Origin of the sequence: uncultured Cocleimonas sp. (assembly GCF_947495625.1) — a bacterium.
GTDB lineage: Bacteria > Pseudomonadota > Gammaproteobacteria > Thiotrichales > Thiotrichaceae > Cocleimonas.
The window spans coordinates 1-115343 of sequence record NZ_CANLZW010000002.1 but is presented as its reverse complement, the minus strand read 5'-3'; the positions used below and the strand labels follow the sequence as shown (position 1 = coordinate 115343).

The 115343-nt window shown below is 40.0% G+C and carries 111 protein-coding genes (1 of these 111 running past the window's edge); 68 read left to right on the top strand and 43 right to left on the bottom strand.

Annotated features, from left to right (window positions below; all coding sequences use genetic code 11):
* Together Q1A31_RS01695 and Q1A31_RS01690 are read left to right on the top strand one after the other, a co-directional pair.
* Nucleotides 1-673, top strand: partial view of an alpha/beta hydrolase gene (locus tag Q1A31_RS01695; protein ID WP_299871442.1) — the 3' portion only. Its footprint begins 137 nt before the window's first position; the window shows 673 of its 810 coding nt (coding positions 138-810); the start codon falls outside the window, past its left edge; it ends in the stop codon at nt 671-673.
* A 69-nt stretch (nt 674-742) separates the two neighbouring features.
* Entirely contained in the window at nt 743-1186 is a 444-nt protein-coding gene (locus tag Q1A31_RS01690) for an MgtC/SapB family protein (protein ID WP_299871440.1), read from the top strand.
* Between the two features lie 169 nt (nt 1187-1355).
* On the opposite strand, the gene Q1A31_RS01685 is transcribed toward Q1A31_RS01690, so the two are convergent.
* The 3 genes from Q1A31_RS01685 to Q1A31_RS01675 form a co-directional block, all read right to left on the bottom strand.
* Nucleotides 1356-1943: a cytochrome P460 family protein gene (locus tag Q1A31_RS01685; RefSeq protein WP_299871437.1), complete on the bottom strand. Its 588-nt coding sequence runs from the start codon at nt 1941-1943 to the stop codon at nt 1356-1358.
* Nucleotides 1944-2065: 122 nt separating this feature from the next.
* Complete coding sequence (locus Q1A31_RS01680) at nt 2066-2953, bottom strand: LysR family transcriptional regulator (RefSeq protein WP_299871434.1); 888 nt, start codon at nt 2951-2953, stop codon at nt 2066-2068.
* A 45-nt stretch (nt 2954-2998) separates the two neighbouring features.
* Nucleotides 2999-3304: a hypothetical protein gene (locus Q1A31_RS01675; RefSeq protein WP_299871432.1), complete on the bottom strand. Its 306-nt coding sequence runs from the start codon at nt 3302-3304 to the stop codon at nt 2999-3001.
* A gap of 158 nt (nt 3305-3462) precedes the next feature.
* Between Q1A31_RS01675 and Q1A31_RS01670 the strand changes: the two genes are divergently transcribed.
* Nucleotides 3463-3843 carry a TusE/DsrC/DsvC family sulfur relay protein gene (locus Q1A31_RS01670; protein ID WP_299871429.1) on the top strand — a complete coding sequence of 127 codons (381 nt, stop codon included), beginning with the start codon at nt 3463-3465 and terminating at the stop codon, nt 3841-3843.
* 91 nt (nt 3844-3934) lie between these two features.
* Here Q1A31_RS01670 and Q1A31_RS01665 read toward each other — a convergent pair whose 3' ends face one another.
* Complete coding sequence (locus tag Q1A31_RS01665) at nt 3935-4162, bottom strand: hypothetical protein (protein WP_299871425.1); 228 nt, start codon at nt 4160-4162, stop codon at nt 3935-3937.
* 478 nt (nt 4163-4640) lie between these two features.
* On the opposite strand from Q1A31_RS01665, the gene Q1A31_RS01660 reads away from it, so the two are divergent.
* The gene (locus Q1A31_RS01660; RefSeq protein WP_299871423.1) at nt 4641-5330 is read left to right on the top strand and encodes a hypothetical protein; all 690 of its coding nucleotides are present in this window, start codon (nt 4641-4643) and stop codon (nt 5328-5330) included.
* Nucleotides 5331-5485: 155 nt separating this feature from the next.
* On the opposite strand, the gene Q1A31_RS01655 is transcribed toward Q1A31_RS01660, so the two are convergent.
* Together Q1A31_RS01655 and Q1A31_RS01650 are read right to left on the bottom strand one after the other, a co-directional pair.
* Entirely contained in the window at nt 5486-6064 is a 579-nt protein-coding gene (locus tag Q1A31_RS01655) for a histidine phosphatase family protein (protein WP_299871420.1), read from the bottom strand.
* A 61-nt stretch (nt 6065-6125) separates the two neighbouring features.
* The gene (locus tag Q1A31_RS01650; protein ID WP_299871417.1) at nt 6126-7469 is read right to left on the bottom strand and encodes an FAD-binding oxidoreductase; all 1344 of its coding nucleotides are present in this window, start codon (nt 7467-7469) and stop codon (nt 6126-6128) included.
* 342 nt (nt 7470-7811) lie between these two features.
* Here Q1A31_RS01650 and Q1A31_RS01645 point away from each other — a divergent pair, with 342 nt between their 5' ends.
* A complete protein-coding gene (locus Q1A31_RS01645; RefSeq protein ID WP_299871414.1) occupies nt 7812-8807 on the top strand; it encodes a GlxA family transcriptional regulator in 996 nt (331 codons plus the stop codon).
* Nucleotides 8808-9849: 1042 nt separating this feature from the next.
* On the opposite strand, the gene Q1A31_RS01640 is transcribed toward Q1A31_RS01645, so the two are convergent.
* The gene (locus tag Q1A31_RS01640; protein WP_299871411.1) at nt 9850-10560 is read right to left on the bottom strand and encodes a cyclic nucleotide-binding domain-containing protein; all 711 of its coding nucleotides are present in this window, start codon (nt 10558-10560) and stop codon (nt 9850-9852) included.
* A 412-nt stretch (nt 10561-10972) separates the two neighbouring features.
* On the opposite strand from Q1A31_RS01640, the gene Q1A31_RS01635 reads away from it, so the two are divergent.
* Both Q1A31_RS01635 and Q1A31_RS01630 read left to right on the top strand, forming a co-directional pair.
* Nucleotides 10973-11569, top strand: a complete 597-nt coding sequence (locus tag Q1A31_RS01635; protein WP_299871408.1) for a DJ-1/PfpI family protein — start codon at nt 10973-10975, stop codon at nt 11567-11569.
* 150 nt (nt 11570-11719) lie between these two features.
* Nucleotides 11720-12469, top strand: a complete 750-nt coding sequence (locus tag Q1A31_RS01630; protein WP_299871405.1) for a hypothetical protein — start codon at nt 11720-11722, stop codon at nt 12467-12469.
* A 78-nt stretch (nt 12470-12547) separates the two neighbouring features.
* Here the strand turns inward: Q1A31_RS01630 and Q1A31_RS01625 are convergent, their stop codons facing one another.
* On the bottom strand, nt 12548-12943 hold the full coding sequence (locus Q1A31_RS01625; protein WP_299871402.1) for a hypothetical protein: 396 nt from the start codon (nt 12941-12943) through the stop codon (nt 12548-12550).
* Nucleotides 12944-13269: 326 nt separating this feature from the next.
* Here Q1A31_RS01625 and Q1A31_RS01620 point away from each other — a divergent pair, with 326 nt between their 5' ends.
* Complete coding sequence (locus Q1A31_RS01620) at nt 13270-13713, top strand: hypothetical protein (protein WP_299871399.1); 444 nt, start codon at nt 13270-13272, stop codon at nt 13711-13713.
* A gap of 120 nt (nt 13714-13833) precedes the next feature.
* On the top strand, nt 13834-14574 hold the full coding sequence (locus tag Q1A31_RS01615) for a DUF4124 domain-containing protein (RefSeq protein WP_299871396.1): 741 nt from the start codon (nt 13834-13836) through the stop codon (nt 14572-14574).
* Between the two features lie 32 nt (nt 14575-14606).
* On the opposite strand, the gene Q1A31_RS01610 is transcribed toward Q1A31_RS01615, so the two are convergent.
* Nucleotides 14607-15206, bottom strand: coding sequence for a hypothetical protein (locus Q1A31_RS01610; RefSeq protein ID WP_299871393.1), 600 nt, complete (start codon nt 15204-15206; stop codon nt 14607-14609).
* A 368-nt stretch (nt 15207-15574) separates the two neighbouring features.
* On the opposite strand from Q1A31_RS01610, the gene Q1A31_RS01605 reads away from it, so the two are divergent.
* Nucleotides 15575-16117: a hypothetical protein gene (locus Q1A31_RS01605; RefSeq protein WP_299871390.1), complete on the top strand. Its 543-nt coding sequence runs from the start codon at nt 15575-15577 to the stop codon at nt 16115-16117.
* Nucleotides 16118-16203: 86 nt separating this feature from the next.
* Here the strand turns inward: Q1A31_RS01605 and Q1A31_RS01600 are convergent, their stop codons facing one another.
* The 4 genes from Q1A31_RS01600 to Q1A31_RS01585 all read right to left on the bottom strand — a co-directional run bounded on the left by Q1A31_RS01600 (nt 16204) and on the right by Q1A31_RS01585 (nt 19960).
* Entirely contained in the window at nt 16204-16701 is a 498-nt protein-coding gene (locus tag Q1A31_RS01600; protein WP_299871388.1) for a YHS domain-containing (seleno)protein, read from the bottom strand.
* Between the two features lie 377 nt (nt 16702-17078).
* Entirely contained in the window at nt 17079-17666 is a 588-nt protein-coding gene (locus tag Q1A31_RS01595) for a hypothetical protein (protein WP_299871386.1), read from the bottom strand.
* 505 nt (nt 17667-18171) lie between these two features.
* The gene (locus Q1A31_RS01590; protein WP_299871384.1) at nt 18172-18855 is read right to left on the bottom strand and encodes a YceH family protein; all 684 of its coding nucleotides are present in this window, start codon (nt 18853-18855) and stop codon (nt 18172-18174) included.
* A gap of 76 nt (nt 18856-18931) precedes the next feature.
* A complete protein-coding gene (locus Q1A31_RS01585; protein ID WP_299871381.1) occupies nt 18932-19960 on the bottom strand; it encodes a sterol desaturase family protein in 1029 nt (342 codons plus the stop codon).
* 253 nt (nt 19961-20213) lie between these two features.
* Here Q1A31_RS01585 and Q1A31_RS01580 point away from each other — a divergent pair, with 253 nt between their 5' ends.
* The 12 genes from Q1A31_RS01580 to Q1A31_RS01525 all read left to right on the top strand — a co-directional run bounded on the left by Q1A31_RS01580 (nt 20214) and on the right by Q1A31_RS01525 (nt 32893).
* Entirely contained in the window at nt 20214-20879 is a 666-nt protein-coding gene (locus Q1A31_RS01580; RefSeq protein ID WP_299871379.1) for a TIGR04219 family outer membrane beta-barrel protein, read from the top strand.
* A gap of 196 nt (nt 20880-21075) precedes the next feature.
* The gene (locus Q1A31_RS01575; RefSeq protein WP_299871376.1) at nt 21076-22050 is read left to right on the top strand and encodes an AAA family ATPase; all 975 of its coding nucleotides are present in this window, start codon (nt 21076-21078) and stop codon (nt 22048-22050) included.
* Between the two features lie 50 nt (nt 22051-22100).
* Nucleotides 22101-23849: a hypothetical protein gene (locus Q1A31_RS01570; protein WP_299871373.1), complete on the top strand. Its 1749-nt coding sequence runs from the start codon at nt 22101-22103 to the stop codon at nt 23847-23849.
* Between the two features lie 169 nt (nt 23850-24018).
* Nucleotides 24019-25068 carry a hypothetical protein gene (locus tag Q1A31_RS01565; RefSeq protein WP_299871371.1) on the top strand — a complete coding sequence of 350 codons (1050 nt, stop codon included), beginning with the start codon at nt 24019-24021 and terminating at the stop codon, nt 25066-25068.
* Nucleotides 25069-25138: 70 nt separating this feature from the next.
* Entirely contained in the window at nt 25139-25672 is a 534-nt protein-coding gene (locus Q1A31_RS01560) for a hypothetical protein (protein ID WP_299871368.1), read from the top strand.
* A 228-nt stretch (nt 25673-25900) separates the two neighbouring features.
* Nucleotides 25901-26923: a hypothetical protein gene (locus Q1A31_RS01555; protein ID WP_299871365.1), complete on the top strand. Its 1023-nt coding sequence runs from the start codon at nt 25901-25903 to the stop codon at nt 26921-26923.
* 434 nt (nt 26924-27357) lie between these two features.
* On the top strand, nt 27358-28371 hold the full coding sequence (locus Q1A31_RS01550; protein WP_299871362.1) for a carboxypeptidase-like regulatory domain-containing protein: 1014 nt from the start codon (nt 27358-27360) through the stop codon (nt 28369-28371).
* Between the two features lie 113 nt (nt 28372-28484).
* Nucleotides 28485-29525 (top strand): PLP-dependent cysteine synthase family protein, encoded by a 1041-nt coding sequence (locus Q1A31_RS01545; RefSeq protein WP_299871359.1) that lies wholly within the window; start codon nt 28485-28487, stop codon nt 29523-29525.
* A 126-nt stretch (nt 29526-29651) separates the two neighbouring features.
* Nucleotides 29652-30440 carry an alpha/beta fold hydrolase gene (locus Q1A31_RS01540; RefSeq protein ID WP_299871356.1) on the top strand — a complete coding sequence of 263 codons (789 nt, stop codon included), beginning with the start codon at nt 29652-29654 and terminating at the stop codon, nt 30438-30440.
* An 83-nt stretch (nt 30441-30523) separates the two neighbouring features.
* The gene (locus tag Q1A31_RS01535) at nt 30524-31147 is read left to right on the top strand and encodes a class I SAM-dependent methyltransferase (protein WP_299871353.1); all 624 of its coding nucleotides are present in this window, start codon (nt 30524-30526) and stop codon (nt 31145-31147) included.
* A gap of 389 nt (nt 31148-31536) precedes the next feature.
* A complete protein-coding gene (gene trpS, locus Q1A31_RS01530; RefSeq protein WP_299871350.1) occupies nt 31537-32559 on the top strand; it encodes a tryptophan--tRNA ligase in 1023 nt (340 codons plus the stop codon).
* Nucleotides 32560-32677: 118 nt separating this feature from the next.
* Nucleotides 32678-32893 carry a DUF6434 domain-containing protein gene (locus Q1A31_RS01525; protein ID WP_299871347.1) on the top strand — a complete coding sequence of 72 codons (216 nt, stop codon included), beginning with the start codon at nt 32678-32680 and terminating at the stop codon, nt 32891-32893.
* A 98-nt stretch (nt 32894-32991) separates the two neighbouring features.
* On the opposite strand, the gene Q1A31_RS01520 is transcribed toward Q1A31_RS01525, so the two are convergent.
* The 3 genes from Q1A31_RS01520 to Q1A31_RS01510 form a co-directional block, all read right to left on the bottom strand.
* Complete coding sequence (locus Q1A31_RS01520) at nt 32992-33297, bottom strand: hypothetical protein (protein ID WP_299871344.1); 306 nt, start codon at nt 33295-33297, stop codon at nt 32992-32994.
* A gap of 14 nt (nt 33298-33311) precedes the next feature.
* Nucleotides 33312-34412, bottom strand: a complete 1101-nt coding sequence (locus Q1A31_RS01515; RefSeq protein ID WP_299871341.1) for a YHYH protein — start codon at nt 34410-34412, stop codon at nt 33312-33314.
* A gap of 196 nt (nt 34413-34608) precedes the next feature.
* Complete coding sequence (locus tag Q1A31_RS01510; RefSeq protein WP_299871338.1) at nt 34609-35505, bottom strand: LysR family transcriptional regulator; 897 nt, start codon at nt 35503-35505, stop codon at nt 34609-34611.
* A gap of 188 nt (nt 35506-35693) precedes the next feature.
* Between Q1A31_RS01510 and Q1A31_RS01505 the strand changes: the two genes are divergently transcribed.
* The 5 genes from Q1A31_RS01505 to Q1A31_RS01485 all read left to right on the top strand — a co-directional run bounded on the left by Q1A31_RS01505 (nt 35694) and on the right by Q1A31_RS01485 (nt 39545).
* Entirely contained in the window at nt 35694-36683 is a 990-nt protein-coding gene (locus Q1A31_RS01505; RefSeq protein WP_299871335.1) for a zinc-dependent alcohol dehydrogenase family protein, read from the top strand.
* Between the two features lie 72 nt (nt 36684-36755).
* Nucleotides 36756-37052 (top strand): DUF1330 domain-containing protein, encoded by a 297-nt coding sequence (locus Q1A31_RS01500; RefSeq protein WP_299871332.1) that lies wholly within the window; start codon nt 36756-36758, stop codon nt 37050-37052.
* A gap of 48 nt (nt 37053-37100) precedes the next feature.
* On the top strand, nt 37101-38081 hold the full coding sequence (locus Q1A31_RS01495) for an LLM class oxidoreductase (protein ID WP_299871329.1): 981 nt from the start codon (nt 37101-37103) through the stop codon (nt 38079-38081).
* Nucleotides 38082-38092: 11 nt separating this feature from the next.
* Nucleotides 38093-38896: an SDR family NAD(P)-dependent oxidoreductase gene (locus Q1A31_RS01490; protein WP_299871326.1), complete on the top strand. Its 804-nt coding sequence runs from the start codon at nt 38093-38095 to the stop codon at nt 38894-38896.
* Nucleotides 38897-39053: 157 nt separating this feature from the next.
* Nucleotides 39054-39545, top strand: coding sequence for a GNAT family N-acetyltransferase (locus Q1A31_RS01485; RefSeq protein ID WP_299871323.1), 492 nt, complete (start codon nt 39054-39056; stop codon nt 39543-39545).
* Nucleotides 39546-39594: 49 nt separating this feature from the next.
* On the opposite strand, the gene Q1A31_RS01480 is transcribed toward Q1A31_RS01485, so the two are convergent.
* Complete coding sequence (locus tag Q1A31_RS01480; protein ID WP_299871320.1) at nt 39595-40071, bottom strand: redoxin family protein; 477 nt, start codon at nt 40069-40071, stop codon at nt 39595-39597.
* Nucleotides 40072-40286: 215 nt separating this feature from the next.
* Between Q1A31_RS01480 and Q1A31_RS01475 the strand changes: the two genes are divergently transcribed.
* Both Q1A31_RS01475 and Q1A31_RS01470 read left to right on the top strand, forming a co-directional pair.
* Nucleotides 40287-41942: an AMP-binding protein gene (locus Q1A31_RS01475; protein WP_299871317.1), complete on the top strand. Its 1656-nt coding sequence runs from the start codon at nt 40287-40289 to the stop codon at nt 41940-41942.
* 81 nt (nt 41943-42023) lie between these two features.
* The gene (locus Q1A31_RS01470; protein ID WP_299871314.1) at nt 42024-42560 is read left to right on the top strand and encodes a hypothetical protein; all 537 of its coding nucleotides are present in this window, start codon (nt 42024-42026) and stop codon (nt 42558-42560) included.
* A 238-nt stretch (nt 42561-42798) separates the two neighbouring features.
* Here Q1A31_RS01470 and Q1A31_RS01465 read toward each other — a convergent pair whose 3' ends face one another.
* Nucleotides 42799-43521, bottom strand: coding sequence for an endonuclease/exonuclease/phosphatase family protein (locus Q1A31_RS01465; RefSeq protein WP_299871311.1), 723 nt, complete (start codon nt 43519-43521; stop codon nt 42799-42801).
* A gap of 188 nt (nt 43522-43709) precedes the next feature.
* Between Q1A31_RS01465 and Q1A31_RS01460 the strand changes: the two genes are divergently transcribed.
* Nucleotides 43710-44519 (top strand): DUF3050 domain-containing protein, encoded by an 810-nt coding sequence (locus Q1A31_RS01460; RefSeq protein ID WP_299871308.1) that lies wholly within the window; start codon nt 43710-43712, stop codon nt 44517-44519.
* A 36-nt stretch (nt 44520-44555) separates the two neighbouring features.
* Here the strand turns inward: Q1A31_RS01460 and Q1A31_RS01455 are convergent, their stop codons facing one another.
* The 10 genes from Q1A31_RS01455 to Q1A31_RS01410 all read right to left on the bottom strand — a co-directional run bounded on the left by Q1A31_RS01455 (nt 44556) and on the right by Q1A31_RS01410 (nt 55803).
* A complete protein-coding gene (locus Q1A31_RS01455) occupies nt 44556-45041 on the bottom strand; it encodes an asparaginase domain-containing protein (protein WP_299871305.1) in 486 nt (161 codons plus the stop codon).
* 30 nt (nt 45042-45071) lie between these two features.
* Nucleotides 45072-46772, bottom strand: coding sequence for an ABC transporter ATP-binding protein (locus Q1A31_RS01450; RefSeq protein ID WP_299871303.1), 1701 nt, complete (start codon nt 46770-46772; stop codon nt 45072-45074).
* The gene (locus Q1A31_RS01445; RefSeq protein ID WP_299871300.1) at nt 46769-47959 is read right to left on the bottom strand and encodes an ABC transporter permease; all 1191 of its coding nucleotides are present in this window, start codon (nt 47957-47959) and stop codon (nt 46769-46771) included. The genes Q1A31_RS01450 and Q1A31_RS01445 overlap by 4 nt, the downstream gene beginning before the upstream one ends.
* Nucleotides 47960-47967: 8 nt before the next feature.
* Nucleotides 47968-49347, bottom strand: coding sequence for an ABC transporter permease (locus tag Q1A31_RS01440; protein WP_299871297.1), 1380 nt, complete (start codon nt 49345-49347; stop codon nt 47968-47970).
* Between the two features lie 36 nt (nt 49348-49383).
* Nucleotides 49384-51285, bottom strand: coding sequence for a peptide-binding protein (locus Q1A31_RS01435; protein WP_299871295.1), 1902 nt, complete (start codon nt 51283-51285; stop codon nt 49384-49386).
* A gap of 171 nt (nt 51286-51456) precedes the next feature.
* Nucleotides 51457-52194, bottom strand: coding sequence for an SMC-Scp complex subunit ScpB (scpB, locus tag Q1A31_RS01430; RefSeq protein ID WP_299871293.1), 738 nt, complete (start codon nt 52192-52194; stop codon nt 51457-51459).
* Nucleotides 52195-52336: 142 nt separating this feature from the next.
* A complete protein-coding gene (locus tag Q1A31_RS01425; protein WP_299871291.1) occupies nt 52337-53167 on the bottom strand; it encodes a ScpA family protein in 831 nt (276 codons plus the stop codon).
* A 28-nt stretch (nt 53168-53195) separates the two neighbouring features.
* Nucleotides 53196-54413: a tryptophan--tRNA ligase gene (locus tag Q1A31_RS01420; RefSeq protein WP_299871289.1), complete on the bottom strand. Its 1218-nt coding sequence runs from the start codon at nt 54411-54413 to the stop codon at nt 53196-53198.
* A gap of 56 nt (nt 54414-54469) precedes the next feature.
* Nucleotides 54470-55120, bottom strand: coding sequence for a site-2 protease family protein (locus Q1A31_RS01415; protein WP_299871287.1), 651 nt, complete (start codon nt 55118-55120; stop codon nt 54470-54472).
* Between the two features lie 56 nt (nt 55121-55176).
* Nucleotides 55177-55803, bottom strand: coding sequence for an L-threonylcarbamoyladenylate synthase (locus tag Q1A31_RS01410; RefSeq protein ID WP_299871284.1), 627 nt, complete (start codon nt 55801-55803; stop codon nt 55177-55179).
* Between the two features lie 77 nt (nt 55804-55880).
* On the opposite strand from Q1A31_RS01410, the gene Q1A31_RS01405 reads away from it, so the two are divergent.
* From Q1A31_RS01405 to Q1A31_RS01365, 9 genes are all read left to right on the top strand, one after another.
* Nucleotides 55881-56594, top strand: coding sequence for a septation protein A (locus Q1A31_RS01405; RefSeq protein ID WP_299871282.1), 714 nt, complete (start codon nt 55881-55883; stop codon nt 56592-56594).
* A gap of 84 nt (nt 56595-56678) precedes the next feature.
* A complete protein-coding gene (locus tag Q1A31_RS01400; RefSeq protein ID WP_299871279.1) occupies nt 56679-56978 on the top strand; it encodes a YciI family protein in 300 nt (99 codons plus the stop codon).
* A gap of 66 nt (nt 56979-57044) precedes the next feature.
* Nucleotides 57045-57926: a peptidylprolyl isomerase gene (locus tag Q1A31_RS01395; protein ID WP_299871276.1), complete on the top strand. Its 882-nt coding sequence runs from the start codon at nt 57045-57047 to the stop codon at nt 57924-57926.
* Between the two features lie 108 nt (nt 57927-58034).
* The gene (locus Q1A31_RS01390; protein WP_299871273.1) at nt 58035-59045 is read left to right on the top strand and encodes a folate-binding protein YgfZ; all 1011 of its coding nucleotides are present in this window, start codon (nt 58035-58037) and stop codon (nt 59043-59045) included.
* Between the two features lie 92 nt (nt 59046-59137).
* A complete protein-coding gene (locus tag Q1A31_RS01385) occupies nt 59138-59761 on the top strand; it encodes a triacylglycerol lipase (RefSeq protein ID WP_299871270.1) in 624 nt (207 codons plus the stop codon).
* Nucleotides 59762-60118: 357 nt separating this feature from the next.
* Nucleotides 60119-61105 carry a TAXI family TRAP transporter solute-binding subunit gene (locus Q1A31_RS01380; RefSeq protein ID WP_299871267.1) on the top strand — a complete coding sequence of 329 codons (987 nt, stop codon included), beginning with the start codon at nt 60119-60121 and terminating at the stop codon, nt 61103-61105.
* Nucleotides 61106-61283: 178 nt separating this feature from the next.
* Nucleotides 61284-63890 carry a TRAP transporter permease gene (locus Q1A31_RS01375; protein WP_299871264.1) on the top strand — a complete coding sequence of 869 codons (2607 nt, stop codon included), beginning with the start codon at nt 61284-61286 and terminating at the stop codon, nt 63888-63890.
* 12 nt (nt 63891-63902) lie between these two features.
* Complete coding sequence (locus tag Q1A31_RS01370; protein ID WP_299871261.1) at nt 63903-64346, top strand: universal stress protein; 444 nt, start codon at nt 63903-63905, stop codon at nt 64344-64346.
* Nucleotides 64347-64433: 87 nt separating this feature from the next.
* Nucleotides 64434-65072 (top strand): LysE family translocator, encoded by a 639-nt coding sequence (locus Q1A31_RS01365; RefSeq protein WP_299871258.1) that lies wholly within the window; start codon nt 64434-64436, stop codon nt 65070-65072.
* A 279-nt stretch (nt 65073-65351) separates the two neighbouring features.
* Here Q1A31_RS01365 and Q1A31_RS01360 read toward each other — a convergent pair whose 3' ends face one another.
* The 3 genes from Q1A31_RS01360 to Q1A31_RS01350 are packed head-to-tail and all read right to left on the bottom strand — an operon-like array spanning nt 65352 to nt 66913.
* Entirely contained in the window at nt 65352-65855 is a 504-nt protein-coding gene (locus tag Q1A31_RS01360; protein ID WP_299871255.1) for a twin-arginine translocation signal domain-containing protein, read from the bottom strand.
* A gap of 39 nt (nt 65856-65894) precedes the next feature.
* Nucleotides 65895-66395 (bottom strand): twin-arginine translocation signal domain-containing protein, encoded by a 501-nt coding sequence (locus tag Q1A31_RS01355; RefSeq protein WP_299871252.1) that lies wholly within the window; start codon nt 66393-66395, stop codon nt 65895-65897.
* A 53-nt stretch (nt 66396-66448) separates the two neighbouring features.
* A complete protein-coding gene (locus tag Q1A31_RS01350) occupies nt 66449-66913 on the bottom strand; it encodes a hypothetical protein (RefSeq protein ID WP_299871249.1) in 465 nt (154 codons plus the stop codon).
* Nucleotides 66914-67070: 157 nt separating this feature from the next.
* Between Q1A31_RS01350 and Q1A31_RS01345 the strand changes: the two genes are divergently transcribed.
* A complete protein-coding gene (locus tag Q1A31_RS01345; protein WP_299871246.1) occupies nt 67071-67538 on the top strand; it encodes a MarR family winged helix-turn-helix transcriptional regulator in 468 nt (155 codons plus the stop codon).
* 95 nt (nt 67539-67633) lie between these two features.
* Here the strand turns inward: Q1A31_RS01345 and Q1A31_RS01340 are convergent, their stop codons facing one another.
* A complete protein-coding gene (locus Q1A31_RS01340; protein WP_299871243.1) occupies nt 67634-70717 on the bottom strand; it encodes an efflux RND transporter permease subunit in 3084 nt (1027 codons plus the stop codon).
* The gene (locus Q1A31_RS01335) at nt 70717-71898 is read right to left on the bottom strand and encodes an efflux RND transporter periplasmic adaptor subunit (protein WP_299871240.1); all 1182 of its coding nucleotides are present in this window, start codon (nt 71896-71898) and stop codon (nt 70717-70719) included. Before Q1A31_RS01335 ends, Q1A31_RS01340 begins: the two co-directional genes overlap by 1 nt.
* Nucleotides 71899-72150: 252 nt before the next feature.
* Here Q1A31_RS01335 and moaB point away from each other — a divergent pair, with 252 nt between their 5' ends.
* The 4 genes from moaB (at nt 72151) to Q1A31_RS01315 (ending at nt 75498) form a co-directional block, all read left to right on the top strand.
* The gene (gene moaB / locus Q1A31_RS01330; RefSeq protein WP_299871237.1) at nt 72151-72681 is read left to right on the top strand and encodes a molybdenum cofactor biosynthesis protein B; all 531 of its coding nucleotides are present in this window, start codon (nt 72151-72153) and stop codon (nt 72679-72681) included.
* Between the two features lies 1 nt (nt 72682).
* Entirely contained in the window at nt 72683-73990 is a 1308-nt protein-coding gene (glp, locus tag Q1A31_RS01325; protein ID WP_299871234.1) for a gephyrin-like molybdotransferase Glp, read from the top strand.
* 76 nt (nt 73991-74066) lie between these two features.
* Entirely contained in the window at nt 74067-74957 is an 891-nt protein-coding gene (locus Q1A31_RS01320) for a DMT family transporter (RefSeq protein WP_299871231.1), read from the top strand.
* A 160-nt stretch (nt 74958-75117) separates the two neighbouring features.
* Nucleotides 75118-75498: a response regulator transcription factor gene (locus tag Q1A31_RS01315; protein ID WP_299871228.1), complete on the top strand. Its 381-nt coding sequence runs from the start codon at nt 75118-75120 to the stop codon at nt 75496-75498.
* A gap of 71 nt (nt 75499-75569) precedes the next feature.
* On the opposite strand, the gene Q1A31_RS01310 is transcribed toward Q1A31_RS01315, so the two are convergent.
* Nucleotides 75570-77498: a PAS domain S-box protein gene (locus Q1A31_RS01310; RefSeq protein ID WP_299871225.1), complete on the bottom strand. Its 1929-nt coding sequence runs from the start codon at nt 77496-77498 to the stop codon at nt 75570-75572.
* 241 nt (nt 77499-77739) lie between these two features.
* Nucleotides 77740-78354 (bottom strand): response regulator transcription factor, encoded by a 615-nt coding sequence (locus Q1A31_RS01305; RefSeq protein WP_299871222.1) that lies wholly within the window; start codon nt 78352-78354, stop codon nt 77740-77742.
* Nucleotides 78355-78697: 343 nt separating this feature from the next.
* Between Q1A31_RS01305 and Q1A31_RS01300 the strand changes: the two genes are divergently transcribed.
* From Q1A31_RS01300 to Q1A31_RS01280, 5 genes are all read left to right on the top strand, one after another.
* On the top strand, nt 78698-79408 hold the full coding sequence (locus Q1A31_RS01300; RefSeq protein WP_299871219.1) for a Crp/Fnr family transcriptional regulator: 711 nt from the start codon (nt 78698-78700) through the stop codon (nt 79406-79408).
* Nucleotides 79409-80177: 769 nt separating this feature from the next.
* Nucleotides 80178-81086, top strand: coding sequence for an ABC transporter substrate-binding protein (locus Q1A31_RS01295; RefSeq protein WP_299871216.1), 909 nt, complete (start codon nt 80178-80180; stop codon nt 81084-81086).
* 8 nt (nt 81087-81094) lie between these two features.
* Nucleotides 81095-82297 (top strand): ABC transporter permease, encoded by a 1203-nt coding sequence (locus tag Q1A31_RS01290; RefSeq protein WP_299871213.1) that lies wholly within the window; start codon nt 81095-81097, stop codon nt 82295-82297.
* Nucleotides 82294-83226, top strand: coding sequence for an ABC transporter ATP-binding protein (locus tag Q1A31_RS01285; protein WP_299871210.1), 933 nt, complete (start codon nt 82294-82296; stop codon nt 83224-83226). Before Q1A31_RS01290 ends, Q1A31_RS01285 begins: the two co-directional genes overlap by 4 nt.
* Nucleotides 83226-83984 (top strand): ABC transporter permease, encoded by a 759-nt coding sequence (locus tag Q1A31_RS01280; RefSeq protein WP_299871206.1) that lies wholly within the window; start codon nt 83226-83228, stop codon nt 83982-83984. Before Q1A31_RS01285 ends, Q1A31_RS01280 begins: the two co-directional genes overlap by 1 nt.
* On the opposite strand, the gene Q1A31_RS01275 is transcribed toward Q1A31_RS01280, so the two are convergent.
* The gene (locus Q1A31_RS01275; RefSeq protein ID WP_299871203.1) at nt 83981-84757 is read right to left on the bottom strand and encodes a hypothetical protein; all 777 of its coding nucleotides are present in this window, start codon (nt 84755-84757) and stop codon (nt 83981-83983) included. The two genes, Q1A31_RS01280 and Q1A31_RS01275, sit on opposite strands and share 4 nt — an antisense overlap.
* Before the next feature lie 205 nt (nt 84758-84962).
* On the opposite strand from Q1A31_RS01275, the gene Q1A31_RS01270 reads away from it, so the two are divergent.
* Nucleotides 84963-85508: a cysteine hydrolase family protein gene (locus Q1A31_RS01270; protein WP_299871200.1), complete on the top strand. Its 546-nt coding sequence runs from the start codon at nt 84963-84965 to the stop codon at nt 85506-85508.
* Nucleotides 85509-85576: 68 nt separating this feature from the next.
* Here the strand turns inward: Q1A31_RS01270 and Q1A31_RS01265 are convergent, their stop codons facing one another.
* From Q1A31_RS01265 to Q1A31_RS01240, 6 genes are all read right to left on the bottom strand, one after another.
* The gene (locus tag Q1A31_RS01265) at nt 85577-86011 is read right to left on the bottom strand and encodes a PaaI family thioesterase (protein WP_299871197.1); all 435 of its coding nucleotides are present in this window, start codon (nt 86009-86011) and stop codon (nt 85577-85579) included.
* 124 nt (nt 86012-86135) lie between these two features.
* Complete coding sequence (locus Q1A31_RS01260; protein ID WP_299871194.1) at nt 86136-87338, bottom strand: dimethylsulfoniopropionate demethylase; 1203 nt, start codon at nt 87336-87338, stop codon at nt 86136-86138.
* Between the two features lie 37 nt (nt 87339-87375).
* On the bottom strand, nt 87376-89061 hold the full coding sequence (locus Q1A31_RS01255) for an AMP-binding protein (protein ID WP_299871192.1): 1686 nt from the start codon (nt 89059-89061) through the stop codon (nt 87376-87378).
* 64 nt (nt 89062-89125) lie between these two features.
* Nucleotides 89126-91480 (bottom strand): 3-hydroxyacyl-CoA dehydrogenase/enoyl-CoA hydratase family protein, encoded by a 2355-nt coding sequence (locus Q1A31_RS01250; RefSeq protein WP_299871189.1) that lies wholly within the window; start codon nt 91478-91480, stop codon nt 89126-89128.
* Between the two features lie 39 nt (nt 91481-91519).
* Complete coding sequence (locus Q1A31_RS01245; RefSeq protein ID WP_299871186.1) at nt 91520-92311, bottom strand: alpha/beta fold hydrolase; 792 nt, start codon at nt 92309-92311, stop codon at nt 91520-91522.
* Between the two features lie 3 nt (nt 92312-92314).
* Entirely contained in the window at nt 92315-93640 is a 1326-nt protein-coding gene (locus tag Q1A31_RS01240) for an O-acetylhomoserine aminocarboxypropyltransferase/cysteine synthase family protein (RefSeq protein ID WP_299871183.1), read from the bottom strand.
* A gap of 397 nt (nt 93641-94037) precedes the next feature.
* Here Q1A31_RS01240 and Q1A31_RS01235 point away from each other — a divergent pair, with 397 nt between their 5' ends.
* A complete protein-coding gene (locus tag Q1A31_RS01235) occupies nt 94038-94472 on the top strand; it encodes a PaaI family thioesterase (RefSeq protein ID WP_131905772.1) in 435 nt (144 codons plus the stop codon).
* 43 nt (nt 94473-94515) lie between these two features.
* A complete protein-coding gene (locus Q1A31_RS01230) occupies nt 94516-95292 on the top strand; it encodes an enoyl-CoA hydratase (protein WP_299871173.1) in 777 nt (258 codons plus the stop codon).
* Nucleotides 95293-95303: 11 nt separating this feature from the next.
* Here Q1A31_RS01230 and Q1A31_RS01225 read toward each other — a convergent pair whose 3' ends face one another.
* Nucleotides 95304-96047, bottom strand: a complete 744-nt coding sequence (locus tag Q1A31_RS01225) for a Crp/Fnr family transcriptional regulator (protein WP_299871170.1) — start codon at nt 96045-96047, stop codon at nt 95304-95306.
* A gap of 366 nt (nt 96048-96413) precedes the next feature.
* Between Q1A31_RS01225 and tssB the strand changes: the two genes are divergently transcribed.
* The 16 genes from tssB (at nt 96414) to Q1A31_RS01145 (ending at nt 115154) form a co-directional block, all read left to right on the top strand.
* Nucleotides 96414-96944 (top strand): type VI secretion system contractile sheath small subunit, encoded by a 531-nt coding sequence (tssB, locus tag Q1A31_RS01220; protein WP_299871167.1) that lies wholly within the window; start codon nt 96414-96416, stop codon nt 96942-96944.
* Between the two features lie 2 nt (nt 96945-96946).
* A complete protein-coding gene (gene tssC, locus Q1A31_RS01215) occupies nt 96947-98446 on the top strand; it encodes a type VI secretion system contractile sheath large subunit (RefSeq protein ID WP_299871164.1) in 1500 nt (499 codons plus the stop codon).
* Nucleotides 98447-98495: 49 nt separating this feature from the next.
* Complete coding sequence (locus Q1A31_RS01210; RefSeq protein ID WP_299871161.1) at nt 98496-98981, top strand: type VI secretion system tube protein Hcp; 486 nt, start codon at nt 98496-98498, stop codon at nt 98979-98981.
* A gap of 185 nt (nt 98982-99166) precedes the next feature.
* Nucleotides 99167-99967: a type VI secretion system accessory protein TagJ gene (locus Q1A31_RS01205; RefSeq protein WP_299871158.1), complete on the top strand. Its 801-nt coding sequence runs from the start codon at nt 99167-99169 to the stop codon at nt 99965-99967.
* Nucleotides 99968-99979: 12 nt separating this feature from the next.
* Nucleotides 99980-100612, top strand: coding sequence for a type VI secretion system baseplate subunit TssE (tssE, locus tag Q1A31_RS01200; RefSeq protein ID WP_299871155.1), 633 nt, complete (start codon nt 99980-99982; stop codon nt 100610-100612).
* 40 nt (nt 100613-100652) lie between these two features.
* The gene (gene tssF / locus Q1A31_RS01195) at nt 100653-102521 is read left to right on the top strand and encodes a type VI secretion system baseplate subunit TssF (protein WP_299871152.1); all 1869 of its coding nucleotides are present in this window, start codon (nt 100653-100655) and stop codon (nt 102519-102521) included.
* Nucleotides 102518-103507, top strand: a complete 990-nt coding sequence (gene tssG, locus Q1A31_RS01190) for a type VI secretion system baseplate subunit TssG (protein ID WP_299871150.1) — start codon at nt 102518-102520, stop codon at nt 103505-103507. Before tssF ends, tssG begins: the two co-directional genes overlap by 4 nt.
* 77 nt (nt 103508-103584) lie before the next feature.
* Nucleotides 103585-106383: a type VI secretion system ATPase TssH gene (gene tssH / locus Q1A31_RS01185; protein WP_299871147.1), complete on the top strand. Its 2799-nt coding sequence runs from the start codon at nt 103585-103587 to the stop codon at nt 106381-106383.
* Nucleotides 106384-106543: 160 nt separating this feature from the next.
* The gene (locus Q1A31_RS01180) at nt 106544-108748 is read left to right on the top strand and encodes a type VI secretion system Vgr family protein (protein ID WP_299871144.1); all 2205 of its coding nucleotides are present in this window, start codon (nt 106544-106546) and stop codon (nt 108746-108748) included.
* Between the two features lie 13 nt (nt 108749-108761).
* The gene (locus tag Q1A31_RS01175) at nt 108762-109217 is read left to right on the top strand and encodes a DUF6484 domain-containing protein (protein ID WP_299871142.1); all 456 of its coding nucleotides are present in this window, start codon (nt 108762-108764) and stop codon (nt 109215-109217) included.
* An 11-nt stretch (nt 109218-109228) separates the two neighbouring features.
* On the top strand, nt 109229-110350 hold the full coding sequence (locus Q1A31_RS01170; RefSeq protein ID WP_299871140.1) for a DUF2169 domain-containing protein: 1122 nt from the start codon (nt 109229-109231) through the stop codon (nt 110348-110350).
* Nucleotides 110331-111326, top strand: a complete 996-nt coding sequence (locus tag Q1A31_RS01165; RefSeq protein ID WP_299871137.1) for a hypothetical protein — start codon at nt 110331-110333, stop codon at nt 111324-111326. Before Q1A31_RS01170 ends, Q1A31_RS01165 begins: the two co-directional genes overlap by 20 nt.
* Nucleotides 111327-111328: 2 nt before the next feature.
* The gene (locus tag Q1A31_RS01160; RefSeq protein WP_299871134.1) at nt 111329-111817 is read left to right on the top strand and encodes a DUF4150 domain-containing protein; all 489 of its coding nucleotides are present in this window, start codon (nt 111329-111331) and stop codon (nt 111815-111817) included.
* Nucleotides 111818-111838: 21 nt separating this feature from the next.
* On the top strand, nt 111839-112780 hold the full coding sequence (locus tag Q1A31_RS01155; RefSeq protein ID WP_299871131.1) for an HNH/endonuclease VII fold toxin-2 domain-containing protein: 942 nt from the start codon (nt 111839-111841) through the stop codon (nt 112778-112780).
* A 53-nt stretch (nt 112781-112833) separates the two neighbouring features.
* Nucleotides 112834-113688 carry a hypothetical protein gene (locus tag Q1A31_RS01150; RefSeq protein WP_299871129.1) on the top strand — a complete coding sequence of 285 codons (855 nt, stop codon included), beginning with the start codon at nt 112834-112836 and terminating at the stop codon, nt 113686-113688.
* 218 nt (nt 113689-113906) lie between these two features.
* Nucleotides 113907-115154: a TIGR02270 family protein gene (locus tag Q1A31_RS01145; protein WP_299871126.1), complete on the top strand. Its 1248-nt coding sequence runs from the start codon at nt 113907-113909 to the stop codon at nt 115152-115154.
* Nucleotides 115155-115343 lie beyond the last annotated feature (189 nt).

Genomic DNA, 115343 nt, shown 5'->3' with positions numbered 1-115343 from the left:
AGCTAACAATAAAACCCCGATTGTCTTTGTTTACGGTGGTGCCTGGCGCAAAGGTAGCAAGGAAGATTATGAGTTTGTCGCACACGCTCTGGTCGGGCTTGGACATACGGTGATCGTTCCTGATTATCGGCTATACCCGGAAGCGGAATTTCCTGAATTTGTAAACGACGTGGCTGAGGCGATGAGTTTTGTTGAGCAGAATGCAACTTCTTTACTCGGAGAACCACTAAAGCAGGTGATTCTCATGGGGCACTCGTCAGGCGCTCACACTGCCGCATTACTCGCAACTGATCCTCAATATTTAAACAGCCGCAACGTTAAAACCGAGATAGCTGGTTTAATCGCAATCTCTGGTCCTTACGATTTACCGCTGGATGATCCGGAAGTGAAACCTGTTTTCAAAAACGTCAGTGAAAAAGAGGCTAATCCTGTGTTCAATATTCGTCCTGATATGCCACCTGTTTTATTGCTACATGGTGAAAAGGATGAGCGCGTTTTACCGTTTCACAGCAAACGCTTTGCAAAGGCGTTAACCACATCGGGCGCATCTGTAACGTTGAAGATATACCCCGGTGTGAACCATACGAGAATTATAGGTAGCCTCGCAGCGCCATTACGTTTTCTGAATGAAAGTTACAGCGATATTGATGCGTTTTTAACGCGTATCGATTGATTAACACGCCTCACGATTAAAATTAAGTGTATAAAAGCTTAAACCTAAACAAATCCACAAGAGAAATATATGTCTGATCTACAAGTGATGCTTCAGGAATTCTTTCAAATATCTAATATAAAAGAATTGTTATTCGCTTTTGTAATTGCGCTACCTATCGGCTGGAATCGCGAAAAAGAAAGTCGGAGCATGGGCTTACGTACCTTTCCGCTAGTTGCGGTAGCGTCTTGTGGCTATATGCTAATTGGTAGTTCAGTCGTTGATGGTGATCCTGATGCCTTGTCAAAATTGCTCTATGGATTGATGACAGGCATAGGTTTTATCGGTGGTGGAGCAATTCTAAAAGATGGTGCGAGTGTTCAGGGTACGGCGACAGCTGCGAGTATCTGGAATACGGGTGCGGTAGGTGCGGCAGTTGCATTTCATCGATATGAAATTGCAGTTGTACTGGCGGTTATTAGCTTTATGATTTTATCTTTGGCGAAACCTATTAAAAACACACTTTCGGATTAATAACATCCTCTGGAATAGTGAGATTTGATAGGTATTAGCTATAAATTTTCAATGCTGAATAGCATCTTAAAAAAGTGAACTTGCCACCCCATGAAATTATTCGGCAAGCCCATAAAATGTTAGAGGAGATAGCTCCCCTCTAATTATTCATTTACAGCAAAAAATTTCCTTAATGCATCGCTGTGTCAAAATGCTCATCGTAACGGAAGATATAATCCTTATCGGCTAATGGAGCATGGCAACTTCTGCATGAGGTAAAATCTTTGGTCGCGGGTGTTTTAGCATCAGCAAGGTAAGCACCATATAACCAGTCACCATTATTGATGGTTCCTTTAGCTTGTTTACTGCCCCAGCCAGCGCCTTTTTCCATCACAAACACTTTAGATAACTTACCTTTTATGAGTTTGCCTTTAGAGTCTTTCAGTAATTCACCTGTTGGAGATTTTTGCGCGTCATAGATTTCCATAATCGAGACGGTTCCAGCAGGAAAAGCATTTCCTTTTTTGGTTTTCATACCTGTTTTATTAATATAAATCTCACGTACCTGACCCGTTTTCATTTTATCCACTGTACCGACAAACTTCGGCCAGCTACGATAATTGGCGGGTACCATAATGTCGCCATCATTTTTGGCGGTCATTGTTTTGTTTTTATGCATTCCTGTACTACAACCTATCGTTATAGCGCTTAACGCTGTAATGGTGGTTATGACGAGTGCTTTTGTGATTGTTGTCTTTTTGGTATTGCTCAGTTTCATGTTTCATCTCCTTTTGTCAGCTTCAAATATCCGGCTGGATATGGAAAGGCTTACGCAGGTTGGATTAAAACTGGATTCATTTATTTTTGTTTTTTTCTATGCTTTTTAAAAATACTAACTGCTTATTGATTGATGAGCTGATGCAGGATTTGAATGGCCTGCTGATGTGCACTGTTTTCTTTACTGTTTTCTAAACTATTTCCTACCCCCTTTTCTACAGCAGTCATATTTTCAGGATAAACCGCATAAGCTGGCAGCTTGAACTCCAGACTATCAGGTATCAAAAACAGCTTTCCTGAAGCAATCAAAGGTTCTGCCATGCGCTTCGGTAAAAAACAGGAGCCGCCATTTTGAATAACCAGTTGAACTGCCAACCAACCGATATTGGCCAGTAATGCAGGTCGTTCTAATTGCGGAAAACTATTACTGTGTTCAGCATAAAAACCCGGTCCCCAATCGACGTAAACATAATTTTCATCGGGCCAGGGTTTGTCAGGTTCTGTGCCGACTAAGACGAGTGTTTCATCAAAAAGATGGTCTATCTTTAAGCCATGGCTATGTTGAGGGGTATACATCAGTGCAATATCCAGCGTACCTTCTGTCATCCTGCGCATTAGGTCTTCTTCGAAACCTATTTCGCTATTTATAGATACATCTGGCATCTGCTTGCGCATTTCGCCGACCCATTTAGGCAGTAATTCGGCATCCCACAAAGCAATACGTGAACCAATTATCAAGCTGGAACTGTAACGGCTCGGCAAACCCACATCGTGACGTGCTTGCTCCATGGTTAACATGAGTGATTTGGCGTGGCGTAAAAAGCGTTTGCCCGCCGATGTCAGAGTCGCTCCCGATCGGTTGCGGATGAATAATTTAGTCTGTAGATTGTTCTCCAGATTCTGGATACGCGCACTGACAGTCGACTGTGTGATATAGAGTCGTGAAGCGGCTTCGACAAAGCTGCCATTAGCGGTCACCGCGAGAAAAGTACGTATTTGCTCTATATCCATATTATTTCCAAACTATATCTTTTATATATATATAAATTACCCAAGTCAAAGGTTCGAGTCCTGTTGCTGTTTTCGGGTTTGATTAAATCCAGCCAAATAACTTAAGCCAGTCATACAGGGAGTTTCACAGGGTTTTGCAGCCAGTATTTTCGCAATGGATTGGGATGCAGGCGTAAAATAAACCATTACCTCACAATGTAATCGTGCTTCTGCCTCATGCCGATAAAACAGTGTCATATTTTTAGGACAATTCAACGTTTGAAAGTGATTATCAAAGTCATCTTTTAACTGGTAGAGCGCCTCTGTAGCCAACATGGCATCCCCCAGATTGATGTAGAACCATTGATTCATAATGTAGATTTCATCTGATGACTCGAGTCGATTAATAAAGTATATCATTTTTAATATCGGGTTTTTCGATACTAACTCCCTAAATAAATCGTTATACAGGGGTAATGAACTCCCGATAGACTGATTAGTAACAATAGAAACTAGCTGAGGAAAAAGTGATGTCGAATTTATCAATGCTGCAACAGACACGTCAATCTATGAAGCAATCACAAGCTTTATATAGTGTTGAACGGGATGTAGAAGGTTATTTGGTTCACCCGGAAGATTGGACACTTGAATTAGCTGCAGAGCTTGCCGCAGAGGAGGATATCGAACTCAACGATGACTATTGGCCTATTCTCAATTTTGTTCGGGATTATTGGAATGAGAATAAAATCACACCAGATATTCGTCATGTAGCAGATCATCTTGCGAAACTTTACAAGATTAATAAGAAAGCTGGGAAAAAACAAATTTTCGATTTGTTTCCTTATGGTTATGTGAAACAGGCTTGCAAGATAGCGGGTATGCAAAGACCACGTGCCTGGAGTACTGGTTAGATTTTTATCCTTTCTAAATAAAAAATGCCTACTTTCGTAGGCATTTTTTTTAGATCAGATTAATTGATCCGAATTAAAGTATTAAGCGATATTAGTCAGCTTGTGGCTTTTCTTCGTCTTCAGCTTTATCTTCGTCATCTTCACATACAGGAGTTGTCAAAGCTTCTCTTGCTTCTTCTGTCATTGCTTCTAATGCTTCTTCTGTTACACATTCCATATCTTCAGCTTTATTCTCATGCGATTCAGCATAACTAACTGAAGTAAAAGCCGAGCTCATAGCTAAAACAAGAGTGCTTACGAATAATGTAGTTTTGTTCATTTTTTTTTATCCTGAAAAAAGTTAATTGTTTAGTTGAACGAAGTAACCGAATCGGATTTGTTATTCAGTTTTCAATGTTACGAATATCAATACCAACTCATTTACTTATAACTTAGACACATCCATTTCTTCAAAAGTTACATTTTATTCATAAAATAAAGTCTAAAAATTCTGATTAAATTAATGAAAATATATTGTTAATGAATAATTGAAATCTATGCTAGCTGAACTCAACAGTATTAAGCGATGCTGGTTTAGATCATATTGAATACTCTTTTCATCAATAATTATTTTATATTTCAAGTGTGTACCTAACACACTCTCCCTCCAAAAAAGTGCCCAAAAGTAGGGGGGTGACATTTATCTTATTATGTGAAAACAAAGCATCATGTTGGCATACTACCGAATATCGTAATTATTTTTAAATAAACAGAAGTTTGCATACAATAGAAAAAAATAGATAACGATAAGAATTATTATGAAGACACCTAGAATTTCACATGTAATTGCAGATATATCATATAAAGATAGTCTGGATAGTTTGTATCAACTAAAAATATTTGTTGGAAAAGAGCACGAAGACAAAATAGCGAAACAACCCAAGATATTTAAAAATGCAGATCTGTCTGAGATTGAAGATGATTTTTACGTAACAAGCATTGATGAAGTAAGAGCATTAATGAGAGTAACTCCTGAGTACAATTTTGTGATCAGGTCTTATATCGTTTATTCCTATTATAAAAAATCCTCTGATGAAGTGTATATCAGTTCATTTGGTGGCAATAAAATCAATACAAGCAACGTAAAAAATTACTTGGTACATAGTATTTTAAGCAGTAAAGATAGTGGTTTACTGTCTCATCTTATTGAGATGATTTCAGGTTATCAGAATAATTATGATGTTCAGGCTAATGCATTCATGCTTTCTGATTTTGTGCATACCTATTGTCGAAAGCAACGAATTGACGATGATGTGATTATCGATTCTGTTTTCGTAAGCAATGAAAATATAGATTTATCTAATAAAGAAATAATTGCTTTAATGAGAGATCACAACAGAATTCCTGATGGAATGATTGTAAGAGATGAGTTTTGTGCCTTAGAGCCCTCTCAAATTATTACACTTGCTTGTTTGTTAATAGATAATCAAGAGGCTGTAGCCGCATAGCAGTAAATCCGTTTTATCTTAGTAAAATATGATAAAAAACGGCTAAAAGTAGGGGGGTGACTTCAGTAACTTTCCCATAGGATTTGTTTAAGGTATGGGGATAATTTGCTTATTTGGCTCTCACATATCTTATTCAGGATTCTTATTCAGGATTCTTATTCAGGACTGAAAATCCCAACAAATTCAAAAGGTGCTGAAGCATTCAACTTCAGTAACACCCCATCGCCAGACGCAACGTTCTGACCCGAAATAGCAGCAATCGTGACGTGATGGGTGACCATAATAATCAATTTTTGATTGGTTGACTGATCGGAAATAAATTGTTTCAACGTGCGTAAACTGGGCTCGCGGTTTTCAGGCATTTGAAAGAAAGAGTTCAATGCAGGTAATTCCTTTACCACACCCATATTAAGTAATCGCGCGGTATCCAGACATCGGCACCACTGACTTGAGTAAATTTCTGCTACCTCAATATTATTGCTACGCAACCATTCTCCAATTTTTTCAGACTGTTGTCGTCCCTGTTGATCTAAATTGCGTTGAGTCGAGCAATCATCAATTTTAATATTCGCTGGGTCTCCAAAGCCTGGTGCTTTTGCATGACGAATCATCAAGATATGACCGCCACCTTGCATCGCTTTTATCAGCGCACCATCTTTATTTTCTGCATGCGCAGTAAAACCAAAAGTAAAAAATATTAGTAGATTGAGAAAACTGAACTTTATATAACTCATTTCTTCCTCTTTTTATGACTAACAGATTAATTGTTTTGAGTAGCTCGATTAAATTAGCCGTTTAAATATTAGGTCCGATATCTAACTTGCTTCCATCAGAAAAACGCGAGAACCGGAAACGTTTCAAATCGTGCTGGCTACTCTCTTTATTCGCTATTTGCGCGATTATCTTACCAAAAGCGGGACCGATACCAAAACCATGGCCACTCATGCCCGTTGCAACGATCAGCCCCTCCACATCTGGCACTCTATCAACAATCGGAACAATGTCTGGCATTGCGTCAATCATACCACCCCAGGCATCAAGAATCTTAGGCTCACCGATTTGAGGGAACCGAGCCGCAAAGCGCTGTTGCATGACTTTTACTTTTCCCTTGGCAGGGCTTGGATTTAGCACACGCGTTATTTCAAATGGGCTTATCTCGTCCTCTTTCCAGTGACGTGGTGTTTTCCAGGCATCCGGCGAGGTACTGACTTCATTAATCCAGGGGCGGATTTCGTGAATGTTTTGTAAACCTGTTTTTATCCACTTGGTCATTAAACGAAAAGAGTCCGGACCAATAAAATGATCATGAGAATCAGTCAGTGCAATCGAGTAACCCCCGTCATCACGTCGGCGAATCGCTAATTCTGGATCTGCAAAATTCGTCGATGACACACTTTGTACCGGAGCTGTTCTTGCAACGGATGCACGCACTGATAACTGTGGAATATTGATGCCATGACGACGTAAAAACAACGACGACCATGCGCCACCAGCAACGATTACCTGAGAGGCTTTTACGCGACCCGATTCAGTAACCACACCTGTGATTTGCCCCGCTTGAATATCCAACGCGCGTACCGCACAGTTTTCTTTTATCAAAACCCCTTCACTATGTGCCAACTCTGCGACAGCTGGAATGGCTTGCCATGGTTCAGCGCGTGCGTCGCTGGCGGTATACGTGCCTCCGATCCATTTGTTGTCTGAAGGCGTTTTGAAATCGATGTACTTTTCTAATTGTGACGCTGACAAAGCCACGGTATCTAAACCATGCTCTTTTGCGGTACTCAGCCATTGTTCGCGTTTCGCTTGATCTTTTTCGGTTTTCGAAAGATACATTACACCACTTTGTTTAAACCCTGTCCGGCCTTTTACTTCTTTATCAATATCTTCCCACAAGCGCAAAGCTTCCATCATTATCGGCAATTCAGCGGGGTCACGGCCGTGCTGACGAATCCAGCCCCAATTTCGTGAAGATTGCTCTCCGGCGATACGGCCTTTTTCCAGAATCATAACCTTGAGTCCTTTACGAGCCATATTGAGTGCCGAGAACACACCAATAATACCGCCGCCTATAATAATGGCATCGACTTCGTCAGGAAGGCTGTCGTTGAATGTGATGGGGGTATCGATAGTAATCATAGTTATTGTGCTTTTGGTGGTATAAGTTGTGCCGTTATTATTCTCTGGTTTATAAAAATAATTTTACAATTGACCTGTAAAAAAGTGCCCTAAAGTAGGGGGGTGACTATTATCTTTGTGTTCTTTGTCTCTTATTACTAAAGCTATTTATACAGCGCTTTTTCTCGTAAGGCTTTTAATTGTTTCACTTATTCAATTCAATCTCATATTAAAATCAGTCAAAGAATATATTAAGAAAGAGATAATAATACAGAGTCATGTATTAAAATATACAATAATTAGTTACTTCATCATAAACTTACACTAAGCTAGTTATTTTTTCATTTTGATCATGAGAAACTATTGAATAATCAACCGACACATCAAGCTCAAGAAAGCAACAGCCCCAGACATTTTGGCTTCTTGATGATGCCTAATTTTTCGTTGATTGCATTTGCCTCTGCGATAGAAACGTTGCGTTTGGCGAACAATATCAAGGGAAGTGAAATCTACACCTGGGAGACAATCACCCCAAATGATGATGTCGTGAAGGCGAGTAATGGCCTGGAATTTAAACCAGATAAAAGCCTGCAAGATGTCGATATCTACGAGACATTGTTTGTCTGTGGTGGGCACAATATTCAACTGTATTGGACCGATTCAATCGGCAAGTGGTTGCGTCAGCAGGATGCGAAAGGTGTGATGCTCGGTTCTTTGTGTACTGGCGCTTATGTGTTGGGCAGGGCAGGGTTACTGGATGATTACCGTTGCACCATGCATTGGGATCATATTGCCGCGATGCGTGAAAAGTATCCGCACCTGAATTTAACCGATGATATATACGAAATCGATCGTAACCGTTTTACCTGTGCAGGTGGTACCGCTTCGATTGATATGATGCATCACCTGGTATCTTTACAACACGGACGTCGTTTGGCATCTGCAGTGAGTGAAAAGCTGTTGGTTGATCATGTAAGAGGCATGGGCGATCCGCAACGGATTCCATTGCGCCAACAGATTGGAACAGGCCAGCCGAAACTAACAGAAGCCGTTCGTTTGATGGAATCCAATCTTGAAGAGTGTTTGTCATCAAAAGAACTGGCCGACTATGTTGAACTGTCTAGACGTCAATTAGAGCGTTCTTTTCGTGTCTATTTAGATTGCACACCGATGCAGTATTACCTGCGATTACGTCTGCGTAATGCGAGACGCTTATTGCTGCAAACAGATAATCCAGTGACTGATATTGCCATTTCTTGTGGGTTTAAATCTTCACCGCATTTTAGTAAGTCTTATAAGGATATGTTTAATATGTCTCCGCGAGATGAGCGCCGGATGATTCTTAACAATAGTCTTTGATCTTTATCGAAGTCATCAGCTGCCATACTGTTAACTACTATGCGTTTAAATGTTTTGTCATTAACAAACAACTGACAATGGCCGAATATGTGTCACATACCTTACAAAAGTGTCAATAAGTGACTGCTAATACAGTTGTAATATAAACGCCTTTTTTAATTTATTATTTATATATATCAGGTGGTTAGCGTGTTTTAGGGGTAAGTGGCATTGTCATTGCATTAGCAACGACTATAAAAACAAAGAATTTATAAAATTCTGAAACAAACCCAAACCGAGAGGCGTTAACGAGTTAATACATCAAGGATAGATTAACTTAGCCTCACCAGTGCCCTGTCGTTGCCCAACGTCGGGGCACACTTATTTCTACCTTATGCGTTTTCTTCGCTATCTTTCGTTATATATTATTAATTCGTAAACCACATGACGGATAAATGATTAAGTAACAGCATATTTAAAAAATACGCCTCAAAGTAGGGGGGTGACTTGTCGTTGATCTTTCGCAATACCCCCTGATGCTTCTTATTGCATAGAATTGTTACTTAGTTTTTCTCGCTAGCTGATCATTTTGAATACGCTGAATTTGCTCTACCACTATTAATGAGTCAATCATGATCGAATAAATAACCAAATCAATGACACAAGACTGACAAAATGTGGATGTATGACACAAACATAGAGAAATTGTCAGCTAGTGACGATGAAGATAATGATGTAAAAATACTAACAAAATTAATAAACTCATTTAAAACAATAAGATAGCGTTATTTAAGAAAAGTTGGCATCGTCATTGCATTATAGTTAAGTATAAAAACAATGAATTTTTAGCAAGCCCCTGAGGCGAAGAGTAGTTTAGTAAATATAAAAATAAAATAACTACCAGTCTCCCAAGTGCCCTTTCACTTACCCCGGTGAAGGGGCACATTATTTTTGGGAAAAGTGTTTTTCAGATAGCCTTTAGCTGGCAGAAATAAGCATCGAATTTTTAATTCATTTTCTGACTCAATTGAAAACTTTCAACCCAAATTATCGTAACCTTCAGCTAGTTGAGTCCTACACTATTATCAATTTTGATGGAATTTGCCGAGGCGAGTTTGCTGGCCATATCACGAGCGATTCTTGCTTCGAATGCGCGTTGTAAGTTGGGATGTTTCTCCAGAAGTTTATTGAGTACAGTTTTCTCCCACGACAGAAAGGTACTGCCTTTTGCAAGGTTCACTGTGGCTGTCGCATTTCCTCCTAGAATAAAACTAATTTCTCCGACAAAACGTCCCTTTGGAATGGTAAAGGTGCTTCCTTTCTTTTCAGCTTCTCCCGTGCCTTTTTCTAAATAATACAAATGGCTTGGCGCTTCGTTTTCATGGGTTAAGGTAAACTTCCCTTCGGTGGTTTGATACTCTGCTACTTTGATTAATCGTCTAAATTCACCGGGTCGTATTCCTTGAAGACTATGGTAAATGGGCAAATGCTTAGGATCAATTTTAATCGGTAGCCGATCATAGATGATGGAAAGGGTGCCGATGATATTGGCGATGATTAGTAGCACACTCCCCATAATAGCTGCCCATAAGGGTTGAGCAGGGTAGATGTAGTAATAAACGATATACAGAACCGTCGATCCTAAAACCAGAAAGCGCAAAAGCAGTTGATTTTTTAGAAGAAAACCAAGCACATAACCTAAGGTTGCAATATGAACCAGCAATCCGGCATCAAGCGAGAAACTTGCCTTTATTGCTTCTATCGCACCTTCCATTGTGCCTCCATTTGTCGTTAATTAAGTCTTTATTAGTTCTCTGAGATTTATTCGATAAAAGCTAAATTAATCATCAGTTTAGATGATTGTAGTGGATTTTATAAATTCTATATTGATATTTTTTGCGTAGGTCTTTTTACCTTAGAATGCGTCTATCAATATTCACACGAAAACAGGCTGAAAGTAGGGGGGTGCATTTATCGTTTACAGACGGTTGTCATCGGTTCTTAGCTATTATCATTACCCAGCCTGCAGACTCATACCTGACACAATCAGGCGGACAATCAGAAATAAGGTCAAAGAATACTCGGTCAATGAATAATCAGAGATTGGTTCTAAAGCCTTAGTTGTATTTACTGTATGCTATTAATTAGTCAACACACTCATCAATGAAACAGCAGGTATAGCAGCCATGAAAATAGCCATTCTCACTTTCGAAGGGTTTAATGAACTTGACTCATTTATTGCTTTGGGGATTTTGAACCGGATGAAAGGAGAAGGTTGGGAAGTACAAATTACTAGCCCTACAGACTCTGTTACTTCAATGAATGGTGTGACTATTCAGGCACAACAACCGCTAGAATATTGTGATGTTTCTGATGTGGTACTTTTTGGCAGCGGTATCTATACGCGCGAAGTAGCGAAAGATAAGGCAATCTTAGAGCGCATCAATCTTAATACCGAGAAACAATTAGTAGGATCGCAATGTTCAGGTGCCTTACTTATGGCAAAACTGAAACTACTGAACAATTTGCCAGCCTGTACTGATCTAACCACAAAACCCTGGGTAATCGAAGCGGGCGTTGAGGTATTAAACCAATCATTCGTTGCTAAAAATAATATTGCTACAGCAGGTGGGTGTATGTCATCCCAATATTTAGCGACCTGGGTTATCGCAAAACTAGCAGGGATAGATGCAGCAGAAAACGCATTATCCTATGTATCCCCCGTTGGTGAACAACAACAGTTTGTCGAAAAGAGTCTCTCGGTTATTCAACCTTATTTGTAACAAACAAAGCTATATTTACATCAAATTAGCATACGTTTAGGTGTATTTAAGTATTCAATAGATTTGTTTGCAAATCATTCTATATTTACGTAAGTGTCTGATGTTATTATCACCTTATCTTATTAATAACATCACTTTGGTATATAACTTATGATTGAAATTAAGCATTTTTCTTTGGTTTTATTCTCGACATTCTTTTTAGCGGCATGTGGTGGAGGCTCAAGTAGCTCAGGTGATTCAGTCGATGTTGGTGATATTAATATCGATATACCTACAGATCCTGAAACAGGCGAATTAAGGCCTAAGATTTACACGTATGAGACGGGTAAAATTATTTATGATGTACAGATAGAATCTACGCTTGGTGATTTTATCACGGTAACCGAAGAAGGGACTAAGCGCTTTGTGTTTAAGGATTGGGGAAATCTCAGAATTGAAGAGTATGAGGGAGAAAGAACTTCAGTTATCACTGACTTGATGACAGGTGCGGTAACAACCGAAGTAGAAACCATTCACGAATTAAGAAAATGGGATACACCAAAAAGTTATGATGTAAATTTTGACCATGAAACCATTACTATGTTGGATTTTAGTCCAGTTTTAACAGGATTAACAAATGATGAATTGGTTGATGCTATTGCCCCTGATGAGGTAGAACCATTAACTGCAGATGGCGTAAAAATCATCGCATTAACATCTTGTACCAATTATGTGATTAATGAGTTTTTCACACAATGTATAAATGAAGGCGCTATTGGTAGGAGTGGCATAGAATTAGAATCAATTTTTTCCACAGATTCAGGTTCTTCGACAGAAACAGCAACCAGCGTACATTTTGATGTATTCGTCGATGATTCTGAGTTTGATATACCTAACTACACAATCCTGACAGGGAACTAATACAGAAAAAAATCCAAAAACCCCTCTAAAGTAGGGGGGTGACTTTATTTGATGGGAAACATCTCGCTTTATGGCGTATTAATCGCCGTAAAGCTTTTCATCTGGACTGGGGAAGGTGGTTTCTTCTACGGCAACGTCATTGACTGCCGTTAACTCTTCATTTTCAGCGGTCATCGTTTGGCTTTCATTAGTTTCAGTCTGAGGTGTTGAATCATCATTTTCAATCGCAGATTCACCTTCATCGCACACCGGTAACTCCAGTTTTTCTACATTATCATCTGACATAGCATCTATTTGAGCTTGTGGTACACACTCAGCCTCAGACAAATCCTCATCACTCATCGGCTGTGTTTCTGCCTCTGTCGCAGCAGATAGTGAAACAGTGTCTTCATTATTTTGCGCTAACGCGACCACCGATAATGATGCACTAAGAAAAAATACCAACGATTGTGTGATAACTGATTTTTTGATCATTTTTTTAATCCTGAGAAAATTGGGTAATCTTCATTAAAGACTAACTGTCTCTAGACTTTGGATAACCCATCTCAGTAAAGTATATAAAGTTAAAGAATGTACGAGGAATGAAAAATGAGAAAAGTTAATGATATTTTATGATCAACTTGATCAAAAATAATTGTTAAGAATGTCTTTAGCTTTCTTTAATGACGAAACAGTAAATCTATTTGTCATTTATTCAACCAGAGGAGACATATATCAACGATATCAGAACGATAGTTAAGCATTATAGGTAGGGATTAGCATAGAATAATATCCTGACCTTAGAAAAATACGAGTTATTTATGATCGAATATGGTTCACACATTCCTTATCTATTAACCAACGCTCTGGCATTAGTTCTGGTTTTTTTAGCGTTTAAAAAACACCGAATGACTCGATTTATTTTCATTCTTATTTTTTTATTAGCAGGCTTATTCAACCTCTATACCATTTTAGTGAACCCTGAATTTTTTAATTATTATGCCGATAAGGCATTTTTGAATATTTATAGAACCTTCATCAGTGGCTACTTTAGTCATCATATTCAGTTGGTTGTAGGCTTGATTAGCTTAGGTCAAATAATAGTCGCTATCTTGCTCAGTGCCGGTGGTCGCTTTGTGTATCTCGGAGTAGCGGGTGGCATAGTGTTCTTCATTGCATTGATACCTTTAGGGATTAGTGCGGCATTTCCTGCCATGCTGTTATTTTTTCTTGCTTTGGTTCTTATGCAATATCGATTCGAATAAAACCTGCTTAAGGGACCGCTGATTTTGAATCTATTTACGCATTAGTTTCATATTGAGTTTGAATAGTTTATTCTAATGAGATAATAAGCATAATAGATTTTTTATAGACAAGAGTCCCCAATGCGTTTTTCGACGAGCTTAGTTACGGCATTTATTAGTGTCTGTTTCACAGTATTGAGCATCAATGCTGATGCAGATGTTTTAAAGTGGGTAGATGAAAACGGCAAGACGCACTATTCCAATAAAGAAAAAAAGTCATCGAGAAACAAAGCTAAAGTTATCAAATTTGTTGAATACGAAACCTCAGATGATGTGAAACCAGACCAGACAAACGCTAGAACAGAATCAGGATTAGACGATAACCCGTTTAACGAAGTATCAAACGCTACAAGCTCAACTCATTCAAATAGTAAATTATCCAGCGACGTTGCTTCTTATAAGAACAGGGAGTCGATTGATTCTTTATCCAATGAAGATTCAGATGTGCATCGCATCATGTTGGACCAAATAAATAAATCTAAGTCCTATATACAACGAAAATCCAGAAACACCCGTCGCAATACGAAAGCCAAACCCGAATACACCATAGCGGAATATAATCAGCGCTGTGAAGATGCAAGAGAAGAGCTGATTGCTCCTCTAAGACAGGAGGCAGTAGCTTCATGCATGAAAATGAAACACAGCATGAGTTTGAGAACTCGCGATTATTGTGAAGAAATTAATGAGAATTTTGGTGATGGTGGAATGAACTCGCGCGGTTATTATATTCAGCGCATGTTCCACAATATTTCAGAATGTCAGGATGCCTATGAGGCGTGGGATAGAAGAAGTCGTAAAATGAGAGGTTATTCAGAGGAATAACCTCTCATGATGATGAGTTTTTTATAACTAATTTAGATATTTTCGACCAGCTTCTGATCAATTTCCTGGGGGATACGATGTAACGGAATATCGTGCCCTAATGATTTTTGATGTTTGTAGATAACAATAAATTGTTCTACAGGTGGTTTGCGTTCTAGAAGATGAGTGTAATTTGCAATGCCTTTTTTCTCTGCGTAAAACATTACCGACTTTAGCCACGCCATGTCAAAACCATGTTTACTGATATTGATATTCTTATCAAAACGCACACCGTCGGTTGAGCCAGAAATAATAAATAACGGCGAATAGTAATATTTAGTCACACCTGCACGTACTTTCTTGCCGCGAGCAAATTTCATTTTAATGCCAGAAACTCCCGTTGTATAGGCAGACGAGATGCGTCGATGCTCTTTACATTCAAGGTCTTTCTTTGATTGAATAAGTTGCCGTTCCATATTCCATTCGGAATTTAGCGATTCAGCTTCTTTTTTTATTTTATTTAATTCTTTTTTATTTGTAATACCGCGAAAAGCAAAATATTTTTGACGATAATCATCGCCTACTTTTACTACGACACGAAGCCCTTTAAAACCTGCCTTATGTTCACCAGGTTTATATTCTCTAATCGTCAATGTAGTTGTCTCTTATTTTTAGGTGCGCCTAGTCTATCTCTTATTAATTGTTATGTAATACAGTATATTCGATGCACTATATAAACTCAGTTAGTAGTGTTGTGTGTCAGTATTTTTTGCAATAGTAATCTATGTAAAACAGATACTTAAGTCTTGGGGATGGTAAGTAATCTACCCATAAATGTTATGTTTTGGTATAAAGCATGCACTAATTTTACCCACATTTTTTGTAAAGAAATAGTAATGGTTCTTTACACTTTCTTACTCTCCCAACACCCACATTTACATTGGATACCTGCACAATTTCACCATCAGTTAAACAATGACTGTGAACTTAAAAACTTAATTGAAATTACAGGAAAAACATTATGAAAATCAAATCAGTATTAATAGCATCAACAATCGCTACCGCGGTAAGTTTAGCTTCTCTTTCTGCTTTTGCAGACGGTGATAAGGAAATTAACACCAATTATGGGGACAACAAAAGTGAGTCTCATAAAAAAGGTGGTCACCATAAACATCACAGAGGCTTTAAGAAAGTGTTTGCACAGCTTAATTTAACAGATGCTCAAAAAACACAGCTTAAAGAGTTACGTAATCAAAAGCGTGATGGAAATCTTACTCGTGAAAGCTTTAAAAGCGAAATGGCAGGGATTTTAACTGCCGAGCAAAACGCGAAACTTGAGCAAATCAAAGCACAACGTGGCGAGCGTAAGCAAGGCCGTAAAATGAAACGTGAGCAAATGAAGAGCTTAAATTTAACCGCAGAGCAAAAGACTCAAATGAAAGATGCACGAAAAGAGCTTAGAGAAGAATTACGTTCACAACGTAAAGAAGCGATGACGGCAAAAATGAAAACGATTCTTACTGCAGAGCAATTTGCTAAATTTGAAACGTTTAAAAAGCAATAAGACTTTGATGTAACAGAAAAGTCTTAAAACTAAAAAGGGCGACTTAGGTCGCCCTTTTTTATGTCCAGGTTTTATCTAATGTTTATTTATGGAACTTGTTTCATTAATGTTGGCCAATAACCATCGGCTGCGACAATATTGGGAGCTTTATTTTTCAGCCATAGTTCTCGTGTGCCAATACTGTAATTTAAAAACAGTTTTTTGTTGTGAATAGACCAGGCAAACGGGTCGGTATTGGCGATTGCATTTTTACTCACTGCATAAGCGCAATAACCACCGAACTGCGGGATATACGCTACTGGATTTGTGAGAAACGCTTGTTTGTTTTTCTCACTGGAAAAAGCCCATTTATTTCCTTCAAAGTCGATAGTGAAATTTTGTTTGCCTTCGACTGCCTTATTCTCAGTGAAATAAGCAACCGGATCAAAACCGTGAATTGCCAGTCCATTACTAGAATTGATGTTAATGCCATTGTTGGCAAATAAGGGAGTACTCACCATCCACATTAAAATCAGAAAAATGAAGCAATTCAATAAAAGAGTAGGGTGGTTTAAGTTTTTTGATACGGCAATCGGTTTAGCCATATAGGTACTCCTATAACTTGGTATGAAAGCCCTGATTGTATGACTGTATGGATTAACAGAGCTTACTCATTGTTGGTTTGATGATGCTGTAAAGAACGATGTTATAAACATTGCTCCTATCTTTGGTTTTGTTATTAGTTATTTTCTTAGCTATAACCTTAACTGATAGATAAGAAACGGTTGTAAATATGAATTAAAACTAGCTTAGAAGCATGTTGAAAATAGCTTAAAACGAAAGTAACAAAACAACAGAAACACAGTTTTATTAGTTGTTTTGTTACTTACAAAGTTTTATTTGTCGTCCACTTCTTTGGTGCTTTAATAAAGTTTATAAAGTACGCAATTGCAAAAGGTTTAAGTCAAATGGTATCAAACAATTAAGCTAAGGCTTTATTTAACTCGGCAAAGCTATTGGCTTGAATACTAGGAGTGATCAGAATATCAAGTTGCTTAGCCACTTGTGAAACTGAGAATATGCCCCGAATGAATTTACCTTCTTGATTACTCTCCAAAACCAGCATGTGATTTCTACGGCAATGCTCAAGTGCATAGACGATATCCGACACGTGTGATCTCAATACTTCTTTGATTGGGATTGCTTCAAGGCGACTAATAGGAGTCATCAGGTCTGATGCGGTAATGTCATCCCTGCTACAACCATTTTGATTAACATAAAGTAGTGGTTTTTTGCCGTTAATATCGGTTGTTGTGACTAAACCCGCTAGGTCTCCCATTGGATCGTTAACAAATAACAATCGGACTCCACAGGCGATCATTTTGTTATTGATTGCTTCAATAGATGCACTGGATTCAATTGAGTAAGGTTTGACGACTTTCAAGTCAGTCATGACTTTTATAGCGGGATCTTTTTCAGAAACTAACTTTTTGCCATCAGAATCTGGCGAAATTAAACTCACTACATTTGGTAGCTGTTTTGGGTGAATACCTTTTTCTGCTTGTATCATTATTGCTTCCTCTCGTTGAGTGGTTCTTAATAATGTTCGGTAAAACCATATATTAATAATGAATATACGTAATTTAAATGTACTCCTCTTATTTTATTGCATACCCAAAAATAACTTATGAGTGTTAAAGTATTTTTAATGATAAGTGCTTAACTTACTGAAATATAAGAATAAAGATAAGAGTTAAATTAATGGAATTATTTTTGAATATTGAAATTACATAGTCTGTTAGTTATTTAATACTGCTAGTTATTATTTTTGAAATCAAATAAGCGTTGCAGGTTAGTGCTTAAGCAGAGTTTGGGGAGGCGACGTAAAACGAGGTAAGACACTATAAGGAAATAATAAGTAATTAAAAAACCTCATAAAAGTAGGGGGGTGACCTAATTAGTTAAAACTCCTAACTTAGTTTAATCCACGCATTTTTAGCAACACATATAGACGTTTGCTAGTGGGTTTTAAATGAGCTTAGTAAAGCTCATTTATTCTTTGACTAATTCCATATTTAGCTAATCCCCAGCTTTGCTTCAATAGCAGCGATACGTGCTTCGAGGGCATCTAGTCGGTCATTATCTACAGGGGTGCTAGTTACCATTACTGGATCTTTTTCAATCTCTTCGACTGAAACTTCTCCGCATAATGTATGGGCGAAACGGTCTTCGCGTCGTCCTGCTCCTTTTGGTATTAATGTCACCAAAGGCATTTCACGTTCGATCATATCGGTAATCGTATCGTGGATTTCTTCATTTGATTCGAAGTCGACCATGCGCGCAGTGCGTGTTTTGATGTCATTGAGCGTTTGCGGTTTGCGTAGCAGTAATACCGTAAGAATCGCTTGTTGTTTTCGATCTATGGCTAGCTCGTTGCATACGCGATGTGAAATTTTATTCGAACGATCTCCGTAATCAATGCCTGCGAGTTTACGTTCTACAAGAATATTTATGGTGTGACCGACCTGACCTTCAGTGAGCTTCATCACTGGCTCGCGATTGCTTTTCTGGTTACAGGCATTACACAATGAATTGAGAGTGAGAGGGTAGTTATTTGGCGTTGTTAAATGCTTTTCCATCAAAGCTCCAATTACGCGGGCTTCCATTGCGGTGAAATAAGCTGGCTCTTTTGCTTGTTGTTCTTGTTCGTTATCAACGATATCGTTTTCGATATCAGTAGTTACGATAGTCTCATCCATGAAAGTATCTCCTTTTTGTTAGTAATTATTATAAGAACGTTGAAATCAGTCTAGAACAAAACGCCTTTATCCAGACTTAACGGGGTTTATGGGCAGCGCGAACCTGCTCCCTGCGTCTTTGCATAAACGCTTGATGTGATGGTTCAGTACCATCATGAAATGAGCCAAACCATTTATCCCAAGCTATCTCCAGTGCGCCGAAGTTGCACTCAAAATAACGATGGTGCGGCTGATGATGAAATGTCCCCAGGTTTATCCATTTTTTATCACCCGCTAATAAGCCAGCAAACCCCGTATGAGTGGTTGCTGCAGACAACGCATAAAATTGCAGATGGAAAATAATTAATAAAGGGTGCGAAGGAATAACGAAATGAATCAACACCGAAGCCAGATAGATTAAATGCTCAATCGGATGCATCGAAAACCCAGACCAAGGTCCAACATTAGTGTTTCTATGATGTAAGGAATGCGCGAATTTATACAGTACCGGAACATGCAAAAACCGATGAATCAGGTAAAAGTAAAAAGTCTCCCAAATCGGAATAAAGAAGATAATACCGATCAACCAAAGTGTAGAAAATGGCCCTGTTACTTGAGGCGAATAACCATTCGAAAAACTCCAAAGCATTAGGGCTTCATACGCTGTCCAAATCGTGACGCCACTGACGCAGCTCCAGAAAATATTATCCCAAACCTGATTATTAAAGGTGAATGAGGATTTGTTTTGAGCAAAGGGCTTGGTGTCGTATTGCAGTTCGTCTCCTTGTTTTCTGAAAACGTAAAGATAGCAATGAAGGCCACCTGCAACCATGATCATTAAAAGCAAATTTCTAAGATAAATATGGACTACCCAACCCCATTCAAAAGTCTGGGTTTGTTCAACAGAAGGACTGAAGAATAACCAGCACAAAACCGAAATACAAAGAATAATCAGGCGTTCTGAAATAGGGAACCAGGATAAGAAGAACCATTTAATAACAGCCTCTATCTTTACCGGCTTTGTGAACAGTGGAGATACAGTAACAGGGAGTTTTGGGGGAAAATTCCAGGTTTTTGGTTTGGCTTTTCCGTGATTTTTTTCTTGATCATTTCCAGTGTTTTGCATGTTTAAAACCGAGGATGTTTGAAAATCAATATTAGTACAAAAATGCCCTATAAGTGTGGGGGTGTCCTCTTATTAAGCAGCTAGTTAGCTATGCAATCAGACTTTGAATCGTTAACGCTTATAAAACACCAGTGATATAAATAGTTAAAAGCTGATATTCTATGTGGCGAATTCTAATAGTTACTTTTACGTTTAAACTATCAGATAATTAATCTTCTAAATAATAAAACATATCTCACTACGGGCTGGAAAAATGATAAAAACACAAACAACCAAGGCGCTTAGTGGTGCCATTTTTGCTTCGCTTGTTATAGGCAATTTAATACTAAGCACTGCACAAGCAGATACCCTTTTAGGAGCAGATTTAGAAGTAGGTGTTTGGTCACCAAGTTATGATGCAGGCAGCGTCGTAGGAAGTGTTTCTGGTGATGATACGTCAATTTTTGCAAGTGCAACCATCGAACATCCGGTGCCATTAATTCCTAACTTTAAGCTTTCATTATCAGAAGTGAATAGTGACGCTTATGAATACACTAAAATTGATTACACCGCGTATTATGAAATTCTGGACAATGATGCGATTTCGATAGATGTTGGTTTGGGCATCTCTCAATTTGAAGGCGGAAAATATCTGTCACAATCATTCTCTGGTGCTGCGCCACATGCTTATTTTGATGCTGAAGTTGCATTGCCGTTTTTGAACACCACGCTTTATACCGATGTTCATTACATGAATTATGATGGCAATCAGATTACCGATGCGATGGCAGGCTTGCGTTACGAGTTCAATTTAGTCGCGGTAGATTTGGGTTTAAAAGCAGGTTATCGAGTACAAAGCTTCGATGCTAAAGACTTCGATGATGTCTCGTTTGATGTATCAACCGATGGTTATTTCGTTGGATTGCACGCAGATTTTTAATCTGATTTAATCATTTGCATTATATGTAGCAGATTAATAAACATTTCAAACAAGACAAACAAACGCTTAAAAAAAGGCCCCAAAGTAGGGGGGTGACTACAAGTTGTGCCAGCCTTTGTTAAAACTACTGAGAATAACTGACAAGCTCTAAAAATAAGCTATAGTAGTGCTTCAATTTATTTTTTGAGTTAGTTTTATGAGTGATATTCTAGATTTAGAACCGAGTCTTTCTGTATCGGTTCGTGACACTTTCAATATCGATAGCCATTTGAAAGTCCCTGCGTTTAGCGAACCTTGTGAGTTCGTTCCTGCTGTTGACGAAGCTTATCAGTTCAATGCTGATGTGACTTTGGCAATTATCGCGGGTTTTGCTTTTAATCGTCGCGTGATGATTCAGGGTTTGCACGGCACGGGTAAATCGACGCATATCGAACAAGTCGCAGCACGCCTCAACTGGCCTTGCGTGCGCTTAAATCTGGATGGGCAAATCAGTCGTTTGGATTTAGTGGGTAAAGACGCCATCGTGATTCGCGATAACCAGCAGGTTACCGAATTTCAGGAAGGGATAATTCCCTGGTCATTACGTCGTCCGGTTGCATTGATTTTTGATGAATACGATGCGGGTCGACCAGACATAATGTTTGTTATCCAGCGTATTCTTGAGCGTGATGGTAAATTTACATTGCTAGACCAGAATCAGGTCATTAGCCCTAATCCAAATTTCCGTATGTTTGCGACATCCAACACCATAGGCCAAGGCAACTTAAACGGTCTTTATCACGGTGCGCAAATGCTCAACCACGCACAGCTTGACCGTTGGGATATTGTTACCTCGTTAAACTATTTACCGCATGATGATGAAGTGAATATCATCAAAGCGCGTGTGCCTGAATTTACTGATGAAAAGCTTTTGAATGCGATGGTTAGCATGGCGCAACTTACGCGTAATGGTTTTGCAGTGGGTGACCTATCAACATTGATGTCACCAAGAACGGTAATCTCCTGGGCTGAAAACTTCCAGATATTCAAAGATATTCAAACGGCTTTTCGTTTTGCATTCTTGAATAAATGCAGTGACGATGAAAAGCCATTAGTGGCTGAATATTTCCAACGTTGTTTTGATGAAGAGCTGGAAGAATCGTATGTGCATCTTTCGCCTACCAGTAAATAACAAGTAGATTAAATCGGACTAAAATCAGAACACAATCAGAAAAGAACCAGATGAAATACCTTTCAGATCATGATGAAACAACTGCTCAAACCAAGAGCCAGCAACAGCAAAAAGCCATAGAACTTTGCGGTGGTGTGGTGCGTGGTTATACCAAAGACGCGAGCTTGTATTTCCGTGGTCCATTTCTCTACCACAATCAACAACGCGTGCCTTTGTATGCATGTCATATTCAGTCTGATCTTGTGCAAGACAGCTTTGTCGCTTTGCGAGGTGTAGCCGATAGTATTAATTTACGCTATCAATTCACAGACGAAGCACTGCATCATTCATTGTTACCAGATGAGAGACTCGAACGTTTTATGTTCGAATTACTCGAACAGCTACGCGTCGAATCCTTAGTGCCAGAAACCTACAAAGGCATGCGCAGCAATATGCTGCATCGTTTCGAAGAATGGTCACTGCGTTATCATCATTCTGGTTTAACCGAGAGCAGTATCGGTTTACTTATTTACGTGCTGGCTCAGGTTTGCTGGTCGCGCTTTAATAATGTGTCGGTCACCGAAGAAACCGAAGACCTATTAGAAGCGACGCGCGCAGGCATCTCGCCCATGATTGGTAAGCAGCTCTACGGCATGAAGCAAAACCTCACCGATCAGGAGAAATTTGCCGAATACGCCTTGCAACTAGCGAAGCAATTTAACAGCATGGTGCGTGATGAGAATCAGGACGAAGACGAAGAAGAAAAAGACGTCGATACGATTCTGGAAGAAATCGAAGCACCAGAATTCAAGCTACTGATTAACTTTGACGAAAACGATGAACATGTATTCATGATCAGTAGTGGTGAGAGTAAATCGTGGCTGGAAAATGATGCGGTTTACTCAATATTCACTACCGAATACGACAAGATTTCACAGGCAGATAAACTGGTTAGGCCAATGCAGTTAAAAGCCTTGCGCAGTCATCTGGATGACAGCATTAGCAAACAAGGCATCAATATGCCAAGGCTGGCGCGTCAGCTTAAATTCCTGTTTGCAACACCCGAATATGATGACTGGAATTATGCCCAAGAACAAGGCTATATCGATGGTCGTCGCTTGTCGCAGTTAATCGCGTCACCTACGGAAAAACGCATCTTCAAAGATCGACGCGAACGTCCACAATCCGATTGTGTGTTGAGTTTTCTGGTTGATTGTTCAGGCTCGATGAAACAGCACGCGGCAAATGTCGCGATTATGCTCGACGTGTTTGCACGTGCGGCTGATCTCTCAGGTATTAAAACCGAAATCCTTGGCTTCACCACGGGCAACTGGAGTGGTGGCAAACCGATGAAAGAATGGATCAAACAAGGCAAACCAAAAAATCCTGGTCGTCTCAATGAAACCAATCACATCATCTACAAAGACGCAGAACAAACCTGGAAACAGGCGCGTAATTCTATATCAGGACTGATGAAAGTAGACTTATTCCGCGAAGGTGTGGATGGCGAAGCAATCACATGGGCGGCTCAGAGACTATTGAAACGTCCCGAACAAAAGAAAATTCTAACCGTGATTTCAGATGGAAGCCCGATGGATTCTGCCACCAATATCGCCAATGATCCTTACTATCTGGATAACCATTTAAAAGATGTTATCAGTAATTATGAACAACAGCCTGATCTGGAAATTTTTGGATTAGGAGTTGAATTAGACCTGAGTGTTTACTATCGTAATTACACCATTTTACACTTGGACGATAACCTGAATAACGCTACCTTCAATGATATTTTGAAAATGTGGCAATCACGGATGAAATAGAAAAAGTGCCCAAAAGTAGGGGGGTGACCTTTAAAAAATCTGTATTCTTTAACTTATATGCTTAGTTACGGATACAGTCTCATTTTTCAACTAATAACAATTATTCAGTCAATATAAAGGCTTTCGGTATTATTATTAGCCTTTATTAATTTCATCTATAAAAATAATTGTGACTGAACTTAAATATACAAAAGAACAAATAAATAATTATGACTTTTTCCAGGCTTGGAAAGTTGACGATAAAGAATGGGTAAAAGCACGAAGAAAACAGTGGCTTGAGATTAAAAACTCACTAGATCAAATCGCCGCATTTGATGGCATATTGAAAAAAGATTATAAAGCATTAAAGCAGTATTTTCTTACAGGTTATTCTGAACCTATCACACAGGATGAAATGGCTGAATGGGAATATAATATGCAACCATGCTGTTTGGAACAATCGCATAATCGTAATATATGGGGTGAAGGTCTTTATACCTTCTGGCTATCCCCAGACCACAGCCCCGAAAACTGGGAGCGGATTAAATGCGCTAAAATATATAAATTTAGACATAATTCTGCCAAAAACCACCCCGAAAGTAATGAGTCAGATTGGTTTGAACGTTCCTGTGTTTTTCTTAGAAATACTACTAAATATTATCCTAAGAAAGAAGCATATCAAACTAAAGGTAGCGCTACATTCAAGTTTCGTTTTTCCCCTTATAATAATTGCGAAGCCCTATTTGGTGATGAATTACAGGAATTCTTAGCTAATGTTCTTAAGGTAGAAGAAACTGATGAGTGCTTGCCTATATACCTTAGACCACATGAAAGATTTTTCTATGCGGATTTTGAGTCGATACTAATTTATTATCTTCGCGGTGATGAATTTAATCCCTCTAACCCTATTCGTTATTTCGTAGACGAATATATTAAATGGGGTTTTGATAAAACAACAGAAGAGTTTATGACTCCAGAGGCCAATTTAGTGGCTTTAGCATGGCATGTGGTTGATACACCAGAGGGTAGGCACCCCGTTCAATTGCAAGTAGCAAATGAGTTAAAACAAGGGATTCTTGATGGGCAAGATCGATGGTCTTCTTTCACTAAAAAGTCTATTGAAGAAGGCATCGCTATGTTTGAGTCAGGAATTGCGGAAGCGTTTCATAAAAAAGATCCTGATCTCATAAAATCTAATAATTTTAAGTTTAGACAGAAGCACTTCGGACATACTTTTTAGGATACAAAAATTAATCTTTAAAGTAATTTAAAAATATAAAAATAATATCAGTCTAATATAAGGATAAAAAATGGGGACACCTGTAGGCGGTACGCTATTAATTCATTCAGATAATCAAGCATTGATTAAACGCTTACCGCATTACTTTGACAGTAAAACACGTCCAGATTTTGCTGAAGATGTTCCTGAAAATGAAGCTCAATGGATCGATGTTTTTGAAGTTATTGAAGACCCAGATCGTATTAAGCCAATAGATGATTATCATTTAGCAGTGAGTTTTAATCCTGATGAATCAGACTACAGTAACGAAATGCAGGATTTATGTGAAGCATTGGTAGAGACTGTTGGCGTAAAACAAGTCATTTACTATCAGTACAGTGACTATGGCGCTGAAATGTATCGACTAAATTTTGATGGAATTGTAGGCTTCGCATGGGACGATGAAGGGGAATGGAATATTAAAGCTGTGAGTGATAAGACAGCTGAACTCATCGAAGAAAACGCATACGCTGAAGGTGATGAGCTTTTTGATTTACTTCTTATGATATCAAAAGAATTAGTCGGTGTAGTTATCCCAAGCTATAGAGATGAAGATGATGAGTAGAAAGCGTAATTTGTAGTGGAGTTGAAAAATTGGTTGTTCGAAGTATAGAATTTTCTTGTAATTTATACTCTGCCAAAAAGCTATGACATCATCGACTTTAAATTTTATATGTCATAAGCTAAAAACAGGCTAAAAGTAGGGGGGTGTCTAAAATTAAAGCGAGCTATCCCAAACTGTGGCATTGAAGTGCTTGAATCAACACATTAATAAAAAATTCAACTAAATTTTATGTTTAGAGCAAAATCAAAAATATTTTCATCACTAGATGAATTGAAAACATATTTAACCATTATTGAAACGAGTAAATACCTTTCTTCCATCTATAGAGATGAATTCATAATAGAGGAATTAAATTACAAGAAAAATCCTCCACACTTAAATGCAGTGAGTGGCATAGAAATCCAATACCTGGATATAACTGGAGAATTAAATCCTATCGATTGGGATTCGATAACACAGGTTTTATCAACACTTGAAAACAATATTGGAATGACTGGAAGAGTAAAGGTTGCTATTCGATATGATGAGCCTGATCATGAGTTATCTAATGATGCTTATGAATGCGTTTCAATTATTAATGAAAATGGTAAATATTTTTTCAGTTATTCATTCAACGCAACAAGAGCAGCGCTTGATCGTGAAGTTGGCATCAAACAGATTGAGAATATTGTTCAGGTCATGCAGTTACCTATATCCCTAATACGAGAAGATAATAATAACTTTATTTTAGAGCATTCAAATGGCTTAACACTTGAAATACATGATTCTCATCTATTTAATAAAAACCCAACTTCATTTACGTGTGAAATAGATCTTGCCAATATTGGGGAATTGATAGGAAAATTAAAACTTTTTGTCGATAATTTTATATGGAACACGATCACCGATGTTGATTGGCATGCTGGTTATAGCGTGAGAAGTGATAATTCATCAGACTCATTACAAGAGGCAAATGAAAAAAAAGTCGAAATATACAATACAGCAATTGATCATAATCTTCCGGCACAAAGTTTTTATATGTGTCCAAGTTTTAAACTAATAACCCTAGATGATATTCAGACCCTTCGCACTTTTTGTGCAGAAAATCATGTGTTTACTGTACGAATTGGAGTAATGGTTTTCACGGATTTAAGAGTATTAGTTAGTATAGGTGTTAGTTCAGATGGCTACCGTATTCAAGCAGGGACAGCAGATAAAGAAGCGATAGATAAACTTTCATCCGTTCTTAATATTGAATTTGAAGACAATTAGAAGTTAATCTGTATGTATGGGTAATAAAAAATAAAACTATTATAAATCAAGCCTACCATGGGTGATTAGATCAGGGAAAAGTGCCGCGCAAAGTATAAATTCTATTTACGTTTTTAAACGACAAAACCGAAGGAAAGGCGTAGCCGTATAAATATCATTCCGCAAAGCATAAGTTCTATTTACATTTTTAAACTAAAAAAATGTAAATAGAACGTGACCATTAAACATTCTAGATTCTTTGTTTATTATGGTTAGTTACGTATACAGTCTCATTGTTTATCTAATAAAAAATATTCAGTCTATAGGTGGATGTCTGAATTTTTAATTTATAAGGTAGATTTGAACGATAAATTTCTTAAAAAAGGATGGTCAATAGAAAGAGATGAATGATTTCACAGTAACTTTTCAGATATGGTAGAAAGGGGTAACTTAAAATGATAAATAAAATAGCCTCGACAATTATCTTACTTATGTTATCGACAACAATAGTTTGCTCACTACCAACAGCAAAAATTACTATCAGGGTAATTGATGAGTCAGGTGAAGTTGTTGAGAATGCGAAAGTAGGTGCTGCTATTGAAAAGCCTAAGAAAAAAGGTATTGGATCAGATTCTAAGAATGTCAGAGGATTGACTGATAAAAATGGTATGTACACCGTTAGTGGATCTTCAGAACCACATATTGGTTTTAGCGTAACAAAAGATGGTTACTATAAAAGTATAGGTCGCTTTAAAGAATTTACAGGTGTCACAGGTTTTTATGGATTAAGAAAATGGAAACCTTGGAATCCTACAATCGATGTTGTTCTTAAAAAGATTATTAATCCAATTCCTCTGTTCGTGGCAGAGAACATAGGTAAAGGCATAACCTATGATCCACCTGCTATTCTACCCGAAGAAGGTAGAGATTTTGGGTATGACTTAATTGCTAACGATTGGGTTGTACCCTACGGGCAAGGCTTACACAGTGATTTTATATTTAAAATCATTGTTGACCGATATGTTGATGCAAGTGACTATGATTCTACGATGTTTCTAAATTTTACTAGCCCTGACGATGGTATTCAGCCCTTTTATCAGCATAAAATACGGGGTAGTAAATTACGTTCTTCTCATAACGCGCCGAAAGATAAGTATGAGAACGTTTTAAAAATAAGATACCTTGCAGAGAAAAATAAGATAAAAAACCTTCCAATTAAAGATAACCAAAATTATTACTTTAGAGTAAGAACCAAACGTGATGATAAAGGAAATATTGTGGAAGCACTTTATGGAAAAATATACGGTAATATAGAATTTTTAATGCCAAGAAATGAAGACAAAGGAGAAATTTACTTTTCTTATTATCTAAATCCAAATAATAACGATACTAATATTGAGTTTTCTCCAGAAAAAAATCTATTTCCAAAACCTAAGCGACTTCGTGGGAAATACAGTTTTAAACCATAAATAAATTTTTAATAATCAAAGCTTAAAAAAAAAGTGCCTCGCAAAGCATAAATTCTATTTACGTTTTTAAACGACAAAAACGTAATATCATTCAAAAGTAGGGGGGTGTCAATATGAGTACATGGACCACAGAAGCGATTAATAAAATAACTGCAGACTATAATCGCTCGGCAGATACACACCTGATTAAACTTGAGCTGCCTAAATTACTGGGCATAAATATCTATCTTAAAGATGAAAGCACTCACCCGACGGGAAGTTTAAAGCATCGATTAGCACGTTCTCTGTTTTTATATGCCTTATGCAATGGCAAGATCAATCAAGGTACTTCGGTGATTGAAGCATCTTCTGGCAGTACTGCAGTTTCAGAAGCTTATTTTGCGCGAATGATTGGCGTTCCCTTTATCGCGGTAATGCCGGATAACACTGCGCATAGTAAAATTGAGCTTATCGAACTCTATGGTGGGCGTTGTCATTTTGTTGATTGTCCGACGAAAATTACCAGCGAAGCGATGCATCTGGCGGAATCTTTGAATGGTCATTTTATGGATCAATTCACCTACGCCGAACGCGCGACTGATTGGCGTGGTAGTAATAATATCGCCGAAAGTATTTACGAACAGATGCAAGACGAGCCTCATCCGGTACCGCATAGCATCGTTATGAGTGCAGGCACGGGCGGCACCTCTGCTACCTTAGGTCGATACATTCGCTTTAAAGGTTACGATACCCAATTGCTGGTGGTTGACCCTGAAAACTCCGTGTTCTACGACTGTTTTATGCAAAAGGACCGAACACTTGCATCTAAGATAGGAAGCCGTATCGAAGGCATTGGCCGTCCGCAAGTAGAAGCTTCTTTCCAACCCGATATCATCGATGAAATGATGCAAGTGCCTGATGCCGCTAGTGTCGCCACCATCTTTTGGCTAGAGAAAATAATCGGTCGTAAAGCAGGAGCATCGACAGGTACAAATCTCTGGGGTGTCCTTGAAGTGGCGAAACGGATGATGGCAAATCAGCAAACAGGTTCAATCGTGACCTTAATGTGCGATAGTGGTCATCGTTATATGGATACTTATTACAACGACGATTGGGTGAGTGAACATCTTGAAGATTTAACACCGTATCAGAAACAACTGGAAGCATTTATTTAAAATAAAACCGCCTTAAAGTAGGGGGGTGACTTTTGTATACGGACCTAATTAATAGCTGTCTACTAATTGGTTAGCTAGTAAATAGTTTTATAAAAAGTGCTTAGTTAATAGCTACGTAGAATAAGTATGAACAATACAAAAACTCAAGAATATGAAATTGAAGTTGCTGGCGGGCATATCTATGCAAAAAAATGGATATCAGAAACCACTACAACAGAATCACCCCTAATTTTACTTCATGATTCTTTGGGTAGTGTCGATTTATGGAAAGACTTTCCATTAGTGCTGGCGGAAAAACTCTCTCGACCTGTTGTGGCTTATGATCGTTTAGGTTTCGGCAAATCAAGCTCGCGCGATACATTACCTTCATGTGATTTTATAGAAGAGGAAGCGATCGAATATTTTCCTGCTTTAAAAGAAACACTATCCTTAAATAGCTATGCACTATTTGGTCATAGCGTGGGTGGTGGCATGGTGATTAATATTGCAGCTCGTGATATTGATTGCGAGGCAGTAGTGACGATGTCTGCGCAAGCTTTCGTCGAAGAGTTAACGATTAAGGGGATAGAGGAGGCAAAACAATTTTTTGCACAACCAGGTCAGCTAGAACGGTTACAGAAATGGCATGGCGATAAAGCAAAATGGGTGTTAGATGCATGGACTGAAGTCTGGTTATCAAAAGCATTTGCAAACTGGAGTCTTCAGTCGTGTATAGGAAATGTCAGTTGTCCCGTTCTGGCAATCCATGGTGAAAATGACGAATACGGTTCTCTAGCGTTTCCTGAATTTATCTCAGAAAATACTAGCGGACAGTCAGATATGCTTGTTCTTAAAGACTGTGGCCACACGCCTCATAAAGAAAAGCCAGAAGAAGTCTTCAAGGCGGTAAAGCAGTTTTTAGATAAAGTGATATAAATAAATTGCCTTTAGGGGCTTATAATTCCTCGTATAAAATCAAAAATTCTATATACCGTGAACTCAAATGAAGGTTTCAAGCGATGTCATTTTTAACTGCATTTTTTTATGATAAATGTATGAAAGCTACAGAAGATGCCTGTTTGATTGAGTGGCGAAGAGGTCTTTTAAAAAATGTTGAAGGCAAGGTTTTAGAGATTGGAGCGGGAACTGGTGCGAGTTTAGAGCTGTATCCTGATTCATCAAAATTGCAATTATCATTGTCTGAGCCGGATAAAAATATGAGGGTTCAACTTGAAGAGAAAATTCGATCTAAAAACTTAACGCAGATTTCAGTTTTGTCTTGTTCAAGTGAAAAAATTGACAGTGATGACGAAACTTTCGATTTCGTATTTGCTTCTCTTGTGTGTTGTACAGTCAATGATGTTGAAGCGTCACTCAAAGAAATCAAACGTGTTTTAAAACCCAATGGTAGTTTTATTTTCCTCGAACATGTGGCTTCAGAATGTGGCAGTGATCGCAGAAAATGGCAAAATCGGTTAAATCCATTTTGGCGTAAACTGGCGGGGAATTGTCATTTAAATCGTGAAACTGAAAGCTATATTGAAGATGCTGGATTTACATTCCATGAGATTAAACATGAAAGTATGCGAACAGCTATGGCGCTTGTAAGACCAACAATTCGTGGCATAGCGAAAAAGAGTTAATATGTGATCATATTGAACGGGTCACAAAGAACTGGTCAAAACGAACTCATTAATATCGCCAAAGATCTAGGCACTAAAAAGTTACAAGAATAAAAAACTGCCCAGCTCTGCATAAGTTCCTTTGGTCATTTCAAACAACGAAATGAAAAGTCACTTAAAGTAGGGGGGTGTGTTTATTAATTGTCCTAGTACTGTTGAACCACTTTCAGTGAAGTGGTAACTTGCGCTCCATGCAAGCTAATCTCACTTTTCATCTCATTCCAATTTTCTGGTGGCGTTCTATCTCCTAGAGCGGTGCTGAATCACATGTGTTCAAAGCCGTCGGATGACAGCTTATGAATTTCGTAATTTTTGTCTCCGTCAGTAGAATTTAGCAGGAGTTTTAAATTATGAATAATCAATTAGATCCAAACAAAAAAGAAAAAGTATTAACCGGCGATAGAGCAACGGGACAGTTGCATCTTGGGCATTATGTCGGTTCACTTCAGCAAAGAATCTCGTTGCAGGATCAATACGAGCAAACCATCCTGGTTGCCGACTTACAAGGTTTGACCGATAACGGTCATAACCCACAAAAGGTTTCTTCTAATATTTTAAATGTGGTGGCAGATTATTTAGCTGTCGGGATTGACCCAAGTAAAACAACAATTTGTTTGCAGTCGGCGATTCCAGCGTTATCTGAACTCACCATGTATTATTCTAATCTGGTATCCGTGGCGAGATTGCAGCGAAATCCAACGGTTAAAAACGAGATAGCGGGTAAATCTTTTGGGGCTTCTATTCCCACAGGTTTCTTAACTTATCCGATTAGTCAGGCTGCAGACATTACCGCCTTTAAAGCTACTTTAGTGCCTGTTGGAGATGATCAGTTGCCGATGATCGAACAGACCAATGAAATCGTCAGAAAACTAAACAACGTAGCTGGGGAAGAGATTCTGGTTGAGTGTCGGCCTCTGCTAAGTAAAGTGACACGTTTGCCTAGTATGGACGGTAAAGCGAAGATGTCTAAATCGATGGGTAACTGTATTTATCTGGGTTCTAGCGAAAAAGAAATTTCCAAAGCCGTAAAGTCGATGTATACCGATCCGAATCACCTAAAAATAGAAGATCCCGGCCAAATCGAAGGCAATGTCGTGTTTACCTATTTAGATGCTTTACACCCAGATGTCGCCTATGTTGCAGACTTAAAGGCGCAATATCAGGCAGGTGGTCTTGGTGATGGAACTACCAAAAAGATTCTGGAAGAATGCCTGCAGGAGACTTTAAAGCCGATCAGAGAAGCCAGAGAAGGTTTTATTTCAGATAAAGCGCAACTGATTGAAATACTAAAAGCGGGTAGTGAGAAGTCGCGAGAAGAATCGAATCAGGTATTGAACGATGTGAAGCGAGCGTTTGGTTTGGATTTGTTTTAATCCATCTAAGCTATGTAAAAAAACGCCTCAGCTCTGCATAAATTCCATTTACGTTTTTAAACAAAAAAAGTCATTTAAAGTAGGGGGGTGACTAATTAACGATAAGGAGAAATGCCGTATGGATAATTTTGATTGGCATAGTGATCAAATAACAACGGACACTCCGGTTACTGATAGCTACCGTAATACACAAAACGTCAGGCGTTTTTTAACAGAAGTTTGTGGCCTCGGTTTCAAATTTAATCGGTCATTTATGGCTTGGATAAAAAACGGGGAACCCAAAACAATGGGTGATGTTGCCGCAGAATGGTTAAGGCGTGAACAGGATAAATAAAAATAGGTAAATCGCTGGATAAATAGTGGCGCAACTTTAACAAATGCGCCACGTTTGCATGATCGGAGCTAAAAGATTACAGAAACTACTTATCTGCGCTAATGCTTATGCTCATTGTTGGAATCTGTGTTTGCAGACTCGATTTTCTGGATAGGTTTGTTTCTAACGCATATCAAATCTGTTTCTGACATCAGCTGACAGGTGCCAATGTACAAGTCGCTATGACCACCTTGGTACTGACAGGCTTGCGACTTTTGTTTCTGTTTGCATACTTCCACTGCAACCTTGTTGAGTGAACCAGAGTGCGCATAAACCATGCTGTTTGTGAGTAATAATGCCGATACCGATAAAAAACCAAGTACTGCTTTCTTGATCGATTTTCTTGATGCTATTGTTTGAGTCATTGTTTGAACTCCGATCACGATTTTGTCGGCGGGTTATTAGCAGGAGGAGGTCCGTCAGGTCTGCCAGCACCACCAGGTCGACCGCCAGGAGGAGGTCCATCATGTCCGCCTGTTGCACGAACGGTTTCTCCGTGAAGACAGCCAATAAACATATTCTCGCTCGGGCTTGCTGCACGGTAGTGATAGCCTCGAATGTCATCGCTTGTGCCACGACATTCATCAAGTGACTCTGCTTCCTTGCCTTGTGCATCTTTCATCGCATAAATGCCATAGCCATCTGCGGCATAACCAATCAGTGGTGCATAGCCATCATCGGTTTTTACTGGGGCGTCTGTACATCCGGTTGAAGAATGATAGTGATATCCCTGATGAACATTAATGTGTCCACCACAATCATCAAAAGCAGCAATGGTATACGCACCTAAAATTGCATCAACAGGTGCTGGTCCAGAGAGCTCTGATCCATCTAGGGCAATACCTGTTGTTCTAGCTCGGCTAGTTTTTGCCGCTGGGATAGGAGTCGTTGGTATCAAGAAAGTTCGTGAGAAATCTGCGTCTAAATACGACAACTCACATTCTATACAGTTTTGCTTGTACTGTTCCTCAACATCAGGTTTTGCCGCACCTAGGCAAGCTTCTTTAGTCGCTGTGTAATGGACTTTGTTGGTTGCTGGGTCGTAAAGCTTCCAGTTTGTATCATCGTAATAACTGGCTAGATTTACTATGAAATTTCCGGTGATATCGACTAAGTCTCCTGCGCCATCTCTGCTAAACCATGCGCCGCCAGTATCAGCTCCGTCGGAGGTTGTTCTTGGGCAGAAAGGACCTGGCTCACGTCCTGCAGGTGCACCAGCTGTTACCATTTGATAACACGTGGTTTTCGTGCCTTCTGCGGTTTCGCAATCAACGATTTTAGGCTCTTCAGTAAAAGACCCCTTTGCAAACATAGAAATATCTATTCCCTTTGCAGGATTAATCATCACTTTTTGCTTGGTATCATTGTTAGTGGTAGCTGCCTGTTTACTCGTATCAACAGAAGAACTGTTACACCCCGCTAACACGAGTGCACTAAAAGCAATACTGCTAATGAATAGACGATAGCTTGTTAAGCCCATGATATTTATCCTGTTTCCTTAATAGAATGAGGTAACTGTAACACAGTTAATCGGGGTACTTTACGCAACAAAAGTGTAAGAAATATGAAAGTTTTGAATCTAGTAAAATAGAAGTTGTATCTTAGAATAATAAAAAAGTGCCCCAAAGTAGGGGGGTGACTTTGTGTTATATAAATAAGCCTTTTCCCTTAATAGACTAGGCTTTATCCCAATAAACCGGGCTCGAATATAGCTCTGAAAAGTAGTCAATAAACACTCTGACCTTGGGTGCGAGTAATTGTGAGCTTGGGTATACCGCCCAGATAGCGGTATCCGAGACCAATGGAAAGTCTTTTAAAATTTCTACCAGCTCGCCGCTTTCGAGATGTTTATAAGCAATCCATTGTGAGTTGATGGTGATGCCTAAGCCATCGACGCAGGCATCTCTAACTGCTTCGCCATTATCCGATCGGAAACGGCCTTTGGTTTTTATGGTGACTTGTCCTTTGGGTGTTTCAAATACCCAGTTCTCAAGCCCCATTAGGTTTATGCAGTTGTGATTTTCTAATTCTTCTGGTGTCTTTGGTTCGCCAAATTTTTCCAGATATTCAGGAGAGGCGCAGATGATTCGATTATCAGGTGCTAATTTGCGTGCGATTAAGGTGGAGTCTTTGAGATCTGAATTACGAATGGCAATATCAAATCCACCTTCTACCAGATCTACAATCGCATCTGAAAAACGAAAGTCGATAGTGAGGTCAGGGTAGCGCGTTAAGAAGTCTTTTACTGCGGGCATCATGTGCATGCCGCCAAATGAAGCGGGTGCGGTTACTCTTAAAACCCCTCTGGGGAATACTTCGCCTGCACCGACGGATGCTCGTGCTGCTTCGACACTGGATAATACTTCTACCGCGTGTGGCAGAAACGCTTCGCCTTCTTCTGTGAGCGATACTTTTCGGGTGGTGCGATGCAGTAATCGAACGCCTAATCTTTCTTCCAGCTTATTAATGTGGGAACTGGAAACCGCAGGGGATAGTCCTAGCTCTTGACCGGCAGAGCTAATGTTATTGGTTGCGGCAAGTCGCACGAATAGCTTGAGATGTTCTATGTTCATGTTTTGACTATTACCCTGCTCAATTTTATTGTTTCATCAATATCAATATCAATATCAATATCAATATCAATATCAGGTTTTCTATTATCAATAAAATCAGAAAACTGATTTTATATATTAGTCTATTATCATTTTATATTAAATAATTATACTAGTCTCACAATCAATCAAATAGAGATAGTAAAAAAATGAAAGCAATGATTATTAATGATTTTGGTGGACCAGAAGTATTTGAGTCTGCCGAAGTAGCAAAACCAGAAATTAAAGCAGGTCACGTATTGGTAAACATTGCGGCGACTAGCGTTAACACTGTCGATACAATGATTCGTCAAATGGGTAAAGAATTACCTTTATCTCCTGACGCTCCTGCGATTTTAGGTATGGATTTCGCAGGTACGATCGAAGAAGTCGGTGAAGGAGTGACTGATTTTGCAGTGGGTGATGAAGTTTATGGTTGTGCTGGCGGTTTAGCGGATCTTCCGGGTACATTGGCAGAATATATCGTGGCTGATGCTAAGTTAATTGCGCGTAAAGCTAAAAATTTATCGATGCATGAAGCAGCTGCAATCCCGTTAGTGGGAATTACCGCTTTTGAAGGTTTGAAACGTGCTGGAATTTCTGCAGGACAGCAAGTACTCGTTCATGGTGGTGCAGGTGGTGTGGGGCATTTGGCTTTACAGTTAGCGCGTCATTTTGGCGCAGATGTTTACGCCACCGGTGGTACTGATAAGCAATTGGGAATCATCGAAAAACTAGGCGCTACAGCGATTAATTATCAAACAGATAGCGTAGCTGATTATGTCGCGAAGCATACTGATGGTGCTGGTTTTGATGTTATCTTTGATACGGTAGGCGGTGAGAATATGACGAACTCATTTGAAGCGGCTGCTCTGAATGGTCAAATCGCATCAACCGTTTCATTACTGGAAATAGATTTATCTCCTGCACATTTCAAAGGCTTGTCTTTGCACGTGGTATTCATGCTGATTCCAATGCTATATAACCATAAACGTGAAGTGCATGGTCAAATTCTTAGTGAGATCACTAACATTGTAGAAGCAGGGAATTTAAAGCCGATTCTCGATGATAATGCATTTTCTTTAGCTGAGGTGGGCGCAGCTCATGCCCGATTAGCTAGTGGTGAAGCAACGGGTAAAGTTGTTGTCGATATCAACTAAGTATTTATTTAGAACCAACCTGGTATTTGTGAAGTAACACCAGGTTGGTTATCCACATTTAAGGAAAACTATATGTCTTATTATTCAGTATTAGAAGTAACGCCAACCAATGAAGATTGGATCGCGGATTATGTCGCCTCTGCGAATCGTTTAGTGACAGCACATGGTGGCAAATATTTAGCGAATACCCCAGTGCACGAACGTTTAGAAGGTAAGGGCGATGATGTTGCTATACGCGTTATAATTCAGTGGCCTTCAAAAGAAGCGGCAATCGCATTTATGAATGATCCGGAATATGCACCTCTTCTAAAAGGACGCACTGAAGGTTCTATTAGTAATCATGTTCTTATTGAAGGTAAGGAAGATTAAACTTAAACCCATTTAATTTTAATCCAGAACCTAGACAGAAGAATCATTATGAGCAGTACTGACCAAACAGCATTTCCAGAAATAAACCGTGGCTACAATAACGTATTCCGTCCTAATAAATTGAGTGTAGGCCTGGTTGTAGCGATAGAGAACTATAACAATAGCCCAGTGCCTAGCATGGAAAACCATATCGAACGTGTTCAACTGGCTGAAGCGCTCGGGTTTGCTTCTATCTGGTTGAGGGATGTACCGTTTAATGTGCCATCGTTTGGTGATGCAGGACAAACTTACGACCCTTTTGTTTATCTGGGTTTTTTGGCGGCACACACTACAAGAATCTCACTCGCAACGGGCAGTATCGTCCTACCTTTGCGTCATCCTGCACATGTTGCCAAAGCAGCGGCGACTGCGGATGTGCTATCAGGTGGGCGTTTAATTTTGGGAATAGCTTCAGGCGATAGACCCGAAGAATACCCTGCGCTGAATATGTCATTTGATGATCGGGGGAAACGTTTTCGAGACAGCTTTGAATACATCAAACGCATGTGGGAAACCGCGCCTGCGTTCGAAAATGACTATGGCACGCCATACGGTGGTATGGATATGTTGCCAAAACCAACCTCGGGTAGATTACCGTTGATGATAACGGGTGGCAGTCAGCAATCACCGGATTGGCTCGCGAGTAATGGTGATGGATGGGTAACTTATCCGCGTAATGTGCAAGCTCAACAGCGTTTAATCTCAAGTTGGCGTTCACGTGCCAAAGAGTTAGATGCGCCATTCAAGCCGGTATCCCAATCACTATACATCGACTTGGTTGAAGATGATGATGCAACTCCGCAGCCGATACATCTGGGATTCCGCTCAGGGGTTAATTACCTTCGAGATTATTTATCGTCACTCGAAGAGATTGGTGTAAACCATGTGGCGATTAATCTACGTTTTAACCAAGCGAATATTGAGACGACGCTAGAACGATTATCTGACAAAATTTTACCTGACTTTCCGAGTTCAGGCTTTCAATCATAAGAGATTAGAAAATGAAAAAGACAATTCTACTTACAGGTGCCACAGACGGCATTGGCTTAGCAACGGCAAAAATGTTGTTAGAGCAAGGCAATCATTTATTGCTACATGGACGCAATCCTCAAAAACTGGAAGACGTGGTTAACACCTTGTCGTCTCAGGTAGAGGGCGCGAACATCGAAAGCTATGTGGCGGATTTATCGAATTTGTCTGAGGTAAAGAAATTTGCAGATGCTGTGGCTGAGAAACACGATAGTCTTGATGTACTTATCAATAATGCCGGTGTTTTCAAAATCAATGATCCGATGACGCAAGATGGTCTTGATGTACGTTTTGTAGTGAATACATTGGCACCTTATTTGTTAACGAAACAACTGCTACCACTACTAGGTAACAATGGACGAGTTGTTAATTTATCGTCTGCCGCACAAGCGCCTGTCAGTATCAATGCGCTCTATGGTAAAGCCAGACTCGATGATATGGGTGCCTACGCACAGAGTAAATTGGCTATCACCATGTGGTCGAGTGTTCTCGCAGAAAAACTAAAAGATGGTCCCATGATCGTTGCCGTAAACCCGGGATCATTACTCGCCAGTAAAATGGTCAAAGAAGGTTTTGGTGTTGAAGGGAGTGATATAAATATCGGTGCAGATATTCTGACACGTGCAGCATTATCGGATGAGTTTGCAAATGCTTCGGGTAAATACTTCGATAATGATTCGAAGCAATTTTCACCACCGCATCAAGATGCATTGAATCAGCAAAAATCAGAAGCAGTTGTAGCTGCTATTGAGAGTATTTTAGAAGATATTTCTTAATTTAAAAAAGTGCTCAGCCGGAGCGTAGCGGAGACAACGTTGGAACGCAGTGACGACGACCCGAAGGGTGAGGTTTTCATGTAATTAGAATGAAAAAACCTCATAAAGTAGGGGGGTGACCTATAATTCACCCTCCAATTAAGAGTATTACTAAATCATGTCAGATTTAACTATTCGATCAGCCACAAAACTCGATCTAGATAGATGCTACGAAATAGAGACAGTGTCTTACGCAGGTGATGAGGCGGCGACTAAAGAAAAAATTCTAAAACGAATAGAAACTTATCCTGAAGGCTTTATTGTTTTAGAAAATAGTGAAGAGATTATTGGGTTTATAAATTCAGGGGCAACGCATAAAGTTGAGCTGTCTGATGAGGAATTCAAAGAGCTCATTGGTCATGATCCAAGCGGTAAACATATCGTAATAATGTCTGTTGTCGTACATCCCAAGTATCAGGGTAAAGGCATGGCAAGTAAGCTCATGGATAACTTTATTGTATCAATGAAAGCATTGGGTAAAACTGAAATGTACTTAATTTGCCAGACTGAATTGATTGATATGTACGCTAAGCATGGCTTTGTTCACCTTGGTGAATCAGATTCTGACCATGGTGGTCTGAGTTGGCATGAGATGTCCTTGTCTTTGTAGAATAGAGTCTTAATAAATTAGAGCTCGTATAGATTAGAATCTTTATAGATTAAATTTTTAGCATATCCCGCATAGCAACAACATCAGTAGTTCCACCTGCCATATTATTGACTACTTTTCCTTCACGATCACTCACCATAAAGAAAGGCACACCACGTTGCTGAGCCTTTTCAAAGAATTCCCCTGATGGATCAAGCAATACGGGGAAAGGATAGCTTGCGGCATATTTTTCCGTAGCTTGCTGGGTATCTTTACCGATGATGACTTTTACATCGACACCTTCGTCTTTAAGTGTTTTCGCCATATCGATAATTGTTGGACGCAGACTTTTACAGGCTGGACACCAAGGTGCGACATAAACGGTTAAGCATTTTTCACCCATACAACGTCCACCTACCGAACCATCCACTTCATTAAAAGGGTTTTCGTTATGCACTTGCAGAATGGCTGTTGGCATTGTGCTGGATTGGCCGAAAAATAAGAAGCCAACAAGTCCGATTATTCCCAGTAAATACAGCTTATTCATTTTTCTACCCTTATGTTTATTTTGCTAATTTATTTTTATGACAGCGAGTATATCTTATTCATGTTTTTTGCGTGAGGGATGCTGATCAGCTGTTTATTAGCCGTCTTAAGTCTTCTGAAAATATCACTCGTGTTTTGGTCTAAACTCAAATGTACTTAATAAAAAATCTAGTTAGTAAATAATAAAAACTGTAAAAGTAAAATGGGAGAGCTTCAGTGTTAGAAAAAAAAGATACTTATGAAGAAACTTGCGCCGCATTAAAATGGGATATTCCAGAGTATTTCAATATTGGTGCAGATATCTGCGATCGTTGGGCAGACGCTGATCCAGATCGTATTGCATTGATAGATGTTGAAGAAAACGGTGACTTTGAAGAATATAGCTACGCTGATTTAAAAGCGATGTCTAATCAGTTGGCTAATGCGCTAGCAAATTTAGGTGTTGAGCGTAAAGACAATGAGATTGGCGACAGGGTTGGGGTATTATTGCCGCAATGTGTTGAGACTGCGGTTGCACATATTGCCGTGACTAAAATGGCTTGTGTGTCGATTCCATTATTTACACTTTTTGGTCAAGAGGCTTTGCTGCATAGATTGCGCGACTCGAGTGCCAAAGTGGTGATAACTAATGCAGAAGGTGCGGCAAAAATTGCCAGTATCAGGGATGAGCTACCAGAGCTTAAACATGTTTTTTCAGTTAATGGCGCAGATGTAAACGCTGAAAACTTCCACGATTTTTATCAAGGAGAAAGTACAGAGTTTACTCCGGTAAAAACGCATTCTGAAGACGCTGCATTACTGATTTATACCTCTGGAACTACAGGAAATCCTAAAGGTGCACTGCAAGCGCATCGTACTTTATTGGGACATCTCCCCGGTGTAGAAATGAGTCACAATTTCCTACCTTATGAAGGTGATAAATTCTGGACTCCGGCAGACTGGGCGTGGATTGGCGGGTTACTAGATGTGTTAATGCCGGCGTTACATCATGGCATTCCTACGGTGGCATATCGCTTTTCTAAATTTAATAATGTCGCCGCATTAGAACTGATTAAAAAGCACAATATCCGCAATGCATTCTTGCCACCAACCGCTTTAAAAATGATGCGACTAGTGCCTGATGCTGAGAAGTTTGGAATCAAAATGCGCTCAGTCGCCAGTGGCGGTGAAACCTTAGGCACAGAACTCATCGAGTGGGGTGAAAAAGCACTAGGCACAACGATTAATGAATTTTACGGTCAAACTGAATGCAATATGATCGTATCTGCTTGCTCTGCTCAGGAATATCCCGCCCCTGGTGTAATGGGGCGTGCGGCACCTGGATTTGTGGTTGATGTTATTGATGCAGAAACGGGAGAGATCAAAGAGGCTGGAGTTGAAGGCGCGATTGCGGTGCAAGTTCCAAACCCCGTAATGTATATCCAATACTGGAATAAGCCCGAAGCAACTGCTGAGAAAACCAAGAAGTTTGGTGATGTAGAGTGGCTGTTTCTAGGCGATCGAGGGATTCGTGAAGAAGATGGCCGATTGAGATTTGTGGGGCGTGATGACGATGTCATCTGTTCTGGTGGTTACCGCATAGGACCGGCAGAAATTGAATATTGCTTGATTTCTCATCCGGCAGTTCAATTAGCGGGAGCAGTGGGTAAGCCCGATGAGTTAAGAGGTGAACTGGTCACTGCTTATGTGACACTTACTGAAGGTTATAAGGAATCTCCTGAGCTTGCAGATGAGATTGCCCAATACGTAAAATCGCGTCTAGCTGCGCATGAATATCCACGAGAAGTACGCTTTATCGACGCAATGCCAATGACCACCACAGGTAAAATTATTCGTGGTGATTTACGTAAAATGGCGATATCAGAAACTTAACTGATACCTTAAGGGTCAGAGCTAGTTAGTATATTTCTTATATTTAGTTAACAAATTATAAAAATTAGAACAGGAGTTGTTATGTCACTTGAAAACCGTTTTACCCATGATGAAATATTTCTACTTTCAACCACACCTACTCAGATAGGAACTGTTATGGCCTTTTCCGAAGGAAGTGGTTTAGGAACAATCAAAGAGATGTTCGCCAGTTCGAAAGGCTTTATCAATGGACTCAAAGAATATCCTGACAATGAGATTATTACGGGTGTATTACCAAATGTAACTGACTTGAAAGAGTCGATGAGTAAAGCCAAGGAAATGCGTCAAGAAGCAATGGCAAGGCTAAAAGAGAAGGGTATTAAGTCGAGCGAAGGTTTACGCGCGCAACTACTCGAAGATAGCCGTGCAGTTTCTAAAATACTTGAAGAAAAAGCCTCTGAAGATGAAGCAAAAGAATACAAAGAATGGGCGATGGGTATCGCCGAGAATGTAGCGAAAGCAGCAAAAGAAGGCGGCTTCTTAGGTATCGGCGGAACGCGTGTTAGTGATGGGGAAATAGAAGCTTTTGCTGAAATTGCGAATGCACTGGGTACTTCGACTCGATTAACGAATATCTAAAAAGTTCTTTTTGCATGTTAATTCTTGGTTTTAATAGAGGTTGCGGTGAGGATTGCGTCGAAGACTTTGAGTATTTAATGGCATTAACAGGGTGGAGTCAAACCACCCTGATGGTGGTTTTTTTCTCGGCTATATTTCTGCTGTTGATTGCACTTGTTTTACTGATTCATAAACTGAAATAAAACGCAGATATTCTAAAAGAAACGAATCTTAAAAGCTTGATTTTAAAGTGCGTGTTTTAAAGATCTAATTCAACGCGTAATCCATAATGATCAGAGGGTCTTACATCCAAAGTCGGCACCTTCTCTTTACCAAAAGTCTCAAAGCTTTTTACCCCCACTTGATGTGCCCATACTCTATCAAATCGACTGCTACGTTGCTCTTCTTGCCAGGTGATTTTATGGCGTTTCGGTTTACCCGCGTTACTCCAGGCATCAATGATATTGCCGTGATTTAAAGCTTCCCATTCCTCTTTACGTAGATTGGTATCACCCGCGAATACACAGGGTCCAAGATTGGACATTTGATCAATCACGAATTGCGCCTGATCGATGCGCTCATGTTTGCCCGGCTTCATGCTTTCTAAGTGGGAAGTCATCACTGTTAAACCATCGAGTTTTAGTGTGGTTAACTCACGGCCTTGCTGGGTATAGGAGAAGGGTTCTTGATTATAATCCAGTACTTTCTGTCTGACTGCAACGACTTCAAAATAAGAGCGTATACCGGGTTCGTTTGGAAATAGCGTAAACCCAGCTGCTTGAAAATGTGGTTTGAGGTGCGCGAAATAGGTTCTTTCTACGACTTCCTGCAACAGCACAATGTCTGGCGTATTGGGTGTAAAATCAGGAGCGATTGCCGCTTCGATCGGTGCGCCGAGTAGAATTTGAAACATCGCAGCTTCGGTTCGCATATCAATGTGTTCGTCTTCGAGACCGTTAAGATTCCAGCTAACTAATTTCAATTGCGTTCCTGTTATTTCATGTTTATGGAAAAAGGGCTCTAAAGATGGGGGGTGACATTTTCCACTACCTACTATTTGCAGTAACCTTAAACTCTATAGAGATATTTCCTATATAATTTATTGCTAATATAATGGTTTAGACAATCTAAACCAACCCGCATCAGATTTACTCAAGGAAGAGAGATATTATGCCTAAAACAATTAACAGTGACATCATTTCTTCGATTAAACAAAAGCTTGAAGATCATCCAATTTATGAAGCGGTCGAATCTATAGAGGATTTGCAATGTTTTATGCAACATCATGTCTACTCTGTTTGGGATTTCATGTCTCTGGTTAAATATGTGCAAGCTACTGTAGCTCCAGCTAAAGCGCCCTGGTTGCCGGGTGGTGATTCTAATGTGCAGCGTTTTATCAATGAGTTAGTGTTAGAAGAAGAAACGGATGAGGGAATCAATGGCGAAGGTTACTCCAGTCATTTCGAATTATATCAACAGGCGATGCTGGAAATTGGCGCTGATATTTCGATGAGCAACGCATTCCTTGATAATGTTCGTCAGCAAGGCCTAAAGCAGGCTTTATACATGGGGAATATCCCAAACTTATGTCGTGACTTTACTGAAGTAACGTTTAGCTGTATTGCTGCTGATAAAGCCCATGAAGTTGCAGCATCACTGGCTTTGGGTCGTGAGCATATTATCCCTACTATGTTCCGCGCGATTCTCAATCGCACCGGCGTTAGCGAATCACAAGCGCCAACCTTTCATTACTATTTAAACCGTCATGTGCATATGGACGAAGAAGTCCATGGCCCATTATCATTACGTTTGCTCAACGGATTATGTGATGGTGATACTGTCAAAATAGACGAGGCCATAATCGCAGCTCAAACAGCGGTTGAAGCGCGAGTAAAGTTATGGGATGACTTGCTGCTTGTGATTAATCATCAAAAGCAGCAGAAAACCGCACTTTCAGATCTGCATTTAAAGATAGCTTAAAAAAATGCCCAGAAGTAGGGGGGTGTCTTTTTATATTTATAAAGCCTGAAAAACACCTAATTCGCGGTTTTTAATCACATCATCGTAGTTAAATATCATGCCATTCATGGCGACGAAGACTCCATGTTTAGAGGCTTGAACTGCGCCAAGGGCAAATCCAAAATTGAATACGGCATCGGTATCTTTGAAGACATAGGGAATCATGGCGCCGATTAAAACAATGGTTTTATTCAGTTGCTCTTTACCAAGCATATTGGCAGTTTCAACCATGGTGTCAGTACCATGCGTAATCAGGATTTTATCTTGTGTTGCATTATGACAGGCTTTTAAGATCGAGCGTCTATCTGCATCTGTCATGTCCAGACTGTCTTTGAGCATCAGTTGCTCAATATCAATGGATGCACTGTTACGCCCAAGGTGCAGTATTTCCTTGAGATGGGTTTCGGTAAAGTGCAGTTCGCCATTGGACTGGTTGTAGGTTTTATCAATGGTGCCGCCGGTAAGGAGTAGTTTGATGCTCATGTTGTGATTTTTCCGTTCCAGTTTAATGGTTTATAGTTTTAAGCGTGGCACCGCTTCGATTAATTCCTTGGTATAAGAATTTTGCGGATTACCACATACATCATCAGTATAGCCTTGTTCTACAACTTTGCCGGATTTCATCACGATGGTTTCATCACTAAGGTATTCGACCACCGCTATATTATGGGTGATGAATAATAAGGTCAGATCTCGCTGTGCTTTGATTTCTTGCAACAACTGCAAGACTTCTGCTTGCACTGATACATCCAATGCACTGGTAATTTCATCACACACAATAAACTCAGGGTTTAAGGCGAGGGCACGCGCAAGACCAATGCGTTGTCGCTGGCCGCCAGAAAATTCATGCGGGTAGCGCCATAAGAAATCTCGTTCTAGTTGTACCGCTTCCATAACCTCGGCAGCTAGTTCTAGGCGTTCTTCATCGCTATTACCAATATTGTGTACTTTCATTGGCTCGGTAATAGTTTTGGCGATTAATAAACGCGGATTCAGAGAAGATTGCGGATCTTGAAAAGATATTTGCATCTTCTTGCGCCACGGTTTCAGTTCATCTGCTGATAAACCGACTAATTCGTGACCATCTATTTTGACACTGCCTGCGGTAGGTTTTTGCAGTTGTAAAATGGCTCTGCCCAAGGTGGTTTTACCCGAACCTGATTCGCCTACCAAAGCGATAATTTTGCCTTTATTGATATCCACAGTTACGCCATCGACTGCACGTACGTGATCAACTACTCGTTGAAAAATGCCTTTACGAATAGGAAAGAAAACATCGAGGTCTTTGACACTTACTAACGGTTTCTCTGAACTAGGGTCTTTGATCTTTTCGCGTTTTGGTAGATTTTCCGGAACAGCGGCCAGTAATTTTTTACTGTAAGGATGCTGTGGGTTTTTGAGTATTTCTTTGGTTTCGCCAAATTCAATCAACTTACCCTGTTTCATTACACCTACGCGATGCGCAATCTGTGACACCACACCAAAGTCATGGGTGATAAATAAGATGCTCATGCCTTTGCGTTCCTGTAACTCTCTCATGAGTTTTAGAACTTCGGCCTGTACGGTAACGTCGAGCGCAGTAGTTGGCTCATCCGCAATTAATAGATCAGGTTCGCAAGCCAGCGCCATCGCAATCATTATGCGTTGTCGTTGTCCGCCTGAAAGCTCGTGCGGGTAATTATCAAAGCGTGTTTCTGCATCTTTGATTTGTACTTCCTGCATTGCAATTAAGGCACGATCTCTGGCTGATTCGTCAGACATTTCAGGATGATGCAATAATAGCGCTTCCATGATTTGCTCACCCACGCTATCGACAGGGTTTAGCGATGTCATCGGCTCTTGAAAAATCATTGCGATGCGTGAACCACGAATGTCGCAAAGCTGGTTTTCTTTAAGGTCCAGCATGTTTACTTTTTCATACGTGGTTTTTTGTTGGGAGTTTATTCCTAAACCTAGACCACTTTGTTTGCGCCAATCAAAAAGAATACTGCCACTGGGATGGTGACTGATTTTTGCAGGTAATAACTGGATGATAGAAAGTGCCAGTATCGACTTGCCACTGCCGGATTCGCCAACTAAACAGAAGGTTTCACCTTTTTCGATATTGAAAGTGACATCATCGACCGCTTTAACGGTTTCATTGGCGCTTTGCAAATAGGTTTTTAATTGCTTAATCTCGACTAAGTGGTCACTCGATGCCTTTTTCTCTGTCATCCAACCACTCCAGCTTTCTTCGCTAATTGAGGATCGATAGCATCACGTAACGCTTCACCCATCAGGTTATAAGCAAAGACGGTAAGGAAAATAGCGCCACCCGGATAAACCGCCATCCACCAGTTAAAGGTAGATGATTGAACTGCCTGATTTAGCATTTGCCCCCACGACGGAGCACCAACAAGGCCAAGTCCCAGGAAGCTTAACATTGCTTCGGCAAGAATGGCTGAGGCAACACCAAAGCTGAGACCCACTAATAATGGTGCTATTCCATTGGGTAACATGTGTCGAAACAGAATTGATCTGAGAGGTAAACCACTGGCGATGGTGGCTTGGACAAAATCCATTTTGCGTAATCGCAGGAATTCAGCACGAATATAGCGGGCGTAACCAGACCAGCTGGTGAGGCCGATTATCACCATCATGATGTAAATACTTCGTCCAAAAAATGCCACAAACGTAAGGAGTAAAAATAGCGTCGGAATCGATTCAAAAATCTCTACCAAACGCATTCCCAGCATATCTACAATACCTGAGAAGTATCCCATCAATCCGCCAAGAATCACGCCAATGACCATCGCGATACCCGTTGCAATGAAGCCAATGCCCAAAGCAATCCTTGAAGCGTGAATCATGCGGCTAAGTACATCTCCGCCGTTTTCCTCAGTGCCCATCCAGTGCGTATATTCGCTGTTCTCCAGAGGTGCTTCTAATGGTGTTGCCTGTGAATCACGTAAATAGTCTTCTGGCGCATAGGGAATAGGGGGCATGACTACCCAGTCGTAGTTAGTGGCTTTTATGTCTTCACGAAAATCAGAATAAACAACATTTTGTTGTACGGTGACAAACTGTTTACTGACTATCGTAGAGCCCACGATAATGATCAGGAAAAATAGTAGGAGGCTTTTAATCGAATTTCTAAGCGGGCTTAGAAATAGCAGAATAAGCACAAAGAATGCAATTAAAACAACGATGTCTTCAACACTTAAGTAGCGAAAAACAGGGGCTGATATTTCGCCGTTTAAGCTAACTAATAAAGGCATACTGTTGGCAAGAAAGGGTGCGAACACGGCGGCAATAACCAATATGCCAACCCACATTAAACCTATTTTTGCTCCCCAGCCAGAAAAGGTGTGCTTTAAAACACGGCGCAAAAATCCGGATGATCTATGTTTTACATTATCCATATATGCTCCTATTCATAGGAAACCCGTGGGTCTACAATTGTATAAAGGAAGTCTGCCAGCAGGTTACCAACCAAGGTCAATAGACCGCTGATTAAAGTAATCGAGAGAATCAATTCTCTATCTCTGCCTTTAACCGCTTCAAGTGCTAGCTTACCCATACCTTCGATACTGAAAATAGTCTCTACGATGATTGATCCTGCAATCAAGCCTGGCAAAATGCCTGCTGTGGCAGTAATCAAAGGCATCAAGCTATTTCGAAATACATGTTTCCACAGTACATCGTTTTCACTCACTCCTTTGGCGCGAGCGGTGCGTGCGTAATCTGCCTGCAGGTTTTCTAGAATAGACGTTCGGGTTAGCTTGGTTAGGAACGCAAAGCTACCATAGGAAAGCGTAATAATAGGCAAAATAAGATGCCAGATTCTATCAAACAGGAAGCCTCTTACGATATCTTCAGCAATGAAATTGAAGCCAATGGTAAGGCCAAAACCAGCACCCAGAATACCCAGTATGCCGACTCTAAACGCAGGTGACTCAATCCAGCCCAGCAAGGCTATGGTGATTGCCCCAAGTATTGGTAGTGAGATTTGATGCAATAGCAAATCTTCAGGGTGTGCAGCTGACATCCACCAGCCAGCAGCAACCCCTAAGATTGCTCCAATAACAATACGTGTTTGTTTGTGATGCCATAGGGCTAAACTGACCATTGCAGCAGCACCTATTGTCATCCCGAGAAATAGTTTAAAGACCGATATCAGTGATAAGCCCGTGGGTAAAAACGTCATGTCCAAGGCTTCTCGTTCACTTAAGCCTGCGGTGGGAAACCACTGCCAGTGCTGCACATTAGCGAAGAAGCCGATTAACAAAACACCGGTGAGCATTGACGGAATCGACCACAAGGCCAATAACGACACACTGGAAGCTACATCAAACCGGCCACCGCGATCGGTGGCTGCTTTCACCCCTATGACTATTGCTATGATATAAATGAGCGGAATCGTGATGAGGTTCAGTAATAAGGTTATTGGCAGTCGTTCTTTGATTAACTCTGATACATCACGCCCATAGTTGAAGCTTTGTCCTAGATCTGATCCCTTGGTAAATGAAAACTTATCAAAGTTATTATCGTCATCCAGCGTAAATCCGATCGGCGAGATATTATTCAACCAGCGCAAGTATTGAATCGGGGCAGGGTCGTCCAGGCCATAGCGTTTGTTGTAGTAATCTTCCAGTGCTTTACGTTCTGCGGGTTTCATATCGAGCCCGCCAGTCAAAGACTGTGCGCTAATGCCGCCTGGTGAAGATGCCATAATGGAAAACACCACGATGGTAATCCCTAACAAGGTAGGAATCATCAAAAGCAGGCGACGTATTATATAAGCTAACATGTATTTATATTCAGTTTTATTCGATTATGAGTGAGCTTACTGTGTGTACTTTTGCATGTTTTTAGGCACATATACTTCCAGAGGTAATCGACTTTTGTTCAGGCCTAGCTTGGTTAGCTTTAAATTACTGATGCGTTTATCAACAAACGCCAGTGTCTTCCTGCGGAATAAAAACGAGTAGGGCTGGTCTTCATACATCACCGCTTCGGCTTTTTGCCAGATTGGCATGCGCTTATCAGAATCTACGGTTTTACGTGCTTCATCGATTAACTTATCCAATTCAGGGTTTTTGTAATTGATAAAGTTATCGCCGTTAGTTTTTGCCTGTGAGCCATGGAACATCTGGAAGATGTCTGTTTCTAAACCGCTGGTCCAACCCAGAGTGATGGCTTCAAAGTCTTTCTTATCTAAAAGTTCTATCATTACCGGCCATTCTTGAGGGCTAGGAATCAATTTCACGCCAGCTTTAGCATAGAGATCTTTTAACAACAAAATCATGCGTTGAGTATCTTCATTACCCTGGAAATAGGTGAGTTCAAATTCAAATGGCTTGCCCTCAGCATTTTCCAATACACCGTTATTATCTCTGTCTTCGAACCCCGCTTCTTTGAGTAATGCTTTACCCTTTTCGATATTGTATTCACGTGGTTTAAGGCTTGGATCATGCTGTTTAGAACGAGGACTGAAAGGGCTAATTGCCGTTTCTGCATAACCTAAAAATATATCCTTATTAACCCGGTCGCGATCTATCAGATACGTCATTGCCTGACGAATGCGCTTATCCGCGAATAATGTGGGATCACCTTTTCTTTCTTGATTCCAACCAATATATGAATAGCCAACAACTGGAGGCATGTATTCAAATTGCTGGCTCTTAGACATTATTTGTTTGTCTTTTTTGAGTTTTTCGTATTCTATCGGTCTTGCGCCATAAGCATCAATATCGCCATTACGATAGGTGGTTAAACGCGCGCTGGCATTTTGAATAACACGCCAAAGAATTTTGTCATAAGACGGTTGAACATCACCCCAGTAACGAGTATTTCGAACAAGCTCAACATTTCCATTTTCTGGCGTCCATGATTTCGGATCGGCCAGTTGATAAGGACCTGAACCCATCAGGAATCCTTTTGACTCATTGAACACTTCAGGTGTTTCCAGATATTCTTTGTAAAAATGCTCTGGCATGATCTCCAAACCGCCAGCAAGGCTGAATGCTTCGAAGTAAGGTTCTTTAAAAGTGAACGTTACTTTATATGGTCCATCTGCGGTAACCGTTTTAATCTTTTCTAGATATGCGCGGTGACGCGGTGCCTGAATTTTTTCATTCATAATGAAATCAAAGCTGAACACAACATCAGAACTATCTAGTTGCTCACCATCCGAAAAATACACATCATTTCTAAGATTGAAGGTGATAATTAGTCCATCTTCACTAATCGTCCAGTCTTTTGCGATTAGTCCTGTCCATTCTAAAGTGTCAGGGTCGCGAGTTATCAGACCCTCAAGCACATATCCTTGAATTTCACTGGCAGTCGCATCGGATGAAACCAATGGAGAAATAGTCTTGATTCCACCTGTTAACGCACTAACGCTCCAGTCTCCCTGTGCATAATCAGCCAGTTCTGTCGCAGCTTTTGCACGTTTAAAGGCTAATGACACCCCCCCACTTTTAGGCGTTTTTTCAGAATTACTATTAGCAGTTGCAACAGATGTATTCAGTGATTGTACTTTTAAAGACTCTAACTTCTTCTCCATGGCATTTATGGAGCCACGTAGATTACTTACATCGCGCGATTGTTCAGAGAGTGAACGTTCCATCGCAGTTAGCTTTGTCCATTCGCGATCGCGTTGGTACATGGCCAAAATAATGAGAATGATGATTAAAGTGAGAAAGCTGAACAATACAATATCTTTAGTTTTTGATGTTTTTTTCATATTTTTTATAAGTTTCTAAAGTGGATGTCTAAAGTGGCTATGTTTGTTTATAAGAGCATGATCAATATTGTATGATTATTAATCATTTACATGTTCTAAATCTTTAATTATTTATTAATTTTTCGTAATCTATAAGTGTTTTTTGTTCGCTAATTTATTGACTAGTAGCAGCTATGTATCGTTTGATTCTTGATCTGCTTCGCTTTTAATTTTTGCATTCAGGCTGTCTATACTGCTCTCATTAATTTCGATTTCGTCAATATCAAAGATATCCATCGGTTTATCTTCAATATGTTCGTCTTCATCTTCTTCCCTTTCCTGTTCTTCAGCAGCTTCCGTCAAATTTTGCAAAGGTCCCAGATCAAGTTCAGGGTAAAGTTTATCGATATCCTGAATTTCGCTCAAGCTCGGCATTTCATCCAGAGACTTAAGATTAAAGTAATCAAGGAATTGACGAGTTGTACCGAGCAGGGCAGGTCGACCAGGTACTTCTTTATGCCCAACGACTCTGATCCAGTCTCTTTCCTGAAGTGTTTTGATAATATTCGAACTAACAGCAACGCCGCGAATGTCCTCAATTTCTGCACGAGTTATCGGTTGGCGATAAACAATCAATGCAAGAGTTTCTAATAATGCTCTGGAATATCTTGCGGGTTTTTCATCCCAATGTTGCGTAACCCATTGTTTATATTCTGACTTTGTTTGAAAGCGAAAGCCGCTCGCTGTTTCTATTAATTCGAACCCGCGTGCTTCAAAGGTTTCCTGAATTAACGCTAAAGCTTGCTTTACATCATTTCGATTCACCAGGTCTTCTGTCTGGAAAAAACCTAAAAGTTTATCGATGCTTAGTGGTTTTTCAGCACTAATCAGTAGTGCCTCCAGAATATTTTGTAGTTTTTCTATTTGCATGTCTAATTCGTTATGTTTCTTGTTTAATAGAAGAGTTAAAAGACACCCCCCTACTTTGAATGACATTATGTTTTTGTTGTTTAAAAACGTAAATGGAATTTATGCAGAGCTCAAGCAGTTTTTTCTGAATGCTATTTATCATCTATATAATTTCTTCTGTACTGGAAACAGGTTTTAAATAGATGGGGGCAAACGCCTCGGCTTGCACCATATCGATGACTTTGAGTTTAAGTAATTCAAGCACCGCCATCAAGGTGACAACAACACCCAGACGTCCTTCTTTAAATGTGAATAAGCTTTGGAACTCGATAAAATTATCAGCATCCAGCCTAGACAGGACGTGTGTCATGCGTTCACGTATTGATATTTCTTCGCGCTCGATTTCATGGTGCTTTTGCATATCGACGTGCTTAAGTATGTTTTGAAAGGCTAACAGGATCTCACGTAAGTCTACTTCCGGTTCTGGTTTTTCCTGGTTATCAAGAATGACTTCTACAGAAGTTGGGAAGTTTTCACGTCCCGTGCGTGGTAATTCATCTATGTCTGATGCTGCCTGTTTAAAGCGTTCGTATTCTTGAAGTCGTTTAACCAGCTCGGCGCGCGGGTCTTCTTCATCTTCCACTTCTTCATGGCGCGGTAACAACATTCGAGATTTGATTTCTGCCAGCATCGCTGCCATCACTAAATACTCAGCCGCCAAATCGAGATTGATATTGCGCATCATCTCGACATAATCCATGTACTGGGAGGTAATTTCAGCAATCGGGATATCCAGAATATCCAGATTTTGGCGACGGATTAAATACAGCAATAAATCCAGTGGCCCTTCAAAGGTTTCAAGAAAAACCTCAAGGGCATCAGGCGGAATATACAGATCTTCAGGCGGCGCAGAAACCGCTTCACCTTGAACAATGGCAAATGGTAGCTCGCCTTGTTTGGGTATGTGGTGCTTTGTGTCTGTATCGTTGGTCATTGATTCTCGTAAGAAAGGTTTGTATTAACTATTGATTTGAAAATCGCATCGCTTCAACCACATCGGTCAACGTTTCGCGTGCGACATCACGCGCCGCCTCGCTGCCTTCGCTAATAATAGCTCTCACTGCTGTACGATCATTCTCAAACATTTGAGCTCTTTCACGAATCGGTTGCATCTCCTCTTGTACGGCTTCGATCAATGGCTTTTTGCAGTCTAAACAACCAAATGATGCGTTACGGCACCCTTCGTTCACCCATTGAAGTCGTGAATCATCCGAATAGACTTTGTGTAGTTCAAAGACTGGGCACTTTTCAGGGTTTCCTGGGTCGGTTAAACGGGCGCGTGCAGGATCAGTTGGCATCTTACGAATTTTCTCGTCGAGTACATCGGGGTCTTCACGTAAGCCGATAGTATTGCCGTATGATTTAGACATTTTCTGACCATCTAAGCCGGGCATGCGAGAGGCTTTAGTTAATTTTGCTTCTGGCTCAGGTAGGATGATTTTTCCCATGCCTTCCAGATAGCCAAATAAACGTTCTTTGTCGCCGACAGATATATTCTGTTGTGCTTCTAAAAGTGCCTGACCAATATCCAAAGCTTCGAGGTCACCCTGTTCCTGATAACGCTTGCGTAGATCACGGTAAAGTTTTGAATTCTTTTTGCCAATTTTATGAATGGCGGCTTCTGCTTTTTCTTCAAAATCTGGCTCACGACCATAGATATGATTAAAACGTCTAGCCACTTCACGAGTGAGTTCGATATGAGCTACCTGATCTTCACCCACTGGAACCATATCTGCTTTATAAAGCAAAATATCTGCAGACTGGAGTAGGGGATAACCAAGGAATCCATAGGTTGCTAAATCTTTCTCACGTAATTTCTCTTGTTGATCTTTATAAGTAGGCACACGCTCTAACCAGCTTAATGGTGTAATCATTGAGAGCAGTAGGTGTAACTCTGCATGCTCAGGAACTTCAGATTGTAAGAAGATGGTTGCAGAGCTTGGGCTAATTCCCGCTGCTAACCAATCAATCACCATATCTTCCACATGTTGTGGTGTGCCACTTGGATCATCGTAGTGTGTGGTTAGCGCGTGCCAATCAGCTACGAAGAAGAAGCATTCGTAGTTTAATTGCATTTCAACCCAGTTTTTTAAAACGCCGTGATAATGACCTAGGTGAAGTTTGCCAGTGGGACGCATGCCAGATACGACACGTTGATTTTGTGGAATTTGTGTATTCATAAATTAAAACGGTTTTACTTATATTTGTTACAAAAAGTGAGCAATGATTTTTTTCTTTAAAAGAAAAGCGAACCAATGGTTTTTAAAAAGAAATCCAGTACGGGAGAAATGATGGCATTTAGTACACCAAAATAAAGCAGCCCGATCACGATAAATAAACCATAAGGTTCTATTTTATCCATCATAGCAGAAACAGAAGGAGGGACGATGGCCGATAGAACTTTACTTCCATCTAAGGGCGGAATTGGGAGTAAGTTAAAAACAAATAAAATCAGGTTAATCATAATGCCAGCTTGTCCCATCGCCATAATGCCTTTAGCTATGTTGGGGTCGGTGATGACAGATGAACCTAGTTTGAAAACAAATACCCAGAAGACAGCCATGATTAAATTAGAGATTGGGCCTGCAGCAGCAACAATCGCCATATCTTTTCTGGGGGAGTTTAAGTTTCTCATATTAACCGGCACTGGCTTGGCCCAGCCGAATACAAAACCGGTTTGCAGTAATACCATCGCTAATGGCACAACCACTGTGCCGATGGGATCAATGTGTTTAAAGGGATTTAGCGTTAAACGACCCAGCATCTTAGCTGTTTGATCGCCTAGTTTGCTTGCCACCCAGCCGTGTGCAACTTCGTGAATGGTTATGGCAAATAATACCGGTAAAGACCAAACGGCAATATTGTAGATAATGTTATCTATATTCATTTATTTATATTTCTATGTTTTTTTATGTATTATTTTTTAGGCGAAATGTTTTGCGATTAGTGTTGTTGAAGCCAGTCAGCACTGCCTAATCCATGACGTAATATCTCAGGCTTATCATTGATAAGACTAACCACGGTAGTTGCCTCGTGTCCGCTATAACCACCATCGACAATTAAATCCACAACGCTTTCTAGTTTTAATCTGATCTGGAACGGGTCTGTTAAAGGGAATTCATCATGTGGCAGGCATAGTGTACTTGACATGATTGGCTGATCTAACTCTTCAAGCAATGCAGAGCAAACAGCGTTATCAGGTACACGTATTCCAATTGTTTTACGTTTAGGGTTTAGCAAACGTTTTGGTACTTCACGCGTTGCCGGCAAAATAAACGTATAAGGCCCCGGAGTCAGTGATTTCATTAATCGATAGTTCAAATTATCAACAACCGCATATTGTGAGATTTCAGATAAGTCTCTACAAACCAAGGTAAAATCGTGGCTTTTGTCCAGCTGTCGAATCATACGGATTCGATCCATCGCTTTTTTATCGCCCAAGTGGCAACCGATTGCATAACTCGAATCGGTTGGATAAATAATCACACCGCCTTTTTTGATAATATCTACTGACTGTTTGATTAAACGGCTTTGTGGATTATCTGGATGTATTTCGAAATATTGACTCATATAACTTCTAAGCAAACCGCTAACAGGTTAAAATGCGCTATTCTACATCAGTAGTAGCCTTTGGATACATAATAACAATGAAGTTTTTGATCGATTTTTTTCCAGTAGTTTTGTTTTTTATTGGATATAAATTTTTTGGTGATTTACCACCACAATGGATTGAAATGGCTAACCAACTTCCTTTTGTCTCAATTAGTCCTGATGAACCTAAAGATGCGATTTATTTTGCGACAGTGTTAATTATTCTTTCGACTATTGTCCAAAATATTGTTCACAGACTAGTATTCAAAAAATTAGAGAAAATGCATTTGATTTCATTAGCTATTTTGATCGCTTTTGGAACCTTGACTCTGGCATTTAAGGACCCATTGTTTATAAAATGGAAAGTGAGTATTTTCAACTGGGTGTTTGCTTTAGTCATAATTGGAAGTCAATTTGTTGGCAGTAAGTCATTAATTGAACGGATGATGGCGCAAGCGATCGATGTTCCGAAACTAATATGGAAACGAGTCAACTTGAGTTGGGGGGTGTTCTTCGCTTTGGTGGGCTTTGTTAATATCTATGTGGCTTACAATTATAGTGAAGACACATGGGTTGATTTCAAAATGTTTGGCGTTTTGGGTATGACGTTTGTATTTATGATTGCTCAAGGTGTTTATTTGGCTAAACATGCCACGCCCGATGATGTCCCCAATGATGATACCAAGGAAGAAGCCATAGAAGATGATGCTCAAGCAAATGATGCTCTAGCAAATGATGTTTTGTCAGATAAAATACAAAAAACCGACTAAGGTATTATCGAATCCATAAATAACAAAAATCATTACCAATAATTAATTAAATAGTAATGCAAATTAAATGAAGGAGAGAGGCAGATGTTATATGCTGTAATTTCGGAAGATGTAGAAAATAGCTTGGAAAAGCGTTTATCAGTTAGAGCTGAGCATATTGCTCGTTTAAATGCTTTAAAAGATGAAGGTAAATTGGTTTTAGCAGGGCCGCACCCTGCGATAGATAGTGATGATCCCGGAACTAATGGTTTCACTGGGAGTCTCATTGTTGCAGAATTCGACTCATTAGAATTAGCTCAAGCGTGGGCTGATGCAGATCCATATATTGGGGCTGGGGTTTATCAAAAAGTTACGGTGAAGCCTTTTAAGAAGGTCTTACCATAGAACGACCTGGATACTGGGCAAATTAAATAAATTAGAATAATTTTACAGAAAGGAAAAATACATAAAATGTACACTTTGAAAAAATCTTTATTAGCAACATCAATCCTTGGACTCTCTATCTCAATGGTAGGTATGTTTTCTCTGCAGGCTGAAGAAAAAGCAGAAACTAAACCAGAAGCTGATGTTGTAATTGCAACAGTAAATGGCGATAAAATCATGAAGAGCACACTTGATGGTTATATGGCTATTCTAAAGAAATCTGGTAAAGGTGACCAAGACGCAGCCGTTAATGATTTAGTCGCTACAGAGATCGCGCTTCAAGAAGCTAAGAAAACAGACATCCTAGAGCGTCCTGAGACTAAGAAAGCGATTAGTGATTACACTCGCAACATCTTGTTAAAGACCTGGACTAAAGAAAAAGTAGATTCTTTTGACATCAAAGACGATGCAATCAAAGCAGCATACGATGAGCGTGTCACTAAATTAGCAAGTAAAGAATTCAATGCGCGTCATATTCTGGTTAAAACTGAAGATGAAGCAAAAGCTGTTATTAAAGAAGTGGCTGATGGTGCTGACTTTGCCAAAGTAGCTAAAGAAAAATCTACAGGTCCTTCAGGATCAAACGGTGGTTCTTTAGGTTGGTTTAAGGCACAGACAATGGTTCCTGCTTTTGCTAATGCAGTAAAAGCAATGTCGAAAGGCGATGTATCAAAAGAGCCAGTTAAAACTCAGTTCGGATATCATGTTATTAAACTTGAAGACAGTCGTGATGCAAAGCTACCAACGCTAGAGTCATTAAAACCTCAGCTAACACGTGTTATTTCACAACAGAAAATGTTGGCATTTATGGAAGACTTGAAAAAAGGTGCTGATATAAAGCTAACACTTCCTGAAGAAAAGAAAGCAGAAGCAAAGACAGAAGAAAAAGCGGAAGAGAAAAAAGACTAAATTCTGGTCTTTTTAATACTGATGCAACAACTAAAGCCCAGAGTGTGATTTTTCAAACTCTGGGCTTTTTATTTTACATTCACGATACAAATATAGGTTTTTCTAGATATGAACCCAAATTGGAAAATATTTTTAACTGAGCAGGATGCCTTATCACCTGCTAGTGCTAACTCGAGTTATTCTTCTGATACCAAAGTTTTAGCTGATCTTTCAGAAAGAGGTCTACTAGAAGTTACAGGTGAGGATGCTGAATCTTTTCTGCAGAACCAGTTAACCAATGATATTCGTAATGTGAATGATACGACTCACCAAGAAAGTGCCTGGTGTTCGCCTAAAGGCCGCATTATTGCTAATTTCCGTGTGTTCAAGCGAGGGGATAGTTTCCTATTGGATTTATCTGCTGATCTGGTTGAGCATGTAACAAAAAAATTACGTATGTATGTGATGATGTCAAAAGTGACTATTGACGATGTTTCAGATTCTTTAGTGCATTTCAGTTATTCAGGTCAGGGCGCTGATGCAGAGTTAAATGAAATTTTAGATAATGTTCCAAAAGCATCTACTGAAGCAGTTCAGTCTGGTTCTTTAAGTGTCTTGTCAATCGCTGGCTCTAATCCTCGTTTCGATATATTCGGAGAAGTTGACGATTGTAAAAGTCTTTGGCAAAAACTCAGTGGCGATGCTGTGATTGCAACGAGCTCACATTGGGATTATCTCAATATTCAAGCGGGCATCCCGATGATTTCAACGGAGAGCAGCGAAGCCTGGATTCCTCAAATGGTTAATTACATCCATATTGGTGGAGTAGATTTTAAGAAAGGTTGTTACCCGGGTCAGGAAGTGGTTGCCCGTTTGAACTATCTAGGAAAAACCAAGCGTCGCATGTTTCATATCGAAGCCGAAGTGTCTTCAGCATTAGAAGTAGGTTCTCCTATTAAAAGTGAAAATGACACAGAAGCAGGTAAAGTATTGTCATCAGTAGTAAATCCTGAAGGCAAGGCAGAAGCGTTAGTTATTCTGAAAATCGCTGAAACAACCAAGCCATTAACAGTTTCTGTTGATAATCAAGAAGCTACAGTACATTTTCTAGATCTTCCTTACGAAGTGGAAGACGAATAAATCATTATTAAATTATTATTAAAGTGTTTGAGTAATATCTATCGTATTGCTAAAAATACTTAATCAACGACTCAAGGCGCTAAAGGGTTAAATTGAAACCAAACGTTCTCCTCATTCATGGCATCTTGATGAATCCTCTGGAGATGCGTTATCTGGGTACTCAGCTTGAGAAGCATGGTTTTAATGTTCACTATGTTTATTACCAATCTGTGCTTAAAACACCTCAGCAGAATGCCAAAGTCATCCATGACAAAATTAAGAAGATGAATCTGCCTGATCTACATTTGGTAGGTCATAGTTTGGGTGGCGTTGTACTGATGCATCTATTTGATCAAACCGATGATTTGCCAGAAGGCAAAGTCGTTATGCTAGGTTCCCCTGTAAATGGCAGCTGGGTTGCGCAAAAAGTGCAGGATTGGCCTGTTATTTCACCTTTATTGGCGAAGAGTATGCCGAGTGCATTATCAGGTGTTGATGTGCCTGAATGGAATACCGACAGAGATTGGGGAATGATCGCAGGTACCAAAAATCAGGGTTTAGGGTTTTTGACTGGAGGTTTGCCAGGGGAGAGTGATGGCACCGTTCTTGTGGAAGAAACTCATCATCCAAAACAGAAAGCTCATATACTGGTGGATAAATCTCATACGGCACTTTTATTTTCTAAAGAAGTGGCTGAGCTCACTAGTCACTTTTTAAAGCACGCTGATTTTAAGTAATTATTTTCGTCATTTGTAAAGCTGGTTTATTCAAGCCAGTATATCATTCGTTTAACTACGTCATTCAAATCTCCCGTATATCTCTTTTAAAATACAAAAAAGTGCTTAAAAGTAGGGGGGTGTATCAATTATTTTGTTAGATGCTAAATATCTATTTATCAAAGAGAAATTGATTTCAGCACTAATTTTTGAGTGTTTCTTCAGCTAATTTCAAATTATTACTATTTAACCTTGCAGAAATGAGATTGTTCTTCTATAAATGGTAAAGGAATGAAAATCACAATTTACTGACCTAGCTTGGTTTTTTAAAACTAAGCTATTTATAATATTTTTAATACACTTGGAGAATCCATCATTATGAGAAAAAAATTAACTATCGCTCTTGCCACAGCAGGTTTATTACTTGGAACAACTTTATCATCGTCAACTATGGCTGCAACTCCTGAGACACAGTTTGTATCCATCGGTACAGGTGGTGTTACAGGTGTTTACTACCCAACAGGTGGCGCAATTTGTCGGTTGGTTAATAAAAATCGTAAGAAGACAGGTATTCGTTGTTCGGTTGAGTCAACGGGTGGTTCTGTATTTAATATCAATGCTATCCGTGAGGGTGAGTTAGAGATGGGTGTTGCTCAGTCTGACTGGCAGTATCATGCATATAACGGCACGTCTAAGTTTAAAGATGTAGGCCCATTCAAAAAATTACGAGCAGTTTTCTCAGTTCATGCAGAGCCAGGCACTTTGATTGTAAGAGCTGATTCTGGGATCAAAAACTTCTCTGATCTTAAAGGCAAGCGCGTTAATGTAGGTGAGCCTGGTTCAGGTACTGTAGCTACATACAGCGTTCTAGAAGAAGCTTTCGGCATGAAGCGCAGCGATCTTAAATTAGCTTCTGAACTTAAATCATCAGAAGCACCTGCAGCGTTATGTGATAACAAGATTGATGCTTTCTTCATCTTAGTTGGTCATCCAGCAGGAATGGTAAAAGAAGCAACTTCGACATGTGAAGTTAAAATTGCAGATATTCATGGTCCAGCTGCTGATAAATTAATTAAAGATAATTCATTCTATCGTTATGCTTCAATACCAGCGGGTATGTATACAAGTAACCCTGAAGCTGTAAAAACTATGGGTGTTGGTGCAACTTTCGTTAGTTCTAGCGATGTACCAGAGTCTGTTATATACGAAGTTGTTAAAGCAGTGTTTGAAAACTTCGATGATTTCAAGAAGCTTCATCCTGCATTTAAAAACCTAAAGAAAACTGAGATGGTTTCAGCTTCACTTTCAGCGCCATTACATGATGGAGCTATGAAGTACTATAAAGAAGCAGGTTTGATTAAATAATTTGTTTCGATTAAAAAAAGCGAGGTTTTTACCTCGCTTTTTTTATATCTGTTAAATGTCATTTAGCTTTTCTTCTTATTTTCTCTTTTTATCAATATCGAATAATTATAATAATTGTATAAAATGAGAGAAAATAATAAGAAAAAACTGGAAATAAAATTAATAAGGAAATGTATTTATGGCTGATACAAAGGTCGATGAGTTTGAGATAGACGAAGCAAAATTAGAAGCAATGATTGCCGAAACCGATACGGGAGCAAGAAATCCTGAAGGTGTTGTCGGCAAATTCATGTTCTGGACTGCTTTTGCTTGGGCTATTTTTCAATTATGGATAGCTTCACCTTTTCCCTATATGTTTCCGGATATTATTCCCGTACTGAACAATACAGGAACGCGTAGTATCCATTTAGCTTTCGCCATATTCCTGGGTTTTCTTGCTTATCCCGCCCTTAAATCCTCACCACGTGATCGTATTCCCATACAAGACTGGATAATGGCAATTGTGGGAATTATCGTTATTTTATATTTATGGGTATATCAGCGCGAACTTGCTGATCGTCCAGGTTTGCCAACTACTACCGATATTATCGTTTCGGCTATTGGTATCGTATTGGTTCTAGAGGGCGCTCGTCGTGCCTTAGGTCCACCGTTGATGATCATTGCGATGATATTCCTCGCTTATATCTTCTTTGGTCATTTGGCGCCTGATGTTATTTCATGGAAAGGTGCATCATTAAGCCGTGCCATGAGTCATTTATGGTTGACCCAGGAAGGTGTATTTGGTGTTGCTTTAGGTGTATCGACGGGCATGATCTTCTTGTTCGTTTTATTTGGTTCTCTGCTAGAAAAAGCGGGTGCAGGTAATTACTTTATCTGGGTTGCTTTTAGTTTATTGGGCCGCTTTAAAGGTGGTCCGGGTATAGCCGCAGTTGTTTCTTCAGCGCTAACGGGTTTGATATCAGGTTCTTCAATATCCAATGTGGTTACCACAGGTACATTTACCATCCCATTAATGAAACGTGTGGGTTTTTCAGCAGAAAAAGCCGGCGCGGTTGAAGTCGCCTCATCAACGAATGGTCAGTTAACACCACCAGTGATGGGAGCTGCCGCTTTCTTAATGATCGAGTATGTAGGCATTTCCTATTTAGAAGTCGTAAAACACGCGATTTTACCTGCATTGATTTCATACATAGCCTTGGTTTACATCGTTTATCTGGAATCTTGTAAAGCTGGTTTAGAGGGAATGAAAGCCCGTCGCGCATTTAATCTACTAAGAGCATTAATGACCTTCGGTACAGTGGTCGTTTCTATGTTAATCCTATCAATGGCGATGCATTTTGGTTTTGGTTGGTTAAAAGGAGTAGCAGGCGATGCAACACCTTGGATAGCAGCAGTCATATTTGTTGTCACGTATTTATTTTTGTTAAAGGTTGCCGTCAAATACCCGGATTTAGGTCGTAGTGATGAACTCACTGAGTTACCAGAAGTAGGGCCTGTGGTTAAATCTGGATTATATTTTCTATTGCCAGTACTAGTTTTAATTTGGTTCTTGATGGTAGAAAGACTATCTCCAGCACTGTCTGCTTTCTGGGCAACCGTGGCGATGGTGTTTGTATTGTTGACCCACAAATTTATTAAAGGTGTGATGCGTGGTGAAAACGCAGCAGGGAAATACTTGCACGAAGGTTGGGATGACTTTAAACAAGGCATGGTAGCTGGATCACGTAATATGATTGGTATTGGTATTGCGACAGCTGCAGCAGGTTTGATTATCGGTGCGGTGACACTAACAGGTGTAGGTTTGAAACTTGCCGAAGTGGTTGAGTTTATTTCTGGTGGAAATTTGATGATGATGCTAATACTCACGGCAGGTATTAGTTTGTTATTAGGCATGGGCTTACCAACAACAGCAAACTACATTGTCGTTTCCACCTTGATGGCTCCTGTTATTGTAACCTTAGGCGCTCAGTCAGGTTTGATAGTGCCATTGATTGCGGTACATTTATTCGTCTTCTATTTTGGAATTCTGGCGGATGATACCCCGCCGGTGGGGCTGGCGGCTTATGCCGCCGCCGCCATTTCCGGAGCAGATCCTATCAAAACGGGTATTCAAGGGTTTCTGTATGATATTCGTACAGGCATATTGCCTTTCATGTTCATCTTTAATACCGAAATACTACTAATTGGTATTCGTGGTCCCGTGCACTTGATACTGGTGATTGCATCCACGACGGTGGCGATGCTGTTATTTGCAGCTGCAACGCAAGGTTGGTTCTTAACTAAAAATAAAATATGGGAAACGTTACTTTTGTTACTCACAACCTTTATTTTATTCAGACCAGGATACTTTATGGATATGATCTCGCCAGAACTGGAAACAATGGAAGCAAGTAAGATTTATCAAGTAGTTGAAGCCTTGCCAGAAAATGCTCAAATAAGAGTACAAGTAAAAGGTGAAACCTTAGAAGGTAAAGCGATTGATAAGGTTGTAATGTTGCCGGTAGGTGCACCAGGAAAAGGTATTGATCGTCTTAAAGATGGTTCGGGCCTTGAGCTAAAAGAAGAGGACGGCAAATTGATTGTCGATAATCTGACATTTGGTGGTGCGGCTGAAAAACAGAAAATAGATTTTGATTGGGAAATCGCTAGCGTTCAGGTGAAAAACAAAACAAGACCAGCTAAGCAGTGGTTTTATCTATTAGGTATTGTTTTACTGGCTTTGGTTTGGTTTTCACAAAAAGCACGTATTCGTAAGTATGGCCCATTAGTAATTAAACAAACATAAAAGAGATTAACCATGATCAGTAAGATTTTAATACCTATTGATATTGCAACACCTTTGACTACTCAGGCTTTATTAGAAACAGCCAATGAAATGGCTTTGAAATTTGATGCAAAGGTACGATTGGTTGCGGTGATTCCAGATTATGGAACGCCTTTGGTAGCCAGCTTTTTTCCTGAACATGCACAGGATAAGATCAAAGAAGAAACCAGAAAAAAAGTCATTGAATTGGCAGGGCAGTATATTCACAAAGATGTGAAAGTATCTGTGATCAAAGGAACAAAACGGGTTAATGCTATTTTAAAAGTAATCGAAGAAACCTCTCCAGACCTAGTCATGCTAGGATGTCGTCGAAAAATTTCTCGAGACGAACAAAGACTTTTAGGTTCGACAACCATGGCTGTTACTGACAGAGCTGACTGTTCTGTTATGGTCGTTAGAAGAGAAGCTTCAGACTAGCGTATTGTTTCATATTCAATTTACAAATCATTAACTATAATAAAGCCTCGAATACACCTGCTACAGCAAGGTACCGAGGCTTTTTTTATGGGAATTTCAAGTTGGTTATTATTTATTGCCGTTGCTATAGCGGCAGTGGCTAGTCCTGGCCCAGCGATTTTATTAGCGATTTCAAATAGCATTCGCTTTGGTTTATCTAAAGTTTTGTTGTCTTCTCTTGGCAATATCAGTGGTTTGTTTTTATTGTCTCTGGCTGCGATATTTGGTTTGGGCGCTATCATAAAAACATCAACAACTTTGTTTTTGATCGTTAAGGTAATTGGTGCTGGGTATTTAATCTATTTGGGCGTCAAGCAATGGCGAACCAAGTCTAATTTCTTTGATGAAGCAACACTGCAATCGAGCTTTGAAAAGAGAAAGTCCGCTAAGCGTCATTACTTGGAAGGCTTTTTTATCGCGATGACCAATCCCAAAGCAATTCTGTTTTTTACCGCGCTATTTCCTCAATTTTTGAATACTCAGGAATCTCTGTCGATTCAGTTTTTTATAATGACCTTAACCCTAATGGCAATGTCATTTATCGCATTGATGACCTATGGCTTGCTTGCGTCCAAAGCGAAGCGCTGGTTTGCTGAAGGTGAAAGAACGAAATGGTTTAATCGAGTCTTAGGGAGTGTATTTATCAGTATTGGGATAGGTGTGCTGCAATTAAAAATAGAACGTTAAGATAAAAAAACGCCCTAAAGTAGGGGGGTGACTTTATTTTATTATTTGGCAATCAATTTCTTATTTCATAGATGGTTACGTCGTTAATTCATTGAAATATTTCGACATTCAACGTTAAAACGTGAAAGGTTCGGTTAAAAGAAAGTAAAATCAGATTTAGTTTTAGGCAATAAAAAAAGCCCGCAAGGCGGGCTAATACACTTCAGCGTGTAGCATTATTTATTGTTGTTATTGGATTATCTCTTTTTACCTTTGCAAATCTTTTAAACGCGTTACAGATTAAGCTGGTTGTGAATCAAATACAGTCACAGGAATAACACCACTGAAGTCTAGATGGTTACTACTCACTTTCAGCTGTCCGGCTAAAACATTTGGAATCGATAAAGAGCTGTTTTGTGCTGTATTGCCATAGTTATCACTACTAATAGCAGCGACCACAAATTCCATTGATTCCCCGGGAGCGAGCGTTACGCTACTTTGATCAGCATGTTTACCGAGCTTATTGACTTTTATCGCTAAAAATTTATTCACATTATCCAGATTATGATGCGTGATATTTTCGATCGTCACAGGCTTATCTGTGTGATTGAATAAACTGAGCTTTTCAGTACCGATGTGTTGTGTCGGTAGAAGGTGAATATCACATGAGGGCAGTGCAGCACCCGTAGTTGAAGCTTTGGTGCTTGATTTAGCTGCCATGGCGACACTTGATAAGCCGCCAATTGAAAGTGCAGAACCGCAAGCAAGCCCTTTTAAGAATGTACGCCTTGTTGTATTAGACATGTTAAATACCTCATTTTTACTTATTAGCTGAGTGGTTGTTTAAGCCATTTGAACAGGTACAACTCTGTTAAAGATAGAGTGTTCACTGCTAATGTTTACATGATTTTGATCAGTATGAGATGACTGAAGAGCACCTGCATAGCTATTGTTAAAATCTAATGATTTGATATCAAACGAAATGCGTTCGCTCGGTGAAACTGCAATCATTCCATTAAATGCTTCCGACTCAATCTGATTGACTCTAACGATAAGCGAACCATTATATTGCTCTAAAGAAACTGGCTTTAACGCATCTAGCATAACGATTTTATCACTTTGATTGATTAGGGTTACGGTTTCACCCGTCAGTGTTTTTTGTTGCATGATGCTGATACTGGAATTTACTAAATCAGCAGATGTTTTAGCGCCGAGGGCTTGTTCTGATGCCGTTGCTTTGGCAGCAAAAGCCAAACCAGATAATCCGCCAAGTGATAGAGCAGAAGTGCACGCGGCACCTTTTAAGAAATTGCGACGCGATTTGGTGAACGTTTTGTTAGTCATGATGGATTCCTCTTGTGACTGTAATGCAAAGTTAAAGCGTTTGCAGGATTGAATTAAGCGACTGCCACATCAACGGATGAAATAGGTACGACATTATTTAAAGCAGTAAACTCACTGGTGATCACAATGTAATTACCCGTGGTATCTAATAATGGACCTAGAACCGAATCGACAGAAAAGCCTTGGCGTTGGCCAGGAGCAAGACTAATAGATGGTAGGTTGCTATCTATTTGCTTATTGATTTTTACCACAGCCCATCCATTCAGTAGTTCTAAACTCACTGGGTTCTCTGCATCGAGTTGGACTGTTTCGCCACTTTGGTTGAATAGAATAACGGTTTCTTTATTTTCACTTTTAGATGTGGCTGTTGCGTCATCAGCTAATGATTTTGCCTCAGTCGATAGTGATGACTTCGCTGCCATAGCGACGCCGGATAGGCTACCTACTGATAAAGCCGAAGTGTAGGCTGCACTCTTTAAAAAGTTACGACGTGATTGAGTAAAAGTTTTATCAGACATTTTGTCTCCTGTTTGTTTCCTGCTTGTTCAAATTCGATACGATCTATATTTATAAGTAAGAGGCATACCGAAAAATTTATAATGTTGTTAAAACTATTGTGAAACCGTAAAACTAGTTATAATTAGACGTTTAAACAACAGTTGTTATAACAAGTATATGTCAAAAAATCATAATCGTAAAGCCGATATAGCAAAGCCGCACTTAGAGGAAGAGATTTTCATGTCTGCGATAGCGTTAGGAGACCGGGCATTAGCTGAGTCAAATAAACTACTTTCTATCTGGGGAATGACAGCACTGCAATACAATGCACTGAAGGTTTTGTATGTAGAAGACAGTAAAGGCGAAGGTTTGCCGAGTATGGAAATTGGTCAGCGTTTATATACCAGAGTCCCTGATGTAACTCGCCTTTTAGAGCGTATGGTCGACAAAGGCTGGGTAACACGCGAACGTGATTTAGTGAATAAACGAGTGGTTAGATCTAAGTTAACTGATATTGGTATACAGCTAGTGGAATCTGCTTATCTTCCACTAAGAGAATCTGATTCAAAACAATTAGAGCAACTGACAGATGAAGAAAAAACCGAACTTGCTCGTTTATTAAATAAAGCAAAAACATCTGGATAGAATTAGGACTCATTTAAAAAAGTGCCTGAAAGTAGGGGGGTGACTGATTATTTAATTAGACGTTAATGATTAAAGATTAACAAAAATCAGCTTTATTAACCCCTGTATATAATCTTATAAATTGCAGGTACGAAAAACAACGTAACAAATACAGAAAAGCTTAAGCCGGCAACTATACTAATTGCCAAAGGTTGTAACATTTCAGAACCTTTACCTAAAGCCATAGCTAACGGAATCATACCGACGACTGTAGTGAGTGTAGTCATCAAAATGGGACGCAAACGTACTTTTGCGGCTTCGATAATGGCTTCAATAAGAGAGCTAGCGTGTTCTTTTTTAAGCTCAATAGTTTCCACCAAAACAATCGTATTATTCACCACTATACCCGCCAGCATAATCGTACCGAGCCAGACAGGCATGGATAAAGGAATCCCCGTAACGATCAATCCTAAAGCAACTCCGATAATAGCAAACGGCACGCTTAACATAATAATGATGGGATCTCGTAAAGATTCGTAATGCACTGCCATAACCACAAATACCAGAAACATTGCGAGGCCTAATAAAATTTGCGATGTTTTCTGATTCTCTTTAATCGCCTCAAGTTCTCCGGCTTCATAGTAAGAATACCCGGCGGGGAATTCGATGTTCTCTAGTGATTTTTGTATATTGGCATAAGCCTCTTCCAGTGTCAGATCACCCGTTAGACTTGCAGTAATTTCAATTACGCGTTGTTGTCGATCGCGCATAATACTTGTTGGCGTTTTTTCCCATTCGAGATTCGCTACTTCAGAAATTCGAACGGGTTGACGCGGATCAGTATTGGTAAACAGAATGATTTCACCCAAGTCATCAGGATTGCGTAGCTGGCTTCTATCGAGCCTGAGAACCACATCAATGCTCTTATCATTCTGGATAAAGTCTGTGATGGTTCGTCCACCGACGGCAAAGCGAATCACATTACCTATCTCTTCGGTTGATAGCCCAAGTTGCGCTGCGCGTTCACGATCTACCTTAATCGTTAATTCCTGATCACTTCCTTCACTCGAATGTTGAACATTGCGGATACCGTTAGTACCGTTTAATGACTCAACGGTTTTATCTGCTAGTGATTCTAAAACAAGTAAATTAGGACCTTTTATTCGCAAATTTAGATCATCCTCACCTTGAGATACACGAATTCCGCGGATTCCCTGATTACGAATTCTGACTTTGACGCCTGCTAACTCTTCTTTAGCGATTATTGCATTGGCAAGTTTTATCCATTGGTCAACCTCAATGGCATCATCTTTTTTATCTAATAAGACTTTAATGTCTGCGCGATTACTTCTTTCATACGTTGAACGGCCGAATACACCCCCACCGACTAGGGTGAACAGCGAATCAACATCGGGTAACTCGGTTATAAGTGTTTCAATTTTTTTGGTTAAGATATCCATCTCATCAAGAGATATACCAGGGTCAGCGGTTAAACGAATGGAAACCTCACCGTTCTCCATTTTCGGTAAAAACTCAAACTTACTGTCTTGAAAAACAGGAATACTAAAAACAAGACCCGCTATAAAAACTGCAATAATCAGTACTGGAATTTTCAGAAGATATTTCAAAAACCAGCCATAGATCTTTTGTAACACGCCAATAGCAGCGTCGAACATTCTTCTTAAAATACCTTCTTTGGATTTGGCGGGAACTCTGGCAGCCAGAGCTGGAACCAATGTAATAGCGACCAATAAGGACGCAACAATTGCCGATGAGATGGTAAATATCAGTTCACGGAATAATAAGCCTATCAAGCCGCCGATAAACAAAAAGGGCAGTACCGCAGCAAGATTGGTTGTTGTGGAGGCGATGATGGCACTATTCACTTCTGAAGAGGCAATAACGGCTTGATCGAGGCTATCTTCGTTTTCTTTCTGGTGACGGTAAATATTTTCCAGCATGACGATGGTGTTATCGACCAGCATACCAATACCTAATGCCAAGCCTCCCAATGTCATTATATTGAGAGTCAATCCGCCCATCGACATGAAAATCATCGTGACTAAAACCGCGATAGGAATGGCACTACCAATGATCAAGGTGCGACGAATATTACCCAGAAAAATATACACCACCAACATGGCCAAGATTGCCCCCATAAGAGCAGAAGTAGAGGCATTCTTTAGTGATTGGCGAATGTATTGGGCCTGATCGTCAACTCTCTTAATCGTTATGTCTTCAGGTATTTGACCCTGAGCGGCTAATTTTTCTAATTCATTAGCTACCCCGTCATAAACACTAACCGTATTTGCCTGTGGTTGTTTTTGTAATGAAACCTTTAAGCCGGGTTCTCCATTCAGGCGAATACGAACCTTCTCATCAGCCATATCATCTTGTACAAAGGCGACGTCTTTAATGCGTAAAATATTATCGGCAGAATCGGAACTTACGGGTAATGGAAGGTTTTCAATCTCATTGACAGAATTAAATCGCGAAGCGGTACGTCCGCTGATTTCACCGCTCTCTGAATAAAAACGTCCTGCGGGTGTATCTTGATTGTTTTCCTGAATGACCTCTGAAATGTCAGTGATATCCAGTTTATAAGCCGCCAGTTTATTAGAGTCTGTAACCACCTGAATTTCACGCTGTCTGCCTCCACCCACTTCAATTGATGCTACACCGGGTAAATTTAAAAGCCATTTTGATAGCGTGTAATTGCCCCAGTCATCAAGCTCTACCGAGGTTCGAGTGGGTGAACTTAAAACGTATTCAGCAATAGGTCGCTGAGAAGGATCGCGCTTATAAATAACAGGTGGATCAATAGAATCGGGTAAAAAGCGTTTTGCTCGATCTAGTCGAGTACTTGCGTCGCGCAGCGCAACATCGATATCGGTACCATAAGCAAATGATAGATCGACTGCCGAACGACCTTCTTGAGTAGTGGATATGATGGAAATCGCATTTTCGGTAATCGCCAATTGTTCTTCTAACTGGCGCGTGATTTCATCTTCCATAATGGTGGCAGGAACACCAGGATCGATAATACGCGTGCGTACTTCAGGATAGATAATCTCAGGGAGCAAGTCGATATTGAGTTTGCTGAGTGAAAAAAGCCCAAGGATGATGATAGTCAGCATCAACATAATGACGCCAATAGGGTGAAAAATTGCCCAACCAGCTATGCCCGCGGAGTGTTTCATCAGTTAATTATGCCTTTAACTTTTTCCCAGGTTTTACTTATTGTGTTGCTGAAAGAGTTACTAGTAGTGGGTTTTTCTTCCTTTGTTTCTTGTTTCGGTTTTGGCAGTAATACAGCGTCTTCATTTATCTGAGTAGAATCTTTCTCTCCTGCTATTTTCACAGCTTTACCGTTTTGCAGTCCAAGAAAGCCACGTGTGATCACTTGGTCATCGGCGTTGATGCCGCTGGTAATTTCAACTTTTCCAGAAATATAGGCAGAGCTGAGTACTGATTGGCGATGTGCTTTGCCATCTTCTTTTAATAAGAAGACATATTCTCCTTCTCCGTCTCGCTTTAGCGCGGCAAGCGGAATCAAAATTCTATTTTTACCCGCACTTTTGATCTCTGCCAAAACTGACTGACCCGAGTATAGATTTTGCGGATTTTTATTGAAGGTTATTTCTACTGTCGCTTGTCGAGTACTAGGATGAAGTTTTGGATAAATGCGTGAAATTTTTCCCAGATATTTCTCCCCGGATGAAGGGATGATAATGGTCGCAGGTTCGTTCATTTTTAAACTGGGTAACGCGGTTTCACTAATCTGCACTTTAGCAACCAGAGAGTTATTATTGCTGAGTGTTAATAAGTGTTGCTGTGCTGATACCGCATCGCCTTCGTTGGCGAATCGTTCGGTGATTATTCCCGAAAATGGAGCGACAATTTTGAAATAACTTAAGCGAATATCGAATATATTCTTTTCTGCATTATAAATAGCGAGTTGGGTATTCGCCTGATCCAGCTCTCCCGAACTTAGTGCCTGTTTTTTTACCAGTACTTGAATCCGGTTTCGGTCTGTTTTTGCCTGAGCAATTTGAGCCAGTAATCTGTTTTTTTCAGCACGTAGTAGGCGGTCATCCAAATGTACCAACGTCTGGTTTTTTTTAACTAAATCACCTTCTTTAAACGGAAAAGAATCAATGCGTCCTTTTTCCTGATTATAGATATTGACCACTTCATTATAATAGAGCGAGCCATACCAGTTATTAGATGTATTAGATTCTGTCGCTTCAGCTTTAACAACCTCTACCAAATGTATGCTTTTCTTGTTTTTTTCAGCTGCAGAAACCGTCGCAACGCTATTCGCTGCAATTGCCGTAGTGACTATGCCGATTAAAAATAGTAGTGATATCCGCTTGTGCATTTGATGCAACATCCTGAGGTAGACTAAGGTTCCCTTAATGTTAACACTGTGTATTATCTTCGACATATAATTATGTAATTACTATTACGAACGATCAAAAACAGGCTATAAGTAGGGGGGTGTCTTTTTATAAATAAAGATATACTCAGAAACTCATTAAATTGATCTTCTATCTTTATCTATTAATAATATGATTATAGATTTTTAGAGATTTTTTTCTCAAACTTTACACAACATTACAAATATCAAATTATGGCTAAAATTAATCCAGACGTAGATTTCATTCCCCTCAATATCGCCGTAATGGTGGTGTCAGATTCTCGTGTTGAAAGTGATGATAAATCGGGAAAAATCCTTGAAAAATTACTGACAGATGATGGGCATAATCTGGCAGAAAAAAAGATTGTTATAGATGATATCTACGAAATCAGAGCGGCGGTGTCTAACTGGATTGCTGATCCTGATGTGCATGCAGTAATCACCACGGGTGGCACAGGCTTAACGGGCAGGGATGTAACTCCTGAAGCAATGAAGGTGTTGTACGATAAAGAAATCGAAGGCTTTGGTGAAGTGTTTCGTATGATCTCATATGACCTGATTAAAACCTCTACAATACAATCACGAGCGATAGCAGGACTTGCTAACGGAACAGTGCTTTTCACGCTTCCAGGATCACCGGGTGCTTGTAAAGATGGCTGGCAAGAAATCATTAAACATCAATTAGATGTGCGTGTAATGCCATGTAACTTAGTACAAATGATGCCAAGGTTTAAAGAAAAGTAATATGTCAGACTCACATAAAAATGATGCAGAGTTAATAGCGAATAATCAAGCTGATTCTTGTGATCAGCAACAAACATTACTGCCTATCGATGATGTTTTAAAAATACTACAAGACAAAGCGATTGCGGTTAAGAGAGTTGAAACAGTTTCTATTCTTCATGCGCGTAGCCGAATTCTCGCTGAAGATTTAACCTCGTCTATTAATGTGCCACCGGCTGATAATAGTGCGATGGATGGTTATGTGTTTAATGCAGCAGATGTCTCTAAATCCTCAACTAACTCATCATCAAGTTTAGAAGTAACTCAGCGAATCTGTGCAGGTGATGCGGGACAAACTCTGCAAATAGCTACGGTAGCCAGAATTTTTACCGGAGCACCCATCCCAGAAGGCGCGGATACTGTCGTTATGCAGGAGAATTGTGAACGACAGGGTGATAAAGTCGTGATCCATTCAATCCCGCAAGCAGGCTCGAATGTTCGCAAAGCAGGCGAGGATATCAAGCAAGGGGATGTGATTCTAAAAGCAGGGCACAAACTGCGTGCACAGGATTTAGGCTTAGCCGCCTCTGTAGGGATATCTGAGCTAACGGTTAAAAGACGCTTAAAAGTTGCGATATTTTTTACCGGTGATGAACTGCGTGAACCGGGTCAAACATTAGGTCTAGGGCAAATTTATAACTCTAATCGGTTTACCCTAAATGGTTTATTAGAAAGCCTTAATTGTGAAGTGATCGATTTAGGTATTATCCAGGATAGCTTGGCTGCGACTAAACAGGCATTGATTGAAGCATCAGAAAAAGCTGACCTCGTGATGACTAGCGGTGGAGTATCTGTTGGTGAAGAAGATCATATACGTAAAGCACTGGAATCTAATGGAGAACTTGGCTTATGGCGAGTCAATGTAAAGCCAGGTAAACCTTTTGTTTTTGGTGAAATTTACAATAAGTCAGGGAACACGCCATTTATTGGTTTACCCGGGAATCCGGTTTCTGTATTCGCCACATTCTGTATATTTGCCCGTCCCTATATCATTAAAAAACAGGGTTCGAATGAAAAGCCGCCAAAAAGTTTTATGGTAGAAAGTGGTTTTGAGATCACTAAAAAAGAAACACGAAATGAATATATGCGTGCGCGGCTTGATTATGATGATTCGGGCAAAGCTCTTGTCACGCTATATTCAAATCAAGGTTCAGGGGTTTTGACTTCGGCAAGCTGGGGTAATGGTTTTGCTTTTGTTCCGGCTCAAACCTTAGTCAACAAAGGTGATTTGATTAAATTCATACCTTTTAGTGAATTCTCTATTGGCTAAGTATTTACCCAAATGCAGTAACTATTGAGTGGCTTTTTTCTGCATCTGAATGCATATAACTGAATCTATATAAATAATGAATAACAATAAACTAGCTGTCGTCTATGCCTTACTAGCAGTGGGAATGTGGTCTACAGTCGCAACCGCGTTCAAGCTCGGCTTGCAACAGATGACACTACTACAATTGCTAATGGGAGCCAGCTTTTTTTCCTGGTTAACACTAGGCAGTTTTTTGACTTTTAAAGGTCAGCTGAAATCAGCCATCGAAACGATTCCTAAAAACGTTAAAGCCATATTGGTATTAGCGCTGTTAAACCCTGTTTTATATTATTTAATATTATTTAAAGCGTATGATTTATTGCCTGCACAGGTCGCGCAATCACTCAATTATACCTGGGCCATAACACTCACTATTTTATCAGTGCCATTATTGGGGCATAAGCTTAATAAAAGAGACGTCATCGCTATAGTACTTGGCTATAGTGGTGTGGTGTTTATCTCGATTAGCGGTAAAAGCATCTCAGGCGAATTAAGTTACCTTGGTGTGTTTCTCGCTTTATTTAGTACCATAATTTGGGCAGGATACTGGTTGTTAAATGCCAGAGACAAAAGACCCCCCGTAGTTAAGTTGTTTCAAAGCTTTACCTTCGCAGTGCCCATATTAATCATCATCACCCTGGTTGTAGAAGGGTTGCCGCAAACGGTTAATTTAAAACAATTTTTCAGTGTGCTTTATATTGGTCTATTTGAAATGGGCTTAGCGTTTATGTGCTGGCAAATGGCATTACACTTAACCGATAAAGTAAGTAGGATTAGTACGCTTATTTTCCTTTCACCCTTTGTTAGTCTGTTTATAATAAATCAGGTATTGGGTGAGCCTTTACAATGGATGACTTTTTTTGGTTTGGGTTTGATTATCATTGGGATTTTAGTGCAACAATCTAAGAGTGGCTCAAGCAAGGATTAATCGACAGTAGCTAAAAAAGCCCTCAAAAGTAGGGGGGTGACCTATTAAATAATTACTTATTCAATATTTACAACGCATTCAATGATTTATTGATGTCAATCAAGTGGGACTTTTTAAGAGCTTCTATAATTCACTCAGTAATGTCGACGAGATATTTAGAATGCCCGAAACAAAGTTACAACCCACCATTGCTATCGTAGATGACGATGAATCAATTTTAGACTCCCTAAAAATGGTGCTAGAAGATCAGGAATGGAATGCGCAAACGTATATAAGTGGGGAATCTTTTCTCGCTGATTTTGAACAGCATGTGCCAGACTGCATTATCCTGGATTCTCACTTTCCTGGTAAGAATGGTGCGGATGTAGTGAGATTTATTAAAACTATAAATAAATCAATACCTATTATTGTATTAACTGCTTATCCCAAAAGTCAGGAAACCAATGAAATTATGGAATTGGGTGCAACTGAAGTTCTAGCTAAACCCATTAAGGCTGAAGTACTTATCGATCATGTACAACGTATATTCCCATCCACCTAAACTCTAAGATCTAAGTTTTTATCATATTTAATTTTATTAAAAAATAGCCCAGTTCAGGGCATTTTTTTTCATTAAGTTTTGATAGATTCAATCAGTGACAGCAGTTGGCTGATGTTTATTGGCTTATGTAATACTGAACAATTAGACAAGTTCGCATCATTGATTTTCTCCGCAGATGTATCACCAGTCATAATTACCACGGGTAAATGTTCATTGTATTTAGCACGAATTTCTGTAATTAATTCGACACCATTCATATCCGGCATACGATAATCCGAGACCAAAAAGTCTGGCTTAATGCCGTCTGCAATTTTGGCTAAAGCCTCAGGTCCGTTATTTGCGGTGATGACCTTTACATCAAAGGCGGTCAATAATTCCATCATCGCATCAACAATAGCAGGGTCATCATCCACGATAAGAATCGTCGGTTCTTTCTCTTTAGAGGAACTGAAGTGGATAGTTTCCTTTTTATTATCAATCACTTCTTTCGAGTCACTTAAAGGAATATCAACACTAAATGTAGAGCCAAACCCAACTACAGATCTAGCCCCGATAGGTAGTTCCAGTAAACGTGCAATATGTTTAACAATAGAAAGACCCAGACCTAAACCTTTACTTCGATTTCGCACGGCATTATCAAGCTGCACAAATTCATCAAATATTCTTTCTAGTGCTTCATCGGGTATACCTACGCCTGTATCTTTGACAGAAATACGAATAACACCATCGGCTAGAGCACCACTCACCGTAATTTTACCTGCTTCGGTATAACGAATGGCATTGGTAATAAAGTTTTCGATAATTCGCTGTAACAGCACAGGATCAGTGTGAATAATACAATCCTGTCCTTCACACAAAAATAGTAAACCTTTTTCTTCGGCAAGCGGGGCATTGTCCGCAATTAACTTATTAAGGATTTCAGATAATTTAACGTCACGTTTATCTGCTGTGACAGAACCGGATTCAAGGGTAGAAATATCCAGTAAAGCATCTAGCAATTCTCCCATGGTATCGAGAGACAGATTCATTTTCTCACTCAGCTGAATCGCTTTAGGCTGATCTAGTTTACTGCTAAGCGCAGAAAGATAAAGCCTTAAGGCTTGTAAGGGTTGCCTAAGATCATGGCTGGCTGCCGCTAGAAAACGTGTTTTAGCAGCGGTTGCATTTTCTGCCACCTGTTTCGCTAGTTGTAGTTCATGTTCGGATGCTTTTCTTTCTGAGATATCGCGTATTGCTGCTGCAACCAGCGTACCTTCTACAGTCTCTATCGGGCTAAGGCTGATCTCAATAGGAATTTCTTTGCCATCCTTCGTCATCGCAGATAAATCCAAACCTATTCCCATACCGCGAGTTTTAGGATCATCAGAGAAGTTCTTACGGTGATTGGCATGATTGTCTCGGTAGCGGCTTGGCACTAACATATCCACATTCATGTTTTTCATTTCATCTTGGGAATATCCCAGAAGTTTCACCATCTGTTTATTCGCGACCTGAATTTTACCAGAGTCGTCCACAACGACAGTGGCATCCGGAGCTGAGTCCAGAAAGGCATTAGCCCTAATAAGATCGACATTATTTTGTGTTTGTTCAGTGATATCCAGAATGATAGCGACATAGACCGACCTATCTTCAAATTGCATCTTCTGTAAATGCACCTCTACCAGATACTTACTTCCGTCTTTACGCTGGTGGATGGTATTAAACTGAATTTTTTGTTCTCTTCCTGAAGTTAAGGGTTCTAATACCTTCATGAAACTATCGTAATCGTGCTCAGGCTTAATATCTATCGGCGTCATTTGCAGCAGCTCATCAGAGCTATAACCAAGATTGTTACGAGCACCTCGATTAATCTGGATAAAGCCCAAGTCACTGGCATCAAAAATAAAAATTTCATTCAGGGAGTCTTCTAAAACCGTACTTAAATCGAAGACACGGTCTTCTGTATATGACTCGTTAGTAGTTGGGTTTAAAAGGGGGGGATCTTGAGGATTATTTGACATATAGTCTCGTTAATAATGAATGAGTATCAGGGATGTAGACCACTGTCTGATGGTACTTATTTAAATATTGATTTAAGTATAGACAAAAAAAGGGACAAAAAAAGGGACAAATAGAATGTGTTTTTATACCAGATAAAACAAAGCGTAAAGCTAGATACAGAAGCTTAAAAACTACAGAGTGTAAATGCGTTTATATTTATAAAGTAAAGTAATGCTCAAGAGAGTGCTGTTGACGAAAGTACTACTGAGAAGAGTTCGCTAACAGCAAAACTTTAATTAGAGCCGCAGTGGATTTCACATTCATCTTTTCTAATAATTTAGCGCGATGATTTTCCACAGTTCGCTGGCTAATGCCCATCATCGAAGCAATCACTTTATTGGGGTGACCTTCAGAGACCAATTCTAGCGCCTCTTTTTCACGAGCCGTTAGAGAATTTAGGTTATCCAGCACCAATTTTTTCTCAATATTTTTATCGTAAGATTGTTTCGCGTATTCCATAGTCGTATGGATACAATCCAATAATTCCTGATCACGAAACGGTTTTTGAATAAATTCTATGGCGCCATGCTTAATCGCTTCTATTGCCATAGGCACGTCAGCATGACCCGTAATGAAAATGATGGGTAGGGTAGAACCTATTTCTTGAAGGTTTTTTTGTAGCTCTAATCCGCTCATTCCAGGCATTCTGATATCAAGCACCAAACAACCTGCCATTGCTTGATTATGTTCTGCTAAAAAGGCATCAGCAGATTCGTAGCCAACCGCTTTAATGCATACAGAATCCAGAAGTTCTACTAAAGAATCTCTTACTGCAAAGTCATCATCGACAATATGTACAAGGAATTCTGTAGTCATTTTTTGCCTGTGATTAAAAGTATACGCAAGTTGTAGATCTCTCTTACTGTCTTTATATAGTGAAAAATATAAGAATTAAAATTTTAAAGCATTCTATCGTAGCTAACTAATAAAATCGAAAGCTTAGTAAAGAGTAAGGCTATATTTTGAAAATGATAAATATAAAAATTAATAATGATTTTTTAAAATAATCGTAACTTTTTAATATTTATAAATTTATAAATATCAGATAGATAGAATAATTTATAGGTATAAATACTCATAGCTCGTTCAGAATCTACGGATACCCCTTGCAGAGTGGATTAGATACATTGTATCCACACATCGGAAGGAGAGGAATAAAATGAGTCATCTACACAGCAATACGCAAATAAATAACATCAACAATATGGGTATTAAAGATTCAAATGCATTTGTCATAAGAGAACATCAATTTCTCTTCAAAATGGGCGATCAGCTCGAAGGCATCTACAGAGTTAACTCAGGTTCTGTGAAAATCTTCAAAACATCAGAATCAGGAAATGACCAGATCATACGTTTTTGTATGCCAGGTGACCTCATTGGTTTAGATGGTTTAGCAGATGGATTTAGCCGATCTACCGTTGTCACACTAGAAACCTCTAATCTCACACTGATTCCTTTTAAATCTATTTTAAATCAAGATCAAAGCAGAGATAAAAACTTTGATTACCCGAACTTCATACATCAGCTAGGTGTTAACTTTAATCATGATATCGAATATTCAATGATGCTATCTCAATGTGCCGATCGCAGACTCGCATGGTTTTTAATCAACTACTCAGATGGCCTAAAAAAGCGCGGACAAAGAGCAAACGAATTCACAGTACCGATGAAGCGCACAGACATCGCTTTATACCTAGGTATGGCAGTTGAAACCCTAAGCCGCGAATTAGCCACTTTCTGCAAACGCGGACTGTTGAAAAAGTACCTACGCAATATCGAATTGCTCGATATCGAAGAGATTAGAAATATAGCGAATGGCAATGAGCCGCAACAACAGCAAGAACAAAAGCAGCAAGATATAGCCGCATAAAAATTTAGTACAGTTTCTCTCACAAAAGGCCCGAACAAAGATAACGTTGTTATTGATGTTCGGGCCTTTTTTGTGCCGAAATTATGCGTGAACTCTGTTTATAATATTTCTTGAGATTAAAGGTGATTTAAAATACACCCCCCTACTTATGGGCAGTTTTTTAAAAACAGGCTATAGGTATTGGGATACGGATGTATATGTGCTTTGGAGTTCTTTAAAAGCGTTTGCCGATGGGGTCAATATTGAGATTCGTTTGGGTTCTCAATTCACTACGAGAAAACTCTATCATGATTATTTTAGGTTGAATTTAGGATGAGGGCTTTCCGAGATGCATGATTCAAAACGAACCATAGAGCAAGCCTTGCTCGAGTTATCGGCTGGGGTACATAAGGCACTGGGCAAAAGTAAAACATCCTAAAAATAAAAGCAGGTAAGCCGTCGCTATAACCACACAAATCCTAACTATTCTCTAGCTGTTTGAAGACACTTTCATTGAAAGGATTAGCTGACGCTTTGCTTGTCCTGATCTGTATGTCTGTTGCGTTAGATTGCTGTAAACATAGATAATTTTTGGAAGTAAGTAAGTTTTTTTTTGGATAATGAAAGCGTGAATTTGGCTACTTTGGTGATCACTGTTATTATGTTGTATGCTGTATATGTGCATCTACATCCTAATGTTCAGGCGGAGATTTCTCTCTAGTAAAAAGGCATTAACTATCGGATCACGTGCTCCACTTTTAACTTAATTTTATTCAGAGAGTACCTTAACATGAACATCAAATTTGCTTTTTTTGCAGCCAGTATAAGTCTTGCTTTTACCAGTGTTGCACAAGCTGACATCGTTGTCTCATCTAAAATCGATACAGAAGGTGGTTTACTTGGCAATGTTATTGCATTGGCTTTAGAAGATGCAGGTTTACCCGTTGAGCGTCGATTACAACTCGGCGGAACACAAGTCGTGCGCGAAGCGTTGCTTGCTGATCAAATTGATATTTACCCTGAATACACGGGTAATGCTGCATACTTTTTCAATGAGGCCGATAGCCCAGTCTGGAAAGATGCAAAGGCGGCTTATGCACGTGCCGCTGAATTAGATGCGGAGAAAAACAAACTGACCTGGTTACAATCTGCACCTGCTAATAACACCTGGGCGATTGCCGTAACAGCAGCAGTGGCTGAAAAAAACAAGTTAAGCACGATGTCTGAATTTGGTGCATGGGTAGCAGGCGGTGGCGATGTAAAGCTGGCAGCATCAACGGAGTTTGTTTCATCTCCCGCGGTATTACCTGCAATGCAGGAAGCCTATAAATTTAAAATGACTCCTGATCAAACCGTGGTGCTTTCAGGTGGTGACACAGCTGCGACGATTCAAGCAGCGGCGCGTGGTACTTCAGGCGTAAATGCGGCGATGGCTTATGGTACTGATGGTGGTGTAGGTGCTGCCGGCTTAGTAGTGATGAGTGATGATAAAGGTGTTCAGCCAGTCTACGAACCTTCTCCTGTGGTTCGTGATGCGGTGTTAAAAAAGTACCCATCAATTGCGACCGTGCTTAACCCAATCTTCGCAGAACTCACGATGACAACGTTGCAAAAATTGAACGGTCGCATTCAAGTAGGTGGCGAACCTGCGGAAGCCGTGGCACGTGAATACCTGACTAAAACAGGTGTACTAGACTAATCTCAGCTGTGATTCCAGCGCGAGCAGGAACGTTTGGTCTCTCTGCACCAGGCGTATTGCTCGCTTTATTCGGCTTTGCTTCACTGCTAGCGCCATTTATGACGCTAGCCGCCAATCGTATTGTTGAAGGCAAGGGGTTAACTGCATGGCAGTTGGCAGGGCCGGAAGTCATTTATCCCGGATTGTTATCAATCATTATTGGTTTAATTCTCGGCCTGTTCTCATCATGGCCTCGCGTGCGTTTAGCGGGTGCAGTGCTTGGATTAGCGGGGCTGTTCTGGTTACTTTCTCAAAGTGCGCCGCAATTACTGCAAGGTGCGGGAGAATACGCCCGAGTCTCTCCCGGTTTAGGTTTTTGGTGTCTACTCGCGGTTTTAATTCTGTTAATGGCTGATGCTTTAACTCAGCTTTCTCCCCGACCTATGACGCGTTTAGGGCTGTTACTCACCATAGTCACTGTACTATTCATATTGTTGGGTTCTGGCGCATTGTCTGACTTATCGATAATGAAAGAATATGCCAGTCGACAGGGCGCTTTTTACAATGCAGCGCTGCGGCACCTTGGCCTTGCCTTTGGCTCATTAGCGGCGGCTACGGTCATAGGTATTCCGCTCGGGATACTGTGTTACCACCATGCAGGTTTACGTCGAATTGCACTTCCGATTCTGAGCTTTCTGCAAACCATTCCATCATTGGCGATGTTCGGTATTATGATTCCTTTGCTAGGCTGGATTGCAAGTACAGTTCCAGCCGCAAAAGCGATAGGTATTGCCGGAGTAGGTTTTGCACCTGCTTTTTTAGCCTTATTGCTGTATTCACTGTTACCCGTTGTCGCGAATATGGTTAGCGGATTACAAAGTGCGCCTGAATCCGTTCGTGATGCAGCCAGAGGAATGGGGATGACGCTAATGCAACGCTTGTTTCGTGTTGAGTTACCCCTTGGATTGCCCGTTATTCTCGCAGGTCTTCGAATTGCCTTGGTACAAAATATTGGTTTGGCTGTTATCGCTGGATTAATTGGCGGCGGTGGTTTTGGCACATTTGTTTTTCAGGGGCTCAATCAAACGGCGACTGATTTGATACTGTTAGGTGCATTACCCACCGTGGCATTGGCACTGACCGCCGCTATCGTTATGGATGTGTTGGTCGAAGTGACTCAACCCTCACAATCTGCACAACACACACAAGGGATGCCAAGGAAACCCTCATGATCGAGATAGACAAGATTAGCAAACTCTATGATGGCGTGGCTGCTGTAGATGAAGTATCTATGACAGTCGATACCGCAACGATTACGGTAATCGTGGGTACTTCGGGTTCTGGTAAAACAACATTGCTGCGCATGATCAATCGACTGGTTGAACCAACTTCGGGTGAGGTAAGGATTAACGGTAAATCGACCCATTCAGTTTCTAAAACAGATTTACGACGACGCATTGGCTACGCCATTCAAGGTCATGGCTTATTTCCGCATTACACGGTTGCACGCAATATCGCGATAGTCCCCACACTGTTAGGTTGGTCATCAGAAAAAATCGATGATCGTGTAGATGAGCTATTGAGTTTGTTTGCACTAGAGCCGGACCAGTATCGCGATCGTTTTCCTGCCGAATTATCGGGTGGACAATTGCAACGAGTGGGAGTGGCAAGGGCACTGGCTTCACGACCAGATTTATTATTGATGGACGAACCCTTCGGTGCACTTGATCCGATTATTCGTGCCCAAGCACAAATAGATCTGCGCCGTATTCAGCAAACGCTAGGCTCTACCATTATGTTGGTGACGCATGATATGGAAGAGGCGATGCAACTCGGTGATCGGGTAGCGGTGATGGATCAAGGACGTCTGGTGCAATACGGTACACCTGCAGAAATTATCCAGAACCCTGCCACAGAATTTGTGGCAAACATGGTGGGTGGCGTGGATCGGTCGTTACGACTTTTATCCCTGTTTCCTGTTTCAGAGTTTGTTGAAGATGGTTCAGCAGAAGGTGAATCCGTCGAAGCAAACACAAGTCTGAGAGATGCGCTTTCAATCTGTCTATGGACAGGTCGGGATGCATTGCCAGTGGTACAAGACGGCTCATTACTGGGTCGAGTAACATTGGATGCAATTCGTAAACGCGCTGCAATTTCTTGATGAAAAAAAACGCAATAAAGTGGTCGACGATAGTACGCGTATTACTTGTCGTCTTGTTAATAAGCTTAGTCGTAATGCCAACGTGGTTTAGCTGGGCGTTTCAGCCTTTTGCGCCAGAGAAAGGCCCCATCATTTATGAGAGAGCCTCACTGTTATCGCTATCCTTAAGTCATCTAGGGCTTGTTGCCTTGGCTTCTATTGTAGCAACGCTGGTGGCCGTATCATTAGCCATTCTTGTGACACGACCATTGGGTACTGCTTTTTTGCCCTTGTCACGAACCATTACCAATATGGGGCAAACATTTCCACCTGTTGCCGTATTGGCATTAGCGGTGCCAGCTTTGGGGTTTGGTACTGGGCCAACGCTGGTTGCACTTTTTCTGTATGGGTTATTGCCGATTTTTGAAAATGCAATTACAGGGTTTTCAACCTTGCCACCCGCCACCATGGAGGCCGCGCGAGGGCTAGGTTTGAGTCGCTGGCAAAGATTGATTCGCGTTGAAATCCCACTGGCCTTACCTGTCATACTTACCGGGGTTAGATTATCCGTAGTCATCGCTTTAGGTACTGCTACCATCGGTTCGACCGTTGCCGCAAAAACCTTAGGTGAAGTTATTATTGCGGGTTTACTGACGAACAATACGGCTTATGTTTTGCAAGGTGGTTTAATCGTTGGCTTGTTTGCGGTTTTAATTTACGACGCTTTAGTGCAACTCGAAGGGTTACTCCTTGCCAGGTATTCAATATCAAATGACTAAGTTTTTGATGATTTCTCGATAAAACGCAGCTGATATTCACCAAGCCCTTCGTAAGTGACTGTTGTGGGTGCATCGAATTCGACTTCGACAATCCCGCAAAATGAACCGGTGATAATGGCTTCACCAGCGTGGAAATCAACACCACGACGCGTCATGTAATTAATCAGCCAATAGACTGGACTATGCGCCGCAGCATTTGGGTGAACACCCGCAAAGGTTTGTGCTTTATTTTCCTGTGTTACGGTAATGTCGATTTTGGCCGTATTGAAGGCTTTTTCTCGTTCTATTTCTGGGCCAATGAACAGTCCTTGGTTGACTAAGCCATCCGCGAGTTTCTCGTAGAATTCTATGCCACTATCATCCGCAAAACGATCCTGCATTAATTCTAATGCCATGTGACATGAGCCAATTGCTTCGTTAATTTGATCTTCACTGTAACCATCTGCATTGGCTGGTAAATCTTTGCCAAGTACAAATGTGATTTCCGGTTCGATACGTACAACGCCATTATCTTTTAATAAGCTGCAAGTATCTCCGCGCTGTATGGTTTCTGAAAATATAGGTGCAACCACAAACTCATCATCAGAAAGCGGTAATAAACACTTCCAGCCACCGACCTTGTCGCTGTGTTGTTCCATCATGGAAGATTGAATCTGTAACGCTTCTTCCATATTGCGTGGTCGCAGATGCTCGCTTAATCGCGCTGATTTTGTTCCAGCTTCGCGCAGGCTTAACAGTTCTTTCGCGGCTTCTTTAATATTTAAATCGGTCATATTTTATTCACAGTGATTTGTATGCTTTGATGATAGATTAATTAACTCAAAAATGTGCTTTAAAGTAGGGGGGTGACTTTAAATCTTCTACAATAGAGTGAATGACTATTTAACTAACTAAGTAACTAACTAAGATGTTTAGTTAAGTAATAAAAATAAAACATTTTGAAAATAACGTTTAATAAAAAATCGATGAGGAGTAAGTATGACGCAGGGTTTAATTATTGTAGATGTACAAAATGACTATTTTACGGGTGGCACGATGGAGCTTGTTAACATGTCTGCTGCGTCTGAAAACTGTAAAACATTACTAGAGAATTTTCGAAATAAGAACGCGCCACTGTTTCATATTCAACATCTTGCTGCCCGCGAAGGGGCTACTTTCTTTATCCCTGAAACAAAAGGTTGTGAAATTCACTCTGACGTTACGCCCAATGATGACGAGCCTGTAATCGTAAAACACTTTCCGAGTGCTTTCAGAGGCACCGACTTAGAAAAAGAGCTTAAAAGTAGGGGGGTGACTGAAGTGATTATTTGTGGTGCGATGACACACATGTGTATCGATACCACGACGCGTGCGGCGTTTGATCTTGGTTTTAAATGTCAGGTGATTCACGATGCGTGCGCCACCAAAGATTTGGAATTCAATGGTGAGTTAGTCAAAGCTAAAGATGTGCAAAATGCCTTTATGGCGGCGTTAAGCGTGCCATTTGCGCAGATAGTATCAACCAAGGAATATCTGGAAAGTTAAAAGCTATCTTTCTGCTGGCACCCCCCTACTTATGGGCGTTTTTTTTAAACTAGAGGGGGGCTATTCGTTTAACGAGTAGTTGGTGGAATAGAATAAGTCCCGGTCGAATGTGCAACGATTTCGTTATCTGAACTGCTGTAAATACTGACTTCCAAAATCGCCAAACGTTTCCCCAGTTTGATGATTTCACCTTCTGCGATTAAGTCGCTTTCCGACGGCTTTCTGAGAAAGTTGATATTGAAATTGGTAGTCACTGCTAATTGCACTTCTCCAATCATGCTTAGTACCACGGCATACATGCAGGCATCGGATAGCATCATCATGTGTGGGCCGGAGATTGTGCCACCGGGTCTTGTCGATTTGTCGTGATAAGGCAGTCTCATGGTTGCGAATCCATCGTAGACACTTTCCAAAATTATTCCTGTCTCAGCAGCCCAGGGTAATCCTTCAGCCAGTAAACTATTAAAGTTATCTAATGTTATTTTTGATGGTTGTTTTGACATGACGCTTTCTCCCAAAGTTGCCAATATTTCCGATGTTGTTGTTGCTGATGCTATTACTGATGATGCCAGGGCTTCCTTATCTTGTTGTAAGGTTTTTGATTTTTAATACTCTTTTTTAATGTATTTAAAGGCCTAATTCAGACTCAAGTTCCATCTCAAGTTCTAGCGCCAGCTCAGTAAAGTTAAAGGGTAACGTTGCCAATGTCGCTTTCGCTTTGCCTTTACCTTTGTCTGAGTTGGTATCTACCGTGAATTCTGTTTTCCCCTCAATACCAGAACGCTGACACATGGCAAACGCTAAATGGACTTGATAGCGCGGAGACCAAACCTGAGAGCGAATTTCTCCAATGAGTTTTTGATCGCTTTCATTATCTTCTTTGTTTTCATCAGCTCCCTCATATAAGGAATTCCCCAAACTGGTTTTGGGGTCGGCGTGGACGATTACTCCCATTAATTGTTGTTTAACGCCAGTTTCATTTTTTTGTTTTCTTAGCGCTTCAATACTTAAACTTTCTATATCAGCATCCAGATTGACGTATTTATCGAGCCCGCATTCCAGAGGGGTATTGCTGCTATCCACTTCGTTGCCATAAGACAGTAAGCTACTTTCCATTCTTTCGATTTGATTAGGACATCCCGGCCCTACGTTTAAATCCACGCCTTGACTGAATAAGTCATCCCAAAGTTGTTTTCCTAGTTCAGCATCATTAACGTAAATTTCAAATCCACCGCGCTTGCTCCAGCCGGAACGGGCGACGAGCATTTCTTTTCCACGATAGTTGATATTCTGGTAACGAAAGAATCTGATGTCTTTGATTTCATCGCCGAAAACGCGTGCGACTAATTCATCGGCCTTAGGACCCTGGACTGCCAATGGCCAAACATCTGGTTCGGTGATTTTTACATCTAAGCCATAACCAGTTGCTAGTCCTTTTGCCCATAAGATCACATCACTATCGGCAATTGAAAGCCACCAGTGGTTATCGTCATGCTTTATGGCGATCGGATCATTCAGTATTTTGCCGTCTTCGTCGCATACAGGTACATAGAAACACATACCGAATTTAGCGTTACCTAAGTCGCGAGGGGTCATTAGTTGAATCAGACGAAACGCATCAGGCCCTTTGATTTCTACCTGACGTTCGCAGGAAACATCCCAGACTTGTACATGGTTACAAAGGTGCCAGTAGTCTTCCTCTAATGAACGAAAAGATGTTGGTAGCAACATGTGGTTATACACGGTATAGGATTTTACCCCCGCTTTAGTGACACGACTGGTAAACGGGGTGGAACGTAATCTACGAGAGATTGAAATAGCGGGTGTCATAGATACCTCATGATGAAAGCGTCGATTTATCTTTAAATCAATTGTTTAATTTGTTTGCCTTATTGCGCAGCTCGTATTTTTGAATTTTACCCGTGGCGGTTTTAGGGATATCTCCAAAGACTACTTTGCTCGGTTTTTTAAAGCTGGCGATGTGTTCCTTACAATGCTCAATTATCTCTGCTTCATCAGCTTTGAATCCTTTTTTGAGTTCAATAAAAGCACAGGGTGTTTCTCCCCATTTTTCATCAGCCATGGCAACAACTGCTGCATCTCCTACGGCTTCATGCTTATAGAGAGCATTTTCAATTTCAACCGATGAAATATTCTCACCTCCAGATATGATAATGTCTTTGGCGCGATCTTTAACCTGAATATATCCATCGGGATTTACAACTGCCAAATCACCACTCCAGAACCATCCATCACGAAATGCCGTCTTGGTTTCTTCAGGATTTTTTAGGTAGCCTGTCATTACGGTATTTCCGCGGGTTATTATTTCACCCATTTCTACACCGTCACTGTTAACCGGAATTCCCGTTTTAGGGTTGACTACTTGTACCGCCTCAGCCATGGGGAAACGAACACCTTGTCGCGCTTTTAATTCGGCAATGGTTGCAGCATCGGCTTCAACCCAATCGGGTTGTGGTGTACCTTGTAAAATATGGCCATAGGTTTCTGTTAAGCCATAGACATGCATGACTTCGAATCCCATATTTTCCATCTTGCCCAAAACTGCTGCAGGAGGAGGGGCGCCAGCTGTCATGCAATAGATAGTTCTATCATCAGCAATGATCTCTGGGCAATCCTCAGAGTTTGCCAACATATTTAAAACAATCGGAGCACCACCAAAATGAGTGACGCGGTGTTGTTTCATTAGCTCAAAGATTTGTTTTGGGACAATGCTACGAGTACAAATAATCGTGCCAGCCATTGCCGTCATGGTCCATGCGTGTCCCCAGCCGTTACAGTGGAATAGGGGAACGGTATATAGATAAACAGGGTGTTTCGGTACAGCCCAGCCTGCGATTGTGCCGAGTGCCATTAGGTATGAACCACGATGATGATAGACAACGCCTTTAGGGTGACCAGATGTTCCTGATGTGAAGTTAATCGCTAGCGGTTGTAGTTCATTTTCAACCTGTGTTTCTAGATAGTTTTGTTTTGTGATTTGGTTTTCAGCAAGAAGATCTTCGTATAAATGTATCGTCAAATCTTCTGGTATATCTGGCTGAGTCAAAGCTAAGGGATCGTCGATGAGAATGACGCTTATTGTTTTGCCCTTTTCGAGTAAATTACGAATCCCAGGTGCAGCGACTGCGAGTAATTCTCGGTCGACAATTAATACTTTTGTTTCGGCAAATTCAAGAATGTAAGTGATGGTTGGCTCATCAAGTCGAGTATTGATGGTATTTAATACGCCACCTGCCATCGCCACATAATAGTGTGCTTCGAATGTTTCCGGGGTGTTAAAAGCAAATACAGAAACAGTCTCATGGGCTTGCAAACCCAACTTTTTCAAAGCATGAGCCATTTGCTGGCAACGATATTCAGTCTGTGACCAACTATATTGCTGATCACCATAGATTAAACTGGGATGATTAGGGTACACATCAGCAGTACGCGATAAGAAAGATATCGGTGTTAGTGGAACATAATTGGCCTCATTCCCGATGTTTTCTTTGAGTGAATCGTACATCGAAGGCAACTGTAAATCTGTCTTCATCTTATATCTCATACCTTGATAGAGTCGGTGTTAAAACAGACTCCTTGAAAAATTTAAACAGACACTAATTTCTAAGTGTCTGTCCCAAATCCAGCATGCTATTAATACGCGCTTGAGTTGCTTCAGTTTTAGCTAGCTTCAAAAATGCGCGTCGTTCTGCATCATACAAGTCTTGTTCTGACCAGACTGTTCCCGCTACGACATCTTCACCGCCGGTTACGATACTAGCAACAGCACGACCTACAACGGTATCGTGAGGAGTGAACATGCCTTTGGCATGACCTTTATCCAGCCATTCAGCCATTGCTTGATAAACCTCTTTGCCTGGCATCGATAGTGCTGGTCGTTCGTAATACTCAGCCTTTGCTCCACTATGAATATAGTCCAAAGCTGAGGAAAGCAAGCGGTCACGATTCATTAAGAAAGTATCGCTGTCTCTTAACATGGCGAGTTCTTTCGCAATCACAGGAGAGCTAGCTGTACGACCATAACCAATCGTCATGAAGGTTTTCCACGCCGCTTCATCAATATTATCAGGGGTTAGATTGAGTTTATCCATCCAGCGATACAATAATTCTTTACAGCCACCGCCGCTAGGGATGACGCCGACCATACTTTCGACTAAACCCATTACCGAGTTTGAATGAGCGATAACATGTTGCGCGTGCAACACCACTTCAAAGCCTCCACCAATCGACATACCTGGAGTGGCTACAACAACCGGAAAATCTGCAACTGCCATTTTGTGAACGGTTTGCTGGAAGTGGTTTAAAAATTCATCCAGACCTTGGTAGTCTTCTTCATTAAAATATTCGCGAACCTTTTCGAGGTTTACTCCGCAGGAAAAATGCTGCGCATCGTTGTGCACAATTAACCCTTTTAAGTTTTTAGCTTTCACGTTATCCAGTGCATCGCTGAGTATCGACATAGAATCGCCATCGAGTGCGTTCGCTTTGGTATGAAATTCAACCAGAGCAACATCTTCATAGTCAAACCAGCTCGCAGAATCATTGCTATTAACAGGGGTTAAGGTATTGCGGGTTTCCATGAAGCGATTAACGCCTTCACCATGGTCAATGGTGTGCCATGTATCCGCAGTGGTATCAGTTGAATCATTTTGCCAGAAGCGACGTTGGTATTTATCGCCTTTTACTCTATAAAAACTAGATTCAGCAGAATCTGATTGAGCCTGACTCAAGAAGGCAGGTACCTCACGACCTTCATCTTGTAGTCGCTTTACCAAATAATCAACACCGATTTCATCGATTAATTCGAATGGCCCTGATATCCAGTTGTAGCCTAATTTCATGGCATCATCGATAGCAGCAGGGTCATTGCCAACTTCCGGAATTAGCGATGCGGCATAAACCAAAGTGTTAGATAAAACTGACCACGCATATTGACCATATTCGCTGTCATCATCGATAAGGCATTTAACACCTTGTTGTTCAGCTTGTAAGGCGATGTCGATATTGGGTCTGTCAAAATCTACATATTCATTCGTGTCAAAATCTAAAACCTGTTTGCCGCCTTTTTCTGGTTGTAAATAGAAGCCTTTTCCACCTTTGTTACCAGTTTGACCATTAGCGATCATTTGGGTCATTAAGGGAATTGGTTGTGCTACCGCGTGAAAAGCATCATTCTCAGGGAGAATACTTTCCAGACTCTTCGCGACATCTGACATCAAGTCGATACCGATTAAATCGTATAGTCCGAAAACGCCTGTTTTGGGGATACCCATGGGGCGGCCGAATAGGGCATCAGCAATTTGTGGTTTTATGCCGCGGTTGAATGCTTCATGCAGGGCAAACTGAATGGCGTAACAGCCCACACGATTAGCGAGAAAACCCGGTGTGTCTGAGCAATTAACCACACCTTTGCCTAATTTTTCTTCTGAGAAATCTTCAAACCGTTTCATGATCTCAGGATTTGTTTCTTCGCCACTCACTAACTCCAGTAAGCGCATAAAACGTACTGGGTTAAAGAAGTGGGTAATGGCAAAACGTTGTTTTAAATCATCCGTCATGCCTTCGGTTAACAATTTGATAGGAATCGTTGATGTATTCGATGTCAGTATTGCATCGTCTTGCATGTGTTCAGCAAGATCGCGGTATAAATCGTGTTTGATGTTTAGTCTTTCTACCACGGCTTCTGCAATCCAGTCGCACTCAGACACACGATGTAAATCATCGCGAATATTGCCCAGCTCGATACGTTCAGCGACGGTGTCATCAATGAGGCCAGGTTGTTCAGGATCACTGATACGATCCAAACCTTTTCTGGCTACCGCATTCACATCATCACCATCGCTCGGTAGGTCTAAAAGTAATACTTCAACGCCTGCGTTTGCAACTTGACCCGCAATTCCTGCACCCATTGTACCTGCGCCGATAACGGCTACTTTTTTGAAAGTACTCATGTATTGATTATTTCCTATCTATTTTTCTATTTTATTTGGCTAAATATTTGTAATGAACGCTTGAAGCTCAGATAAACATTTCTCGGGTGCTTCTATGGGTATCATGTGACCGACTTTATCTAACTCAATGTGCGAGCTTACATTCTGTAATTGGGCTGTTAGTCCCCGGCCCATTTTGATCGGTGTCATCCGGTCGTTCTCAGCTAAAATCAGTTGAGCGGGTGAAGTGATTTTTTGTGCCGCATTTTCACCATTACTGTATTTTTGACAGGCTGATAAATCAGCATGTAAGGGATTGTTGCACATGATCTGCCAGCCGATTCCCATTGGTGCCTGCCCGGGAACATGAGAACGCCCGAATTGATAGGCTTCACCAAATCCCCAGATTAGCATGGCATCGACTGCCGCTGGTTGATCGCTTTCTGCTAATGCCAGTAAATGCTCATTGACTGGGATTGCCGCTGCACAGCCTATCAAACTGATTGATCGGACTCTGTCTGGGTGAGTTGCTGCCGCTTCAAGTGCCACTAAGCCACCTTGAGAATGCCCAACTAAGCTACATACTTTTACATCCATTTTATCCAGTAGTTGCCATAACCAATCAGCCATATCTTCAATGCTATCCAAGGCTTTACCTTTAGACAGGCTATGCCCCGGAAAATCAGGCGCAATCACACTGTAGCCGTGAAACGCAAACCAACGAGTTTGCAGAGCCCAACTCCTATGGTCTAGCCCGCTTCCATGCAGGAATACAACGGTAGGTAAACTGTTATCGAATTCTTGGCCGCCAGTAGCTACATAAATATTTTCATTATTAAGTGTTAGCTTCATCTCTTATTCTCCCTGCGCCGCAGCCGCAACTTTCTGAGCAGCTTTTAAGCCCCGTGAGAAATCACCTTTAATATCACGCAGTGATTCAATGCCGACAGAAACTCTGATGAGATCTTCACTGATGCCAGCCGCTTTCATAGCCTCTGCATCCATTCTTGAGTGCGTGGTAGAGCCAGGATGTAGAACTAAGGTACGCGAATCTCCTACATTGGCTAAATTGGTAGCGAGTTGCAGTGCATCCATAAACGCGGCTCCTGCTTGTCGACCACCTTTAACACCAAAACTAAGGATTGAACCAGCACCATCTGGCAGTAACTTTTTAGCTAAGTCTTTATTCGGGTGGCTATCCAGACTTGGGTGATTGACCCAATCAACCGCTTCATTTTTCAATAACCATTGCGCAAGGCTTTCGGCATTTTCAACATGCTTGGGCATTCGTAATGACAGACTTTCTAACCCTTGAAGTAAATAGAAAGCATTTTGAGGGCTCAAGGTGGACCCAAAATCACGCATCGATTCAGCGCGAATTCGCATTGATAGGGCGCTAGGACCAAACTCTTCGTAAAAATTAATGCCATGGAATGGCGAATAAGGTTCGCAAACTGTTGGGAATTGTCTGTCTTTATCCGGATCTCCCCATTCAAAATTTCCGCCATCTACAATAGCACCACCGATTGAGTTACCGCTTCCCCCAATCCACTTGGTTAGTGAATGTATAACGACGTTTGCGCCTTGAGAAATAGGGTTTTGTAATACCGGAGTTGAAAAGGTAGCGTCGACGACAAGGGGTAAATGGGCTTCTTCACCTATCTTGGCTAGTGCAGGAATATCAGCTACGTCTAAGCTTGGATTACCAATTGTTTCACAAAAGAGTAATTTGGTGTTTTCTTGAATGGCATCCTTAATACCTTCGTGATCATTAACATCAACAAAGGTCGTTTCAATTCCAAAACGTCTGAGAGTGTGACCGAGTAAGGTGGCCGTAGAACCATAAATTTGCGCCGCAGATACAATATGATCACCTGCCGAACACAAGCTGGCAAATGTGGTGAAGAGCGCGCTCATACCAGAGGCTGTACAAACACACCCAACACCACCTTCAAGAGCCGCCATACGTTGTTCCAAAACGGCAACGGTTGGATTAGTCATACGACTATAAATGTGGCCGCCGCGTTCTACATTAAAAAGTGCAGCGCCATGCGATACATCCTGAAACGCATAACTGGTTGTTTGGTATATGGGAACAGCACGGCTACCATGTTCTGAATCAGGTTGATAACCCGTATGAAGTGCAATGGTTTGTGGATCGAAGAAAGAAGATTTACTCATTAAAAATTACTCTAAGGGATCAGGTATTGTGTTCAAACTAGCATGGTTAACCGCTGATTAAAACGACATCTATTTATATAAAATACACATATTTTGGATAATTATAGTTCGTCTTTTTCAGAATGATTTATCTATATGGTTAACGTTTACGTAAACGTAATTCTAGGTTAGGATGTCTATTAGTCAAGTACACAGTCAATAATTAGTGGTTTTAAACGATCGTGCTTTCTATTTATGCTTATTTAAATATTTATGAAAATTAGAAAAAAGTGCCTATAAGTGGGGGGGTGACCTTCTAAATGCGACATCGTGACATCGTAATGTAACGACTAAACATTATAAATCGATGTAAAAGAGAAGTTTGAGCCAGTTCAGGAATGAGAAAAAAGGAGAGAAGATGAGTGCAGAATTTGATCTAGTGAGACAGAAAGTCACTGAAAGCTTTCTCAAACAAACAATCATGTCTACGATTGGTGCAACCATCGAAACGATTGAACCTGGAGAGGTCACGATTAAATTGCCTTTCAAAGAAGGTTTAAGTCAGCAAGATGGATTTATTCATGCTGGAGTAATCACAACCATCGTTGATAGCGCTTGCGGTTATGCTGCGATGACGCTAATGCCAGAGGATGCGAGAGTGTTGACGATTGAATTTAAGAGTAATTTTGCCTCTCCTGCGATTGGTGATTTTTTTATTGCCAAGGGAAAAGTCATTAAGCCAGGGCGAACTATTATGATTGCGAGTGGCGATGTACATGCGCACAAAAATGTCGATAACGAAGCTAAACTGGTTTCCTTAATGCAAGCTTCGATGATGGTTATAAACCCATAAATATAGATAGTGTAAATACAATAATTTTTTAGAGGGTGTCAAAATGAGTTTTAATAATATCAAGAGTGAACAAATGAATAACGTTGGTCTAATCACATTAGATCGTCCTTCTCATTACAATGCTTTGTGCCAGGAGTTGGCAGATGAATTAAGCATTGCATTGGATGATTTTGAAAGTAATCCTGAAATTGGTGCGATTGTGATTACTGGCAGTGATAAAGCGTTTTCTGCCGGCGCAGACCTTACTGAAATTAAAAATAAAGACTTTGAAGCTATCTATAGAGAACAATTCATCACAGATGGTTGGGAACGTATTACCACTTGCCGAAAGCCTGTCATCGCAGCGGTGGCAGGTTATGCTTTAGGTGGTGGCTGCGAAATTTCAATGATGTGTGACTTCATTATCGCCGCTGATAATGCACAATTTGGACAACCTGAAATTAAAATAGGCACGATTCCTGGAGCTGGAGGAACACAACGCTTAACGCGCCTTGTAGGCAAATCAAAAGCAATGGATATGTGTTTAACAGGACGTATGATGGGCGCTGAAGAAGCAGAGCGATCAGGTCTGGTATCTCGTATAGTGCCACTCGAAAACTTTTTGGAAGAAGTACTAGAAATAGCTGAGACTATTGCCTCATATTCTTTACCCGTTGTTTGTCTGGCAAAAGAAGCCGTGGATGTGGCTTATGAAACGACCCTAACTCAAGGCGTTAAAACAGAGAGAAATTTATTTTATTCAACCTTTGCATTACACGATCAAAAAGAAGGAATGAATGCGTTTATTGAAAAGAGAAAACCAGACTTCAAGAATAAATAAATTAAAGGTGATCAGTCAGAAGAGTACTCGGCAATTTCGCGTAATGATAATTCATCAAAGCGCATTTTTCCGGGGCCACTTTTAATCAGAATTTGTTGTCGCTTAAACTCAGAAATAACGCGACTCACAGATTCTCTTGTCACACCAGTCAAAGCAGCCATATCATCAATATGGATCATTTCAATTTCGACCTGAGAGTTATGGTTAGCTTCTTCGATTAACATTAATAAAGCGGAGGCAAGACGTTTTTTCAGTGTGCCTGTAGAAAACTCGACAATAACACGATTGGTCGATTCCATTTGTATGTGCCACTCATTGAGAACCGCCTTATAAAATTCAGGTTCAATTTGAAGAAGGGTCTTAACCACTTCGTAAGGAATTCGGCAAATCTCAGTTTCTTGCAAAGCAATAGCGGTTTGATCATAACGTTGACCATTATCAAGAAAGGATTCTAAGCCAGCGACACCTCCCTTTTTAACTATCCTGATAATTCGAGTACTTCCATCATTTAAGGTTTCTTCTAATTTGACTAGCCCTTTTCTAACAACAAACATGGCTTTTGCAGGTGAGTTTTCAACAAACACTACCTTTTTTTTAGTATAACGAAACTGCACGATACGCTTCAAAAGCTCTGCATGTTTAGTAACATCTAGATTCGCCAGTAGATCATATTTGCGAATAGCACAATGCTGACAATCTGCAGCACCTTGTCTTGTTACATCAATACACTTTATATAATCGGGGGATAATGTCATTTTGCCTCATCTTTTAATAAACGCTGTTTTTTTGTTGTCAATTTATCTTTCTTATTGGTTAAAAAACTCGCCGAAAGTAGGGGGGTGACCTTTATCATTAAACACTTTTTGAATCTATATAAGAATAGCCATTTAGCTATATAAGATTTGTTATATAAAAGCTTAAATAGCTCTTCAAGGCCTTTTTAAATTGGTCGTTTTAGTTTTTGTGAAATAAGTCACAGAACACTAAAACGTATTATCTTAGTATCAATCGCAGATATGGATATTTAATTGCATTTTAATAAGCACATCCATTCTGTACTACACTATTAGAATTAGAAGTCCCCCCCCATCAATGGAAAGTCTGTAATAGAGAGGAAGATTATGGCAAAGCAAAGCAGTCAAAAGTTTATTGCAAGGAATAGAGCCCCGCGCGTTCAAATAGAGTACGACGTAGAATTATATGGCGCTGAAAAAAAAGTTCAGTTGCCTTTTGTTATGGGAGTTATGTCAGATCTTTCAGGAAAACCCGCAGAACCCTTAGAGCCTGTAGCGGATAGAAAATTTTTGGAAATTGATGTTGATAATTTCGATGATAGATTAAAAGCGATGAAGCCAAGAGTAGCTTTTCAAGTACCCAATACCTTAACAGGTGAGGGGAACATGAGTGTCGATCTAACCTTTGAAAGCATGGAAGATTTTTCTCCAGCCGCTATTGCGCAAAAAGTAGATTCAATAGACAAGTTGCTCCAGGCTAGAACGCAATTATCTAATTTGCTCACCTATATGGATGGCAAATCCGGTGCAGAGGAGTTAATCACAAAAGCACTCAATGATCCTGCGCTTCTTCAAGCATTAAGCTCAGAAGCTAAACCAACAGCTTCTGATGAATCAACCGAAGAAGGGGAGTCTTAAACATGGCTAAATCAAGTGAAACACAAAGTAGTGCGCAAGGTGAGGTTGAAACATTAGAATCGAGTGACTTTTCAAGTTTACTGGATAAAGAGTTCAAGCCAAAATCAGAAAGAGCAAAAGAAGCTGTAGAAAATGCAGTTAAAACTTTAGCTGAACAAGCTTTAGGGCAGACCGCCTTAATCTCAGATGATTCGATACGTTCTATTGAATCCATGATCGCTGAATTAGATCGTAAAATGTCTGAGCAGATTAATCTAATTTTACATCATGAAGACTATCAGCGTTTAGAGAGTAGTTGGAGAGGTTTGGATTATTTAGTTAATAATACTGAAACTGATGAAATGCTTAAAATTCGAGTGATGAACATCTCGAAAAAAGATCTGCATAAATCACTTAAGAAATATAAAGGTGTCGCTTGGGACCAGAGCCCGATATTTAAACAAATATATGAACAAGAATATGGCCAATTAGGTGGCGAGCCATATGGATCATTAGTAGGTGATTATTATTTTGATCATTCACCACCAGATGTAGAGTTACTCGGTCAAATTGCGCAGATTTCTGCCGCATCTCATGCGCCATTTATTACGGCACCAGCACCATCTTTATTGAATATGGAAAGTTGGCAGGAATTGAGTAACCCAAGAGATCTAACTAAGATATTCGGTACACCGGAGTATGCGGGCTGGAGATCCTTACGCGAATCAGAAGATTCACGGTACCTGGCGATGGCAATGCCGCGTTTTCTCGCACGTCAGCCCTACGGTGCAAATACCAATCCAGTAGAAGAGTTTGCATTTGAAGAAGAAATTGAAGGTACTGATCACAGTAAATATGCATGGGCGAATGCTTGTTACGCAATGGCAACAAATATTAATTCGTCATTCAAACATTACGGCTGGTGTTCGCGAATTCGGGGTGTTGAATCAGGTGGTGCTGTAGAAGGTTTACCGACACATACCTTTCCAACAGATGATGGCGGTGTAGATATGAAATGTCCGACCGAAATAGCCATTAGTGACCGACGTGAAGCCGAGTTAGCTAAAAATGGATTCATGCCACTTATTCATAAGAAAAATAGTGATTTTGCTGCATTTATAGGTGCTCAGTCGTTACAAAAACCATTTGAGTACGATGATCCTGATGCAACTGCTAATGCGAATCTTGCCGCGAGACTACCATATCTTTTCGCAACCTGCCGTTTTGCCCATTATTTGAAGTGTATTGTCAGAGACAAAGTCGGCTCATTTAAGGAAAGAGAAGATATGCAAATATGGCTAAATGATTGGATTACCCAGTATGTAGATGGTGATCCAAAGAACTCAGGTGAACTAACCAAAGCAAAAAAGCCTTTAGCTGCAGCAGAAGTGGTTGTTGAGGAGGTAGAAGGTAATCCTGGTTACTATACGTCGAAATTCTTTTTGCGCCCACATTACCAATTAGAGGGGCTCTCCGTATCTTTGAGCCTTGTTTCGAAATTACCATCGGCTAAAGGAGCATGATGGTATTTTTAATGTAAGTGTTTTTAATAAAATTTGAAGGAGTAAAGTTATGGCTGTTGATATGTTTCTAAAACTTGATGGTATAGAGGGTGAGGCGCAGGATGATAAGCATAAAAAAGAGATTGATGTTTTAGCCTGGAGTTGGGGGGCGTCACAATCTGGTACTACCCATATGGGTGCAGGTGGCGGTGGAGGTAAAGCCAATGTGCAGGATGTTAGTTTCACCCATTATATAGATTCGGCTTCTCATAATTTATTGCAACGTGTCTTTGATGGTAAGCATATTTCAGAGGGCACTTTGGTTGTTCGTAAAGCAGGAGGTACACCCTTAGAATATTTAACCATCAAAATGACAGATATAATGGTTACCAATGTTTCTACTGGTGGTTCGGGAGGGGAAGATCGGTTGACGGAAAATGTAACTCTGAATTTCTCAAAAGTTGATTATACGTATAAACCGCAAAAAGATGATGGAACTGCTGAAGCTGATAAAAAGGCTGGTTGGGATATTGCAGAGAATAAAACAACGGTATAACCAGGTAGTGCTTTTTTAATGAGGTTTGTCTGTAAAATTTATAACGTTAATTGGATAGAAAGAAGCTATTGCCAAAAAGGCAATAGCTATTTTTCAGCTTGTGCAAAGATGGAGACTATTGTGATTTTTCTTTTATTTTTATCTATTAATGTAAACCCGATTTTAAAAACTGTGAAGGTCTAAGAATGAATGCTCAGCAACTTATTAGAGATGGTAACCTTGATGAGGCGTTACAACTTTTACAGGTAGAGATTCGTGAAAACCCTGCAGATTCAAAGCTTCGAATTTTTTTATTTCAGTTGCTTGCCGTACTAGGGCAATGGGAACGAGCTACTAAGCAGCTCGATGTTATTGCTAAAATGGATGACAGTGCCTTGGCAATGGTTTATGAATGTCGTGCCGCCATTGAATGTGAGATGTATAGAGAGGAAGTCTTCTCCGGGAATAAAGATCCTGTTTTCATGGGTAAGCCAGAAGAATGGCAGGCTCTCTTGCTTCAATCATTAAAACTCTCTGCGATGGAAAAGGGAGCTGAGTCACAAACCTTACATACACAAGCTATGGAAATGGCCACCACTTCGGCAGGAAGTATTAATGGAGATGCATTTGAGTGGATAGCTGATGCAGACACTAGGCTTGGCCCCTTATTGGAAGTGTTTGTTGATGGTCAATATAGATGGGTGCCTTTTACTAATATTAAGCGTCTCGCTATTGAGGCTCCAGAAAACTTAAGAGATTTTGTTTGGATGCCAGCGCATATTCAATGGGAAACAGAAGGAGAATCATTTGTTCTGATACCGACACGTTATCCTTTTTCTGCTGAAAAAAATCATCAATTAGCACTTTCTCGACAGACTGAGTGGGTTGAAAAAGGAGAAGATAGCTTCATTGGTTTTGGTCAAAGATTATTCGCTACAGATGTGAATGATTACTCGCTTCTTGATGTAAGAGATGTCTTTTTTAAACAAAACTCTTCTGTTAGCTAGTACTTGCAAATTATGGTTAAAGAAACATCAAAATCCAGTAAACCTAAATTTTTACCTTCTTTACTAGATAGGGTTACAGACAATGAATATATCGACACTACCTTAGAACTTAGTCGACAAAGGGTAAATGTACTGGAAAAGAAGCTTTCAAATAAAGATCAAGAAATAACACAGCAACAAAATAAAGAATGGTTAGATGAGCTAAAAACCCAGCGAGGACAACTGCTTTATTTAGAAAAGTCGATAGGTACTTTAAACAAAATATCGGCGTGCGTTAAACGCGATCTCACGTGGTTATTCAATTGCAATAATATGTGTGAAGATCAGCTGCTAAAAGAAAGTTATGCTGAAATAGAGACCTCGGTATTGAATTATGGTTTGCCTGATCTAACGGGAAAAACGGCATCCAGTATAAACGTTATAGAGTTAGAAGGAATTATAAAGCAAACAATCCTTCGTTTTGAACCTCGAATTATCCCTAAAACATTGGAAGTACAGCTTCACGAAGATGAAGAGAGTATGAATCATAATTCTTTAATAATTGAAATTAGTGGTGATGTTTGGACTGATCCTGTGCCTGTGCATCTACATTTGAGGACTCAAATTGATTTAGAAAGTGGGAATGTTGATGTTATAGATTATTAGTTTTTATTATTAAAATTTCACAAATATATGAGGGAAGTTGATGCATCCAGAAATGCTCAAATACTATGAAAAAGAACTCCAATTTGTCCGTGGTATGGGTAAGGAGTTTGCTGAGCGTTATCCAGGTGTTGCTGAACGTTTGGATCTAGGTGGGTTTGAATGTGCAGATCCCTATGTGGAAAGATTACTTGAAGGCTTTGCGTTTTTATCCGCTCGTATTCAACTAAAACTGGATGCAGAATTTCCAAGGTTCACCCAGAATCTACTGGATATGGTTTATCCCCATTATCTGGCGCCTACGCCTTCTATGGCAATTATGAATTTTGAACCGGATCTGGAGGGTGGTGTAACTGAAGATGGGTTTACTATTCCTCGAGGTACACGATTACGCAGTTCTTTAAGCGAAGGTATGCGCACTCGTTGCGATTATCGAACCTCTCAAGATGTTAACTTATGGCCAATAAGTATAGAAGAGGCTAAATATCTTCGTGCTGGTGAAGCTGAGATTCATAATCGTTCTTCTGAGCCCGTTAAGTCAGCCATTAAAATTCAGTTAAAAGTGTCTCAAGGTATTGACTTTAAAACGTTATCTCTGAATAAATTAGAATTCTATTTAGATGGTGGAGGTGAAACTCCGCATAGAGTTTATGAGCTGTTATTGGCGCATTGCTCATCAATTATTATTCAGCCAGTACAAGAGAACGAAAAAAAACCAGCCTGGCGTGTAGAGCTACCTGTGACTAATTTGTCTGAAATGGGTTTTGATGAAAATCAGGCTTTACTTCCATACACTGACGTATCTTTTCAGGGATATCGCTTTCTGCAAGAATACTTTGCCTTTCCACAGCGCTTTTTATTTGTTGAGCTAAATGGATTGCAAGATGTAGTACAGCGATGCGAATCAGATATTTTAGAAATAATATTTTTATTTAAAGAAAAGAATGAGTTATTAGAAGGAGCTTTAGGTAAGGATAACTTCTCCTTGAACTGTACTCCCGCTATCAATCTTTTTCCAAAAAGGGCAGATAGAATACATTTATCGCATCGTTCAAGCGAGCATCAAGTGATTATGGACCGCACTAATCCTTTAGATTATGAGGTCTTTTCAATTACAGGCGTTAATGGATACGATTCTAGTCTACAAGATAAGCAATCGTTTAATCCATTCTATGCTAGTGATAATTATGATTCTAAAATGGGACAGGCTTTCTATACAATCAGTCGTAAACCTCGGTTGCAGTCTACTACGAATCGTTCGCATACAGACTATGTTGGTACAGAAATATTTCTTTCTTTAGTCGATAGTTCCGAGACACCTTATGATGAAGATTTAAAGCAATTAGGTGTATCTGCATTGTGTACAAACAGAGATTTACCTTTGCATATTACTTCGAGAGGGGGCAAAACTCGGTTCACCATGGAAGATAGCGCACCTGTTTTGCAGGTAAGAACTTTGGCTGGTCCAACTAAGCCTAAACCCCCTAATGTTGAAGGTGAAAATGCTTGGAGATTGATTAGTCATCTATCCCTTAATTATCTGTCTCTAATGGATAAAGACGAAAAAACAGGAGCAGTAGCTTTACGAGAGTTACTTACATTATATGGGGATATGCATAGATCTGAAACGATGAAACAAATCAATGGATTATTATCGGTTAAGAGTAACCCTGCTGTTCGAAGAATCCCTGGTGCGGGCCCGATTACTTTTGGGCGTGGTTTGGAAATTTCAATCAATTGTAAAGAAAGTGCTTTTGATGGAATGGGTGTTTATTTGTTAGGGAGTGTTCTTGAACATTTTTTTGCAAAATATGTTTCATTAAATAGCTTTACGCAAACAAGCCTGAGTACTGTTGAAAGAGGAGAGATTAAACAGTGGTCTGTTAGGACAGGAACACGGGCAATCTTATGACTGAAACTACCGACGTGATTCAGGAAATAACAGATAACCCGCATCAGTTTGGGTTTTATGAAGCGTTGAGGTTGATCGAGTGCTATTACAAAGATCGAGCGCGTCTGGGTGAGACGCTTAAATCAGTGGATGACATGATTCGTCTAGGGCAGACCCCAACTACTGCCTTCGCTCCATCTACATTGTCTTCAGCCACAACAGAAAAAGATACATTATTGCATTTGAATGTATATTTCTTCGGGATGTTTGGCCCAAATGGTGCACTACCTCTGCATTTGACTGAATATGCAAATGACAGAGTCAAAACAGCTAGAGATGAGTCATTTATTCATTTCATGGATATGTTTCATCATCGTTTGTTGTGCTTGTTTTATAGGGCTTGGGCGAATAAAGAACCTACGGTCCATTACGATAGGCCAGAACAAGATCGTTTCCATATTTACACTGGTTCTCTGTTAGGTATAGGTAGTCCTGCTTTACAAGATAGAGACCTAATGCCAGACAATAGCAAAATGCATTATGCGGGGCATATGAGTACACAAACGCATCATGCAGAGGGGCTATCTTCAGTGCTTCAAGCCTTTTTCAAAGTACCAGTAAAAATAAAAGAATATATTGGTGAGTGGTTGGAAATCCCCGAACAAAGCCGGTGTTATTTAGGTATGAGTCTGGATGGAGGAAAGCTTGGGGATGATGCCGTTCTTGGTGGCAGAAGTTGGCAGCGCCAGTATAAGTTTCGCGTTTTAATAGGCCCTATGGAGTTAGATGAATACGAAGGGTTACTTCCAGGTAAAGCTAAAATTAAACAAGTATCAGCCATTCTTAAAAATTATGTAGGAATGGAAATGATCTGGGACATAAATCTAATATTAAAAAAAGAAGCTATCCCTAAAACACAGCTGGGAAGTTTCGGACAGCTTGGATGGTCAACGTGGTTACATAATTCACCAATGCAAAAAGATGCGGACGACTTTTTGACAGTTTAGGAGATAGGGAGAGTGTGAAGTGAAGTTTACTTCAAACAGTAATAACAAATAAGTAAGAACCAATAAGGAAGAAACCAATGTCAGATATAAGCAGAACATCATTATTTAGAAAGCTAAATCCAATCACCTATAAAGCGATTGAGAGTGCGACGGTTTTTTGTAAGTTGCGTGGTAATCCTTATGTCGAACTTATCCATTGGTTGCATCAAATATTACAGTTACAAGACTCTGATCTTCATCGAATCATACAAACCTATGGTTTGAACCCTTCTCATTTAAGTAGAGACATGACAGATGCTTTAGATAGATTGCCCCGTGGCGCTTCATCTATCTCTGATTTGTCTTCACATGTAGAAGAGACGGTAGAACGAGGCTGGGTATACAGCACCTTGATGTTTAATGACAGCAAGGTTAGGTCAGGGCATTTAATTGTGGGTATATTGAAAACACCTAGTCTTAAAAATAGCCTTATCTCTATCTCTGACCAGTTTAATAAAATCAGTCTGGAGAACTTAACAGAGCATTTTCATGATGTTGTAGCAAACTCACCTGAAGAAAACTTATCCGCCACAGATGGTACAAGCCTAGACGGTTCAGCGCCTGGTGAGGCAAGTGGGGCTATAGCACCTGCACAAATGGGAAAGCAGGAAGCCTTGCAACAATTCACAGTTGATCTTACAGAAAGGGCAAGAACAGGAGAGCTTGATCCAATCGTAGGGCGTGATGATGAAATCCGTCAAATGGTAGATATACTAATGCGCCGCCGTCAAAATAATCCCATTCTTACGGGTGAAGCAGGGGTAGGTAAAACAGCTGTAGTCGAAGGGTTTGCTCAACGTATTGCCTCAGGGGATATTCCCCCTAGTATGAAAGATGTTTCTGTAAGAACGTTAGACATGGCATTGCTTCAGGCTGGAGCAAGCATGAAGGGTGAGTTTGAAAATCGCCTGAAGCAAATTATTGAAGAGGTGCAATCCTCAGAAAAGCCGATTATTTTATTTATTGATGAGGCACATACTCTAATTGGTGCTGGTGGTGCTGAAGGAACAGGCGATGCTGCGAATATTCTAAAACCAGCATTGGCTAGAGGAACATTGAGAACAATCGCTGCAACTACATGGGCAGAATATAAAAAATACTTTGAAAAAGACCCGGCTTTGACACGTCGTTTTCAAGTAATCCAAGTAGATGAACCCACTGAGGAAAAAGCCACTCTGATGCTGAGGAGCATGGCTACCGTGATGGAAAAACACCACCAGGTACTGCTACTTGATGAGGCATTGGAAGATGCTGTAAAACTTTCTCATCGATATATTCCAGCAAGGCAACTACCTGATAAAGCTATCAGTGTTTTGGATACTTCATGTGCAAGGGTGGCTGTAAGTCAGCATGCAACGCCAGCTGAAGTGGAGGATTGCCAACGTAAAATTCAGGCATTAGAAGTAGAAAATAGAATAATTGATCGAGAAGCAGCAGTAGGAATAGACATTGGGGAAAGAAAGCTCAATGTAGATACTCAATTATCAGAACAGCATGAACAGTTAAAGGTCCTTGAAAAGCGTTGGCAAGAAGAAAAAGAGCTAGTCACAGATATATTAGAACTTAGAGCGAAATTGAGAGGGGTAACTAGCAAGGTAGAAGGTACCGGATCAAAATTAGAGAAAGCTGTAGAGGAGATAGTAGAAAACACTACAGATCATGATGATGAAACTAGCGAGTTAGATACATCAGAAGAAAAGCATGAAAGCTTAGTGACTGCTGATAATGTAGAGTTATCTGATGAAAATAGGACTAAAGCTCTGGAAAAACTTCAAGATTTACAACAGCAGTTATCAGAGCTACAAGGTGAAAGCCCATTAATACTCCCATCTGTTGATGGTCAGGCAATAGCTTCAGTGATTGCAGATTGGACAGGGATACCTGTTGGGAAAATGGTGCGAGATGAAATGTCTGCGGTATTAAACTTGAGTGATACCTTAAATGAAAGAGTGGTTGGGCAAAAGCATGCCTTAGATATGATTGCAAAAAGGGTTCAAACATCGAGAGCTGAGTTGGATAGTCCCAATAAGCCAATCGGTGTATTTATGCTTTGCGGCCCATCTGGTGTAGGTAAAACTGAAACAGGTTTGGCACTTGCTGAGTCATTGTATGGCGGTGAAGAGAACATCATTACTATTAATATGAGTGAATTTCAGGAAGCTCACTCTGTATCAACGCTTAAAGGCTCACCTCCAGGTTATATTGGGTACGGTGAGGGGGGTATATTAACCGAAGCAGTAAGAAGAAGGCCTTATAGTGTGGTTTTGCTCGATGAAGTTGAAAAAGCACATCCAGACGTGCATGAGATATTTTTTCAAGTCTTTGATAAAGGCCGTATGGAAGACGCGGAAGGACGACTGATAGATTTTAGAAATACATTGATTTTATTAACTTCAAATGTGGGTACAGAAATGATCATGGATATGTGTGTTGATCCTGATTTAATGCCTGGTGTTGAAGGTTTAGCTAAAGCATTACGAGAGCCCTTGCTAAAAGTATTTCCACCAGCATTGATTGGTCGTTTGGTGACCATTCCTTATTATCCATTGAGCGATGAAATACTCAGTACCATTATTAAGCTTAAACTGAATAAAATAGTAAAACGCATTAAACAAAATCATGAGGCTGAGATGACTTATGGCGATGATGTGATCCAATTGATTTCTGAACGCTGTAACGATTTAGACAGTGGCGCCAGAGTGGTTGATGCGATATTAACAAATACAGTATTACCTCAAGTGAGTCAGGAGTTTTTGGAAAGAATGATGGAAGGAGAAAAGATCAATACGGTTGCTATCTCAGTAAAAGATAGTGAAATGGTTTATAAATTCTCATAGTAATTTAAAAAGGAGTGGTTTTTACTAATATCGTTTTAGGCTTTATTTTGAGTATAAAAATGACACCCCCTAACTTTGAGGCTGTTTTTGATAATAACTGTTGTAATAGTGTGCTGATATTAAATGCATAATTTTATAACTAACACGTAAAGATATTTATATGCCAGCAACGCAAAATAATAGTGAAGTTAAAATAAAGACCCCTCTAGGGCCTGATGTATTATTGTTTCGTGATATGTCAATGACTGAAGAATTAGGTCGATTATTTAATATTGATTTAGATTTGTTAAGTGAACAGGGCGATATTAACTTTGAAAAAATACTTGGTGAGAACGTTACGATTGAGCTCGATTTAGCCGATGGGAGTAAACGTTATTTTAATGGTCATGTTACGAGTTTTTCTCAAACAGGAGGGTTAAGTAGGTATACAGCCTATCAAGCAACAGTTAGACCCTGGTTTTGGTTTCTAACACGCACAGCAGATTGTCGAATATTCCAAGAGAAGTCTGTTCCCGAAATAGTTAAAGAAATTTTTAGGGAATTGGGATATACAGATTTCAAAGACAAGCTAACTAAGAATTATCGAACTTGGGAATATTGTGTCCAGTATCGAGAAACGGATTTTAATTTTGTCAGTCGTTTGTTAGAGCAAGAGGGTATTTATTATTACTTTACTCATGAAGATGGCATCCATGAGCTTGTACTATCAGATGGAATATCTGCGCACCAGCCATTACCGGGCGACTATTCTACAATTACTTTTTATCCTCCTGATAACACAAGAGTAAGAAAAAAAGAACACATACATAGTTGGCATATCTCCAAAAGTGTTCAACCAGGTAAATATGTGCTTAATGAGTTTGATTTTGAAAAGCCAGCAGCTGATCTAATTACAAAATTTGATGATATAAAGTCACATCAAAAATCTGATTATGAAATCTATGATTATCCTGGTGAATATATTAAGACTGATGATGGGGATAAATATGCTCAAGCTAGAATAGAAGAACTGCACAGTGAATACGAGCAAGTACAAGGACAAAGTGGTGTTCGTGTGATGAAAACTGGTGACTTATTCACTTTAGACGAATTTTCACGTTCAGATCAAAACAGACAATATCTAATTACTGGTATAACGCATGACATTCATTCATATGCTTATGACTCTAGTGATGGAGATAAAGAGGATATTTACAGTAATAGGTTTTCAGTTATAGAAAGTAATACACCTTATAGACCCGCAAGAATAACTCCAAAACCGATCGTTCAAGGCTCTCAAACAGCTATTGTTGTTGGCCCAAGTGGTGAAGAAATTCATACCGATCAACATGCGAGAGTGAAACTTCAATTTCATTGGGACCGATACGGAAAATCAGATGAAAACTCATCCTGTTGGGTAAGAGTTGCACAATTGTGGGCTGGTAGAGCTTGGGGAGGAATTCATATTCCACGTATAGGGCAAGAAGTTATTGTAGATTTCATGGAAGGAGATCCAGACAGGCCCATTATCACAGGCAGAGTTTACAATGGTGAGCAGAAGCCTCCGTATGATCTGCCCGCTAATAAAACACAAAGCGGCATAAAAAGTCGAAGTTCGAAGGGAGGAACAGGAGCTAACTTCAATGAAATACGCATGGAAGATAAGAAGGGTAGTGAAGAGCTTTATCTCCATGCAGAAAAGAACCATACCAATATTACAGAAAATGATCGGAATGAAGATGTTGGCCACGATCGTTCACTTCATGTTGGACACGATAAAAGCGAAGCCGTAGATAATAATAAATCGATTACTATCGGAGTAGACCATACTGAAGCAATTGGTAAAAACAAACAGCTTTCAGTAGGTGTCAATCATAGCGAGCAGATTGGTTCAAATATGACTATCAGTGTTGGCAGTAATCTCACCGAAACAGTAGGAATTAACTACGCTGAAACAGTTGGTGTTGCGATGGAATTAACCATTGGAGCTACGTATGTACAATCAGTCGGATTGAGTAAAACAGTAACATTAGGAACAAGTAAATCAGAGTCCATAGGAACGTCAAAAACTGTCTCAATAGGTTCTGACCAATCAGAAGAAGTTGGTGCAAACAAATCAATATCCATTGGTGAGAATTTAAGTGAAAACATCGGAGATTCACATTCCGAGGCAGTTGTAAAAGACTATTCACTAACAGCTAAGACAATAAGCATGACTGCAGAAGATTCCATTACTTTAACGACTGGTAAAGCCAGTATAACGATGAAAAAAGATGGAACGATTAATATTAAGGGCAAAGATATTACAATAAAAGGTTCTGGAAAAATTAATGCTAAAGCCTCAAAGAATATTGTGATGAAAGGGAAAAACATCTTACAGAATTAATTATAGGTGCATTATGAAAGCTAAGAATAAATACCCAGTAGATAGAGAAAATGAAGGAAGTGTGATTATTGGAGCTCTTGTAGGTATTGATGAGAAAAACCAACCAATAATTGTTTATCCTGATAATCCAATTGAATCTGGAGTGGTAGCGAAAAGTACCACCTTATTTACAAGTGATGATGTTGGATGCGATGTTGCAATGCTTTTTGAAAACGGAGATAAATCTAAACCATTAATTATCGGAAAAATACAGCAACCAAAAACTGAACCAAAGAAAAATAGCCTGTTAGATATTAAGTTGGACGATCAAGAAATTACCTTATCGGCATCAAAACAAATTACTTTAAGTTGTGGAAAATCTAGTATTACTTTAACTAAAGCTGGAAAAATTTTGATTAGGGGGGAGTACGTTCTCACTCGTTCTTCTGGAGTTAATAGAATAAAGGGTGGGTCAGTTCAGATTAACTAACCATGGAAATCGTGAATACAACCCAATACCTTGCAACTTGTACAATTAGTACAGACAAGCATGGGCAGGAGCATATATTAGCAATTGTAAAAGGCACCTTTGAAATTCCTACCTTAGGAAAGATCGCTGAACTTGCTGAGCAACCGGTTCCGATCATCGCTGAAGATATATATGAAGGTGACCCAGAAGATTCTTCAGTCGTTTTTGAAAGTGATTACGCTTTAAATAAACCCTTTTGTGATGTGCTGTTAAATGGATATTGCTATGCACCCAAAGGGAAACCTACTACACAGGTATCTGTCGGACTCAAGGTTGGAAATGTAAGGAAAATTTTTCAAGTAACAGGGGATAGGGTCTGGGAACATTATCCTACAAAAATAAAACCCAGCGAACCTGAACCATTTGTAAAGAAATCGATTTCATATGATGCTGCGTATGGTGGGAAAGATTATTTTGATATTGATAAAGAAAAGCATACAGCCTATTTGCATAATCCGGTAGGTGTTGGATATCACAAAGTTTTAACCCTTGAGGTAGTAAACGGGAAACCGCTACCAAACACAGAAGAAATTAATAATCCTATTAACCATCCCTACGAGAATTATCGGCCAATGTCTTTAGGAGCTGTAAGTAGAAGTAGTCCATCAAGAGCTATTCATGCAGGCAAATATGATAAAAAATGGGTGGATCAACAGTTTCCGTTTTTACCTAAGGATTTTGATGATCGTTATTTTCAAGCAGCGCCTGAAGATCAGCAAACAGAATATTTAAAAGGAGGAGAGATCGTTCATTTAGTCAATTTAACTGAAAGCGGTAAAACTCAATTCAGGATTCCTTCAATTAGGCAGAAAAAGGTTGTTTTCTATTTTCATGATGGGAAATATCAAATTGCAGATTTTAAGGTAGATACATTACATATATTCCCTGAAGATAATGTTTTTACAATGACAGCTAGAGCTTCGATTCCAATTTATGGTGATCCATTCAACTGCTCGAAGGTAATTATAGGTAGGGGTACTACTGCTTGGAAACACGCATTAGAGAAAGGTAAACGATATATACCAAGTATCTCAGAACTTAAAGATTACCTAAAAAAACAACAGGAGAATAGCGATGCTTCCGTTGCAGGTTGATGGCATGGGTGTAGTAACTGCATTAGGTCTTTGCAGAAAGTCTACATCTGCAGCTTTTAGAGCAGGTATAGATAACTTTCAGGAAAGTCACTTTCTTGATGGTAATGGTGAAGACTTACTCGTCGCAGAAGCGCCTTTAGAAAAGCCATGGCGTGGAAAAGTGAAAATGCAGAAGATGGCAATTATGGCGATAAATGAAGCGATTCAAGAGGCTGGTGTAGATATACAGGGTGAAATTACTATTCTCGTCTGTTTACCTGAAAAAGGTATAGGGATACACGTCGATGAACAACAGTTTTTTGAAGAATTACAAGAAGGGTCTGGTCTTTCCTTTTCAATCAATTCTGTAATTATCAGGAAAGGTAAATCAGGTTGTGTTTCAGCCTTTCAATATGCAGAAGAATTGATATATCAACAGCAGATAGAAAATATTGTGGTAGTTGCTACGGATACTCTTCTTACAGGAAAGTTAGTGAACTCATACACAGAAAAACGATGGTTATTTACAAGGACTACTTCAAATGGGTTCATACCCGGAGAAGCTGCTGTTTGCTTGATCGTTAACAAAAGCTCTGAAGTGAGTAGTTTTACAATTATTGGAATTGGCAAGGCTGAAGAACCTTACAGTGAAGGTGATGAAGCACCCTTTCTCGCAGAGGGAATGACTAAAGCTGTAGGCTCAGCATTGAATTCAGCAAAACAGGAATTAGCGAACATAAAACTATGGTTTTCACACAACGGAACATCATATTTATCGGCTAAAGAAAGCACATTAGCGGAACTCAAGCTGTTAAGAGGTGAAGAATTACGTTATCAGCGTCACTCATTAACACCTTATTTTGGGGAAGTAGGCTCAGCAGCAGGCCTCTTAATGATTGCTTTAAGTTACAGTTTATTACCCAAAGGAAGCATTAATCTAAATTCAATGGCTAATTTTGGATCAAGGCGTGCTGCCATAATGTGTGAGGTGAAGTAGTTATGGCTAATAAAGTATTTGCAAATGGACGTGAGATAGCTTGCAAAGCAGGTAAAGGAACCGCGATTCTACCTATTGGTGATGTTTGTTTCACCCCCCCACCTCCAACACCTCCATCACCACAACCCCCAGGTGTGCCAATTCCATACCCATCAATAGGAAAGGCCTCAGATACTACAAAAGGCACTAAAAAGGTAAAAATAACCAATAAAGAAGTCTACAAAATGAGTAAGTCTGTTTTCAAAAAATGTTATGGAGACGAGGCAGGATGTGCAATGGGTTCACCTTTAAAGAAAGGCATAATTTCCCGATGCAATAGAGGAGAAGTAGAGTTTAGAATGTCAGCATCCAATGTGAAAGTAGAAGGAAAAGCTGTCTGTCGACATTTAGATATAGTGACTTCAAATGGTAATGGTAATCCAGATAATACGCCACCTTTTCCGTTTATTGATGGGATGGCAATACCAGATTCATCCGATTGTACCAAATAAAATTATCTAGGAATAAATAATATGAGCTGTAATAAAGAGCTTATAGATTGTAAAGGCTGCAGCTGTACTGATAAGAAAACAAACTATAAAAACTGTTGCCCTAAAGAATGTAAGTGTATGGATGAAAAAGAGTATGAATCTCTTAGGGAGAACTATGTTAAAGACAATAAGGGTGTAAAAGAACAAATAGATAAGAAAATCGAAGAGGCAAAAGCAAAAGGTAAAGTATACAACTACCCTTATACTTTAGATAAAGGCTTTGTAACATTACTTTGTGAGAAACAATATACAGATACTAATGGGACTAAAAAAGATAAGAACGGCAAGGATATAGGAGAGTGCGAATTAACACGAAGTGAGTGTCAGACTAAAAGTAAATGTCATCTTATGCCGTATTCAGAAGCTAAAAAAGGGTGCTGTCCTGGGCAAACTGGGCATCACGTAATACCGGGTTCTTTGTTCAGAGAGGCTAGTGATTGTTATCATAATGATGACTTAATAGGTGTAAAAGGCATATCAAATCGTGATAACCATAATAAAGCATTAACAGTCTGTGTTGCGGGGTCTAGTCATTCTGTTGGCACCCATGGGTTAATGCATTTAGCTACAAAAAAGGAGTTTGGTACTGGTAGTAATATGGATTATGAAACAACTAGTGCTGCCTGTGTTAAGGCACACTCAAAAGTATTTAATGAGAGTGGATGTGATGAGAAATGCCTAAAAGAAGACCTTGATAAATCTTATGAAGCGATAGATGAAAATAATAAAGAGCTAGATAAAAAGAGAGAAGAAAACAACTTACCTAAAAAGAATTGTACTCCTTTGAGTGAAATCACGGATTATAGTCGAGATAAGTATGGTTCAGCAGCGAGTTCTGAGTTTAGTCTGGCTCATTTGAAAGAGCTAATTGAAAATGAAGCAATCAAAGCAGGTAAAGGTACGGCAAATTATTATGGGGTTTAGATATCTAAAAATAATTAATTCGTAAAATTTTTTACTGCTGTAAGGGACAAGATATGGATATTACTATTTCATTTAGAGGAGGATGTGCAATTGGGCCAACCTCTTTTTATCAGCTTTCAAACTCAACTTCTCATAATGATGAAGACCACATAATAATAACTTATTATGAAAAAGAGCAAGAGCCTATTGCTACAACTCTTATGTTTAGAGTGGCTGGTTGGCATAATGTGGATGGGAGACTACTTTTGATTGGAGAGGATAGTGAGCTGGTCTTTCTAAAGGAAGGAAAACTCGACAAAGAAAGTAAAATTAATTTTGATTGTATTCTTACTGGGACCTATGAAAATTCGAAAAGTTATTTTGCACATGGAATGAGTAATTGTATCCTGAGTTCGGATAATGGTGTTGATTGGGGAAATTTTAATAAAGGTATCGATAAAAACATATATGGGGTTATGGGTTTATCTGTAAATAATAAGGGTAATGGGGTTTGTGTAGGCTGGGATGGAGAAATATATATATTTGAAGATAATAAGTGGATAGATTTGGATTCACCTACCAATTCAATTTTAACTTCATGTTGTATATTAGAAAGTGGTTTGTTCTATGCTTGTGGTAAATCTGGGGTAATAATAAAAGGGAAGAATAATTATTTAGAGGTAATAGAACACTCACACAAGGGTATGGAGTTTTGGGATGTTTTTGAGTATGAAAATGAAGTTTTTATATGTGCAAGTACAACAATTTTTAGACTTTCAGACGGGGAGTTGATCCCCGTCGTTGGCTGGTATTTACCTGAAGGAGGAGTTTATTCATCTATGATGAAAACTCCTACGGGTTTTTGGATAATTGCAGAAAAAGTTACATACGATTACAGAAATGGTGAGTTTAATGAAATTCCAAAGTAATTATAAAAAGTAATATTTATGAAAAGTTTAACAAAGTTGTTGATAAGCAATTCATGTAGGTTGGAAAAGGAACTTCATCCAACCTAGAAATGGCAACTGTATAGCTGACTCTAACCTATAATTTACACGTCTTCCTAAATTCATATTTACACAAAGGCGCCATCATAATATTAAAAGTAACATAATCCTCTATTTAATAAGAATATATAACCCAAGCTATGAACCCACAACCAATACCGCACATCGTAGATCAACATGCAGAAGAAGCTGCATTTCTCTGGTTATTGCGCAGTAATGCTGTATCAGCTATTCACTATGATTTAGATGATTTAGCCGAGTTGGATAATCGTGTAGAAGCTCATATCGATGGTCTTAGAGTTACAGGTGACTATGGTTGGAAAGTTTGCGAAGCTAATCTTGAATTCAAAGAAGCAGGGGAGCTATTTATTTCAACTGTACTGGCCTTAGAGAGTAATAATGCAGAAAAACTTAAAATCGTTTATGAAGTTCTAAAGGCAAATACTGAGTTACAGAATGGTTTTGTTTCAGCCTTAGGTTGGGTTAATCCTAAGTTTCTGGAAGGGAAAGTTAGTGGTTTTTTGGCTTCTAAATCATCTTTTTGGCGTCAGATTGGTATTGCTGCATGTACAGTACAGCGTGTAGACCCTGGTGATCATTTAAAACGGGGCATCCAAAGTAAAAATCACGGCTTATGCAGTCAATCATTACGTGCTGCTGGAAAATTAGGTCGCGATGATTTGCTTGAATTGATAAAAAAACAACTGACTAGTAAAGATGAAAACGTCAGATTTTGGTCTGCTTGGTCTGCCATTCTCTGTGCAGACCGATCAGAATCATTAAGTGCGATGTTAGCCTTCGCAAAACTTGAATCTAGTTATGGGCTACAGGCTATTAATCTGCTTCTACGTGTCTATGATTCCAAAAAAGCCAAAGAACTATTAGCTCTATTAAAAGATCAAAATAAGATGAGGCTTGTCATTCAAGGTATGGGTATTCGAGGTGAAGCCGACTATATTCCATGGCTAATCGATCAAATGAGTATCCCTGAGTTATCTCGTTTAGCAGGTGAGTCTTTTACTTTAATTACAGGTGTGGATCTGGCATACGATGATTTGGAAATTGATCAACCCGAAGGCTTTGAAGCGGGACCTACTGAAGATCCCGAAGATGAAAACACGGATCTTGATGAGGATGAGGATTTACCATGGCCTGATATTGAGTTGGTCAGAGCATGGTGGGAGACAAATCGGAATCAGTTTAGCTCAGGTGTTCGTTACTTAATGGGCAAGGAAATTACCCATCAGAACTGTGTATCCATTTTAAAAACTGGTATGCAGAGACAACGTAAAGCAGCGGCCATGGAATTAGCTTTGATGACTGCAGATGGAGTGTTATTTGAAACAAGTGCTATTGGAAGTCGTCAGCAACAATTGCTTAATGTTTGAAGACTAAAACATACTAGATGAGACAGTGTTGGAGCTTTGCGACGACTACCAGAAGAGTAAAGTTTGCAAAACCTCTTAAAAGTGGGGGGGGGTGACCCCACTACTGTCCCACAGTTTACCATTAGAAAGCGAACTTCATCTGAGGCTCGCTTTTCTTATGTCTGGGAGGATCTGGTTTTAGAATCTCTC

What these genes read in the sequence shown, in the direction of transcription:
- Q1A31_RS01400 (WP_299871279.1), top strand. Translation starts at nt 56,679, where the DNA reads ATGTTATATGCTGTAATTTCGGAAGATGTAGAAAATAGCTTGGAAAAG.
- Q1A31_RS01420 (WP_299871289.1), bottom strand. Translation starts at nt 54,413, where the DNA reads ATGAATACACAAATTCCACAAAATCAACGTGTCGTATCTGGCATGCGT.
- Q1A31_RS01550 (WP_299871362.1), top strand. Translation starts at nt 27,358, where the DNA reads ATGATAAATAAAATAGCCTCGACAATTATCTTACTTATGTTATCGACA.
- Q1A31_RS01490 (WP_299871326.1), top strand. Translation starts at nt 38,093, where the DNA reads ATGAAAAAGACAATTCTACTTACAGGTGCCACAGACGGCATTGGCTTA.
- Q1A31_RS01570 (WP_299871373.1), top strand. Translation starts at nt 22,101, where the DNA reads ATGAAATACCTTTCAGATCATGATGAAACAACTGCTCAAACCAAGAGC.
- Q1A31_RS01155 (WP_299871131.1), top strand. Translation starts at nt 111,839, where the DNA reads ATGAGCTGTAATAAAGAGCTTATAGATTGTAAAGGCTGCAGCTGTACT.
- Q1A31_RS01370 (WP_299871261.1), top strand. Translation starts at nt 63,903, where the DNA reads ATGATCAGTAAGATTTTAATACCTATTGATATTGCAACACCTTTGACT.
- Q1A31_RS01320 (WP_299871231.1), top strand. Translation starts at nt 74,067, where the DNA reads ATGAATAACAATAAACTAGCTGTCGTCTATGCCTTACTAGCAGTGGGA.
- tssE (WP_299871155.1), top strand. Translation starts at nt 99,980, where the DNA reads ATGGTTAAAGAAACATCAAAATCCAGTAAACCTAAATTTTTACCTTCT.
- tssB (WP_299871167.1), top strand. Translation starts at nt 96,414, where the DNA reads ATGGCAAAGCAAAGCAGTCAAAAGTTTATTGCAAGGAATAGAGCCCCG.
- Q1A31_RS01585 (WP_299871381.1), bottom strand. Translation starts at nt 19,960, where the DNA reads ATGCAAAACACTGGAAATGATCAAGAAAAAAATCACGGAAAAGCCAAA.
- Q1A31_RS01650 (WP_299871417.1), bottom strand. Translation starts at nt 7,469, where the DNA reads ATGATTACTATCGATACCCCCATCACATTCAACGACAGCCTTCCTGAC.
- Q1A31_RS01460 (WP_299871308.1), top strand. Translation starts at nt 43,710, where the DNA reads ATGCCTAAAACAATTAACAGTGACATCATTTCTTCGATTAAACAAAAG.
- Q1A31_RS01295 (WP_299871216.1), top strand. Translation starts at nt 80,178, where the DNA reads ATGAACATCAAATTTGCTTTTTTTGCAGCCAGTATAAGTCTTGCTTTT.
- Q1A31_RS01250 (WP_299871189.1), bottom strand. Translation starts at nt 91,480, where the DNA reads ATGAGTACTTTCAAAAAAGTAGCCGTTATCGGCGCAGGTACAATGGGT.
- Q1A31_RS01515 (WP_299871341.1), bottom strand. Translation starts at nt 34,412, where the DNA reads ATGGGCTTAACAAGCTATCGTCTATTCATTAGCAGTATTGCTTTTAGT.
- Q1A31_RS01440 (WP_299871297.1), bottom strand. Translation starts at nt 49,347, where the DNA reads ATGTTAGCTTATATAATACGTCGCCTGCTTTTGATGATTCCTACCTTG.
- Q1A31_RS01160 (WP_299871134.1), top strand. Translation starts at nt 111,329, where the DNA reads ATGGCTAATAAAGTATTTGCAAATGGACGTGAGATAGCTTGCAAAGCA.
- Q1A31_RS01495 (WP_299871329.1), top strand. Translation starts at nt 37,101, where the DNA reads ATGAGCAGTACTGACCAAACAGCATTTCCAGAAATAAACCGTGGCTAC.
- trpS (WP_299871350.1), top strand. Translation starts at nt 31,537, where the DNA reads ATGAATAATCAATTAGATCCAAACAAAAAAGAAAAAGTATTAACCGGC.
- Q1A31_RS01415 (WP_299871287.1), bottom strand. Translation starts at nt 55,120, where the DNA reads ATGAATATAGATAACATTATCTACAATATTGCCGTTTGGTCTTTACCG.
- tssF (WP_299871152.1), top strand. Translation starts at nt 100,653, where the DNA reads ATGCATCCAGAAATGCTCAAATACTATGAAAAAGAACTCCAATTTGTC.
- Q1A31_RS01435 (WP_299871295.1), bottom strand. Translation starts at nt 51,285, where the DNA reads ATGAAAAAAACATCAAAAACTAAAGATATTGTATTGTTCAGCTTTCTC.
- Q1A31_RS01230 (WP_299871173.1), top strand. Translation starts at nt 94,516, where the DNA reads ATGAGTTTTAATAATATCAAGAGTGAACAAATGAATAACGTTGGTCTA.
- Q1A31_RS01405 (WP_299871282.1), top strand. Translation starts at nt 55,881, where the DNA reads ATGAAGTTTTTGATCGATTTTTTTCCAGTAGTTTTGTTTTTTATTGGA.
- Q1A31_RS01270 (WP_299871200.1), top strand. Translation starts at nt 84,963, where the DNA reads ATGACGCAGGGTTTAATTATTGTAGATGTACAAAATGACTATTTTACG.
- Q1A31_RS01425 (WP_299871291.1), bottom strand. Translation starts at nt 53,167, where the DNA reads ATGACCAACGATACAGACACAAAGCACCACATACCCAAACAAGGCGAG.
- Q1A31_RS01360 (WP_299871255.1), bottom strand. Translation starts at nt 65,855, where the DNA reads ATGTCTAATACAACAAGGCGTACATTCTTAAAAGGGCTTGCTTGCGGT.
- Q1A31_RS01265 (WP_299871197.1), bottom strand. Translation starts at nt 86,011, where the DNA reads ATGTCAAAACAACCATCAAAAATAACATTAGATAACTTTAATAGTTTA.
- Q1A31_RS01285 (WP_299871210.1), top strand. Translation starts at nt 82,294, where the DNA reads ATGATCGAGATAGACAAGATTAGCAAACTCTATGATGGCGTGGCTGCT.
- Q1A31_RS01365 (WP_299871258.1), top strand. Translation starts at nt 64,434, where the DNA reads ATGGGAATTTCAAGTTGGTTATTATTTATTGCCGTTGCTATAGCGGCA.
- Q1A31_RS01555 (WP_299871365.1), top strand. Translation starts at nt 25,901, where the DNA reads ATGTTTAGAGCAAAATCAAAAATATTTTCATCACTAGATGAATTGAAA.
- Q1A31_RS01630 (WP_299871405.1), top strand. Translation starts at nt 11,720, where the DNA reads ATGATTGAAATTAAGCATTTTTCTTTGGTTTTATTCTCGACATTCTTT.
- Q1A31_RS01560 (WP_299871368.1), top strand. Translation starts at nt 25,139, where the DNA reads ATGGGGACACCTGTAGGCGGTACGCTATTAATTCATTCAGATAATCAA.
- Q1A31_RS01535 (WP_299871353.1), top strand. Translation starts at nt 30,524, where the DNA reads ATGTCATTTTTAACTGCATTTTTTTATGATAAATGTATGAAAGCTACA.
- Q1A31_RS01450 (WP_299871303.1), bottom strand. Translation starts at nt 46,772, where the DNA reads ATGACAGAGAAAAAGGCATCGAGTGACCACTTAGTCGAGATTAAGCAA.
- Q1A31_RS01615 (WP_299871396.1), top strand. Translation starts at nt 13,834, where the DNA reads ATGCGTTTTTCGACGAGCTTAGTTACGGCATTTATTAGTGTCTGTTTC.
- Q1A31_RS01540 (WP_299871356.1), top strand. Translation starts at nt 29,652, where the DNA reads ATGAACAATACAAAAACTCAAGAATATGAAATTGAAGTTGCTGGCGGG.
- tssG (WP_299871150.1), top strand. Translation starts at nt 102,518, where the DNA reads ATGACTGAAACTACCGACGTGATTCAGGAAATAACAGATAACCCGCAT.
- Q1A31_RS01600 (WP_299871388.1), bottom strand. Translation starts at nt 16,701, where the DNA reads ATGGCTAAACCGATTGCCGTATCAAAAAACTTAAACCACCCTACTCTT.
- Q1A31_RS01355 (WP_299871252.1), bottom strand. Translation starts at nt 66,395, where the DNA reads ATGACTAACAAAACGTTCACCAAATCGCGTCGCAATTTCTTAAAAGGT.
- Q1A31_RS01480 (WP_299871320.1), bottom strand. Translation starts at nt 40,071, where the DNA reads ATGAATAAGCTGTATTTACTGGGAATAATCGGACTTGTTGGCTTCTTA.
- moaB (WP_299871237.1), top strand. Translation starts at nt 72,151, where the DNA reads ATGGCTAAAATTAATCCAGACGTAGATTTCATTCCCCTCAATATCGCC.
- Q1A31_RS01180 (WP_299871144.1), top strand. Translation starts at nt 106,544, where the DNA reads ATGCCAGCAACGCAAAATAATAGTGAAGTTAAAATAAAGACCCCTCTA.
- Q1A31_RS01485 (WP_299871323.1), top strand. Translation starts at nt 39,054, where the DNA reads ATGTCAGATTTAACTATTCGATCAGCCACAAAACTCGATCTAGATAGA.
- tssC (WP_299871164.1), top strand. Translation starts at nt 96,947, where the DNA reads ATGGCTAAATCAAGTGAAACACAAAGTAGTGCGCAAGGTGAGGTTGAA.
- Q1A31_RS01595 (WP_299871386.1), bottom strand. Translation starts at nt 17,666, where the DNA reads ATGATACAAGCAGAAAAAGGTATTCACCCAAAACAGCTACCAAATGTA.
- Q1A31_RS01275 (WP_299871203.1), bottom strand. Translation starts at nt 84,757, where the DNA reads ATGACCGATTTAAATATTAAAGAAGCCGCGAAAGAACTGTTAAGCCTG.
- Q1A31_RS01655 (WP_299871420.1), bottom strand. Translation starts at nt 6,064, where the DNA reads ATGAGTTATATAAAGTTCAGTTTTCTCAATCTACTAATATTTTTTACT.
- Q1A31_RS01525 (WP_299871347.1), top strand. Translation starts at nt 32,678, where the DNA reads ATGGATAATTTTGATTGGCATAGTGATCAAATAACAACGGACACTCCG.
- Q1A31_RS01455 (WP_299871305.1), bottom strand. Translation starts at nt 45,041, where the DNA reads ATGAGCATCAAACTACTCCTTACCGGCGGCACCATTGATAAAACCTAC.
- Q1A31_RS01505 (WP_299871335.1), top strand. Translation starts at nt 35,694, where the DNA reads ATGAAAGCAATGATTATTAATGATTTTGGTGGACCAGAAGTATTTGAG.
- Q1A31_RS01350 (WP_299871249.1), bottom strand. Translation starts at nt 66,913, where the DNA reads ATGTCTGATAAAACTTTTACTCAATCACGTCGTAACTTTTTAAAGAGT.
- Q1A31_RS01235 (WP_131905772.1), top strand. Translation starts at nt 94,038, where the DNA reads ATGAGTGCAGAATTTGATCTAGTGAGACAGAAAGTCACTGAAAGCTTT.
- Q1A31_RS01620 (WP_299871399.1), top strand. Translation starts at nt 13,270, where the DNA reads ATGATCGAATATGGTTCACACATTCCTTATCTATTAACCAACGCTCTG.
- tssH (WP_299871147.1), top strand. Translation starts at nt 103,585, where the DNA reads ATGTCAGATATAAGCAGAACATCATTATTTAGAAAGCTAAATCCAATC.
- Q1A31_RS01335 (WP_299871240.1), bottom strand. Translation starts at nt 71,898, where the DNA reads ATGCACAAGCGGATATCACTACTATTTTTAATCGGCATAGTCACTACG.
- Q1A31_RS01240 (WP_299871183.1), bottom strand. Translation starts at nt 93,640, where the DNA reads ATGAGTAAATCTTCTTTCTTCGATCCACAAACCATTGCACTTCATACG.
- Q1A31_RS01175 (WP_299871142.1), top strand. Translation starts at nt 108,762, where the DNA reads ATGAAAGCTAAGAATAAATACCCAGTAGATAGAGAAAATGAAGGAAGT.
- Q1A31_RS01145 (WP_299871126.1), top strand. Translation starts at nt 113,907, where the DNA reads ATGAACCCACAACCAATACCGCACATCGTAGATCAACATGCAGAAGAA.
- Q1A31_RS01675 (WP_299871432.1), bottom strand. Translation starts at nt 3,304, where the DNA reads ATGAATCAATGGTTCTACATCAATCTGGGGGATGCCATGTTGGCTACA.
- Q1A31_RS01315 (WP_299871228.1), top strand. Translation starts at nt 75,118, where the DNA reads ATGCCCGAAACAAAGTTACAACCCACCATTGCTATCGTAGATGACGAT.
- Q1A31_RS01260 (WP_299871194.1), bottom strand. Translation starts at nt 87,338, where the DNA reads ATGACACCCGCTATTTCAATCTCTCGTAGATTACGTTCCACCCCGTTT.
- Q1A31_RS01150 (WP_299871129.1), top strand. Translation starts at nt 112,834, where the DNA reads ATGGATATTACTATTTCATTTAGAGGAGGATGTGCAATTGGGCCAACC.
- glp (WP_299871234.1), top strand. Translation starts at nt 72,683, where the DNA reads ATGTCAGACTCACATAAAAATGATGCAGAGTTAATAGCGAATAATCAA.
- Q1A31_RS01510 (WP_299871338.1), bottom strand. Translation starts at nt 35,505, where the DNA reads ATGAACATAGAACATCTCAAGCTATTCGTGCGACTTGCCGCAACCAAT.
- Q1A31_RS01500 (WP_299871332.1), top strand. Translation starts at nt 36,756, where the DNA reads ATGTCTTATTATTCAGTATTAGAAGTAACGCCAACCAATGAAGATTGG.
- Q1A31_RS01205 (WP_299871158.1), top strand. Translation starts at nt 99,167, where the DNA reads ATGAATGCTCAGCAACTTATTAGAGATGGTAACCTTGATGAGGCGTTA.
- Q1A31_RS01665 (WP_299871425.1), bottom strand. Translation starts at nt 4,162, where the DNA reads ATGAACAAAACTACATTATTCGTAAGCACTCTTGTTTTAGCTATGAGC.
- Q1A31_RS01580 (WP_299871379.1), top strand. Translation starts at nt 20,214, where the DNA reads ATGATAAAAACACAAACAACCAAGGCGCTTAGTGGTGCCATTTTTGCT.
- Q1A31_RS01165 (WP_299871137.1), top strand. Translation starts at nt 110,331, where the DNA reads ATGCTTCCGTTGCAGGTTGATGGCATGGGTGTAGTAACTGCATTAGGT.
- Q1A31_RS01210 (WP_299871161.1), top strand. Translation starts at nt 98,496, where the DNA reads ATGGCTGTTGATATGTTTCTAAAACTTGATGGTATAGAGGGTGAGGCG.
- Q1A31_RS01635 (WP_299871408.1), top strand. Translation starts at nt 10,973, where the DNA reads ATGAAAATAGCCATTCTCACTTTCGAAGGGTTTAATGAACTTGACTCA.
- Q1A31_RS01640 (WP_299871411.1), bottom strand. Translation starts at nt 10,560, where the DNA reads ATGGAAGGTGCGATAGAAGCAATAAAGGCAAGTTTCTCGCTTGATGCC.
- Q1A31_RS01310 (WP_299871225.1), bottom strand. Translation starts at nt 77,498, where the DNA reads ATGTCAAATAATCCTCAAGATCCCCCCCTTTTAAACCCAACTACTAAC.
- Q1A31_RS01380 (WP_299871267.1), top strand. Translation starts at nt 60,119, where the DNA reads ATGAGAAAAAAATTAACTATCGCTCTTGCCACAGCAGGTTTATTACTT.
- Q1A31_RS01300 (WP_299871219.1), top strand. Translation starts at nt 78,698, where the DNA reads ATGAGTCATCTACACAGCAATACGCAAATAAATAACATCAACAATATG.
- Q1A31_RS01395 (WP_299871276.1), top strand. Translation starts at nt 57,045, where the DNA reads ATGTACACTTTGAAAAAATCTTTATTAGCAACATCAATCCTTGGACTC.
- Q1A31_RS01520 (WP_299871344.1), bottom strand. Translation starts at nt 33,297, where the DNA reads ATGACTCAAACAATAGCATCAAGAAAATCGATCAAGAAAGCAGTACTT.
- Q1A31_RS01255 (WP_299871192.1), bottom strand. Translation starts at nt 89,061, where the DNA reads ATGAAGACAGATTTACAGTTGCCTTCGATGTACGATTCACTCAAAGAA.
- Q1A31_RS01305 (WP_299871222.1), bottom strand. Translation starts at nt 78,354, where the DNA reads ATGACTACAGAATTCCTTGTACATATTGTCGATGATGACTTTGCAGTA.
- Q1A31_RS01390 (WP_299871273.1), top strand. Translation starts at nt 58,035, where the DNA reads ATGAACCCAAATTGGAAAATATTTTTAACTGAGCAGGATGCCTTATCA.
- Q1A31_RS01685 (WP_299871437.1), bottom strand. Translation starts at nt 1,943, where the DNA reads ATGAAACTGAGCAATACCAAAAAGACAACAATCACAAAAGCACTCGTC.
- Q1A31_RS01605 (WP_299871390.1), top strand. Translation starts at nt 15,575, where the DNA reads ATGAAAATCAAATCAGTATTAATAGCATCAACAATCGCTACCGCGGTA.
- Q1A31_RS01545 (WP_299871359.1), top strand. Translation starts at nt 28,485, where the DNA reads ATGAGTACATGGACCACAGAAGCGATTAATAAAATAACTGCAGACTAT.
- Q1A31_RS01225 (WP_299871170.1), bottom strand. Translation starts at nt 96,047, where the DNA reads ATGACATTATCCCCCGATTATATAAAGTGTATTGATGTAACAAGACAA.
- Q1A31_RS01470 (WP_299871314.1), top strand. Translation starts at nt 42,024, where the DNA reads ATGTCACTTGAAAACCGTTTTACCCATGATGAAATATTTCTACTTTCA.
- Q1A31_RS01575 (WP_299871376.1), top strand. Translation starts at nt 21,076, where the DNA reads ATGAGTGATATTCTAGATTTAGAACCGAGTCTTTCTGTATCGGTTCGT.
- Q1A31_RS01670 (WP_299871429.1), top strand. Translation starts at nt 3,463, where the DNA reads ATGTCGAATTTATCAATGCTGCAACAGACACGTCAATCTATGAAGCAA.
- Q1A31_RS01340 (WP_299871243.1), bottom strand. Translation starts at nt 70,717, where the DNA reads ATGAAACACTCCGCGGGCATAGCTGGTTGGGCAATTTTTCACCCTATT.
- Q1A31_RS01680 (WP_299871434.1), bottom strand. Translation starts at nt 2,953, where the DNA reads ATGGATATAGAGCAAATACGTACTTTTCTCGCGGTGACCGCTAATGGC.
- Q1A31_RS01660 (WP_299871423.1), top strand. Translation starts at nt 4,641, where the DNA reads ATGAAGACACCTAGAATTTCACATGTAATTGCAGATATATCATATAAA.
- Q1A31_RS01345 (WP_299871246.1), top strand. Translation starts at nt 67,071, where the DNA reads ATGTCAAAAAATCATAATCGTAAAGCCGATATAGCAAAGCCGCACTTA.
- scpB (WP_299871293.1), bottom strand. Translation starts at nt 52,194, where the DNA reads ATGCAAATAGAAAAACTACAAAATATTCTGGAGGCACTACTGATTAGT.
- Q1A31_RS01245 (WP_299871186.1), bottom strand. Translation starts at nt 92,311, where the DNA reads ATGAAGCTAACACTTAATAATGAAAATATTTATGTAGCTACTGGCGGC.
- Q1A31_RS01410 (WP_299871284.1), bottom strand. Translation starts at nt 55,803, where the DNA reads ATGAGTCAATATTTCGAAATACATCCAGATAATCCACAAAGCCGTTTA.
- Q1A31_RS01280 (WP_299871206.1), top strand. Translation starts at nt 83,226, where the DNA reads ATGAAAAAAAACGCAATAAAGTGGTCGACGATAGTACGCGTATTACTT.
- Q1A31_RS01590 (WP_299871384.1), bottom strand. Translation starts at nt 18,855, where the DNA reads ATGGATGAGACTATCGTAACTACTGATATCGAAAACGATATCGTTGAT.
- Q1A31_RS01625 (WP_299871402.1), bottom strand. Translation starts at nt 12,943, where the DNA reads ATGATCAAAAAATCAGTTATCACACAATCGTTGGTATTTTTTCTTAGT.
- Q1A31_RS01375 (WP_299871264.1), top strand. Translation starts at nt 61,284, where the DNA reads ATGGCTGATACAAAGGTCGATGAGTTTGAGATAGACGAAGCAAAATTA.
- Q1A31_RS01445 (WP_299871300.1), bottom strand. Translation starts at nt 47,959, where the DNA reads ATGGATAATGTAAAACATAGATCATCCGGATTTTTGCGCCGTGTTTTA.
- Q1A31_RS01690 (WP_299871440.1), top strand. Translation starts at nt 743, where the DNA reads ATGTCTGATCTACAAGTGATGCTTCAGGAATTCTTTCAAATATCTAAT.